Source organism: Chryseobacterium pennae (assembly GCF_003385515.1).
Lineage (GTDB): Bacteria > Bacteroidota > Bacteroidia > Flavobacteriales > Weeksellaceae > Chryseobacterium > Chryseobacterium pennae.
This window is the reverse complement of sequence record NZ_QNVT01000011.1, coordinates 57,672-173,014: the sequence shown is the minus strand read 5'-3', so window position 1 is coordinate 173,014 and position 115,343 is coordinate 57,672. Positions and strand designations below refer to the sequence as shown.

79 protein-coding genes (2 of these 79 cut by a window edge) are annotated in these 115,343 nt (G+C 36.2%); 39 read left to right on the top strand and 40 right to left on the bottom strand.

Going from position 1 to position 115,343, the window contains the following annotated elements; all coding sequences use genetic code 11:
- Nucleotides 1–1,146: the 5' portion of a type IA DNA topoisomerase gene (locus DRF65_RS13390; RefSeq protein ID WP_115971270.1), read on the bottom strand. It extends 981 nt beyond the left edge of the window; 1,146 of the gene's 2,127 nt are visible here — the first part of the coding sequence; the start codon lies at nucleotides 1,144–1,146; its stop codon lies beyond the left edge, outside the window.
- A gap of 673 nt (nucleotides 1,147–1,819) precedes the next feature.
- On the opposite strand from DRF65_RS13390, the gene DRF65_RS13385 reads away from it, so the two are divergent.
- From DRF65_RS13385 to DRF65_RS13365, 5 genes are all read left to right on the top strand, one after another.
- Complete coding sequence (locus tag DRF65_RS13385) at nucleotides 1,820–2,818, top strand: EamA family transporter (protein ID WP_115971269.1); 999 nt, start codon at nucleotides 1,820–1,822, stop codon at nucleotides 2,816–2,818.
- A gap of 18 nt (nucleotides 2,819–2,836) precedes the next feature.
- A complete protein-coding gene (locus DRF65_RS13380) occupies nucleotides 2,837–3,865 on the top strand; it encodes a methionine ABC transporter ATP-binding protein (protein ID WP_115971268.1) in 1,029 nt (342 codons plus the stop codon).
- A complete protein-coding gene (gene metI / locus DRF65_RS13375) occupies nucleotides 3,858–4,514 on the top strand; it encodes a methionine ABC transporter permease MetI (protein ID WP_115971267.1) in 657 nt (218 codons plus the stop codon). Before DRF65_RS13380 ends, metI begins: the two co-directional genes overlap by 8 nt.
- A gap of 91 nt (nucleotides 4,515–4,605) precedes the next feature.
- Entirely contained in the window at nucleotides 4,606–5,412 is an 807-nt protein-coding gene (metQ, locus tag DRF65_RS13370) for a methionine ABC transporter substrate-binding lipoprotein MetQ (protein ID WP_115971266.1), read from the top strand.
- Between the two features lie 265 nt (nucleotides 5,413–5,677).
- Nucleotides 5,678–7,936 carry a glycoside hydrolase family 3 C-terminal domain-containing protein gene (locus DRF65_RS13365; RefSeq protein WP_115971265.1) on the top strand — a complete coding sequence of 753 codons (2,259 nt, stop codon included), beginning with the start codon at nucleotides 5,678–5,680 and terminating at the stop codon, nucleotides 7,934–7,936.
- An 81-nt stretch (nucleotides 7,937–8,017) separates the two neighbouring features.
- Here the strand turns inward: DRF65_RS13365 and DRF65_RS13360 are convergent, their stop codons facing one another.
- From DRF65_RS13360 to DRF65_RS13320, 9 genes are all read right to left on the bottom strand, one after another.
- Nucleotides 8,018–8,407 carry a hypothetical protein gene (locus DRF65_RS13360; RefSeq protein ID WP_115971264.1) on the bottom strand — a complete coding sequence of 130 codons (390 nt, stop codon included), beginning with the start codon at nucleotides 8,405–8,407 and terminating at the stop codon, nucleotides 8,018–8,020.
- A 118-nt stretch (nucleotides 8,408–8,525) separates the two neighbouring features.
- On the bottom strand, nucleotides 8,526–10,709 hold the full coding sequence (locus DRF65_RS13355; protein WP_115971263.1) for an outer membrane beta-barrel family protein: 2,184 nt from the start codon (nucleotides 10,707–10,709) through the stop codon (nucleotides 8,526–8,528).
- Nucleotides 10,710–11,033: 324 nt separating this feature from the next.
- Entirely contained in the window at nucleotides 11,034–11,588 is a 555-nt protein-coding gene (locus DRF65_RS13350; RefSeq protein WP_115971262.1) for a DUF2652 domain-containing protein, read from the bottom strand.
- Nucleotides 11,589–11,647: 59 nt separating this feature from the next.
- On the bottom strand, nucleotides 11,648–13,060 hold the full coding sequence (locus DRF65_RS13345; protein WP_228438667.1) for an efflux transporter outer membrane subunit: 1,413 nt from the start codon (nucleotides 13,058–13,060) through the stop codon (nucleotides 11,648–11,650).
- 17 nt (nucleotides 13,061–13,077) lie between these two features.
- Nucleotides 13,078–16,218, bottom strand: a complete 3,141-nt coding sequence (locus tag DRF65_RS13340; RefSeq protein WP_115971260.1) for an efflux RND transporter permease subunit — start codon at nucleotides 16,216–16,218, stop codon at nucleotides 13,078–13,080.
- Between the two features lie 9 nt (nucleotides 16,219–16,227).
- Nucleotides 16,228–17,373, bottom strand: a complete 1,146-nt coding sequence (locus tag DRF65_RS13335; protein ID WP_115971259.1) for an efflux RND transporter periplasmic adaptor subunit — start codon at nucleotides 17,371–17,373, stop codon at nucleotides 16,228–16,230.
- 214 nt (nucleotides 17,374–17,587) lie between these two features.
- The gene (locus DRF65_RS13330; protein ID WP_165852223.1) at nucleotides 17,588–18,514 is read right to left on the bottom strand and encodes a helix-turn-helix domain-containing protein; all 927 of its coding nucleotides are present in this window, start codon (nucleotides 18,512–18,514) and stop codon (nucleotides 17,588–17,590) included.
- Nucleotides 18,515–18,648: 134 nt separating this feature from the next.
- A complete protein-coding gene (locus DRF65_RS13325) occupies nucleotides 18,649–19,395 on the bottom strand; it encodes a metallophosphoesterase (protein WP_115971257.1) in 747 nt (248 codons plus the stop codon).
- Nucleotides 19,396–19,501: 106 nt separating this feature from the next.
- Nucleotides 19,502–20,893, bottom strand: a complete 1,392-nt coding sequence (locus tag DRF65_RS13320) for an MFS transporter (protein WP_115971256.1) — start codon at nucleotides 20,891–20,893, stop codon at nucleotides 19,502–19,504.
- A gap of 142 nt (nucleotides 20,894–21,035) precedes the next feature.
- Between DRF65_RS13320 and DRF65_RS13315 the strand changes: the two genes are divergently transcribed.
- Complete coding sequence (locus tag DRF65_RS13315) at nucleotides 21,036–21,506, top strand: Lrp/AsnC family transcriptional regulator (RefSeq protein ID WP_115971255.1); 471 nt, start codon at nucleotides 21,036–21,038, stop codon at nucleotides 21,504–21,506.
- A gap of 514 nt (nucleotides 21,507–22,020) precedes the next feature.
- On the top strand, nucleotides 22,021–23,409 hold the full coding sequence (locus DRF65_RS13310) for a LuxR C-terminal-related transcriptional regulator (protein ID WP_165852222.1): 1,389 nt from the start codon (nucleotides 22,021–22,023) through the stop codon (nucleotides 23,407–23,409).
- A gap of 1,023 nt (nucleotides 23,410–24,432) precedes the next feature.
- Here the strand turns inward: DRF65_RS13310 and DRF65_RS13305 are convergent.
- Together DRF65_RS13305 and DRF65_RS13300 are read right to left on the bottom strand one after the other, a co-directional pair.
- Complete coding sequence (locus DRF65_RS13305) at nucleotides 24,433–24,948, bottom strand: hypothetical protein (RefSeq protein ID WP_228438665.1); 516 nt, start codon at nucleotides 24,946–24,948, stop codon at nucleotides 24,433–24,435.
- A gap of 19 nt (nucleotides 24,949–24,967) precedes the next feature.
- Nucleotides 24,968–25,972: a hypothetical protein gene (locus DRF65_RS13300; RefSeq protein WP_123947340.1), complete on the bottom strand. Its 1,005-nt coding sequence runs from the start codon at nucleotides 25,970–25,972 to the stop codon at nucleotides 24,968–24,970.
- Between the two features lie 753 nt (nucleotides 25,973–26,725).
- Here DRF65_RS13300 and mnmE point away from each other — a divergent pair.
- Nucleotides 26,726–28,111, top strand: a complete 1,386-nt coding sequence (gene mnmE / locus DRF65_RS13295; protein WP_115971251.1) for a tRNA uridine-5-carboxymethylaminomethyl(34) synthesis GTPase MnmE — start codon at nucleotides 26,726–26,728, stop codon at nucleotides 28,109–28,111.
- A 292-nt stretch (nucleotides 28,112–28,403) separates the two neighbouring features.
- On the opposite strand, the gene DRF65_RS13290 is transcribed toward mnmE, so the two are convergent.
- The 3 genes from DRF65_RS13290 to DRF65_RS28850 all read right to left on the bottom strand — a co-directional run bounded on the left by DRF65_RS13290 (nucleotide 28,404) and on the right by DRF65_RS28850 (nucleotide 30,657).
- Nucleotides 28,404–28,589 (bottom strand): hypothetical protein, encoded by a 186-nt coding sequence (locus DRF65_RS13290; RefSeq protein ID WP_115971250.1) that lies wholly within the window; start codon nucleotides 28,587–28,589, stop codon nucleotides 28,404–28,406.
- Nucleotides 28,590–28,904: 315 nt separating this feature from the next.
- Nucleotides 28,905–29,702, bottom strand: coding sequence for a LuxR C-terminal-related transcriptional regulator (locus tag DRF65_RS13285; protein ID WP_115971276.1), 798 nt, complete (start codon nucleotides 29,700–29,702; stop codon nucleotides 28,905–28,907).
- Nucleotides 29,703–29,862: 160 nt separating this feature from the next.
- Entirely contained in the window at nucleotides 29,863–30,657 is a 795-nt protein-coding gene (locus DRF65_RS28850; RefSeq protein ID WP_115971249.1) for a LuxR C-terminal-related transcriptional regulator, read from the bottom strand.
- 545 nt (nucleotides 30,658–31,202) lie between these two features.
- Between DRF65_RS28850 and DRF65_RS13275 the strand changes: the two genes are divergently transcribed.
- Genes DRF65_RS13275 through DRF65_RS13265 form a run of 3 tightly spaced genes read left to right on the top strand, consistent with a single transcriptional unit; the run spans nucleotide 31,203 to nucleotide 32,267 of the window.
- Entirely contained in the window at nucleotides 31,203–31,616 is a 414-nt protein-coding gene (locus DRF65_RS13275; protein WP_115971248.1) for a transposase, read from the top strand.
- A 42-nt stretch (nucleotides 31,617–31,658) separates the two neighbouring features.
- Nucleotides 31,659–31,973 carry a helix-turn-helix domain-containing protein gene (locus tag DRF65_RS13270; RefSeq protein ID WP_115971247.1) on the top strand — a complete coding sequence of 105 codons (315 nt, stop codon included), beginning with the start codon at nucleotides 31,659–31,661 and terminating at the stop codon, nucleotides 31,971–31,973.
- 54 nt (nucleotides 31,974–32,027) lie between these two features.
- The gene (locus DRF65_RS13265) at nucleotides 32,028–32,267 is read left to right on the top strand and encodes a hypothetical protein (protein WP_115971246.1); all 240 of its coding nucleotides are present in this window, start codon (nucleotides 32,028–32,030) and stop codon (nucleotides 32,265–32,267) included.
- Between the two features lie 430 nt (nucleotides 32,268–32,697).
- On the opposite strand, the gene DRF65_RS13260 is transcribed toward DRF65_RS13265, so the two are convergent.
- The gene (locus DRF65_RS13260) at nucleotides 32,698–33,240 is read right to left on the bottom strand and encodes a DUF3575 domain-containing protein (RefSeq protein ID WP_115971245.1); all 543 of its coding nucleotides are present in this window, start codon (nucleotides 33,238–33,240) and stop codon (nucleotides 32,698–32,700) included.
- Between the two features lie 89 nt (nucleotides 33,241–33,329).
- Nucleotides 33,330–34,472 (bottom strand): helix-turn-helix domain-containing protein, encoded by a 1,143-nt coding sequence (locus DRF65_RS13255; RefSeq protein ID WP_115971244.1) that lies wholly within the window; start codon nucleotides 34,470–34,472, stop codon nucleotides 33,330–33,332.
- A gap of 545 nt (nucleotides 34,473–35,017) precedes the next feature.
- Here DRF65_RS13255 and DRF65_RS13250 point away from each other — a divergent pair.
- Nucleotides 35,018–35,965 (top strand): beta-1,6-N-acetylglucosaminyltransferase, encoded by a 948-nt coding sequence (locus tag DRF65_RS13250; protein ID WP_115971243.1) that lies wholly within the window; start codon nucleotides 35,018–35,020, stop codon nucleotides 35,963–35,965.
- 25 nt (nucleotides 35,966–35,990) lie between these two features.
- Here the strand turns inward: DRF65_RS13250 and DRF65_RS13245 are convergent, their stop codons facing one another.
- The 3 genes from DRF65_RS13245 to DRF65_RS13235 all read right to left on the bottom strand — a co-directional run bounded on the left by DRF65_RS13245 (nucleotide 35,991) and on the right by DRF65_RS13235 (nucleotide 39,306).
- The gene (locus tag DRF65_RS13245; protein ID WP_115971242.1) at nucleotides 35,991–37,790 is read right to left on the bottom strand and encodes a hypothetical protein; all 1,800 of its coding nucleotides are present in this window, start codon (nucleotides 37,788–37,790) and stop codon (nucleotides 35,991–35,993) included.
- A 138-nt stretch (nucleotides 37,791–37,928) separates the two neighbouring features.
- Nucleotides 37,929–38,627 (bottom strand): DUF1826 domain-containing protein, encoded by a 699-nt coding sequence (locus tag DRF65_RS13240; protein ID WP_115971241.1) that lies wholly within the window; start codon nucleotides 38,625–38,627, stop codon nucleotides 37,929–37,931.
- Between the two features lie 94 nt (nucleotides 38,628–38,721).
- Nucleotides 38,722–39,306, bottom strand: a complete 585-nt coding sequence (locus tag DRF65_RS13235; RefSeq protein ID WP_115971240.1) for a YdeI/OmpD-associated family protein — start codon at nucleotides 39,304–39,306, stop codon at nucleotides 38,722–38,724.
- Between the two features lie 242 nt (nucleotides 39,307–39,548).
- Here DRF65_RS13235 and DRF65_RS13230 point away from each other — a divergent pair, with 242 nt between their 5' ends.
- Complete coding sequence (locus DRF65_RS13230) at nucleotides 39,549–40,358, top strand: phospholipase D-like domain-containing protein (RefSeq protein ID WP_115971239.1); 810 nt, start codon at nucleotides 39,549–39,551, stop codon at nucleotides 40,356–40,358.
- 549 nt (nucleotides 40,359–40,907) lie between these two features.
- Here DRF65_RS13230 and DRF65_RS13225 read toward each other — a convergent pair.
- Together DRF65_RS13225 and DRF65_RS13220 are read right to left on the bottom strand one after the other, a co-directional pair.
- Nucleotides 40,908–45,851 carry a PKD domain-containing protein gene (locus tag DRF65_RS13225; protein ID WP_115971238.1) on the bottom strand — a complete coding sequence of 1,648 codons (4,944 nt, stop codon included), beginning with the start codon at nucleotides 45,849–45,851 and terminating at the stop codon, nucleotides 40,908–40,910.
- Nucleotides 45,852–46,217: 366 nt separating this feature from the next.
- Nucleotides 46,218–47,030 carry a tetratricopeptide repeat protein gene (locus DRF65_RS13220; RefSeq protein WP_123947339.1) on the bottom strand — a complete coding sequence of 271 codons (813 nt, stop codon included), beginning with the start codon at nucleotides 47,028–47,030 and terminating at the stop codon, nucleotides 46,218–46,220.
- A 153-nt stretch (nucleotides 47,031–47,183) separates the two neighbouring features.
- On the opposite strand from DRF65_RS13220, the gene DRF65_RS13215 reads away from it, so the two are divergent.
- The 11 genes from DRF65_RS13215 to DRF65_RS13165 all read left to right on the top strand — a co-directional run bounded on the left by DRF65_RS13215 (nucleotide 47,184) and on the right by DRF65_RS13165 (nucleotide 69,811).
- Nucleotides 47,184–48,512 (top strand): hypothetical protein, encoded by a 1,329-nt coding sequence (locus DRF65_RS13215; RefSeq protein WP_115971236.1) that lies wholly within the window; start codon nucleotides 47,184–47,186, stop codon nucleotides 48,510–48,512.
- Between the two features lie 147 nt (nucleotides 48,513–48,659).
- A complete protein-coding gene (gene glsA / locus DRF65_RS13210; RefSeq protein ID WP_115971235.1) occupies nucleotides 48,660–49,673 on the top strand; it encodes a glutaminase A in 1,014 nt (337 codons plus the stop codon).
- A gap of 972 nt (nucleotides 49,674–50,645) precedes the next feature.
- Nucleotides 50,646–57,689, top strand: a complete 7,044-nt coding sequence (locus DRF65_RS13205) for a type I polyketide synthase (protein WP_115971234.1) — start codon at nucleotides 50,646–50,648, stop codon at nucleotides 57,687–57,689.
- Between the two features lie 19 nt (nucleotides 57,690–57,708).
- Entirely contained in the window at nucleotides 57,709–61,953 is a 4,245-nt protein-coding gene (locus DRF65_RS13200; protein WP_115971233.1) for a type I polyketide synthase, read from the top strand.
- Nucleotides 61,941–62,240 (top strand): acyl carrier protein, encoded by a 300-nt coding sequence (locus DRF65_RS13195; RefSeq protein ID WP_002977699.1) that lies wholly within the window; start codon nucleotides 61,941–61,943, stop codon nucleotides 62,238–62,240. Before DRF65_RS13200 ends, DRF65_RS13195 begins: the two co-directional genes overlap by 13 nt.
- The gene (locus tag DRF65_RS13190) at nucleotides 62,231–63,013 is read left to right on the top strand and encodes an alpha/beta fold hydrolase (protein ID WP_115971232.1); all 783 of its coding nucleotides are present in this window, start codon (nucleotides 62,231–62,233) and stop codon (nucleotides 63,011–63,013) included. The genes DRF65_RS13195 and DRF65_RS13190 overlap by 10 nt, the downstream gene beginning before the upstream one ends.
- Entirely contained in the window at nucleotides 63,006–65,408 is a 2,403-nt protein-coding gene (locus DRF65_RS13185) for a glycosyltransferase (RefSeq protein ID WP_115971231.1), read from the top strand. The genes DRF65_RS13190 and DRF65_RS13185 overlap by 8 nt, the downstream gene beginning before the upstream one ends.
- Before the next feature lie 18 nt (nucleotides 65,409–65,426).
- Complete coding sequence (locus DRF65_RS13180; protein ID WP_115971230.1) at nucleotides 65,427–66,698, top strand: condensation domain-containing protein; 1,272 nt, start codon at nucleotides 65,427–65,429, stop codon at nucleotides 66,696–66,698.
- Nucleotides 66,695–67,948 (top strand): condensation domain-containing protein, encoded by a 1,254-nt coding sequence (locus tag DRF65_RS13175; RefSeq protein ID WP_115971229.1) that lies wholly within the window; start codon nucleotides 66,695–66,697, stop codon nucleotides 67,946–67,948. The genes DRF65_RS13180 and DRF65_RS13175 overlap by 4 nt, the downstream gene beginning before the upstream one ends.
- On the top strand, nucleotides 67,945–68,493 hold the full coding sequence (locus DRF65_RS13170) for a hypothetical protein (RefSeq protein WP_115971228.1): 549 nt from the start codon (nucleotides 67,945–67,947) through the stop codon (nucleotides 68,491–68,493). Before DRF65_RS13175 ends, DRF65_RS13170 begins: the two co-directional genes overlap by 4 nt.
- Nucleotides 68,494–68,593: 100 nt before the next feature.
- Entirely contained in the window at nucleotides 68,594–69,811 is a 1,218-nt protein-coding gene (locus DRF65_RS13165; protein ID WP_228438673.1) for a restriction endonuclease subunit S, read from the top strand.
- A gap of 58 nt (nucleotides 69,812–69,869) precedes the next feature.
- On the opposite strand, the gene DRF65_RS13160 is transcribed toward DRF65_RS13165, so the two are convergent.
- Nucleotides 69,870–71,030 (bottom strand): restriction endonuclease subunit S, encoded by a 1,161-nt coding sequence (locus DRF65_RS13160; RefSeq protein ID WP_228438671.1) that lies wholly within the window; start codon nucleotides 71,028–71,030, stop codon nucleotides 69,870–69,872.
- A gap of 98 nt (nucleotides 71,031–71,128) precedes the next feature.
- Between DRF65_RS13160 and DRF65_RS13155 the strand changes: the two genes are divergently transcribed.
- Both DRF65_RS13155 and DRF65_RS13150 read left to right on the top strand, forming a co-directional pair.
- Nucleotides 71,129–72,055 (top strand): tyrosine-type recombinase/integrase, encoded by a 927-nt coding sequence (locus DRF65_RS13155; protein WP_115971225.1) that lies wholly within the window; start codon nucleotides 71,129–71,131, stop codon nucleotides 72,053–72,055.
- 102 nt (nucleotides 72,056–72,157) lie between these two features.
- Entirely contained in the window at nucleotides 72,158–75,019 is a 2,862-nt protein-coding gene (locus DRF65_RS13150) for a type I restriction endonuclease subunit R (RefSeq protein WP_115971224.1), read from the top strand.
- Between the two features lie 49 nt (nucleotides 75,020–75,068).
- Here DRF65_RS13150 and DRF65_RS13145 read toward each other — a convergent pair whose 3' ends face one another.
- The 3 genes from DRF65_RS13145 to DRF65_RS13135 form a co-directional block, all read right to left on the bottom strand.
- A complete protein-coding gene (locus DRF65_RS13145) occupies nucleotides 75,069–75,479 on the bottom strand; it encodes a helix-turn-helix domain-containing protein (RefSeq protein ID WP_115971223.1) in 411 nt (136 codons plus the stop codon).
- Between the two features lie 438 nt (nucleotides 75,480–75,917).
- The gene (locus DRF65_RS13140; protein WP_115971222.1) at nucleotides 75,918–76,811 is read right to left on the bottom strand and encodes a hypothetical protein; all 894 of its coding nucleotides are present in this window, start codon (nucleotides 76,809–76,811) and stop codon (nucleotides 75,918–75,920) included.
- On the bottom strand, nucleotides 76,798–79,518 hold the full coding sequence (locus DRF65_RS13135) for a peptidoglycan-binding domain-containing protein (RefSeq protein WP_115971221.1): 2,721 nt from the start codon (nucleotides 79,516–79,518) through the stop codon (nucleotides 76,798–76,800). Before DRF65_RS13135 ends, DRF65_RS13140 begins: the two co-directional genes overlap by 14 nt.
- Nucleotides 79,519–79,974: 456 nt before the next feature.
- Here DRF65_RS13135 and DRF65_RS13130 point away from each other — a divergent pair, with 456 nt between their 5' ends.
- The 4 genes from DRF65_RS13130 to DRF65_RS13115 all read left to right on the top strand — a co-directional run bounded on the left by DRF65_RS13130 (nucleotide 79,975) and on the right by DRF65_RS13115 (nucleotide 85,067).
- The gene (locus DRF65_RS13130) at nucleotides 79,975–81,108 is read left to right on the top strand and encodes a 1-acyl-sn-glycerol-3-phosphate acyltransferase (RefSeq protein WP_115971220.1); all 1,134 of its coding nucleotides are present in this window, start codon (nucleotides 79,975–79,977) and stop codon (nucleotides 81,106–81,108) included.
- A gap of 771 nt (nucleotides 81,109–81,879) precedes the next feature.
- On the top strand, nucleotides 81,880–82,905 hold the full coding sequence (locus tag DRF65_RS13125; protein ID WP_115971219.1) for a hypothetical protein: 1,026 nt from the start codon (nucleotides 81,880–81,882) through the stop codon (nucleotides 82,903–82,905).
- Nucleotides 82,906–82,908: 3 nt separating this feature from the next.
- Nucleotides 82,909–83,835 (top strand): hypothetical protein, encoded by a 927-nt coding sequence (locus DRF65_RS13120; RefSeq protein WP_115971218.1) that lies wholly within the window; start codon nucleotides 82,909–82,911, stop codon nucleotides 83,833–83,835.
- On the top strand, nucleotides 83,835–85,067 hold the full coding sequence (locus tag DRF65_RS13115) for a hypothetical protein (RefSeq protein ID WP_115971217.1): 1,233 nt from the start codon (nucleotides 83,835–83,837) through the stop codon (nucleotides 85,065–85,067). Before DRF65_RS13120 ends, DRF65_RS13115 begins: the two co-directional genes overlap by 1 nt.
- A 114-nt stretch (nucleotides 85,068–85,181) precedes the next feature.
- Here the strand turns inward: DRF65_RS13115 and DRF65_RS13110 are convergent, their stop codons facing one another.
- The 4 genes from DRF65_RS13110 to DRF65_RS13095 all read right to left on the bottom strand — a co-directional run bounded on the left by DRF65_RS13110 (nucleotide 85,182) and on the right by DRF65_RS13095 (nucleotide 95,085).
- Complete coding sequence (locus DRF65_RS13110; protein ID WP_123947337.1) at nucleotides 85,182–86,057, bottom strand: hypothetical protein; 876 nt, start codon at nucleotides 86,055–86,057, stop codon at nucleotides 85,182–85,184.
- A 247-nt stretch (nucleotides 86,058–86,304) separates the two neighbouring features.
- Entirely contained in the window at nucleotides 86,305–92,433 is a 6,129-nt protein-coding gene (locus DRF65_RS13105) for an alpha-2-macroglobulin family protein (protein ID WP_115971215.1), read from the bottom strand.
- A 25-nt stretch (nucleotides 92,434–92,458) separates the two neighbouring features.
- A complete protein-coding gene (locus DRF65_RS13100) occupies nucleotides 92,459–93,790 on the bottom strand; it encodes a hypothetical protein (RefSeq protein WP_115971214.1) in 1,332 nt (443 codons plus the stop codon).
- 35 nt (nucleotides 93,791–93,825) lie between these two features.
- Nucleotides 93,826–95,085, bottom strand: coding sequence for a hypothetical protein (locus DRF65_RS13095; protein WP_115971213.1), 1,260 nt, complete (start codon nucleotides 95,083–95,085; stop codon nucleotides 93,826–93,828).
- Nucleotides 95,086–95,179: 94 nt separating this feature from the next.
- On the opposite strand from DRF65_RS13095, the gene DRF65_RS13090 reads away from it, so the two are divergent.
- The 3 genes from DRF65_RS13090 to DRF65_RS13080 are packed head-to-tail and all read left to right on the top strand — an operon-like array spanning nucleotide 95,180 to nucleotide 97,242.
- Nucleotides 95,180–96,043 carry a WG repeat-containing protein gene (locus tag DRF65_RS13090; protein WP_115971212.1) on the top strand — a complete coding sequence of 288 codons (864 nt, stop codon included), beginning with the start codon at nucleotides 95,180–95,182 and terminating at the stop codon, nucleotides 96,041–96,043.
- Nucleotides 96,044–96,052: 9 nt separating this feature from the next.
- On the top strand, nucleotides 96,053–96,484 hold the full coding sequence (locus DRF65_RS13085; RefSeq protein ID WP_115971211.1) for a hypothetical protein: 432 nt from the start codon (nucleotides 96,053–96,055) through the stop codon (nucleotides 96,482–96,484).
- 14 nt (nucleotides 96,485–96,498) lie between these two features.
- A complete protein-coding gene (locus tag DRF65_RS13080) occupies nucleotides 96,499–97,242 on the top strand; it encodes a hypothetical protein (protein ID WP_115971210.1) in 744 nt (247 codons plus the stop codon).
- A gap of 12 nt (nucleotides 97,243–97,254) precedes the next feature.
- Here DRF65_RS13080 and DRF65_RS13075 read toward each other — a convergent pair whose 3' ends face one another.
- A complete protein-coding gene (locus DRF65_RS13075; protein ID WP_123947336.1) occupies nucleotides 97,255–97,980 on the bottom strand; it encodes a hypothetical protein in 726 nt (241 codons plus the stop codon).
- 641 nt (nucleotides 97,981–98,621) lie between these two features.
- Between DRF65_RS13075 and DRF65_RS13065 the strand changes: the two genes are divergently transcribed.
- Nucleotides 98,622–99,167 (top strand): hypothetical protein, encoded by a 546-nt coding sequence (locus DRF65_RS13065; protein ID WP_115971207.1) that lies wholly within the window; start codon nucleotides 98,622–98,624, stop codon nucleotides 99,165–99,167.
- Between the two features lie 225 nt (nucleotides 99,168–99,392).
- Here the strand turns inward: DRF65_RS13065 and DRF65_RS13060 are convergent, their stop codons facing one another.
- Nucleotides 99,393–100,880, bottom strand: a complete 1,488-nt coding sequence (locus tag DRF65_RS13060) for a serine hydrolase (protein ID WP_115971206.1) — start codon at nucleotides 100,878–100,880, stop codon at nucleotides 99,393–99,395.
- An 87-nt stretch (nucleotides 100,881–100,967) separates the two neighbouring features.
- Entirely contained in the window at nucleotides 100,968–101,564 is a 597-nt protein-coding gene (locus tag DRF65_RS13055) for a helix-turn-helix domain-containing protein (protein WP_115971205.1), read from the bottom strand.
- A 183-nt stretch (nucleotides 101,565–101,747) separates the two neighbouring features.
- Here DRF65_RS13055 and DRF65_RS13050 point away from each other — a divergent pair, with 183 nt between their 5' ends.
- From DRF65_RS13050 to DRF65_RS13040, 3 genes are all read left to right on the top strand, one after another.
- Entirely contained in the window at nucleotides 101,748–102,383 is a 636-nt protein-coding gene (locus DRF65_RS13050) for a LysE family translocator (RefSeq protein ID WP_115971204.1), read from the top strand.
- 141 nt (nucleotides 102,384–102,524) lie between these two features.
- On the top strand, nucleotides 102,525–103,388 hold the full coding sequence (locus tag DRF65_RS13045) for a helix-turn-helix domain-containing protein (RefSeq protein ID WP_115971203.1): 864 nt from the start codon (nucleotides 102,525–102,527) through the stop codon (nucleotides 103,386–103,388).
- Between the two features lie 125 nt (nucleotides 103,389–103,513).
- Nucleotides 103,514–104,236: a siderophore-interacting protein gene (locus DRF65_RS13040; protein ID WP_115971202.1), complete on the top strand. Its 723-nt coding sequence runs from the start codon at nucleotides 103,514–103,516 to the stop codon at nucleotides 104,234–104,236.
- Between the two features lie 158 nt (nucleotides 104,237–104,394).
- On the opposite strand, the gene DRF65_RS13035 is transcribed toward DRF65_RS13040, so the two are convergent.
- The 4 genes from DRF65_RS13035 to DRF65_RS13020 all read right to left on the bottom strand — a co-directional run bounded on the left by DRF65_RS13035 (nucleotide 104,395) and on the right by DRF65_RS13020 (nucleotide 108,906).
- Nucleotides 104,395–104,973: an NAD(P)H-dependent oxidoreductase gene (locus tag DRF65_RS13035; RefSeq protein ID WP_115971201.1), complete on the bottom strand. Its 579-nt coding sequence runs from the start codon at nucleotides 104,971–104,973 to the stop codon at nucleotides 104,395–104,397.
- The gene (locus DRF65_RS13030; protein ID WP_115971200.1) at nucleotides 104,970–105,995 is read right to left on the bottom strand and encodes a saccharopine dehydrogenase family protein; all 1,026 of its coding nucleotides are present in this window, start codon (nucleotides 105,993–105,995) and stop codon (nucleotides 104,970–104,972) included. Before DRF65_RS13030 ends, DRF65_RS13035 begins: the two co-directional genes overlap by 4 nt.
- Before the next feature lie 53 nt (nucleotides 105,996–106,048).
- On the bottom strand, nucleotides 106,049–106,615 hold the full coding sequence (locus DRF65_RS13025; protein ID WP_115971199.1) for a Crp/Fnr family transcriptional regulator: 567 nt from the start codon (nucleotides 106,613–106,615) through the stop codon (nucleotides 106,049–106,051).
- A 521-nt stretch (nucleotides 106,616–107,136) separates the two neighbouring features.
- Nucleotides 107,137–108,906 (bottom strand): aminopeptidase P family protein, encoded by a 1,770-nt coding sequence (locus DRF65_RS13020; RefSeq protein WP_115971275.1) that lies wholly within the window; start codon nucleotides 108,904–108,906, stop codon nucleotides 107,137–107,139.
- Nucleotides 108,907–109,338: 432 nt separating this feature from the next.
- Here DRF65_RS13020 and DRF65_RS13015 point away from each other — a divergent pair, with 432 nt between their 5' ends.
- Both DRF65_RS13015 and DRF65_RS13005 read left to right on the top strand, forming a co-directional pair.
- A complete protein-coding gene (locus tag DRF65_RS13015) occupies nucleotides 109,339–109,776 on the top strand; it encodes a DUF6526 family protein (RefSeq protein WP_115971198.1) in 438 nt (145 codons plus the stop codon).
- Nucleotides 109,777–109,974: 198 nt separating this feature from the next.
- Nucleotides 109,975–111,081: a DNA topoisomerase IB gene (locus DRF65_RS13005; RefSeq protein ID WP_115971196.1), complete on the top strand. Its 1,107-nt coding sequence runs from the start codon at nucleotides 109,975–109,977 to the stop codon at nucleotides 111,079–111,081.
- A 252-nt stretch (nucleotides 111,082–111,333) separates the two neighbouring features.
- Here the strand turns inward: DRF65_RS13005 and DRF65_RS12995 are convergent, their stop codons facing one another.
- The 3 genes from DRF65_RS12995 to DRF65_RS12985 form a co-directional block, all read right to left on the bottom strand.
- Complete coding sequence (locus DRF65_RS12995) at nucleotides 111,334–112,221, bottom strand: helix-turn-helix domain-containing protein (protein ID WP_115971194.1); 888 nt, start codon at nucleotides 112,219–112,221, stop codon at nucleotides 111,334–111,336.
- A gap of 141 nt (nucleotides 112,222–112,362) precedes the next feature.
- On the bottom strand, nucleotides 112,363–114,609 hold the full coding sequence (locus DRF65_RS12990; protein WP_115971193.1) for a TonB-dependent receptor: 2,247 nt from the start codon (nucleotides 114,607–114,609) through the stop codon (nucleotides 112,363–112,365).
- Nucleotides 114,610–114,830: 221 nt separating this feature from the next.
- A protein-coding gene (locus DRF65_RS12985; RefSeq protein WP_115971192.1) for an urea transporter crosses the window boundary here: on the bottom strand, nucleotides 114,831–115,343 show its 3' portion. The gene runs 375 nt beyond the window's last position; 513 of the gene's 888 nt are visible here — the last part of the coding sequence; its start codon lies off the right edge, out of view; the stop codon is at nucleotides 114,831–114,833.

Below are 115,343 nucleotides of genomic sequence, written 5' to 3'. Positions count from 1 at the left end.
CAGATCATAGATCAGTTTTTCTTCCCTGCTCAGATTTTGAGAAGGGGGAACTTCCGTAGGAATGATCGCATGGTGATCGGTTACTTTGGTATCATCAAATACTGCTTTTGATTTTGGAATCGGGGCTTCCAGTAATGGAGCAATCAATTCCTGATACGGATACATTTTTCTGAGAATCCCTTCTATTTTCGGATATAAACTATCTGATAAATACGTGGTATCAACACGCGGATAGGTTACATGCTTCTTTTCGTAAAGGCTCTGAACATAGTTCAATGTATTTTCTGCAGAATACCCGTATTTTTTATTGGCTTCAACCTGTAATCCTGTTAAGTCAAAAAGCCTTGGATTCTTTTCTTTTCCTTCTTTTATTTCGAAAGAAACAATTTCAAACGGATTTACTTTAAGATATTCCAGTCCTTTTTCTGCGCGTTCTAATGTCTTTAAACGATCAATTGCAGCATTGAAAACCACATCACGGTATTTGGTTTTCAGTTCCCAATATTCTTCTGTGGTAAAGGCATCAATTTCTTTTTGACGCTGAACCAGCATCGCTAATGTAGGAGTCTGTACCCTTCCAATGGAAAGAACAGCTTTATTTCCGCCAAATTTCTTTGTAAAAAGTCTTGTTGCATTGATTCCCAATAACCAGTCTCCTATTGCTCTTGCATTTCCTGCCAGATAAAGGTTTTTATAATCTTCTGCCGGCTTAAGGCTTGAAAATCCTTCTTTGATGGCATCTTCCGTCAATGAGGAAATCCATAAACGCTGAACAGGCTTGTTGCATTTTGCTTTTTGCAGTACCCAACGCTGTATGAGTTCACCTTCTTGCCCAGCATCCCCACAGTTAATGACCTCATCACATTCTTCCACCAATCTTTCAATCACTTTAAACTGATTTTCAACGCCTTTATTCGGGATCAGCTTTATTCCAAAACTGCTTGGAATAATCGGTAGTGAAAATAAATTCCAGGATTTGAATTGTGGACCGTAATCGTGAGGTTCCTTAAGGGTACAAAGATGCCCGAACGTCCATGTTACGCAATAGCCGTTCCCTTCCATATAGCCCTGTTTAGATGCGGTAGCACCTAATACTTTGGCGATATCTCTGGCAACACTTGGTTTTTCGGCAATACATAATTTCATGAACTCAGGTTTATTGAAGGAGGCAAAAATCGGGATTTTTTTTGACTTTCACTAATTAAAAAAATTAAACCCCGGAACCTCTGAACATCAAAGTGTTTCAATTTTTCAGCCAGCCCACTTCTTCCTTGTACAATATTTGCCCCTGTTTCCATTCCCTTTCTTTTATAGCTCTTCCCTACTTTTTGCTTTTATCAGTTTCATAATTTATATTATCAACCTCCATTTTTCATATTTACACAATTCACAAAAAACTCAATTTATTTTATCTTTTTTACAACATAAAAAACCAACAAATTCAATTAAAAATGAATTAAAAAATAAAAATTAAAGTTTTAACAATATTAAAATCAAAAAAACATCAATTTTAAAACACTGAAAACAAGCGATATAAAACATTAACAACAATTTAATATTCAAAAACCCTACTTTTTTAGTGGACTAATAAAATTTATATTATATATTTGCAAACGTATTTAGGAAATAAAATGAGCACAAAAACAAGAAATACCGCAACCAATAAATACATCATTAAAAACATGATGAAGGATATGTGTATGCATGTGCATCAAGAATACTGTGGGTGACCTTACTTTTAATATGACATACTTTCAAAGGCCCTACCGAGTTGTAGGGCCTTTTTTATTTAAAAAACCAAAACATTAAAAAAATAAAAATGAGCAATTCTAAAAACAAATGGCTGGTTCCATTGGCATTTACAAACATTTATGTAATATGGGGGATTACGTTTTTAGCTATTTCATTTGGCTTGAAAGGTTTTCCGCCGTTCATTCTTTCGGGATTGAGATTTCTGGTAGCAGGGATTCTGATGATCGGATATCTCCTGTCTAAAGGAGAAAAAGCAAACTCACTGATCAACTGGAAGAAAAACGCGATCACCGGAGTTCTTATCCTTACCGGAGGAACAGGTCTTGTAGCCTGGGGGGAACAATATGTAACAGCTTCTGAAGCTGCAATTTCTATAGCAACAGGACCCTTCTGGTTCATTGCCATCGACAGAAAAAACTGGAAATATTATTTTTCGGATAAGTTTATTCCAATAGGATTAGCCATTGGTTTTGTAGGATTGATCTTTTTCTTAAAAGGAAGTGTAAATTCAACGGCTGCACATGCCGCTGCTGATCCCCAACTTCGTATTACTGCTTTTGTCGTATTAGGATTAAGCTCTATTGCATGGGTTTTAGGATCTTTATATTCCAAGAAAAATCCGGCTTCACAATCTACATTTATGAATATTGCCCAACAACTTATTGTAGCCGGAATAGCCGCTTTTCTTATTGCTTTATTCAGAGGGGAATGGAATGATTTTTCGGTCTCAAACGTCCCTGTATCCGCATGGGCAGGTGTTCTGTTTTTGATCTTCTTTGGATCTATAGTCGCTTATTTGTCGTACATTTGGCTGCTGTCTGTGAAGCCTGCTGCGTTGGTAAGTACTCATACCTATATTAACCCTATTATTACGGTTATTGCGGGATGGGTTGTAGCCAATCAAAGTATCAATGGAGGCCAGTTATATGGTTTGGCAATCATATTGCTGGGAGTATTGCTGACCAATGTTACCAAATATTTCAAGCTTTCAAAACGATCTAAGGTGAAAATCAGAAGAGTTAAAAGATTTTTTAACAGGGCAGGTAGACGCTATCAGCCAATTTAAACAGTATACAACATCAGAATGATAGAAATCAAAAACATATCAAAAACATTTTACCAGAAGAAACAGGCCTTTAAGGCATTGGATCAGGTGAGCCTCAATATAGATAAAGGAGATATCGTAGGAATCATAGGATTCTCCGGTGCAGGAAAAAGTACACTGATCCGTACGGTTAATCTCCTGGAAAGGCCAGATGAAGGGCAGGTAATTATTAATGGAAAGAATTTTACTCAATTAAGCTCAAAGCAGCTTGCTGAAGAGCGTAAGAAAATAGGAATGATCTTCCAGCATTTTAACCTTCTTTCTTCAAGAACCGTTTTTGATAATATAGCACTTCCGCTGGAACTGGATCACAGCAGCAAAGATCAAATCCATAAAAAGGTCAACGAATTACTGAAAATCGTAGGCCTTGAGGATAAAGCCAATGATTATCCAAGAAGTCTTTCGGGAGGACAAAAGCAGAGGGTAGCTATTGCAAGAGCACTGGCCAATGATCCTCACCTCCTCCTTTGCGATGAAGCAACCAGTGCGCTGGATCCGGTAACCACTCAATCTATTTTACAGCTGCTAAAGGATATTAACCTGAGATTAGGGATTACTATCCTTCTGATTACCCACGAAATGGAAGTGATTAAATCGGTTTGTAACCATGTTGCTGTGATAGACAAAGGAAAACTATTAGCTAAAGGAACTTTAAGTGAGATCATTTCAAACCGGGAAAATCCGGTGATCCAACAATTTATAAATTCAGATGTCATGACCCTGCCACAGGAACTCAATAACAGACTACAGAAAGAACCACAGGATGGTTTATTTCCGCTGGTCGAAATAGAACTTAACGAAAACATAAGTGTTGAACAAATTCTTTCAGCACTATATAATGAGCATAAAATTCCTTATAAACTTTTGAAAGCGGATGTAGAATATTTTGGGAATTCTAATTTTGGTAAACTACTTTTGCAACTTCAAGGAGAGGCTGAGGAAAACCAAAAAGCCATCTATTATTTTAATCAGAATAAAATTCAAAATACAGTAAAAGGATATGCTTAGTGATGCAGTACTTGCCCTTTTGGCAAAAGGAACCTGGGAAACGGTTTATATGACATTCGTGTCAGGATTTTTTGGTTTCGTTCTGGGACTTCCGGTTGGTATTCTGTTATTTTTAACAAGAAAAGGACAACTGCTGGAAAATGCAGTATATTATAGAACGTTATCCATTATTGTAAATATTTTCCGTGCCATTCCGTTCATTATTTTAATTGTGTGGATGATTCCTTTTACAAGGATTTTGGCAGGAACATCTATTGGAGTGAATGCAGCTTTGGTTCCGTTAAGCGTTGGAGCAGCACCGTTTATTGCAAGATTGGTAGAAAACAGCCTTATTGAAGTTCCTCATGGATTAATAGAAACTGCGAGAGCATTGGGAGCTTCTCCTTTGCAGATTATCAGAAAGGTTTTACTTCCGGAAGCGCTTCCTTCATTAATCAATAATGCTGCGATCACTTTAATTACACTGGTGGGGTATTCTGCAATGGGTGGAGCTGTAGGAGCAGGTGGTCTTGGTCAGGTTGGTTACCAATATGGATATATCGGTTATGATATTGTCATTATGAATACGGTATTGGTATTACTTGTGCTTTTGGTATTTATCATCCAGTTTATGGGAGATAGATTATCTAAGAAATTTGACCATAGATAAGTTTGAGGGTTTTAGAGTTTTAGAGCAAGAGAGATAATTTTGATTTTGTGATTTTACTGTTGGAACTTCTTTACAATTTAAAAAGAATAGAATGAAAAAAATAAATATTTTAGGTTTAATTACTGCTGGAGTATTACTTTTCAGTGCTTGCTCAGGAAGAAAAGATGATCCGAATTTTATCAGAGTTGGAATTACCTACGGACCGGAACAGGAAGTGGCTGAAGTCGCTAAAAAGGTAGCAAAGGAAAAGTATAATCTTGAAGTAGAACTTATTCCTTTCAATGATTATGTTGTTCCCAATGAAGCTCTGATGAACGGAGATATTGATGCCAATGCTTTTCAGCATGCTCCTTATTTAGCTGAACAGTCAAAACAAAGAGGATATAATCTTGCTGTTGTAGGAAATACATTTGTCTATCCTATCATAGCTTATTCAAAGAAGATCCAAAATCTTAGTCAGTTGCAGAATGAGAGCACTATTGTTATTCCCAATGATCCTACCAATGGTGGCCGTTCTTTACTTCTATTACAAAAAAATGGTTTGCTGAAACTAAGAGCGGGAGTTGGATTACTTCCAAAGGTTACCGACATCACAGAAAATCCGAAACAATTGAAAATTATGGAAATTGAAGGGGCACAAATCCCAAGGGTTTTGGATGACAGAGATGTTGTAGTAGGAATTATCAATAATAACTTTGCAGCACAGGCCGGATTGGATTCGGAAAAGCAAGGGATATTTAAAGAAGATAAAGATTCCCCTTATGTTAACCTTGTCGTGACAAGACAGGATAATAAGAATAGTCAGAAGGTAAAAAACTTTGTTAAAGCTTATCAATCGGACGAAGTGGAAAAGAAAGCCCTTGAAGTTTTTAAAGGAGGAGCCGTAAAAGGATGGTAATGCGGTTCAGGATGCGAAGTTCGGGGTTTATAGTTTAAGGTTGTTATCCTTTCACTAATCATTGACGATTCACTTATGAAGCAATATTGATTATTGACCTCAAATCTCACATACCCAGCCTATCCGCCTATAATATCTTTCCCTTCTAAAAAAATTCTGTCAGCAATTTTGTAGGCAGTTTTTTTATGCCTTAAAATTTATTTTCTCAATTTGAGATAATATAAATATTTTGTTTATTTTTGCTTCAATCCAATAATAAGGCAATATGTTAAAGAAAACCGCCATTGTAAGTTTATTCACCTTTATTTCTGTTTCTTATATGGCCCAGAACACGACTCCCGTTTATTTAGATGAATCGAAACCTGTAGAACAGCGTATTCAGGATGCTCTTTCCAGAATGACGCTGGAAGAGAAAGTAGCCATGCTTCACGCACAGTCAAAATTCAGTTCTCCAGGTGTTCCAAGATTAGGAATTCCTGAATTCTGGACGACTGACGGACCTCATGGGGTACGTCCTGAAGTAATGTGGGACGAATGGGATCAGGCCGGATGGACCAACGACTCCATTATCGCCTACCCTGCCCTAACCGCTTTATCTGCTACCTGGAATAAGAAAATGTCCTGGAACTATGGTAAAGCATTGGGAGAAGAAGCCCGTTACAGAAAAAAAGATATTCTGCTGGGACCTGGTGTCAATATTTACAGAACTCCTCTGAATGGAAGAAATTTTGAATACATGGGTGAAGATCCTTATCTGACCTCAAAAATGGTGGTCCCTTACATCAAAGGGGTACAATCTAATGGTGTGGCAACTTCTGTAAAACATTTTGCTCTGAATAATCAGGAAATGTTCCGCCATACCAGTAATGTAAATGTGGATGACAGAACATTATATGAAATCTACCTTCCGCCTTTCAAAGCAGCAGTGACCGAAGGAGACTCCTGGACGATTATGGGTGCTTACGACTTGTATAAAGGTCAATATGCCAGCCAGAATCAATATCTTTTAAATGATATTCTAAAGAAAGAATGGAATTATAAAGGGGTAGTAGTTTCTGACTGGGGTGCTGTTAATAATACCGAACAGGCCATCCATAACGGATTAGATCTTGAGTTTGGTTCATGGACGAATGGCCTTTCTGCCGGAACCAAAAATGCCTATGATAATTATTATCTGGCAAAACCTTATCTGGATCTGATTAAAGCAGGAAAAGTAGGAACGAAAGAATTGGATGACAAGGTAACCAGACTGCTTCGTCTTGCCTACAAAACTACAATGAACCGAAATAAACCTTTCGGGAATATCGCTTCTGAAGAACATAAGGCTGTAGCCAAAGAAATTGGAGAAGAAGGAATTGTTCTGTTAAAAAATCAGGGGAATGTACTTCCTATTGACATCAATAAGGCCAAGAAAATTGCAGTTATTGGTGAAAATGCCATTAAAATCATGACCGTTGGTGGTGGTTCATCTTCATTAAAGGTAAAATATGAAACCCTTCCTTTAGATGGGATAAAATCAAGATTTGGAAAACAGTCCGATGTCCAGTATGCCAGAGGATATGTAGGAGATATTGGTGGCGAATACAATGGGGTAAAATCCGGACAGGATTTAAAAGATACCCGTTCTGATGCTGAACTTTTAAATGAAGCTGTAGCATTAGCCAAAAAATCTGACTATGTAATTTTTGTTGGCGGACTGAATAAAGCAGACTTTCAGGACAGTGAAGGAAACGACAGAAAAAGCTATGGATTGCCATATAATCAGGATAATGTAATTACAGCTTTAGCCAAAGCAAATAAAAACATGGCTGTAGTTTTAGTTTCGGGAAATGCTGTTGCCATGCCTTGGATTAAAGAAGTTCCAACCGTTTTACAGTCGTGGTATTTAGGTTCTGAAGCTGGAAATTCCATCGCTTCTATTTTAGCTGGTGATGCCAACCCATCAGGAAAGCTTCCGTTTACCTTCCCTGTAAAGCTTGAAGATAATTCAGCACATCAGCTTGGAGAATATCCCGGTCAGAAAGATGAATTGGCTGCAGGAAAAGGAAAAGATCAGAAAAACCCGATCAATATCACTTACAACGAAGGCATATTGGTAGGATACCGTTGGCATGATACCAAAAACATCAAACCTCTTTTCAGCTTCGGACATGGATTAAGTTATACCACTTTTGAGTTTAGAAAAGCTACAGCAGATAAAAACACCCTATCACTAAACGATACCATTACTTTTACGGTAACGGTTAAAAATACAGGAAAGAAAGCCGGAGCAGAAGTTGCCCAGCTTTACATCAGTGATTCAAAATCATCTGTTCCACGTCCTGCCAAAGAATTGAAAGGATTTGAAAAGGTGTATTTAAATCCTGGAGAGCAAAAAGATGTGACTTTCACTATTGACAAATCTGCTTTAAGTTTCTTTGATGCTCAGAAGCACGACTGGGTAGCTGAACCTGGAGATTTTGAAGCTCAAATCGGAAATTCTTCAGATGCTATTAAAACGAAGGTGAAGTTTACACTGAAGTAACCTTACTTATATATTTCTAAAACGAATGCCCGACTAAACTCGGGCATTTTTTATATCAAATTTTAATGTATTTTCTTAAAACTATTTGCGAATAAAACTTAGCTCACTCCCCATAATAGTATAAGTCAAAGTAGTTTTTGTGACTTTATATTCGCAACAAGAAAAATCGTCTCCCACTTCATTTACACAAAGTTTTCCGTTTTCCATTTTCCATTTTGTTTTTTTGCTAGCACGCCCTTGTTTGCTAATCATTACACCACCAGGAGCAAATGTCTTTGTTAAATCATTTTCAACTTTCTGACCATCTATTTTATGGATTTTCCAGGTACCTTCAATACCGCTACCTGTATTATTTTCAGCTAAATGAATGGAATTTTCAGTCATTACGTCAGATGGTTTCTGACCGAATAGAGCAGCTGTCCCTAAAATTAATCCAGCTGCAACAATAAAGCTTAATGTTGTTTTTTTCATGGTTATTTTTCACAAACTTAAGTATATGTAATGATATAGCCAAGAAAAATCATATCCTGTCATCAATAAAAAACAGATTCCAAAACTGAAACCTGCTTTTATATTGAACTAACTTTTTTTATTTTGCACTTCCTGCATTTTTCTCAACATCTGTTTTGGTATTTTCTTTCACCTTCTGGTTTCCGAAACGCTTTACAAAAGTAATATTCACTCCATACCAATCCCATAATTCATATCTTCTCACTGTTCCGCCCTGATTGTAAGTGATGTCATCAGAATAAGGTCTTTTAAAGATATTCATCAGCTGTATACTGGCTTCCATCTGGGTTTTAGGAAATATTTTTGTAATGGAAATATTATGGAATACGTTGGTATTATTGGCTTGAGTATTTCCATTATTCTGATTGGAGATTTCCATCCAGGCACTCAGGTTAATATTTTTATTGAAAAGGTTGGTATAAGAAAGATTGGCAGAACCACCCCAATAATTGATATATGCTCTCCCTCCGATATCATTCTTCAAGTTGAAATCATGATTATCAATATAATACCAACCGAATCCAACATTCAGATTCAGCTTATTTTTAAGAAAATTCTGATTGGTATTGGCAAAAATATAATATTTCTCAACTTTCCCATTGAAATTTCCAGGGAAAGATACATTTCTTCCTCCTTCACTGGAATAAGTAGTCCAGTAATCCTGATTGGTATGCATATATCTTGCAGAAATAAAATACTTTTTCAGGATTCCAAACTTCAGATAAAGCCTGTCGTTAGGATTAGGATTCAGATCCATATTTCCTCTGGAATAGGTTCCGTCAATAGATGGAGTTAAAAAAGGATTAAATTCCGAATACCAGGGTCTCCATATTTTACGGTCGTAGGTAAGACTCAGATCATATTTATCTGAAAAATTATATTTCAGCAATAAATTAGGAAGAAAAGTACCATAGCCGTCTTTTCTTTCGGTTCCTGCTACATCTTGTCTTACTTTAAAATCAATATATTCATATCGAAGCCCTATCCTGGTTTCCAATTTCTTGAAAAATGTTTTGCTATAGTTGGCATATGCAGAAGTAATATTATCCTCATAATGGAATTTATCCCTTGTCGAGAGCCCTGCATATTCAGAAGTTCCCAAACTGTATCCATAAAGATTATTAGGAATTACATGATTGTTGAATTCCGTTTTTGCCCCTATTTCAATCGTTCCCCAGGATTTACCTAATGGCTGGGTATAATCTACTTTCAGATAATAATTACGCATCTGTCCATTATTTATTGATCCTATTTCTTTAATATTCGGATCGTTCAATATTGTTTTATTGATGAATTCATTATTATTATTTCCGGAATAATTGGTTCCTAGATTAATGTCCAGAATTCTGTTTTTTTCTTTATCATAATATTTATAAAAAGCATTCGTGCCCAGATTACGGTAAAAAGTATTCGCATTTTGAGCCTGATGATAATCAATAAAATCCTTTTTCAGATTATCATATTCTCTCCCCTCTGTATCTGATGAGGATAAACCTCTGCTTTGATAATATTCAAGAACAAGCCCTATATTATTTTTATCATTAAGCTCAAATTCGGAAGTAGAGGAAAGGGATGGCGTTTCACTTCTGGATATGGTTTGATAGTTTAAATCTCTATTCAGCTTGTTGTCCGCATAAAACACAATATTACTGGACCCTTTTTGTACATAATTATTATTAGAATAACTTCCAATCAGGGTTTGCGTAAATTTCTTCTTATGATAATTGAGGTTGAAATTGGAATATTGAGAATTCTTTGTACTATGTCTGTTACTTAATGAGATACTCCCTTTTAATCCTTCATCATCACGTTTCTTCAACACAATATTGATAACAGAACCGGAAGCTTCATATCTTGAAGACGGGCTTGTAATCACTTCAATCTTCAATAGATTATCTGCCGGAATCGTTTTAAGATATTCTTTTAATTCTTTTCCTGTAAACACTGATTTTCGGTCATTGATATAAACTGTCACCGTCTGACCTTCGGCTTTTACGGCATCATTATTATCAATACTTACCAATGGAGTCATTCTCAGAACATCCCAAGTTGTATTTCCTGCTACAATAGCGCTGTTCGCCACATTAAAAACAGTTCGGTCTACTTTAGACTCTACGGTTGGTTTTCTTGCTACAATGGTAACTGCTTCTATCTCTTTTGCATTTCCCTTTGCAGTATCCTTAGCAGCCGGATCTGGGGCCTGTGTCTGAGCCAACGCCAGAGAACCTGTTAATGCTGCTATAGAAAGTAATATTCTTTTCATGTGAAATCTTAGTTTTATCTATAAGACCACTATACTCTAACATTTGTTACATCAAAAAAATTAGAGAACGAAATAAACCTCTAGTTTTTAACAGTTTACAAAACCCAATTTTAAAAATAATTTAAAAAAATAACAGTTATTAAGACAAAAAAAACAATTAAAAACCCTTATTAATAATATATAGTCAAAAAAATTAGAATTGCGATAATTTCCATTAACCAAACTTTAACATATATATATTCATTTTACCCATAAAAAAAGCCCGGATCTCACCCGGGCCGCTAGCAATAGCAAATTTACAAGGATTAAAAAATAAAAAATATGCTAGTTTATTGTTTCAAAATAATGGATCATGCCCACTTCCGGCAGATGATGCTGATCTTCATTAAAACCAGCTTCCTGATTACTGGTATTTTCTAAAAAAGAATTACTGAATAAAGCATAAGAAGGTTTTTCTGCCCAGCCATTTTTCAACAACTGATGGGCTTCTACAATCGGTTTGCCATACAGTTTTCTGAAGCTTCCGATATTATATTGCGAAAAGGCACCATAATGAACGATAAATTTCAAAGACAAATCTATCGTAGTGCTTAAGCTCTTACTCAATTCTTTTATTTTTCTGTTGAATGCATTACGCATTTTCCAAAGCATCTTTGAAATATTCTGATAAGACGGATTTTCATCATACCGATAAAATAAAATGGCATCGCCTTCAATTTCAGAAATTTCAAAATACTGATCATTCATATCAATCAGCGTAGATAGTAGTTGTCTTACAATATATTCTCCTGTATAAAGTTTAGTATTGAACACAAATTCGGTAAATCCGCTGAAATCCGGAATTAAAATGATTCCCTCCTGTATATTTGTATCCTTCATAATGATTTTAGATTAAAAACCTGCTGCATCATTAAAGACGAAGCAGGTTTCATTTTACTTTATTGCCATCCACCTCCTACAGAGCGGTACAGCGCTGTGATTGCATTCAATCGTTGAGCTTTCAGAGAAGCCAGTTCCAATTCAGCATTAAGCTTATTGGTTTGGGTCATAATCACCTCTACATACGTTGCCGAATTGTATTTAAATAATACATCTGCTTTTTTTACAGCTTCATTAGATTTTACTACTAATCCTTCAGCGATTTTCTGCTGTTCTTCCAGCTTCTGAATCTGCACCAATGCATCGGAAACCTCTCCTACCGCACTTAAAACAGACTGCTTAAAGCTTATTTCAGCCTGATCTGCCAGTACTTTAGACTGTTCATACTGGGTTTTCAACTGTTTACCATTCAAAATAGGCTGAGCAATAGCTCCTGCAGCCATTCCGAAAAGAGATCCCGGAATACTGAACCATTTGCTGATCTGAAAAGCATTTACTCCGCCCTGAGCTGTAATATTCAATGACGGATACATACTCATTTTGGCCACATGAATAGCTGCAGCACTCTTTCTTACTTCCAGCTCTGCTGTTTTTACATCAGGTCTGTAGCTTAATAATTCTGACGGAATTCCTGCCGAAATATGATCCGGAGACTGAACAGTATTCAGACTTGAGCTTCTTTCAATTTTCCCAGGCATAGAGCCGGTTAACAAGCTTAAAGCATTTTCTTGCGTAGCCACAGAACTTTCAATAGCCGGAATGGTTTTCAGGATCTGATCCTTTACAATTTCCTGCTGTTGAACTGCTAAAGCCGTAATCAATCCTAGCTCCTGCTGTTTCACTAAAAACTTCAGGGTATTATCAGCATAGGTGAGATTAGATTTTGTGATTTCCAACTGAGTATCCAGCATCAGAAGATTGTAATACCCCTGAACTACAGCAGCCACCACTTGTGTTTTTACCGCTTTTGCTGCTTCCTGAGTTTTAAGATAATCAGCCAACGCCTGCTCCTTTCTTCCTTTGATCTTTCCCCAGATATCAGCTTCCCACGAAAAATTGAGTGCTGTCGTATAGTCTTCCGTATACCTCTTCCCTGTAAACTGTCTGCCCATCATTCCGTTCATACTATTGTCTGAAGCACGGCTGACACTGCCGTTTGTAGTAGCATTGATGGTAGGAACATTCCCCCATTTGCTTTGCGTATATGCTAATGAAGCAAATTCTATCTGCTTTAAAGCTACCTGAAGATCATTATTCTGAATCATCGCTTTATCAATCAATCCTACTAACACCGGATCTTTGAAAAAATCTTTGTAACCGATTTTTGCGATGTTTTCATTCTGCTCAACCACGATACTGTCAGCTCTGAAAGCTTCAGGCATCTTCACTTCAGGCTGTTCATACTTTTGAACCCCACAAGAAACTGCTGTTCCTGAAATGAATGCGATATATGCTATATTTTTAATTTTCATTGTTAAAATCATTTGAATTAATATTCCCAATCCGCATCTGTTACCACCTTTCCGTTGATTTTTTCATGCAAAGCCTGGAACATCACGAAAAGTACCGGAACTAAAAAAATTCCTAAGATTGTTCCAAAAAGCATCCCTGAAATAGCAGCATATCCAATGGAATGGTTACCCATTGCAGACGGACCTACTACAAAAATCAATGGAAGCAATCCGGTAATGAATGCCAGAGAGGTCATCAGAATCGGACGTAAACGCGCTTTTGCTCCTTCTACTGCTGAAGCAATAAGGCTTTTTCCTGCTCTTCGTCTCTGAATGGCAAATTCCACAATCAGAATACCATTCTTTGCCAGAAGCCCGATCAACATGACCAGAGCAATCTGAACATAAATATTATTAGACAATTCTGCGAAAGTAATTCCCACAAAAACTCCAGACAACCCTACCGGAATAGCAATCAGTACAGCAAATGGAAGAATATAACTTTCATATTGTGCTGATAAAAGGAAGAATACAAATACAATACACAACCCGAAAATCATCACTGATTGCGAACTGGACCCTGCTTCTTCACGGCTCATCCCTTTATAATCATAGGTATATCCCGGTGGAAGTACCTGCTTGCTTACTTCTTCCACAGCAGCCATTGCCTGACCCGTACTATAACCCGGCGCCGCCATTACTGTTAAATTGGATGAATTGAAAAGATTGAAACGGTCTACCACCTCAGCTCCTGTTGTCTGTTTTAAGCTCACCAAAGTATTGATAGGAACCATTTGTCCAAGATTATTTTTAACGAAAACACCATTCAGAGATTCTTTATCCTGTCTCATTTCCGGAGTAGATTGCACCAAAACCCTGTAATATTTTCCGAATCTGTTGAAATCTGAAGCCTGAATACTTCCATAATATCCCTGCATCACTCCCAATACATCAGAAACATTCACACCAAGCTGAGCCGATTTCACTTCATCTACAAGCACTTCAAACTGAGGATAGGTAACATCAAAAGTGGTAAATGCTACTGCCACTTCCGGTCTCTGCATCAAAGCACCCATCATTCCGTAGGAAATATTTCCAAGGTTCTGAAGTTCTCCATTGGTACGGTCCTGAAGCACAAGCTCCATACCACTCGTATTCCCGAAACCATCAACTGTTGGTGTATTGATCACAAGGAAATTCGCTCTTTTATCCTTAGAAAGTATTCCTTGCGTCTGCCCGATAATATCATTAATATTGTCGACCGCTCCTCTTTTTCCTGAGTTTTTTAATTTAACAAAGATAGAAGCCGCTGAAGAAGACATTGAACCACTGAATAAGTTGAGTCCATCTACTGAAATCACTTTATCTACTGCTGGATTTTTCATCAAAAGATCTTCCGTATCAGAAACCACCTTGGAGGTTCTGTCTTTAGAAGCTCCCGGAGCCAGATTAGCAGTTACAATGATAAAACTCTGATCTTCATCAGGAATAAATCCTTTTGGAGTCGTCATAGACATCCACGCAAACAATCCTCCAAAAGCAACAATCATTGCCACTGCAATCCATTTTTTCTTTAAAAGGAACAATACTGCTTTTCCGTAACGGAATGTCAACTTATTAAAACTTGCATTAAATCCAGCGAAAAACCGGTCTTTAAAGTTCATTTTTTCATGAGCACCACCGTGATGCTGTTTCAGGAACAGAGCACATAAAGCAGGACTTAATGTTAATGCATTGATCGCAGAAATCACAATGGCAATGGCTAACGTTAAGGCAAACTGCTGATAGAATAATCCTGTGGAACCACTCATAAATGCCACCGGAACGAATACCGCAGACATAATCAGGGTAATAGAAACAATTGCTCCTGTAATCTCACTCATCGCAGACATGGTTGCTGCCCTTGGATTCAGTTTTTTATGCTCCATTTTAGCATGAACTGCTTCCACCACAACAATTGCATCATCCACCACAATACCAATCGCGAGCACTAAGGCAAACAATGTCAGGATATTAATTGAGAATCCAAAAATCTTCATAAAGAAGAATGTTCCTACAATCGAAACCGGTACTGCAATAGCCGGGATTAATGTTGATCTAAAATCCTGAAGGAAAATATATACTACAATGAACACAAGAATAAATGCTTCTATCAAGGTATGAATTACCTGTTCTATAGACTGATCCAAAGCTTCTTTGGTAGCATACGGAATCTCGTAAGCCATTCCTGCGGGAAATGATTTCTCCAGTTCCTTCATTCTTTCCTGAAGAGCAATCTGCACTTCATTCGCATTTGATCCAGCCATCTGGAAGATCGCCATCGTTACGGAAGCCTTCTTATTAAAGTTAGATGAAACCGTATAGCTGTAGGCTCCAAATTCTACTTTGGCAACATCTTTCAGTTTTAAAACAGAACCGTCGCTTAACGCTTTAATGGTAATATTTTCATACTGTTCAGGTTCCGTGAATTTCCCTTTATATCGAAGGACATATTCCATTACTTCTTTACTTCTCTCTCCTAATCTTCCGGGTGCTGCTTCAAGGTTTTGGGTCTGAATCGCACGGGAAACATCGGATGGAGTAAGATTATAGGAAGCAAGCCTATTCGGATCAAGCCATACACGCATAGAATAATCTTTATTCCCATACACCATGGCATCTCCTACTCCTTTTACCCTTTTCAGTTCCGGTACAATATTAATTTTCGCATAGTTCTCAAGAAAAAGATCATTCATAGAACCATCTTTACTCGTCAGGGAAACCATTGCAATCATACTGTTCTGCCTCTTCACAGTGGTAATTCCGGCCTGGATCACCTCAGCAGGAAGCTGGTTCGTTACCTGTGCTACCCTATTCTGAACGTTGATGGCTGCTTGATCAGGATCTGTTCCCAATTTAAAGATAACAGTAATACTTAATGTCCCGTCATTACTTGCTGTAGAAGTAATGTAATCCATATTTTCCACTCCATTGATGGCATTTTCCAATGGCGGAGCCACAGATCTTGCAATCGTTTCAGCATTAGCTCCGGGATATGCTGCCGTTACCATTACAGTAGGTGGTGCAATGTCCGGAAATTTTGTAATCGGCAGGCTGACCATACCGACGATCCCGAGAATAACAAGCAACACGGAGATAACCGTGGCCAGTACGGGTCTTTTTATAATTTTCTTTAACATGATTTCTTCTTACGATTTTTTCTGTTGAGCATTTTTCTTTTGTGCCACGACAGGCGTTCCCGGCTGCAGTCTGTCGAAACCGGAAACGATGTACTGATCTCCAGCTTTCAGGCCTTTGGAAACGATGAAATGATCACCCGTTTTTCCATTCACTTCTACCGGAAGCATTTCTGCTTTTCCATTTTTGATCGTGAAGACAAAAACTTTATCCTGAATCGTTCTGGTAGAAGCGATCGGAAGTAATACAACATTGCTGTAAAACTGATCTAATAAGATCTTCCCGGTATTTCCGCTTCTCAAAAGATGATTCGGATTATTGAATTTTGCTCTTAAGGTAATAGAACCCGTAGTTTTGTTAAACTGCCCTTCAACGGCATCTATCCTTCCTGTTTCAGCGTACTTTTCACCCCCGGAAAGCAATAGAGATACTGCCGGAGTATTTTTAATAACCTCCTCAATGCTGCTTCCCACATATTGTTTCTGGAAATTATTAAAGTCATTTTCACTCAAACTGAAATACGTATATACCTGATGAATATCGGACAAAAGGGTAATGGGCTCCTGATTACCAGGGGTCATCAAACTTCCCAAACGATAGTTGAATCTTCCGATAAATCCACTTACCGGAGCTTTAATTGTAGAAAAATTAAGATTGATCTTTGCAGATTCAATAGAAGATGTTGTTTGGCTTACCGCTCCTCTTGCCGCATTATAAGCTGCTTCTGCTTCTTTCACCTGGATTTCGGAAACCATTTTATTTTTGAAAAGTTCCTTTTTCCTGTCCAGATCAATTTTAGAACTGGAAAGATTTGCCTGTGCCGTAATCAGTGCTGCCTGTGCACTTTTTATCTGCTCAGCGAATATCTTATCTTCAATTTTGAACAATGGCTGGCCGGCTCTTACATAATCTCCTTCATCTACAAAAATTTTACTTAGGTATCCTGTTACCTGAGGCCTGATCTCTACATTGGAAACCCCTTCAACTGCTGCTGCATATTCTCTGGAGACAGAAGCATCTCCTTGTTTTACTATTTCTACAGGAAGTTCTGGTGCCTGTTGCTGATAAGCTTGGTTTTGGTTACTTTTCTTACATCCCGTCAAAGCGATGAGCGCAAGAAAAAGCAGTGTCGATTTTTGAACAAAAAATCTTTGCATAACTATAGTCATTTAAATTTTCGCCACAAAATTCGAACGAAAAAAATTCAATAGATTTATTCAAAAAACTCCTTGTTTTGTCAAAAAGACTCCTTATTTTAAAAAACATGAGATATATCATTCATAGACAAATTAAATAATATATTTCTAAAATTTAAATCAAAAATAGACCTTATTTTATCAAAAAGACACCTAAAATACAACTAATTGATTATCAATACAAATCATCTTTCCTGTATTCTAATGGAGCTCTCCCAGTGTGCTTTTTGAAAAATTTACTGAAAGACGCCTGATCTGAGAACCTAAGCTTTGCAGCCACTTCATTCACGTTAAGATTTGGGTTCTTGAGCAATAACCTTGCTTCTACCGCCAATACCTGATGAATAATATCCCGTGGCGTTTTGAACATGGTTTTATTGATAACTTTGGTAAGATACTTCCGACTGATAAACAACTTGTCTGCATAGAACTGAACATTATGTTCCTCTTTGAAATGCTCCTGAACAAGTTTAAAAAAACTGGTAGTAAGTTCATCTTCACGAGGAGTCACCGAATGTGGTTTTTCGATTTTTTTGAAATAATTATCAATCTCATAAATAACCAGCGAGAAGTGATGCCAGATCATTTCATTAAAATAATAATTATCTTTCTCTTTGTTATTCAACATCTTTAATTCATCAAAATAGAACTGTAACCTTTTGTAAAGCTCCGGTTCATTCCTTACGATATGGGTAGGATCTGACGACAAACTCTTCAGTACATTATTGGATTTATAGTTAAAACCAGCCTCAGAAATAAAATCCAACGAAAAGAAAATATATTTAGCATTATAATCAATAGCAATATTATCTACCCAGAAAGTCTCAGCCATAGGACAAAAAACAATATCTCCTTTATAGACCATGTAATTTTTATCATCCAGTCTAAAACCAACACTTCCTTCCTGCACAAGAAAAATACAGAAATAATCTGAACGGTATGGGATATTAGGCTTTATGATATAATTCGCCCGGTCAATTTCCATCACCACAAACTCTTTGACTCTGAGATCAAATTCTACCTGCTGTAATAATTCATCAAAAGCCAATTGTGAAACAAAATCAGGTTTCTGGAGAAGTTCTTTATGGGATTTTTTAGCCATAGGAAATGGGTTATGAGGTACGAAGGTAGTGAAAAGAGGGAAAAAAGCAAAGAGCACAAGAATGCTGGAAAAACAAGAAAGCCAGCAGGTAAATCCCATCTTTAGCCTATTTGATACACCCAGCCTTCCCCATATTATATTTCCACAATTAGTTCTTTCTCATAACCATTGTACTTTTCATCAATATAACCATGAGGGTTACAAATCACTTCTGTTTTCCCAATACTATATCTGCAGGGTGTGTGAATATGACCATGAATCCAGTATAATGGCTGATATTCAAGAATTACATCTTCCAGGCTGGAAGCATAAGCTGAAGTTAATGGATCTTCTTTATAATGTTCCGGTACAGACTGAATACTGGGAGCATGGTGAGTAACAACAATATTTTTAAGCTCTTTTGAAACTTCAAGATTCTCCCGCAGCCATACTTTTGAAAGCTGATGAATTTTGAAAGTGTCTATGGTTCTCATTTTTGAATAAGATGGATCGCGTCTGATTTTTTTATAATCATTCATCTTCGGCTGACAGATCATTCCATATTTCACAGGGTTTCCAAAGATGGAAAAATCGGTCCATAAGGTAGTTCCATGAAAACGGACACCTTCAATATCCACAAAAGAATTTTCGAGTACAAAAACATTGGAACCTTCTGCTTCATCTTTTATTTTATGAAGAGTCTTCGGATATGAGCCTTTATAATATTCATGGTTTCCCAGAATATAAATCACCGGCTTACCAGGAATTGTTTCTTTAATCCATTCAATTCCTTTAGTTCCCAAATTAACATCACCAGCCAAAACAATAACATCTGCATTGTCAAAACATAATTCAGTTCGTCCAAATTCCTGATGAAGATCACTAATGATTTGTATTCTCATCCTACAAAAGTAATAAAGAAGGATGAACTCACGAAAAAATAAAAAAAGGAACCAATGCCTAAACACCGATTCCTTACTCATATAGTTTGTGTAATTTTAAGGCCGCTTATGATGAAACAGCCATTTCCGCCTGTTTCACTTTTAAGCTTTTCAATATAAAATAGAATAACATTCCAAGGGCTAAAAGAGCATAGCTAACCAGTACAATCAAATTCAGGCTTCCAACCGCAAATTCTGAAGGAAAAACCTGACTCATTAAAGTCATGAACGACAGCCCGATCCCAGCTCCCAGGAAGTAACTTGTAGAACTCAAACTTGATGCCAATCCGTAGTTGGAAGGCTCAACATCCTGAATTCCCATCACAGAAAGTGCTGTAAAACAGAACGTCATTCCTATTCCTGAAATACACGCAGCTCCTAATAGAACCATCGCTAACGGATGCCCTGCATACACTGAAATTAACAACAGCAATCCACCAGCCAGCATAAAACCCCAACCTAATACACCCATTTGAGATGAACTCAACCGTTTGGAAACATGAGGCAGTACAAACTTAGCTGTTAAAGCCGATAGAACACTAAACGGAACCAACATTAATCCTGCTGAAGCTGCACTATAGCTCATATCTTTCTGAAGCATTAATGAAATCAGGAATAAAAACCCGATGAAAAATGCTCCCAGCATGAAGAAAGCTGCATTGGAAACAACCAATGAACCATGTCTGAATAATTTCAGATCAAATAAGGGCTCTGCAACAGTTCTCAATCTGAAGAATACCATCACTAAAAGCAATACTGCAACTATTAATGAACCTATTACAAGAAAAGGCTGTTCTTTAATATGAATCAATTCATGGGTTCCGTATGTTAAACTCAAAAGCCCTACAACCATTAAAATCCCGGAAATAAGATCTGTTTTTTGTGCGGTTTCATTTTTCTCATCTGTTGGTAAATAATAATAGGATAAGATTAACGTAATTAAAAGAATTGGAACATTAATAAGGAAAACCCAATGCCAGCTCAGATAGGTACTGATAATCCCACCCACGGAAAGACCACTTCCTGAACCAATTGCAGCAAAAGAACTGAAAATTCCAATCGCACGATTTCTTTCCTGTTCTTCTCTGAAAGTATTAGTTACAATAGACAATGCTGCCGGCATCACAAGCGCCGCTCCCAATCCCTGCAGAGCACGGAATATAGCCAGCACATTGAAGCTTTCTGAAAGACCTGCCCCCAATGAGGTCAGCATAAAAATCAGTGCTCCCAATAAGAATATTTTCTTTCTTCCAATCTGATCGGAAAGTTTCCCTCCAATAATCAGAAAGCCACCAAAAAACAATACATACAGAGTCTGCAACCACTGAACGGTTCCCGCACTGATGTTAAACTGTTCCTGAATAGAAGGAATGGTTAAATTAATAATTGCAATATCCAAAGCCTCCACAAAAGTTCCCACCGATGCTAAAATTAATATTAAATTTTTCCTTGTATCCATATATTCAAATTTCCTGCAAAATTAAAATTAACAGAACGTAATTAAAAATTTTACATTAAATTTGGAACAATAAAACTAAATAAACATAATAAAAAGAACAAAACAACTGAAACAAAGAAATTAACCCTATAAAACAGAACAAATGCCAACAGAAAATTATACTCCCGATGAAAAAGACCTTTCGATTCTGCGAATTCTCCAGAAAGATGCGAAGATGAGCATCCGTGATATTTCCGCCAGGATCAATCTCAGCCCCACTCCTACTCATGAGCGTATTAAACGTATGGAAAAACTAGGGATCATCAAGGAATATACGACCGTAGTAGACCGTAAAAAAGTGAATAAAGGAATGATGGTTATCTGTATGATTGCCCTGAATCTCCACAATAAAAAAACGGCTGGGAAATTCATTGAAGAAGTCGGTAAACTTAAAGAAGTGGTCGAGTTTTACAACATCAGTGGGGATTTTGATTTTATGCTAAAAATTCTGGCACCGAATATGGATGAGTTTCATGAGTTTTTTATTAATAAACTATCGGAAATTGAGGGAATCGGACAGACGAAAAGTATATTTGTGATGAGCAGCATTAAAGAAAGTGCTCAGATTTTATAAGATATTCCCAAAAAGTCATAAGATGAATTCTCATTAAAATTATTTTCAATTTCATAGGTAAAATACACTTCCACCAGCACAGCCAACCGATAAAACACTGATATTCAAATGTTTTAAAAATACACAAAACTTATTATTCTTCAATAATTAATGTCCCTATGAACCAAGTAGGTATTGGATCATTGTTTATTTTTCACTACTTTAGTAGTTTAAATTTATCTGCATGGATAGATTTATTAAGCAACAAAAAGATGATGAACATTAAATTTATTAATTCAGGCTACTGCAATAAGTGGTCCGGTATACCATTACCGATCAATCTATATAATAGGTATCCGTACAGTTTTACAACAACTAAAACTGAAATGACAGACTTCTGAAAAATACAACAATGAAACTTTCAGAAAAAAGTATTGAGACTGAAATTGTGAAATAATTTCATCATTAGACAAATGAGTATAAAATCACAGAATTCATGAACAGCATAAGTGATACCCCTTTCAAAAGTCACAGAATGTATTTATATATTTTTATTGCAATCTCCTTGTGTAGCTGCAGTAAAAAGATCAATATTCCTGAAATAGACAACGCACTGCTACAAAAAAATGAAAAATTAAGACTTGAAGGAAAAGACAGGGAACTTATCATTCTGAATACTGAAATCATCAGACAATCAAAAGAAGGCGGCTACCCAAAAGGAGAAGCTTTAGCCTATATTAACCTGGCCAATACTTATGGGATGATGGGAAGTTACAAAACCAGCCATGAATACCTGAAGTCTGCGAACAACATTATCACCCGTCTTCATGACAATTTTCTTTACGCTAAACTCTACCACGAATATGGCCAGATCAATTATGTTACAGGATTAGTAAATACAGCCTTAAGCTATAATGCAAAAGCTATTTATTATGGTAAAAAACTGAACGAAAAAAGCTGGCTGCTGGGAAATATGTATGAGCAAAGAGCCGATTTTATTGCTGCCATGGATAAAGATTCAGCATTGATCTATCGCCACAAAGGTTTCAACATAGATCCTTCTGCTCTTAATGCTTCCCTGATTGGTTATCATCATTTACAGCAAACCAAAAACCTAGATTCAGCCACTATTTATATTGACAAAGGACTATCACTTCTTAAAAGTTCTGAATATGGAACGGTAAGACAAGGCATCATCTATTCTTTTTATGCTGATCTTCTTTCTGAAAAAAAGGAATATGAAAAAGCATTAGATTTTTATAAAAAATCATCAGATATTTTAGTTAAAACAAAAAGAATCAACAAATTACCGAGCCTCTACCGCCAGATCAGCTTTGTTTACCAAAACCTCAACAACAGGAAAATGGAAGAAGCTTACGCTTTGAAAGCGGAGGAATTGGACCAGAAACTGAAAATATCCGGAAATGAAGCCATTGATCTCTCTCTAAGCGAGGTAATTGAACAAAAAAATAAGGATCAAATTAATCTTATCTTTATTTCCATTGGTGTGTTTATTCTCATCGCAGGAACAATTTTATTTTTACTGATCAGAAACAGGAGACATCAGAAAGAGAGTAAAAGTTCTGAAAAATCAAATACGATAGCTTATCCTTCTAAGGAAAGAATTTCAAAAGAAGATTTCACAGAGTTATTGGACCTGGCGAAGGGTAATGATCTTAAATTCATCAAGAGATTTGAGGAGATCAACCCAGGCCTGTTTCAGAATATTTTAAAGATTAACCCACAGCTTACCAAATCAGAGTTGTCTTTGTGTGCAATGATATGGCTCGGCTTTTCCTCAAAAGACATTGCTGATTTCACTTTTATACAACACAGATCTGTACAGACTAAAAAAGGCAGGCTCAGAAAAAAACTTAATATTTCTTCCGAAACGGATCTTTACAGCTTTTTCACGTCCTTATAGTAATGAAAATTTTACTCAACAGGGAGTCTTTATAAAACTTTAAAACATTTCAATTAACAGATATCTGTTCAGATTAAGAAAATCCTGTTCCAGGCAAGTTTAAAACCGGGAGACAGAACCAAGTGATGAAGTTAAAAATAACAATCACATATATTTTGCTCTTTTTAAAAAGCCATTTTTATTATCCCAGTTCCAATATTTAATTTCAGCTCCTTATCCGAACTCAGGCCAATAAGAATCTATAATTCATAAAAATTCCACCCTCTTTTAATAATATTCACTACATAACATATAGTATAAAATTTACACTGTAAGGATATTTTTTATTAAAAACAAACAATACTTAAGTAAGAAAAACGGTCTTTTCAATAAAAAAAACTAAAATTTATTTTACAAAAAACAACACCTACATCTTTATTTACCAAAACTCATTTAACTGAAAATCAACTAATTAAACCATGAGTAGTACCCATAGTGTAGCTGTGTCGTATGCTGTTTTTTGGAAATGTTTACCATTATTGAATATGTTTGTCATGTTAAAAATATAAACCTTTAATTTTTTTAAACACTCCACAAAAAGAATACACATAAATTATTTACAGAATCTTAAGAATAATTATAAAACCCTCCCCTCTGCAACCACTTTAATTTTAATCTAATAAAAAGTATTAAGAACAACACAAATGATAAACACAAATGATGAAAATCCAGAGGGGTGTTTTTTTAATAAACTAAACAAATAATATAAGCTAAAAACACAAACAAAAAAAGAGGCCTATTAACACAACATTCTATGATGAAACAATATCTCATAATACTATAAAAACATTTATAGAAAACTGAGAATATTACAATCTATATTATTTGTTTAACTGAGAGATTACACTTTAAAACTGTAATCTCTTTTTTAAATATACACCTAAAAAAAACAGCAGTATATCTCAATATACCACTGCTTCAATACCCATTATAAACTTATATAAACCGGTTTCCCGGAAAATTATCTTATTTCTTATTGTAAGGTTATTTCCAGTAATTCCAGACTGAACCATCAAATACGGCGAGTGTTTTACTGGTTGTATCATAACATATCATTCCAGGATATGGATTCTTTACATTACTATGAGGAGTTGCAATCTGAGGAAGAATCATTGCTTTATCCGGAGACTCCAATACCAATACTCCGTCTGCAGTACTGGTTGTCGCTCCAATAATAACCCCCTTCCCCAGCTCTGTAGAATTATTTACAACAACGGCGCTTGAGCTTCCTGCATCAGATAAAAGCTTCCATGTATCATTTTCGTAAACCTTTATTTTATTGTCAGTTATATCAAAAACAAATGTTCCATTTACCAGAGATCCGGTTGGAAGACCGGAAGTCGCCGGAAGGATCAATCCTTTTGTATTTCCGGATATATTATTGAAATCCAGGACCGTACTATTTCCGTCTACAGCCTGCTTTCCAATTGCTACCTGTGCAACAGAAAGGTTAAAAACAACAAGGGCAGCTGCTATGCTTATATTTTTTATGTTTTTCATCCTTTTATTAATTTTTAGATTAATCATTACAGCTTCTTACTACACATTTCCATTCTGTACCGTTATACAACTTCACACATTTATCCAGAAGATCGTATACGAGCATCCCCTCTTTTGGATCCGCAATAGCATCTCCTGACTGTGGAGTCTGGCTCACATGCTGAACTCTGGTAATAACGAATCCTTTATCTTTTGCTTCCATTGCAAGAAAACCGTTAGGAATATTTTCCGGCCATTCACTCTTTTTTTGCTGAACGGTAATTCCGAATTTCGTAAACCCATCAGGTGTTCCTGTTGCTCCCGGTTTTGTACAAAAAGCATCCATATCATCAATAATCGCAGGTGCATTACCACAAGTTGATTTATCATCAGACAATCCTTTTGGCCAAAGAGATAGACATGTAGCAGAAGTCGCATTAGGACCACAAAAACTTGCATTCCCCATACCAAGCCCTACCACGTTTCCCATAGCAATAGCAACAATTTGGCTGTCATTACTGATTACAGCTGTGCCACCACCACCACTTACATCAGCTTTCGCAATACAATAAGCTTTACCGGTAGGAATTCCAATATATCTAACAGATGGATATGTTGTAGACTGTTGGGTAAATGTTCCACAAATCTCTACAACACTGTTTGTTCCCATGTCTATGGTAGAGGTTGATCCCGGGAAAGCACCAAAAAAAGTTGGATCTTCCTGAACGACTGATCCAACAAGAGACAGGAATGATTTGGTTCCTAATTTAATTCTTGAATCCTTCTGAGAATTAAATGCTCCAACTGTAACGGTACCTGTAGATTTCACACTTGCACCATCACCAATCTCCAGAACTCCACTAACCTGAATACTATTAGATTGTAACTGACCAGACTGAACAATAAGTGTTGCTCCATATGGAACACTAATATTGGTTACTACATTAAGATTCCCATTAAGACAGTAAGTAGTCCCGCTTATCATTGCCTGCCCGGTATAAGGTGTACACGTCTGGGCGTAGGTTAAACCATAGAAGGCTATCATTAATAAAAAAATCAATTTTTTATTAAAATTGAAAAAAATTAAACTATTCATATATCTTCATCCTAAATTAACAAATTATTCACATTTTAATGACAAATATGTATTTTTTTTACATCACCGAATCCCTACTCAACAATTAACATACCAAACATCATTATTATTTTAAATAATAATAGAATACTGTGAGAAATTTATTCTTATTAAAAATATTTCTTTATAGTGTTTAATTTTGAAATAAAAACAAATTATTAGTAAACAAAGATTTACATAAATCAAAACTACATATATTTAAAAATTCAATATTATCGTATGTATATATTGATTTATGATCTCCAAAAAAGCAAATCCAAAAAAACATAAAACAATATGTATCAATATTGTACGATTTGGAATACTTTCTCAATACATTGATACAGATTCTTCCTACATCCCCTTAAATACTCCAGATTTTTGATGCTCAGACAACGGAAAATGATATAATAAAATTTATCTATTAAAATAGTTATGATTTGTATAAACATAGCCTTTTTTTCACCTCCTAATATGCGGACATTGTCTCTGAAAACTATAGTAACACGATTCCTATAGCTATAACTTCCACTAATTTAAAATGCACAGCAACTGCGTTCTCTATATTTAAAAAATCCAGAGGGGGAGCGTGAATATTTCTGAACCTTCTCATTCCAATAAGAAGTATAGACAATACATATAGCCTCTCTATAAAATTTGTATTAAAAAGCTTAAATTTGCACCATGAATAACGATACTATTTGTGCACTGGCTACAGCCAATGGAATAGGTGCTTTAGGCATTATCAGAGTTTCCGGAAATGATGTTTTACCCATTGTTCAGAAAAGTTTTCCTGCAAAAAAACTGGAGAAACAGAAATCTCATACCATCCATTACGGTTATTTTATGGATGGTGAAGAAGCTATTGATGAAATCATGCTATCCATTTTTTTGGCTCCGAAAAGTTTTACTACTGAAAACTCAGTAGAAATTGCTTTCCACGGTTCACCTCATATCGGAAAACGTATTCTCGAAACTTTGATTAAAAACGGCGCAAGAATGGCAAAAGCCGGAGAGTTCACTCTTCGTGCATTTATCAATGGAAGAATTGATCTTTCTCAGGCAGAAGCGATTGCTGATGTGATTGCGTCTGAAAATGAAGCTTCCAGAAAAGTAGCCATTAACCAGCTAAAGGGAGGAATTACTAATGAAATATCGTTATTGAGAACAGATCTTCTGAACTTTGTATCATTGATAGAACTGGAACTGGATTTTGCTGAGGAAGACGTAGAATTCGCAGACAGAACTGCATTAAGCGGTCTATTGGATAAAATTGAATTAAAATTAAATTCCCTTATTGAAAGTTTCCAGTACGGAAATGCAATCAAAAATGGTACTGCCGTTGCTATTATCGGAAAACCCAATGCAGGAAAATCTACCCTACTCAATGCTTTATTGAAGGAAGAGAGAGCTATCGTCAGCAATATTGCAGGAACGACCAGAGATACAATTGAAGAAGTACTTCATATCAAAGGACATGCTTTCCGTCTTATTGATACTGCCGGACTTCGTGACACGGTGGATGAAATTGAAGCAATTGGGGTAAAAAAGGCTAAGGAAAAGGTTGAAAACGCTAACATTCTGGTTTATCTGACAGATGCAGCTACCGAAAGTTTTTCCGAAGATATTGAAATGATACAATCTTTATTGAGGGAAGACTTAAAGCTCATCATTTGTGCTACAAAAATTGATGAAGTCACTCCTACAAAATATGAAGGTGTTGAAGATATTTTCAGAAATGCAATTACCCAAGAATTTGATTTTATAAAGATCTCAGCGGTTGAAAATCAGAATATTCAGGATCTTAAAAATGAATTATCATCATATGTTGAACATTTAAAAACTGAAGAAAGCAATGTTGTGATTACCAACCAGCGTCACTTTGAAGCTTTACGAAAGTCACTGGATGCAGTACATCAGGTAAAAGAAGCTATTACTTTTCGAATTTCTACGGAGCTTTTAGCATATGAATTAAGAAATGCCCTGGAGCACCTTGGAACCATTTCTGGTGAAGTCACAAATGACGAAATACTAGGTAATATCTTCTCGAAATTCTGTATTGGAAAATAACCAAGTTGCTGAAAATCAATAAAATACAAAACAAACTATTAAACAAAGCGCTGTTTTTACAGTGCTTTGTTTATTTAATAGAAGAAAATCAATATTATATTACAAATAGATTAGATTAGATTAGATTAGATTAGATTAGATTAGATTAGATTAGATTAGATTAGATTAGATTAGCCATCCAGTAAAATCCGTTAAACTCCAAATCTGTTATTTTACATCCCACGAAACACTTTGGCAAACCCTAACTCAAAACCCTCTAATTTAACACCCCTCTTCCTCCTTTCTATGGATATCAAAGCCTTCCCATAATGTAACACTTCCCCCAACGCCATGCATTTATCATTCTGCTATTTTTTAAGGAACCAACTGTTTCATTCTTATTCTCACTAACAACCATAACCAATTGAACTCCAAAAGATAATATTCTTAACAGCGCCTTTCCTATATCTCCAAGTGAACCTTTGAGGGCAATTTTCATACTTTTTCAATTTTAATTTGAAGGAATAACTTTTTATTAAAGACAATGACATTCTCAAAATCTTTTGTTATTCAATTTATTTCACAAATCAATACAGAAAAATAAATGATAGATATACTGAAGAGGAAACACCATCTTGTACATAGCCAAAAGTTAGAAACCTTTTATTTACAGCCACAACGTTTTATTATACAGAATTATCAGGTCAATGAAAACATACACAAATAGTAGAATCAATCATTTTCGACAAATTCCCTGATGTAAAAATATTCCTTATTTTATAAAAAAATATACCATTACTCTCTGTTTGACCAATTAAATAATAAGCAAACTACAACTCATGGTGTAGGCAATCAATTCTGATGATGTCTTGGTATTGGTTTTCTTTCTAAGATTACTTTTATGATTCTCTACCGTATGATAAGAAATGAAAAGTTTTTCTGCTATTTCAGGGGTATTGAATCCCTGTGCCATAAGCTTCAGAATTTCTTTTTCCCTTTTGGTAATGGCAGGCTTATCTACCTCTACTTTCTCATGGATATACTGATCAACATGCTTGAAGTACTGTACTTCATCATTCGTAAAATCTATTACGGAAAGCAGCGGCCGATTCTGAATCTGAAAATGAGAAAGATCATAAACCATCACTAACGAGGATTCTACCTCAAAATTCTGATTAACACGTTGCTGTGGTGAATGCAACAATATCCAACGATACTCACCCTCCCTATCAATCATTCTTCCATAATAATTAAACCGGACCCCGGTTTTTCCGGATTTCAAAAAATTCTGACGCATCGTTGCACCAAAAATAAGAGCTCCCATAATATGGATTTTATCTTCCGGATGAAAAAGATTAATAAAAAAATCGGTATCCGAATTAAGCCATTCTTTTTTGCTGTAAGGAGTAAATTTTTCTATGTTATCACTAATAATCTCTGTCCGCATTTTTGTATTGTTAGTGATGAACCAAAAATAAGGACCTATCGCAAAACTTCCTGCAGTCTTAATAGCACCTGTAAAGTAGTCTTCATAGTCTTCAGGTAATTCACCATTTTTTGAAAAATATTCATAAAACTCATCAACTTCTACTGGAAAAATCTTTTTTTTCATAATATGATTAAATAAAACATAAAGAATGATCAAATTTGTTTTTATATTCTCATATTCCAAAACCATACCAAGGAAAATTGATAATAAATAAAATCAACGTAAATCCATAAAAGAATTCAACCAAATAAACACCTGATTCATAAACAATTAAAAGCAGCGATCATATTAGTAAAAGATTATATCTGATTACAAAAGCAATTAAAGCAGAGGATGTCTTAGTTCCTGTTTTTTTCCTGAGATTGCTTTTATGGTTTTCCACTGTAGAATAAGAAATAAAAAGTTTTTTTGCTATTTCCGGAGTTGTAAAGCCTTGTGATATCAGTCTCAAAATCTCTTTTTCACGTTTGGTAATATAAGGTACCTCCAGTTCCATTTCATTCTTTTCAATACTGTTATTCTTCCCTTTGTAGTACTGGGTTTCTTTAATATCAGGAGTAATGATTGATATCAGGGGTAATTGTTCAAACTTAAAGTTCTGAAGATCAAAAATAACATTCAATGTGCTATCAATCTGATCATATTGGTTAATGCAAAGCTGTGGACTTTGAAGCAATATCCATCGATAATCATTATCCTTGTTAAGCATCCTGCCATAAATGTTTACTGTAGTGGCATTTCGGGTATCTTCATCAATCCCAAAATACTTATCAACTGCAAATTCAAATGCAGCCAATAAAAAACTTCGATCTTCCGGATGAAATAAATTTATGAAGAAATCAAATTCAGAAGAAATCCAATCACTTTTTGGAAAGGGTGTGAAGTCACCAATATTATCACTCACCAATTGGGTTTTCTGCTCCCTGTTACTTATGATGATCCAAAAAAAGGGAGATATAGCAAAACGGCGGATATTTTCTATAGTATTAGAATACAAACCAAGGTAGTCTGTATTTTCAGTAGAATTTGTCTTTAATTTGAGAAATTTGTTAGAAGTTATCGTATTTAACTTATCCATAAAGTGGGCTTGTGTTTTTTGCAATAATAACTAAAGTAATAGAACATTATTACTCCACTGAATGAAAATGATGGATATCCACTATATTCATATAAATCCCTTACAATAAGCTTTATTCATCATATATCAACAAGGTAATTGATTGAAAAACGAAGTTTTCAAAGAGTTAAAATAATGGATATCTACTATATGTATTCACCCTGGTCCTAATTAACTTTGCCACCATCAACATCGCATAGATGATTTGAAAAGTAATCAACATCAAAAAAACACATATCAATCCAAGATGAAAAAAAACAGTAATTCAAACAGGAGCCATATCATTCAGAAGCTATAACCCTAAAGATTGATTTAGCATACGAACAAACATTATAACCCATTCAAGTTATTATAGACAATCAAATTTTTTATCCCCCAAAAAAACACAATAGATAATAGATTATCTGCTCTTAAAGACATAATCATAAACTGGTCTGTGATATACTAAATGGGTTATTATTTCAAATATCCCATCTCTTCGCTGAACTTAAACTCATTCATTAATAATGGATTTCAAAAACATACATATAGGACAGATGATAAAGGAAAGGGTATCAGAATCTGATATTGACATTCTCCGTATCTGTAAATTCTTTACTACTTCAGAACATGAGATTGAGAAAATGTATTCTTTCAAAAGCATTGACTCAGAAGTATTATTGAGGTGGTGCAAACTCCTGGATTATGATTTCTTTAGAATCTATTCCCAGCACCTTATTTTATATTCTCCGATGATACCCAGCCAATATTCCAGGGAATCTGCATTACCAAGATTTAAAAAAAACATTTATACAAAAGAAATAATATGTTTCATCATCAACATGATAGAAGTAGGGGAAAAAACCAAGACTCAGGTTATTGAAGAGTACAGGATACCCAAAACTACTTTACACAGGTGGATCAGTAAATATAAGCCCTGATTTTTTAAGCTTCAATATAGTAACGAAAAACACAAAGACATCATGATCAATACAGAACCCAATTATATCAAAATATTTTCAGACATCATTTCAAAGAAGTTTCCTCAAAAATTATCCCATTGTCAACATTTCTTACAAAAGGAAAGATTATCCTCATTGGATATCATTACCCTCAACAGTATTTTATTTTCCGAATCGGATACGAATAATGATCACAAATCCTATGATAAGGAAAGTATTGCAGAAATATTAAACTATCAAAAAAAGACCAAAATGAACAACTCTGAGGTCGCCTCAATTTTTAAAATAAGTAGAAATACCTTGGCAATATGGAAGAAAACAATGGTAAAGAAATAGCCATAAAATATTACAATTATTGACAAAAATAACGGACTCCTATAATTTTCTACAATGAATAATAAAAACCACTACTTCCATGATGAAAATCAAAACATCCAAATATCAGAAGGTGAACTTCCAGGAAAAACAATGGATGAATTATATGATTTTTTAGGAAATTATGAAATGCAAAAGATACACCCGAATGAATGTATTTTTATTATTAAAAAATATTTTTGGGGAATAGTGAGTCTAAAACTACATCTCTACCTTAGTGAAGGTGTCGTACTCAGCTATTGCATCAAGTATTGACACCCTTACCTGAAATAGAGAAAATTTTATATTGTTATTTGTTAAGCAAAAAAATATCCGGAATAATTCCGGATATTTTCATGAGGACTCAAGGATTGATATTCCTTCCCGTAATACTTAATGCAGATATGCAATAGGGAGCTATCTACTCTTACATTAGATAATTAAGCTCTTGGATGGAGCCAGCCATACAGTATTCACATCATATCCAGAGGAAATAGTGGATGTAATCATTAAGGCATCCAAATAATCTAACAAGACAGTCATCACTACTTCGAATATCGCTAACAGTAGTACCCGATATTAAAATCGGGCATTTTTCTGTAAAATTTAGCTGATACATTTAAGTATATCATCTTTTTTATTGACAAACCGGTAAATCTCGTTCATCCTATTCTTCTGATCCTGTCATTGTTTTCCTATCAGATTATTATTTGAATCGATAGCCAATACTCAGTCCGAATTTTGCAACCACATTATGATCTGTTTTGCCTGCATTGAACAAAAGTTTTCCGTACCCTGCGTTGGCTTCAAAAACAAATCCTTTTTTTGTAACCAGCTTCCAGCCAAGACCAGCACCAAGCGCAACATCATAAACATCTTTATTTTCAGTGAATGTCAGATGGTCTGCTGAGTATATTTTTTTCCCATCAATGGAAGTAAACATTCCAAATCCTTCAACAAAAAAACCGGAAGCGTATTTTTTTCCAAAATAATATCTGTAATATGGGGAGATGTTGTAATTCATATCCTTTTCTTTTGTATGATCATAAACAATAAACGAAGAAATCCCCAGTGATGAATTTTTGTTTAAATGTCGTTCATAACCTACTTCAACGGCACCCGATAACGGAGAAATTAGATTCAGTTTAATTTCATTGTTTTTCTGATAAGGATCTACATCAGTTTCACTTTGAGCATAGACAGAATAAAAAGCAAACAAAATGATGAGTAGTGAAAAGTTTTTTTTCATAAAAATTTAATTTGAATTATTTAAATGCAAACTTCAAATAATTCAAATTACAACAGGTTTCAAAAGCTTAAAAATGTATAAAATGGTACTTATTTGCTGGTATTCTTATATTCATTTGGGGTCTGACCAGTCACTTTTTTAAAGGCTTTATAGAAAGTCGTTTTTGAAGTAAACCCAGCCTCCAGCCCCATGGTCAACAAAGTATAGTTTTCATATTCCGAATCTGATATCATCTGCTTGACGGCCTCCACCCGATATTGATTGATGTAATGAGCGAAGTTGTCCCCAGTTATTGTGTTGACAATTTGTGAAACATATCCTGCACTTATACCTAATTTTTCAGCTACTTTTTCCCTGTTTAATGTACTGTCGGTATAAATGTGCTGATCTTTGCAAAGAAGTTCCAGTTTTTGGAAATAAAGATTATCCGCCGTGATAGATTCCTTATATTCCTGTGGGATACTTGTGCTATTTTGTACAATTTGCAAATCAGTAGACAGAATAACTGAATCTTGATTTAAAAAATTGTGGACAGCATCCCTGTTTTTAGCAAGCTTATATTTGTAAATGCCTACATAAGCTGTCCAATGAATGATGAATGTTGCAAATAAAGCCAAGGCACTCATCGTAGAAGAAATGTCATAGTCAAAAAGTAAGCCGGCCAGAGCCGTAATAAGCCAGACTAATAGCACTGAAGATACCATTGTTAATAAGGCAAGTATCCATTTTTTTTCCTGCGAATCTTTTAAATGTCTTATCATGAAATAACAATAAACCGGCAGGAATGGGATAAAGGTAACAGCTAAAAAAAGTTGAATCAAACCAAGTATCTGGATGATAGTGTTGCCTGATTCAGAAAAAGTATAAATTCCTGCAACATGGTCAAGATCGTTTATAATATTAAGGACAGCGGAATAAGCAAATGGAATAAAACACAGATAATTTCTTTGTTTGCTTTTTCCAGTATGATCAATCCTGTTCATAATAAACAGAAACATGAAAGCCGGTATCAGAAATACCCACTCTATGTTGTCCAGAATACGTAGAAGAGGATAGGAGATTAATACCTTTTGGATATCAAAAACATGATTCAGTAATTTAATGGAAATTGTAAATAGTAAGTAAGCTAAATATTTATTTGAATTGCTGTTGAATAAGGAAGATTTTAAAATAACGAAACCTAAAACTATTCCCTGGAAGATAGCAATATTTAAAAGTGTTGTATAAATCAATTTTTTATAAAAGTTGTTTTAAAAATTTGTTTTTGAATACCATGACAATTCTTACAAAGATAAGCTTTATAAGAATCTTCCCATTCAATAATAAAACTTTCCAACTCTTTCAAATTAAAATGAACCAGTTTATTGCTCTTTTAAAATTTATTCTGAAAAGAATGGTGAAGATATTTATAAAAACAATGCAATTCTCCAATTGATTTGTCTATTCGACCCTAAAAATCCGTTTCTTTTTCTTTACTACGGAAGTCATCAATTGTTTGGGTAAATCAGGTCATTGAGTCAGAGATGAGGCACTAAAAAAGTAAGTCAGACCACCTCATAATATTACCTGAGAAAGCTTTTTATGAAATATTAGATTGGTTTTTTAATTCTTATACAGCAACAATTCAAAAAAAACATTTTATAAATGCAATGCAAATGTACGATAAAATGAATGTCCAATAATTAATTTAATAAATTGATTATCAAAAACATATTCGTAAATTAGAGCTATAAACTGAATTGTTTGCCTGTGCGGATGATTTTTAAAATTTAATCCTATGCAAACATCATTTCCTATACCCCACCCCCATTCTCAACCTTCAGACCTCAAATCAGATCAACAGGTAAGAATTGCCTATTTTATAATGATACATCATAAACCTGATGTATTTAAAGAAATGTTTCAGAAGATTTACACGAAAGATCAGTTTTATCTTATTCATATTGACCGGAAAGCCAAAGCAGAATTAACCGAAGAAATACAATTATATCTAGTGCATTTTCCTAATGTCTATATTTTGGAAAGTATGAACATAGTATCCGGAGGGTTCAGTATGATCCAGGCTGAACTTAATGCAATGGAATATCTTTTGAATGCAAACCAGCATTGGGATTATTTTATCAATTTAAGTGGTGAAGATTATCCTCTCAAGTCACAAAATACCATACGTAATTTTCTTACGATCAATAATGGAAAAAACTATCTTTTTTATTATGACCAGAAATTTTACAGACCGGATACACTTCAAAGGATACAAAATCATTTTACAGAGCTGACCCATAAAATCTCATCATTAATTTATAAAAGAGAATTTATGAAAGGAGTTACACCTTATATCGGTGGGAAATGGTTTATTCTTACAAGAGAAACATGTGTCTTTCTGACCAATAATAAGAGGGTGATGGATTTTGAAGATTATTACCTTCATACTCTTTTACCAGCTGAATCATTTTTCCAGACTGTTCTTCTCAATACAGTTTTTAATGATATCATTGTGAATGATGATAAAAGAGCTGTTATTGAAAGTCCCTTTTTTAATAAGGAGCAATACGCTGATAATTTTATTGAAATTTTAAAATCTTCTAATCATCTTTTCATCAGACAAGTAAATGATAAAACAAATAAAAATATTCTAAAATATATAAATGACAATTATCTCCTTCCTCTACGGGAAGTTGACGAGATTGAAAGAGAACTCAGAAGAAATAACCGTCAAAATAATTGATAATACCACATAGTTATACACCTCATCAGTTCCCAAAATTCACAAAATGAGGCACCTCTGTAGCAAAACTGTTCATTGGCAGAAGGTTGTTTCGGTTACTGTTAAAATCAAAAACCGAATTATTATCAAAAGGAACACGCGGATAATAGGTGAAAGAAATCTGAATCCTGTTGAATACCAAAAACGGATTATTAATTAAAACCCCCACTCCTATTTTGGTGTTCGCTTTGGTTTTCAGGAGTTTATCATCAGGCATACCCAGCCACCCTACTGCCATTGTCAAATAGGGACTGAAATGAAAATTCTTCCATGTTTTGTTGATAAACATTTGAAGCTGATACCTTAAAACCATTTTTTTAGTTCCGATATAATCTGAATTGTAAACAGGAAACTCATCGGATGAAGAAAGGGTAATCCTGTCTTTGTAAGAATAATTATGCTGTGGATTTCCTAATGCGACAGTTGGTGAAAAGAAATGCCTTACTTTAGCAAACTTCCAATCCATAAGGTTCGTAAAATAAGTTCCATCCACCCGGAAGGACTCGCGGTTTTGGCTGTCTTCATTAAAAAATCTTCCAAACTGGGTTTTAAGAGTAAAATATCCCAATTTTGTAAAGCTTCCATAAGATGCTGAAATTCCTACGTAAGGATTCATTTCTTTGTTTCTTGACAAGCCACCTGCAATTACACTTACAGAGTTTCCATAAGCGATATCCTCCGGCAGATCATACTGGAAAATATTCTTCTGAACGGAGAATCTTCTGTTGATAAGCCCCACAGACATCAGAAAGCTGTTGTAAGAGCTGAAATATTTATACTGATCAATCCCGGGACTATCTTTATACTGGTAATTCTGGAAGCGTCCTATAACAGCAATATTACTGGCAACTTTTTCGCTGGCATCAGATGAAACCGGTATCTGATAACCTCCCCATACATCCTGACTATAGACTTTGATCTGAACTTCCGGATAAGCAGTATCTGTTTCTATCGGAAGCAAAACATTCCTCATAAAATACTCAAAAGTAAAACCACCTGCCCATTTCGTTAAAGGGGAAAAGAAATCTCTTCTGACATTGAAATTGATTCTTTCATTTCTAAAAAAATCCCGCTCTCCAAGAATTTGAGCATTGATATAAGAACCAAAAAGATTATAAGCTGTATAGCTTCCTAAAACATAATCCTGCTTTTCTTTGGAGTCATTCCTGTAAAGGAAATCAAAGGTATGCCCTAAGCCCAATACATTTTCTTCGGTTACTCCCAAACCAATCTTACTCCCCGAATAACTGACTCTTGGCTTTAAACTCCAGGAATCAAGTACTTTGACAACAACATCAATAGAATCTTTACCGGAAGTATCATCGGAAACGCTGATATTTACCCTATTGATAAAAGGCATTGTCCTCAGCAAACGTTCGGATTCATAAAGTTTCTGGGCATTATATTCTTCTCCTTCCTTAAAAAGTAAATAGTTATTGACAGTAGAAATTCTTGTCGTGGAATGAAGATGATCTGCCAGCCAATCATACCATTTCAGTTTTTCCTTCTCATCCTGGGAACCATATCCAAAAGGGTCAATGGTTTCTACTCTGATATTTCTGATATACCTTTTATTATAAGCCTCCTGGGGAAGTTTTTCAATTCTGGATTTCACAGAGGTAGAATCTGCCTCCCTACGGAATATGAAACGATGAAGAAATTTAGTGACTTTTCTTTTATCTGAAAACTCTTCTATTTTATAATAAAGCGAATCTTTTTTCTCCTGTGCATTTAAAAAGAAAAAACCACTTAAAAAGAAAATTAAAGTTACAATCGTTCTAGTCATTAGTCATCAAATTCAATACAGTTTGTAGCGTTAATTTACAGGTCAACAGACCGTAAATACGGGATAATATCTTTAAAGGTACTACTTTTTAAACGAAAAGTCAAACTATAATCTACAGTAATAAATGATCAAAATAATTTAGCAAATCAAAAGCAGGCGATATTCACCCTCATTTTCAACAGGAGCTCTATGTACACAGGGTAAAACTTTTTGTTTCGGATGATCTACTGCCAATCGCCAAAGATGTCCCAATCCCAGATTGGTAGGCTCTGCATTGGGTTTAGCCTGATAATGCAGATCGAAGAAACAGTCTTTCAGAAAGTCTTCAAACCCCTCCTCAGAACCATCATGTAATTCCTTAAGCTTTTTCCGTATCTCAGGATCCTGTATTTTTTGTATGGCCTGTTCATTGGGTAAAATATCACTTGCAGCACCATAATAAGTGCATAAAAAAGTATCTGTTCCAATGGGGGAACGATCTACATGATATGAATATACATCCGTTGATATAAAATCAAATTCTTCGTCCCGCTCATAATTTTTAAGCAAATTAAGAGAAGGTAAAGCCCCGAAATCAGTTAATAACTGTAAATCATTAAGGACAATTTCCCTGGCAACATTTCCCTTTTCTGAAAGTTGTAACGTCAAAAGATCTTCGGCAGAAACCTCAGTAATATTCTCTTTTAACTGAAGCTTAGAAACAATTTCTTTAAAATCTCCGCCTAAATTTCTGTACCAGCATATGGCATTGACAGTTCCCTGAAAATTGGTATTGACTAGTTCGGAGAAAGTAGAAACTATTCCTATTTGATTGTTTTCAGAAAATGGATCGTTCATATTTTGGGATAAACAGTTTTGCAGTTTATGCTTTGCAAAAATAAGGAATAGCTTTTATTATGAGTCCTGTTTCCCATAAACTCTTAAAAACACTTTATAAAAAATGTTTCGGTTTTTTTCCCTGTGCCGCATTTTCTACGATCTCATCAATACGTTTCTTCCGGGTTTCCGGCCGCTTGGCAAGAACAATCCACTGAAGCATCATCTTTTTCATAGATTTACTTAAACTTTGGAAATATTCTTCAGAACCTGTGTAGGTTTTAAAAGCTTTACTTAAGTCTTCCGGTACCATCAGATCTTCCACTGTATCAAGGATTGTCCAGGAGTTATTTTCCTTTGCAATTCTTATACTCTCATAGCCAGCTTCCGTCATCAGCTGATCATCAATTAACTTCTGTACTTTTTCTTTATTAATTCTGGACCATGTACTATTCTTTTTCCGTTTGCTGAACAGTTGCTTGAATGACCCTTCATCAATGGTTTTTCTCGTACTGTCTATCCAACCGAAGCAAAGTGCCTCTTCCACCAGTTCACTCCAACCCACGACAGGTAATCCTGACTTCCTGGTATTGCAAATAACCCAGACTGATGGCCGGGACTGATGAAATTCGGCCAGCCACTGTCGCCAATCTTCTCTTGTACTGATGTGGATATCCTGTCTTTTGTCGGGTTCTTTCATCCTTATTTTTTTGAAATTAAAACTGTATTGTTATACACGAAAATACATAATATCTGGCAGTTAAACCTATTGATCAAAGTCTGATATTAAAGGATAATATCATTTTACGCTTTTCCGTAAAACAGAGAATAAAAAGAAACGTAAATTTGGTCCCTGAAGTTCAAACTTTGACTTCGCTTCCAGTAGTTCCGAAAGTAGCAGATCCGGAAACATGATAATTTCAAGACCAAATAAGAGTAAACGTGTATTATAAGGAAAAGAAAAAATATTATTTTAAAATTGATACAGAAAACAGTGAAGGTGTTGAAGTCTTTGTCGGACAAAGTGCAGGCACTCAATTAAATAATGACATTCTGAATGCAAAAGCGGAAGTATTGATCATTTCTCCTTATATAGACGAGGTAAAGCTGGATGATCTTATTATGCTGAAGAACAGGAATATTAATGTGAGATTAGCATTCAGTGATCTCAGACCTGAACAATCCGGAAACATATTGCGAAAACTTATCCATCAGAACCGGGTGACAGATGTAAAGAAAAAAGAAAAAAGGGAAAGTCTGAAAAATTTATTCTTCCTTTCTTCTATTGTATTGTTTTGTCTGGGAATCTTTGCCCTCATCTATTTCGGGATCCATCTTGTTGATGACTTTACCAATTCGAATAATTTCGTTGCGCTTTTGGTCGCGGTTGCTTCCCTGTATGGATTTTTCAGATGCTGGGAAAAGAAAACTAAAGTGGAAAAAATGGAGATCTATACCTATCATTATTCTGAAAATCTGAATTTCAAATACATTCGAAATAATCGTTATGACAATAAGTTTCTGCATTCAAAGATTTATGTGATTGATAGAAAAGTGGCTTATCTCGGATCATTGAACTATACTAAGAGCGGATTTACTTCTAATTTTGAATCCCGGATCAGAATTACACAACGGGAAAAGGTAAATGAGCTTGTTCGCTTTGTGCATGATATTTTTGAAGATAATGTGAACCTGAAAAAACATGAGCTTTTCTATCTTGGAAAAAAAGTATACAGTGAAGATACGTATTAATATTCATCCATAAAAAGCAGTGGTATTGATGAATACCACTTGTAATACTAAAGACCTGTACAAACCGTATTACCGGCATATTTTTATCAATTATTTCCAATAATTCCAGACTGATCCGTCAAATATGGTTAATGATTTGCTGGTAAAATCATAGCAGATCATTCCCGGATATAGCCTTTTAATGTTCGTATGAGGAGTCGTTATCTGGGGAAGAATCATCGCTTTACCAAGGGATTCCAGAATCAATTGCTACCTGGGCAAATGAAACATTAAAGGCAATAATCAATTAAATTAATCATTGGAGCTTCTTTGTATACAATTTTACATTTCTGTCATTCTGACGAAAGAAGAATCTAAACTATATATGAAATTTTTCCTTCGTCGGAATGACAAAACAAATGCTTTATCCAAAATTGTATAGAGCTACCATCATTAAAACCAGTAATCATCATTTATTTTAAACGGTATTATAGATTTAATTCAGTGGTCACATGTTATAAAAAAACAGTGCTCTCCGAGGAGAGCACTGCTTATTGAATGAAGTATGGATTAATTTTTAATCAATTTGCCTTGCAGCGAGGTTTCTCCCGCTTGTACAATGACAATATAAGTACTTTGCAACCAGTGTGAGATGTCTACATTGATCTCTCCTGAAGCTGCTTTAAGTTCTTTCTGGAATTTAATATTACCCATAGTATCAAAAACCTTGATCTGTGTTGCCAATAATTTCTCATTGCCTGTATTATAGGAAACTTTCACTATTTCCTTCGCAGGATTCGGTGCCAGCTTCAGAGAAGAAGCCGTAGTAAGGCTAAGGCCTTTTCCTGTTTTGTCTGAAATAGATTTACCTATAACCTGTGGCTCAGCAACAAACTTACAATCGTCTTGTCCTAAGAATAAAATTGCATCATTTCCTCCAGGATAACTAGCATTTGGATAGAACATCAATGGATTGGCATTCATATCATATGTTCCTCCTGCCGGAATCGTAATCATAGATGGGAAATAAGTTCCATATCCATAAAGACTTGAAACGTTAAGCATCACCGGAAGGCTTCCGCTGTTGTATATAGTTCCATGAACATTATAATGATCTCCTGCCCATTTGAAAGATTCGATTTTGACATCAAAGTTACATTGTGTTTCTATACCACAATCTTTCCCTGGATAATAATTCATTGCTCCTGAATAATATCTGCAATACATTCCGCCTGCAGTCTGATCAATTCTCAGTCTGTAAGTTCCAGGGGAATCCACAAAGTTAAATGAATCAATGAAGGTATTGCTTCCGCTTTGCAGATTAACTCCAAATCTCTCCCATTGATGATAGTCAAAGGTTCCTTTTGGCCCAAGAATACGACGATATTTATCTCTACAGTAACTGTAACAACCTGTAGGGAATACCCACATCAGACTTTCGATACTCAATGGTACATCTATCTGAGCATATACTTTACAGCCACTTGGTGCAGTGTAGAATACTCTATACATCCCTCCTTCATCTACTGTAATGGTTTGTCCACTCATTCCATTACTCCAGTTGTATTCTCCATTTGCAGGTCCGGATACTGTAAGTTGAATTTTGTAAGGCTGGCAACCAACCTGAGTATATGTTACTGTAGGAACTGCCGGTGGATTGCTCACTGTAACAACAAAATCTTTAGATCCTGAACAATCTGTAGTTCCTGGTACACGAGCTTCCAGAGTGAAGGTATAGGTACCTGCTGATAATCCGCTTACAGTATAGGCAACTGGCTGAGCAGTAAGCCATCCTGCAGATAAAGGAACTCCATTTCTCTTCCATCTGTACTCCAGAGTATTGTCTGTTAAAATACCTTTAAGTACTCCATAGCTATTCTGACAGATGTTTGCTTGTCCTGATATATTTACATACGGCGGCTTTTTAAATGCAACATCTACCGCTTTAACACTCATTACATTAGTAGTACAACCGTCTGCTGAAATCAATACCGGCCAGTAACTTCCTGATTGTGTCGGTATAAAGTTCATTGAGTTAGGAGCTCCCGGCACCTGAACATTGCCATTCATCCAGATATAACCTGAAGGTACCGTACCTGAAGGTACAAATGAAATAAGCGGTGAGCTTCCTTCACATGCAACGGCATTGGGAGGGGTAAGATTTCCATCTAAATTAGCTGCATAAACCGTAATATTACGTGCAATAGAATTATACTCACAACCTTGCGGAGTCTTAATCATTAAGCTTACGCTCTTAGGTCCGGCAGTATTGAATGTTACATTCATATTCTGTTGTGAAGTCACAAAAGCTGTTCCGTCAAAAGACCATGTATAGATATTTCCAGGAGTGTATGAACTAGGTGAAAGAGTAATCACCTCTCCTTTACATGCTTTAAATGGAAGTAAGAAATTCGTACTTGGAACAGGTGCCAACGTAATCGTTTTCGTGATCGTACATGCCGGCAATGACGGCTGTGACGGGATAGACATCTTCATGGTAAAGGTATAAGTACCCGGCGCCAAATTATTATAAGTAGCTGTCTGACCCACCTGATCTGGCTGTCCTGCCATACTGAATCTATATTCTATAGAACTAGCAGGATTAACTTCAAATATTGTAGATGAATTATATAAAGTAACATTATATCCGTTCCCACTACAAACCTGACCAATATTGAATTTAGGCTCATATAGTTTTCGAACTTCAAAACTTGTTGAATACCAACATGAACCATATCTTAAACGTACACTTACAATGTGTGCACCGGCAAGATTAGTTTGGAAAGTAGCCGTAGGCTGTCCCTGAGGGCTTACCAGCGTCAGCACGTTATTAGTCACCCACTGGATTTCATCTGGAGCAACACTTACATTTAAATTATTTACAGTAATTGTATTACAACCAGTCCATTTTGGAGTAAAACTCACCATAGGAGGCGTTGTACAGTTACTGGCTGTTGGACAAGAGTTGATTACTTTGATCTCCTGTGAATATACATAACACTCATTAACATCCTTAGCTCTTACCTGATAGGTTCCTGCAAGACCTGTTCCTGATAAAGTATATGCATTGGTATTAAATCCTGGTAATGCAACACCATTTTTAAACCATTGCCACTCTACAATATTCGTAAGACCTGTAGAGCTGTTAGCTGTAAGGGTATAAGGCTGTAAAGGAAAGTCATCACAAACCATAAGATTATATACCGGAGAAACTGTAATAATTGTTTCAGGAAGAATGATAAAGCTCGCACTTGCTGTTGGCTTATATGCACATCCATTGGTTCCGCTATAAGTTACCGTTACGATCTGATTAACATTTCCACCTGTAGCATTCTGAATGTACCCGTTATTTGGGAAATCATATACTCCAGACGGATTGAATGTTGTGGTATAGGTATCTCCATTTGCAAAAGTAAATGTTACATTTGTTGCTGAAGTAATCACTCCCTGATCAACAGTAAAATGAAGGTTTGAACCTAAGCACACTTTTCCAACGTTCGTAAAGTTGACTACCGGAAGAGCTAGTTTACTTATAGGCATTATTATTATCTTTTTCTGCCCACATACCACAACTTCCAGTTTCAGGTTAGTTGAATATACACTACCAGCAACCTCGTTAATGTTTACAGTGATCGAAGAAGTCCCCTGCCCGGATATAACACTTCCGAAATTAGGAGTATCAAAACTCCATTCCATAGAATCAGGAACAATACCACCTAAATTAGCTGAAAAGTTTTGTGTACTGCTTGGGCAGAAAGGTCCTGAATTCTGATAAATATAAACCTTATCAATATTCATCGGTTTTATCGCCAATGAAAGTGGTTTAGACAGACAAGCTGCAGTGCCTTCCGTCCTGTAAGCAACCGATACTGAGTATGAAGATGCTCCAGGATTAAAAATAACAGTAGCACTGTTACCGGCATTACTTCCCTGAATGGTACCATTTGTAACACTCCATACCGGAATAACCCCAGGTTGCACTGGTGATGAAAGTGAATATACGTAAGGCTTATTTGGGCATACTACAATATCCCCCGTAATAGGTCCTCTTGGAGGCCTTGGAACACTTACCACCCTAATCAATATTGGATTACTTTCACATCCACCTCTGATTGCTGTAATCACATAATTTCCTGGTGTTAAAAAAGGATAATCAAGAGGAGCAGTAGTAGGTTGTGGCGACGTATGTACTGTGTCACCATTTAAAGTAACATTCCAGATAACAGGAACATTAGGTGAAGCCGTAAATGTCTGTGGTGTTCCCACACAGATTTCCTCTTTCCCTCCTGATATTGTTACAGGAGCTTCTACAACAATCGTTTTTTGTGCAGTGCCCCCACATAGCAATAAAGTATTTGTATATGAAGCCGTAAGTGTATAAGTACCCGGTACACTTCCAGTGAAAAGAACTTCATTTCTTTGCTGGTTATACGTCAACTGACCTGGTCCAGGTCCTGTTACATCCCAATCAATATGGGTAGTAGGCCACTGCGGAAGTGAATAGGTGTATTGCTTTCCTGAGCATACTATTGATTCTCCTTTAATTCTTGCTGTTTTTAAAATCACAGGAATCTTAACAGTAGTCCATACCGGGCAGCCACATTCAGATCTATACATCACATAGCCAAAACCGTCTTCAGGATCTACACTGTCCCATTTTACTTCGATTTCGTTTTCTGAGATATTCTGCCAAGATCCTCCAATCACTTTCCATTCTCCTTTGCAGCCATTCTTCACGCTGTACCTTTCAGCACTGCCTTCACACACCACTGAAGCACAGCTGATCTGTACTGGTGGGGCTTCTGCTATTTCTAATTTTTGATAGGTCGTTTCTGAGCATCCACATTTGTTGGTTACCGTTAAAGAAACAGTAACTCCTCCACCCTGAGTATAGGTATGAGAAGGTTCAAAAGCTGTAGATGTTGTTCCGTCCCCAAAATCCCAGAAATAATTAACAATATCAGTCCCGCCATTTGCATGGGATAAATTGTCAAAATGAACCTCAGTATTTTTACATACGATGTCTTTCAGGTTAACGAGAGTGAATTCTGCAGTAGGCTTATTTATTTTCTCAATGCAGATGTTTTGGGTTTCAGTAGTTCCATTCGTAAATGTAATAGTTGCCTGTAAAGAACCTGACCCCGCATTTCCCCATAAAATTTCAGCTTCAATATTGGCTCCTCCTGAAGTAGTTTGTAACACTCCTCCAGTAGGTATCCATGCTACAAAACTGATGTTTGAGCCATGAGCAGTATATTTCACTTTACTGCCTTCACAGACCCGGACACATGCGCCGGAATCAATGTCAGAAGCTCCGACAAGATTTTCCCCGGATCCTTTTTCGCCCCGGAAGATTTGGCATCCCACCTGGGAATCCCAGGTAATATGACTTAATGATTGTGCTTGTAGCCCCCAAGGCACCAGGAGCCAACATAGCAGGAGCCATCTGAAGATGTGCTGCCTACTAAAGTAAGTAGTGTTTTTCATGGTTAATAAAAATGTATTAATTTTCATTTGGAAATTAATGAAAATTTTAACACTAAAATCATTTATTAGTGAAAAATATTACATTTATACACATTAAAAATCAATAATATCCCGGAATTACTGATCAAAACTTAATTCATGACCGATAATTATTTAGAGAAAAATTAATTTATTTTCATTTTAAAAGCATTAAAAATGAATTTTTCACTGATTTTATTAATATTTAAAAGTAAAAAATTAACCAAAAACCAATATCAACATGTATTAATTACACCAATAAAGAAAAAAGCCATAAAATGAAACACATATTTTAAACACACCTAAACTAATGACAACGGTGTAAAACTGCATATAGTTACCTTATTTTTATAATTCAGCAGGAACTGTTTCAATTCATTTAAAATATTTCTCTGAATATGCATACGTAAACCGGAAAACCTGATACGGAAATGACTCATATAACGAATTTCCTTCATTGAACGAGTTTCCTTTTTCAAAATTCTCCTTTGACTCCTGAAACAAAACTTTAGCCTCCTCATTCTTATTCATTTTGAGCAATGACATTGCTTTATAATACTTTGCATCTGCAAAATCTTTATAATATTTCAGCGAAACATCAAAATATGCTGCTGCCTTCGAATAATTATCAGTTTCATATTCTATCACCCCCAGATAAAACATTTCATATGGATTTACAAAATCACGTTTTCTTCCAAAGGCAACTGCTTTTTCCATATACTGTCTGGAAAGATCAAACCTGTTCATTTGCAGATAGCACAGGGCCATCCAAAAACTATAAGGATGATCCATCACTGTTCCGGATTCATATTTCTTCGATAATTCTTCAAATTCAGACAAAGCACCGGTATAATTTTTTTGAAATAAACATTTTATAAATGCCCGGTATTCTTTATAATGATCAGTTGTATCCAATTCAACAGCTTTATTCAGATACTCCATGCCCAGTTCATACTTTCTCTGCTTGAATAAAGGCATTGCCTTCTGCTGCCAAAAGAAAGCTTCTTTCGGTACAATAGTAATGATTGAATCCAGATAGAGCTGATGCTGGACAGAAAAAACAGAAACCTTTGCGTCTTCTTTCAGCAAATTCATAAAAATCTTCTTCTGAACATCATTCAGATCTTTAGTCATGGTTCTGCTCTGCGAAAATATGATTACAGGGAATAAAAGAAATACTATTTTCATCGGTAATGAGTCTTTAATAATAATGTCTGTTCTCAAATATACACAATTAGCCAAGCGCTGTACAAAGCATTTCTGTTTTAATTTCTCACTCAATCTGTATCCTTTGTACAATAAAAAGAACTTATTTTGCAGCAAAAATAAAGCAACAGAAAAATGAAAAGATATTTCAGGGAAATAATGATCCTTTTGATAGTAGTACTGTCAAGATTACCTTTCATTTTTAATAGTCTCGGTTCAGATCTGGATGCCTGGAGAGAAGTCTATACAGGAAAAATATTGTATGAAGATCATATTTACAATGTTTCCCGTTTTCCCGGATATCCGTTTCCTGAATTTTTATATGCTTTAGTCTATGACAAGCCTTACTGGTGCATCAATTTACTTTCGGTTTTATTTACTTTCGGATGTTCCTTATATCTTTTTAAGACTTTGAATCTTCTTAAAATACAGTCAGCCTTCCTCATTAGTATCGCATTCTCTTTTGTACCGGTTATTTATCTGAACAGTACAATCGCCATGGAATACAACTGGTCTTTGTTCTTTCTGCTGGTCAGCGTATATTATCTTCTGAAGAAAAACCTTTGGATAGCTGCATTGTTTTTTGGATTGATGGTAAGTACCAGGTTCAATAATATTATTTTTCTGCCGGCCTTTCTTTTTCTTACGTATTTCTATACGGGAAAAGAAGTAAAAAAAAGTATTCTATTTTCAGTTCTGGCTTTTCTTTTTATCGGGATTTTTTTCTCGCCTGTTCTCCTGAAATATGGATTTAATTTTTTCCAGAGTTCCGGAGATTCAGAATTTAACCTCACAAGTCTGTTGAGCCTGGGCACATTATACATCTATGGAGCCTTAGGAATGACCTCCATTATTTCAGGCTTAGGAATCCAACTCTTTACAGGAGGTTATCAGAAAATAAAAGAGGTACCCAGGAACCATTTTGCCCTATTCAGTATTCTAATCATCATTTCTAATCTGGCATTCTTTATTAAGTATCCACTGGAAGCAGGATATCTGATCCCGTCAGTTCCTTTTATCCTGATCCTCTTACAATACATCCTGAATGAAAAGCTGCTGAAACCAGTATTATGCGTAATAGTTTTTTCTCCATTTTTAGTTCATATAACGGCCAATAAAATTCAGATTAAAGGAAGTGTATTCAGTAATGAAGATTATGAAAATCAGCAATTAAAATATTGTAAAGATCTCATCGGGGAAATTCAGGTACATTCCGCCAATCAGCCTGCAGTTTTTCATTTAGGAAATTTTTCCGAACAGGTTTTATTCGTGGGAAATTTTGATAAAAAAAGCAAGATAAAGATTGTTAAAAACCTTAGTCCCAAAGATGAGGAAGATATCATAAATAAAAAAATCCCCTTGTACTATATCAATACAGGAGATGGAAAAATTGAAAATAACAAAACCCATATCCTGGACAAATATGGCACATTGTTTTATAAAGATTTTGAATTAAAAAGGTAAAAACCTTACTTCTCCAAGATCATAATCAAAAACATACCATTCCCTTCTCCATCATTGCAGCTCTCCCTAAACCTTGCATAAAAAATGAAATATATTATCTTTGTTTTTTCGAGGCTTATCTTAAACTTTTATTCGAAAATATTCTACATGAAAAAAAAAAGCTTTTTATTTTCCGCTAAAGGAATTCTTATCGCAGGTTTTTTATCCTTAAATACAGTGATGTATGCTCAGAAAACAGCAGATCTTTCAACGATTTCAGAAAAAACTTTAAGCAGCATACTGGAGAAAAACAGAAATTATTATACACAGGGTAAAGTAGCGGATTATATTCCTGAACTGGGTAAAATGGACGCTAAAGCTATCGCCTTTTCTGTAGTGGATAAAACCGGTAAGGTATTCAGCACAGGAGACGTTCAAAAGAAATTCACTATGCAGAGCATTTCCAAAATCATTGCTTTAATGGTTGCCGTAAAGGAAAGAGGAGAAGCCAATGTCTTCGATAAAATGGGATATTTCGGATCAGACAGACCATTCAATCACTTTTCTAACCTGGAAACAACGGGTAAACCGCTTAATCCGATGATGAATGCGGGAGCAATCCTTACCACCTCTTTAATTTCCGGTGATGGGGAGAAACCATTCCTTAAAGTGTTGGATATGGTTCGGTACATCACGAAAAACACGACGATTGATTACAGCAAATCCGTCTATGAATCCGAAAAATCCACCGGACACCGTAACCGTGGCATGTTCTATATCATGAAAAACAGCGGACTGATTTCAGGAAACGAAGATCAGCTGGATAATTATTTCAAGCAGTGCTCTATTGAAGTTACCGCTGAAGACTTAGCCAAAATCGGATATTTCTTTGCCAATCAATGTGTGCGTTTCGATGGTGACACCCAATATAAAAATGCTGATGTTGCCCAACTGATAGAATCTCAAATGCTGACTGCCGGAATGTATGAATTCAGTGGAGAATACTCCCGAATGGTAGGCTTACCAAGCAAATCAGGAGTAGGTGGCGGAATTACCGTAAGTGTTCCCGGAAAAATGGGAATTGGCGTATTCAGCCCTGCTTTGGATCAACATGGAAATTCAATGGCAGGATATCATATCATTTTAGACCTGGCCAAGCAATACAATTTGAGCATATTCTAAGACGATAAAGATTATTTTTGATTATATAAAAATTGAAAGTAAACAATCTGTTACTATAATTAAACATTATCTTAACAAATCAAAACCTATAATTAATTCATGTAAATAAATCAAAAACATTAAAGAACAGGAATATTTATTACAGAATAATCAAATCGTCATTAAAATATACAAAGAGGACTCATTAATTGCAGTCCTCTTTTATTTTTAAATGAACTTGATAAAAAAAATCTATAATGATTAAAATTATCATTTCCTTAATCTTATACGTTAAATAATTCACAAAATACATTCTTCACTTTACCTCATATAGTATTCCAATTCAACCCCATGCAACACTAACTAATATTTTTGCGATATTTTCAAATTTACTTTTTGTAGATTTTATCGTAAAATCCGCATGTTATCTTTTTGTAATATAACAAAAACAAATCTCTTCTTTTTGAAATATTTTATTTTTTATTTCTATATTTGCTTAACATTTCTTTAACTATAATTATTTATTTTTATAGTTACACAGATTGTGCCGGCTTGTTTATAACGAATAAGAAAATAAACCATATACTTTTATAACATTTGAACAATTAACATTTGTTTGTTAAAAAATTATTATCGAATTCTATTTATGATTAAAAACATATCATAAATTTATTATTTTTATTCATGTATTACAAACAATCAGTCTATACAACCATTAGATTGATGTTTTAATACAAAATCGCATATTATTATTTTAATACTAAGTGCAATGAAAAACTTGACCATTTTTAGGCTAACGCCTTTTGAAAAGCCGGACACCTACCTTTACTCTAATTACCTTAGGGACAGCTATAATTTGTTGAATTATTTCCAACAAACAAGCCATACTTTTAAAAATATAATAAAAACCAATTTTATGATTTTGTCATAAGCATCTCTCTTTGCCTCAAAGACTTATGCATTATCACAAAATCCTTACTAACATATCACGCCATGAAAAACCTAACCATTATTGGACTAACGCCTTTTGAAAAGCCAGACGTCAACCTTATGCCTAAATTGCATCAGGCGGGTGTATTTCCTGTCCTCAGCTTAGGCCAAGAGTTAACGACCGCCCAGGCAGCACTTAGTCAACTGGAAGAAACAACCCTACCCTCTTATGGTATTTATGTTTCTAATGAAAAATTTTCAGATCTTCAGCTTCCTGAAAATGTAAGATTTGCGATCTTACCATTCGGAATGAAGGTTACTCAAAATCCGGAACTGGATATTATCTATCAGGTAACCAGCTTAGAAGAAGCTAAACAAGCTGAACAATCAGGAGCCAAAGGAATCATCATCAAAGGAAATGAAGCCGGAGGTCAAATCGGCTACGAATCTACATTTGTATTGTTCCAGCGTATTATTAATGAAATCAAAAGCATTCCGGTGTGGGTACAGGGGGGAATAGGACTCCATACTGCCGCAGCCGTGAAAGCTTTGGGTGCCACAGGAATTGTACTTGATAGCCAACTGGCTTTATTCCCTGAAAGTTCTGTTCCAAAGGACATAAAAGAATTGTGTTCAAAACTTAACGGAACTGAGACTAAGATCATTGCCAATCACCGTGTATTGGTAAGACCCAACTCACCTTCATTACCGGACAATATTACAGCTGAAGACCTTAAACAGCATTTTAAAGATCTTGATATCAGCAAGAGCTACATCCCAATGGGACAGGATATTTCCCTTGCAACTGATCTTTATGAAGAGTTCAGAACACTGAAAAAACTTGCATTTGGTTTAAAAGAGGCTATGTATGGTCACCTGAAACAAGCTAAAGCTCTTCAGGTTATTGATCAGAACAACCCGTTAGCACAGGATCTTGGATTAACATATCCCATTGCACAGGGACCAATGACCCGTGTAAGTGATGTTCCCGGATTTGCCAATGCTGTTGCAGAAGCAGGAGCTTTGCCATTTGTTGCCTTATCATTACTGAAAGGAAGCTCAGCCAAGTCTTTGGTTATGGAAACTAAAGAACTGGCAGGTAACAAAACCTGGGGTGTAGGTATTTTAGGATTTGCCCCTCAGGAATTAAGAGACGAACAAACCTCTTATATCCTTGAAGCCCAGCCACCAGTGGTCCTGATCGCAGGCGGAAGACCGACACAGGCCAAAGTATTTGAAAAAGCAGGAATAAAAACATTCCTTCACGTTCCATCTCCTGCCCTGTTAGATATTTTCCTTAAAGAAGGAGCAAAGAGTTTTATTTTCGAAGGCCGTGAATGTGGTGGGCACGTAGGTCCGTTATCCAGCACAGTTCTTTGGGAAAAGCAAATTGAACGTATATTAAAAGAAGATCATCCGGAAAATATTACTGTATTTTTTGCTGGTGGAATCCATAATGATTTCTCAACAGCATTCGTTTCTATCATGGCTGCTCCATTAGCTGCCAGAGGGGTAAAAGTGGGTGTATTGATGGGAACTGCTTACCTGTATACTCAGGAAGCCGTACAAACCGGAGCCATTCAGGAAGAATTCCAGTTACAGGCAATGCAGGCTAAAGATACTGTCTTATTAGAAACAGCTCCGGGACACGAAACCCGTTGTTTAAATACATCATTTGCTGACCACTTTAATACCGAGAAAGCTAAACTTTTAGCAGCCGGAACAGATAAAAAAGAAGTTTGGGAAAAACTGGAAAAACTCAACGTAGGCCGTTTAAGAATTGCTGCAAAAGGAATAGAACGCCAGGGAGATCAATTGGTAAACATTCCTAAAGATGATCAATTAGATCTTGGAATGTACATGATTGGTCAGATTGCAACGATGCAAAACAAAGTGCTTACTCTGGAAGAACTTCACCAAAACGTAAGTATTGGCAATTACGAATATATTCAAAATGCTGAATTATCTGAACAACCAACATCAAGCGAAAAACCATTAGACATTGCCATTGTCGGAATGGAATGTATTTTCCCTGGCGCTAAAAATCTGGATGAATTCTGGAGAAATATCATCTTAGGGAAAGACAGTGTTACTGAAGTTCCGGACGAAAGATGGAATAAAGATCTTTACTATAAACCTGATTCAGACGAATCCGATGTATCCCATTCAAAATGGGGTGGTTTTATTCCGAAAATTGATTTTGATCCGCTTACATTCGGTATTCCGCCACAATCTCTTGCCGCTATTGAACCTACCCAATTGCTTACGTTATTGGTAGCAAAACGCGCGATGGAAGACGCTGGATATGGTGAAAAACATATTAATAGAGAAAACATCTCTGTAATTATCGGTGCCGAAGGTGGTAACGATCTTGCTAACAGCTATAGTTTCAGAGGCTTTTATAAACAAGTCTTCGGAGAACTTCACGAAGAAGTAAAAGAGGCATTCCCACATACCACAGAGGATTCTTTCCCTGGTATTTTGGCCAATGTGATCGCAGGTAGGATTACGAATCGCCTGGATCTTGGAGGAAGAAACTTTACTGTAGATGCAGCATGTGCTTCTTCTTTGGCTGCTCTAGATTTAGCCTGTCAGGAACTTGCACTGGGTAAATCAGATATGGTTCTTGCCGGAGGTGCAGACTTACACAACGGTATCAACGATTACCTGATGTTCTCCAGTACTCACGCTCTTTCCAGAAAAGGAAGATGTGCAACATTCGACAGTGAAGCAGACGGGATCGCCCTCGGAGAAGGAATTGCTATCCTTGTTTTAAAAAGATATGAAGACGCTGTCAACGATGGTGACCGTATTTACTCTGTAATCAAAGGAGTGGGCGGATCCAGTGACGGTAAAGCGTTAGGTCTTACTGCACCAAGAAAAGTTGGTCAGGTAAGAGCCTTAGAACGTGCCTATACTCAGGCAGGAATCAGTGCTGCCTCTGTAGGATTGGTAGAAGCTCACGGTACAGGAACCGTTGTTGGAGATAAAACAGAATTAAGTGCTTTAACCAACTTATTCAGTCGTTCAGGGGCATTACCGGGACAGACGCATTTAGGTTCTGTGAAGACCCAAATCGGGCATACCAAATGTGCTGCAGGATTAGCAGGTTTAATCAAAGCTTCTTTAGCAGTTTACCATGGAGTGAAACCTCCTACCCTTCACCTTAAACAGCCTAATGCCTATTATAATGCAGCAACCAGCCCATTCTCTTTCCATGCTGAAACAGGATTATGGACTGAAAAGAACCGTTATGCAGGAGTCAGTGCCTTTGGATTCGGAGGGACAAACTTCCACACAGTAATTGCTAACCATCCGAAGAAGGATGATTCTATTGCAATGCAGTCATGGCCTTCAGAATTATTTGTATTCCGCGGGGATACTTATGAAGAAGCAAAAGGACAGTCAGCTCAAATCAAAACATTATTGGAAATCAATGATGAAATTCCATTAAAAGATATCGCGTACAGTTTAAGTATCACTTCAGAAAAGCCAATTCAGTTCAGTATTGTTGCGGACACTGCAGTTGACCTGATGATGAAAATTGAATTAGTATTGCTGGGGATAGAGACTAAAGATACTTTCACCGTAAGTAAAAAAGAAGGTAAAGTAGCGTTCACATTCCCTGGACAAGGAAGCCAGAGAATCAATATGGCCCGTGATCTGTTCGTAGTATTCCCGGCTATGCGTAAAGTGATTGATAACTATCCTGAGCTTGAAAAAGTAGTTTTCCCTTCAACAACATTCAATGAAGCGGATTTAAAACAACAGAAAGAAACTATAAAAGACACCCGTTTAGCACAACCGCTTTTAGGAATTGTTGATCTTGCATTGGCTAAATTCTTAGAATCACTAGGAATTGTTCCTGATATGTTAGCTGGTCATAGCTACGGAGAATTGCCAGCCCTATGCTTCTCAGGAGTATTTGCTGAAGATAAACTGGTTGACTTAAGTATTCAAAGAGCACAATCTATTTTAAATTCAGTAGAAGGCGGAGATCCGGGTTCCATGTTAGCTGCAAGCGCTACTCATGATCGCTTACAGCCGATCATTGCCAAAGTGGAAGGATGTTACCCTGTTAACTTCAATGCTCCTACTCAATGTGTGATTGCAGGAAGTACACCAGCAATCAATACGTTATTGGAAGTCCTTAAACAGGAAGGTATTTCTGCTAAAAAACTGGAAGTTGCGTGTGCTTTCCACAGCCCATTATTGGCAAAATCAAAAGATTTATATGCTGATGTATTAAAAGACGTTCCTTTTGAAGAAATGCAGATTCCTGTATGGTCTAATACAACAGCACAAGTATATCCATCGAATCCTTCGGACATCAAAGAAAGATTGACTGACCACCTGGTACAGCCAGTAAAATTCGTGGAGCAGATGCAGGCGATGTATAACGATGGAGCAAGAATCTTCATCGAGGTAGGACCAGGAAAGGTTCTTACAGGATTGGCGAAATCATGTATTGAAAAAGATCAGTTAACCTTATATGTTGAAGACAGCAGCCGTAATAAATTCACCCATCTACTATGCATGTTAGCTCAGTATTTAGGAACCGGACGCAACTTCAATATTGAAAAACTTTTCGATGGCCGCTTCGTTCAGCTTGTTGATATCAATCAGCCTGAACTGTACAAGAAAAGCCCGGCCATCTGGCGTGTTAACGGACAAGCTGCACATCCGACAACAGGCTCACTGCCTGCTAATGGTGCGCTCCCTATCATAAACCCTATTCCTATGAACAATTTTACGACTCATAATACGCAAGCTCCTGCACCGGAAGGCCTATCTACGGCAGAACGTATGCTGCAGGAATATTTAAACAGCATGAAATTAATGATACAGGCACAACGTGATGTGATGCTTTCCTTTATGGGACAGAATCCTCAGGTGAACCCAATGCCTGTTTATAATACACCACCGCCGGCTCATGCTCCTGAACGTACAATACCTGTACAACAGGTTCAACAAGCGACAACAGTTGCAGTTACTGCTACTGCCGTTGTTGTAAAAGCTGCTCCAACAAGAGATATCAAAGCTTTATTACTTCAGGTTGTAAGTGATAAAACAGGATATCCTCAGGAAATGTTAGGAATGGAGATGGATCTTGAAGCTGATTTAAGTATCGACTCTATCAAAAGAGTGGAAATCATCGGAACGCTTCGTAATGAACTGGGAACATTGGCTAAAGGCAATACCAATGAAGATATGGTGATGGAACAACTGGCAGGAATCAAAACCCTGAGCGGATTAGTTTCATGGCTTACTGAATTCTCAGGAGCAGATGCAACACCAGCAGCTCCTGAAACAAACGGAACTTCAGCTGAAGTAGCTTCAACACCACAAGCAAAAGCGACTTTATCATTAGAAGACCTTCAAAATGCTATCCTGAATATCGTAAGCGAAAAAACCGGATATCCGAAAGAAATGCTAGGTCTAGATTTAGATTTAGAAGCAGACCTTAGTATCGATTCTATCAAGCGCATGGAAATCATTGCTGATCTTAAAAACAAGATCGGTTTTGGTGAAAACCTTGAACAGGCTGATGATGTAATGGAAAAACTGGCAGCGATCAAAACACTTCGTGGATTGGCTAGCTGGATCAGTGAAATGAGCGGTGATACTAGTGAAGTAAAAAATGAAGTAAAGCAAGAAGTAACTTCTGAAGCTACAAACAATGTATTATCACGTCTTCGTTTTGATATCACTCCTACAGATGCATCTTCAGTACAAAATACAGAGGTTCTGCAAGGAAAACGTTTCGCCATCACTCAGGATGACAGCCAACAAACCTCAGCGATTAAAGCTGAATTGGAAAAACATGGAGCTATCGTAGAATTGGTAGATGCAGATAAAGATCTTTCCAATGTTGATGGATTAATCATGTTAGACTTATTCTCAGCTACGGATAAACCAAGCATTATTGATCATGTTGATTTAATTAAAAAACTTGATTTTGATAAAGCAAAATGGGTGTATTTAATTTCAGACATAGCTGCTAATATTCAGGAAATCAATGATGTAAGTGTGTTACGCCATCACCAGGGTTACCCAGGACTTTTCAAAAGTTTAGCTAGAGAATTTGATCATACAACTTGTAGATTAATCAGCTTGAGCAGTCCTCAGGAAGTAGATCAGATCGCTGAAATTACTTTAAAGGAAATCCTTACCAACGATAAACCTGTTGAAGTAATTTATAAAAACGAAAAAAGACATAAGGTAGATATTATCCCTTCTCCATTGTCAACAAGCTTAAGTGAAGCCCACATTCAGTTAGATCAGAAATCTGTAGTACTGGTATTGGGAGGAGCGCAAGGAATCACTGCAGAATTGGTGAAACACATGTCTCAGGCATATCCATGTACTTATATTTTAGTAGGAAGATCAGCAGATCCAAGAAATGAGGCTTCTGCAAAAGAATTCGAAGGAATGAAAACGAAAGAAGAAATCAGAGCATTCCTGATTAAATCCGGAAAATTCACTTCCCCTGCTGAAATTGAAAAAGAAACCACAAAAGTTTTCAAAAATAATCAGATCCTACGCACGATCCGTGATATGGAAGCTCTTGGAAACACTATCATTTATCAGTCATTAGACCTTTGTGACGAAGAAGGATTAAGCAACCTGATCAGCGGTATTTATGAAAAATACAACCGTTTAGATGGGGTGATCCATGGAGCAGGGCTTTTAGAAGATAAATTATTCAAACAAAAGACCACTTCTTCATTCGGACGTGTATTTGATACCAAAGTAAAACCACTTCGTGTATTGGCTGAACAACTTCGTACAGACTGCCAGTTTGTGGTATTATTCTCAAGTATCGCATCGGTATACGGTAACAAAGGCCAGACAGATTATGCCGCTGCCAACAGTGTACTGGATGATTATGCTAATGCGCTGAATAAAAGATTAAAAGGAAAAGTAATCTCCATCAATTGGGGCCCTTGGAAAGGTGCCGGAATGGTTTCTTCCACCCTTGAATCAGAATACGAACGTAGAGGAATCTCTATGATCCCATTGGATGAAGGAAAAGAAATCTTCCTTAATGAAATAAAATACGGAACAGAAAGCCAGGTGCTGATCATGTCAGGAAATAATTGGTAAACTCTGTATTAAACTAAGTATGAAAAAAACAGATGTTGCTGTAGTTGGACTATCCTGCGTCTTTCCCGGGGCGCAGGATGCCCATACTTTTTGGCAGAATATTGTCAATAAAGTAGACTCTACCCAATCGGCTCCGGCTGATCGGATAGATCCGGTGCATTTTAGTGATGCCACCAACCCTGTCGATCGTTTCTATTGCAAACGAGGCGGGTTTATTCCTGATTATGAGTTTGATCCTACCAGCTTTGGTATTTTGCCCCTTGCTGTGGAAGGAACAGAACCCGATCATTTACTGACCCTTGAGTTGGTTCAGAAAGCTTTGGAAGATGCCGGAGTATTTCAAAAGAATGCTTCCCTTGAAAAAGCAGGAATTATTATCGGGAAAGGAAATTATACCGGGCCGGGAGCTACCCGTGCCATTGAAATTGTAAGAACCGGAGAACAGATTTCCTCTTTATTGCAGGAATTGCTCCCTCAGGTATCTTCTGCTGATATTGAAAAAGTAAAACATGCTTTTCAGGAACGTAAAGGACGTTTCGCTGCTGATACTGCCATGGGATTGATTCCCAATCTGGTAGCTTCATTGGTTGCCAACCGTTTTGATCTTGGAGGCGTTGCTTTTACGGTTGATGCCGCTTGTGCCAGTGCTTTAATCGCTGTAGATCATGCAGTACAGGAACTTCAGAGAGGTCGTTCCGACATGATGATCGCCGGAGGAGTTCACACCGGACAAAATGCTGCTTTCTGGAGTATTTTCGCTCAATTGGGAGCAATGTCCCGTCAACAGCAGATCAAACCCTTCAGTAGGGATGCTGATGGATTGCTGATTGGTGAAGGCTGTGGTTTCGTCGTTTTAAAACGACTGGAAGACGCTGTTCGTGATCAGGATAAAATCTATGCGGTGATCAAAGGGGTGGGTGTAAGCAGTGATGGTAACGGAACCAGTGTGATGAGTCCATCCGTAAAAGGACAATTAAAAGCGTTAGAGCAAGCCTGGATCAATGCTGATCTGGATAAAAATAAAGTAGGTTACCTGGAAGCCCATGGTACCGGAACTCCGCTAGGAGATAAAACGGAACTTCAGACCTTAGCACAGTTCTTTGGGAAAGAAGAAGCTGCTCCGGTAGCAGGAATCGGATCTGTAAAGTCCAATATCGGACATGCTATGCCGGCTGCAGGAATCGCAGGACTGATTAAAACCTGCCTTGCTTTACACCACGACACATTACCACCAACATTGTACTGTGAGAATCCAACGGCAGAAATGCAGAATACAAGATTTGAACCGGTGCAAGAAGCTAAAAACTGGTCAAAAACCGGACTGCCAAAAGTAGCGGCAGTCAACGCTTTTGGATTTGGAGGAATCAATGCACACGTTGTTCTTGAAGGCTATGATATGCCGAAAAAAGACACCGTATTGCTATTGGCAAGACCTACCCATGCAGAATTAGTTTCTGCATTAAAAAATAACGAGACCACTACAGGTGAAGGAGATTTCAGAGTAGCCATATTCGATCCCACACCTGCAAGAATAGAAAAAGCCCTTAAAATTGTTTCTAAAAACCTGATCTGGAAAAATAAACAGGACATTTGGTACACTTCTACTCCATTATTAAAAGATGGTGGTAAAGTAGCCTTTGTATTCCCTGGTTTGGATGGTCTGGCAAAAGGTGAAGTGGAAAGTGTAAGCCGTTATTTCGGATTAACAGCCCCTATAGAAACAGAAGGTGAAGGGCTTTTAACCGATGCTTTAAACATCTTCAACAACTGTAGTATCCTTGACAATTCATTGAAAAAACTGGGCATTATCCCGGACATGAATGCAGGACACAGTTTAGGAGAATGGCTGGCAGGATATTCATCAGAACTGGCAGAAGCCAATTCTGTAAAAGCTTTAATCGATGTATTGAATCCAGAAACATTTGAATTAAAAGATTCTAAATTCATTGCCATCGGAGCAGGAATTGATGTCGTACAGCCTTTTATTTCTGAAATTTCAGACCTGTATGTATCGAATGACAATTGCCCTAATCAGGTGATTCTTTGTGGTAGCAATGCTGCATTGGATGAATTGGTTCCGCAATTAAAATCAAAACAGATCTTCCATCAGGTACTGCCCTTCCAATCAGGATTCCACTCTCCTTTTATCGCTGATAAACTGGATATTATCCTTGCCGGAATGGAAAAAGCACAGTTCCAGAAAACGAAGATTCCGTTATGGTCTGCAACGACTTTAGAACCTTATCCAGCAGATCAGGCAGCGATCAGAAAACTGAGCGCCGAGCATTTGGTTGAACCTGTTCGTTTCCGTGAACTGACGGATAAACTATACGAAGAAGGTGCCAGAGTATTCATTCAGGTGGGTACCGGTGGTCTGATCGGATTTATTGATGATACCTTGAAAGGAAAAGCATTCAGTACGATTGCTTCCAGCGTTCCTGCCCGTTCTGCATTAGCACAGTTACAGCGTGTAGTTGCTTCCCTATTTGTAGAAGGTAAAACGGTTGCGCTTGACTTTTTAGAGCTCCACCAGCATTCAAAAAAATCATCAGGAAAAGGGATTAAACTAGAATTAGGCTCACCTATTATCAGAAATTTTAAAGAAGTAAAAGCATTAGCTCAATCCTTTGAAACACCAAAACAATATACTGCTTCCGCTTCAGCCATGACTACTAAAAGTGGTCATCCGCTGGTACAGGCATTCCAGGACAACGTTACGGATATGATCCGTATGCAGGAAGAAGTCCTGACTTTATTCCAGAACCGTCCGGAGATTGCGATTTCACGTCCTGCTCAAGTTGCTCCAAAAGCACCAAGAAGTACAACCTTCACAAAAGATCTGTATGTGACGCTTGAAAGTCATCCTTATCTAATCGATCACAGCTTATTGAGACAGCCCAAAGGATGGGCTCATGTAGCAGATATGGAACCGGTAATCCCGATGACCATGATCTTTGAACAGCTGGCAGAAATTGCAGAAGCAGAAATCCCGGGAACACAGGTTCATAAAATTATGAATGTAAGTGTATTCCAATGGATGAATGTTGCCCAGCCTTTTGAGAAAACAGTGAAAGGACAATGGCGTGGCGAAAACCATGCGTATCTGGATATTGAAAACTTCGCCAATGCTGAAGTGATCTTAAAATCTTCACCTGTCCCTACTCCAACGTTTAACCTTTCCGTTGGTGATCTTTTACCCATTGAAAGAACACCTGAAGAAATCTATGATGCCCACATGTTCCATGGCGATAAATACCAGGGAATTACGGAAGTTTCAGCCGTTGGAAACAAAGGAATTGTAGGAAAAATTAAAGGAAATGGCGGAAAAGGATCTCTGCTAGACAATGCCGGACAGTTATTCGGACTTTGGTTACAGCTTACCTTAGTGAAAGACCGTATTGCATTCCCGGTGAAGATCAGAGATATTGAATTCTTCGGCGATATGCACGATCAGGAAGGTATTTTTGAATGCACCTGTATGCTGACCGAGCTTAATGATGAATTTGCCATTGCAGATATCATTTTGAAAAGAGACGGAAAAGTATGGTGCGCCATCACAGGCTGGCAGAACAGAAGACTGGAAATTGATGCCGCATTATGGAATGTTTCCATGTCACCATTGCACAACCGTCTTTCTGAAGAGATTGCTCCTGAAGTATTCTTCTTCCACCAGGCCTATACCAGAGTAGCTTCATGGGATTTTATCCTGAAAAGATATTTCAACCAAACGGAAAAACAACATCACCAGCAATTATTACCGAACAAGAAGAAAAACTGGATGGTAAGCCGTGTTGCTGTGAAAGATGCCGTTAGAAACCTTCTTCGTCAGGAAAAAAATCATCCGTGCTTCCCTATCACCTTTGAAATCCGCTCTGATGAAGTGGGAAAACCTTACCTCATCAGTGATTTCACAGAAGACATTCATATTTCACTCGCTCACAAAGGAAAAGAAGCTGTGGGGATTGCAAGATATGGCAAATCTGTAGGAATCGATATGGAACTTATGGAAGAACGCAGCGAAGGATTCTATGATCTGGTATTTACAGACCATGAATTAGCCTTATTAAAAGGCAGAGATCAGGCAGAATGGACCACCCGTTTCTGGGTTGCCAAAGAAGCCTACGGAAAGTTCTTAGGAACCGGACTGAAAGGGAATCCAAAAGCCTTCGAAGTCGAACTTATAAAAGATGATCACCTGTGGATCAACAATATTGAAATCAAAACTATTAAACATAAAAATTATATTATCGGATGGACACTGTAAACGCAACATTAAAAATGAACCACGAAGAACTTTTTACTTTATTAAAAGGTTTTATTACTGAAGTGATAGGTGCTGAATTTGTAGAGGAGATGGACATTACTCCGGAAAGTTCATTCACCAAAGATCTTGAAATGGACAGCATCGAGATTGTCTCTTTCTCTGAAAAGATCAAGGCGCATTTTGGCGATCAGATCGACTTTACAGGTTGGTTATCTTCTATGGATCTTGACCAGCTTATTAATCTTGACCTTAGTATGATCATCAATTATATCTACGAATGCCAATAATCACTGTCAATAATAAACAAGTTCATATACAGGAACTCAACAAAGGAGCCGAACAAACCGTGGTACTGATCCACGGTATGTTCAGTAACCTATCCATTTATTATTTTAATATTGCCCCTATTCTGGCAAAACATTTCCATGTGGTGATGTACGATCTGAAAAGTCACGGGATGAGTGAACGCTTTTTGGATGGGTACGACCTTGATAACATGTCATCCGATCTGATTGGTTTAATGGATCACCTTCAACTGGAAAAAGTACATCTTACAGGCTATAGCTTCGGTGGTCTTATTGCTTTGAAAACAGCATTGAAATACCCTGAACGCGTTAATCAGCTGGTAGTGATGGAGGCTCCGGATCCTCAGGACGAAAAAGCCCGTAACATCATTGATGAGTACAGCAAGGAATTCCTTGAGCATTATGTAGCCAATTTTACAGATACCACCAAAGTCCAGATGGGTAAAAGACAAATGGAAAAGAACCATCGTATGTATGAATTTTTGTTTAACCAAACCAGCATCAAAGCAGATATGATTAAGGAAAAGCATTTCCTTGGTGAAGCGGATTTCAATCAACTGAAAGCTTCTACTTTATTGCTTTACGGTGCTGATTCCAACTGCAGACCTACAGGAGAATGGCTGCAGTCTCAAATCGGTACATCCGAACTTGAATTAATTTCCGGCGATCACAATATTCCCATCCAGGAACCTCAGCTCATCGCAGAGACGATCGCTCAGTTTTTATCTAATATCTTAACGAAGAACCATGGCTAAATTTGCATTTATAGTTCCACCCTTGACAGGACATGTCAATCCTACCCTAAGCATCGGTACTACTCTGTTGGAAAGAGGACATGAAGTAGCCTGGATCAGCCTTGACCCAACTTTAGAGGCTAAACTTCCCGAGGGCGGAAAATTATTACTGATCCAATACGATCAGACCGACGAAGAAAAGAAAGAAAGCGAACAATATCTTGATATTATTTCCAAAAAAGTAGTGTATGGAATCGACAGTGTGAAGTTTCTTTACGAGGAAGTTCTTATTCCACTGAACAGACATTGCTATAATGGAATTGTTGCTTTATTAAAAACATACCAACCCGATTTGATCATCGGTGACCATCAGTTATTTGCGGCGCCGATAGCTGCCAAAGCATTAGGAATTCCTTGTGCGACTTCCGTTACAGCTCCGGCTGCCATTAAGATCATGAATGAGCTGCCAAAAGTACACGAATGGGAAGTAAATCAAATTGTTGACTTACAGAAAGAACTTGGTTTCAATGAAGAGCGTTCTCTGGCCACTTCAGATTTGTTGACGCTTGTTCTAACTTCAACCTATTTCTTTGGGGAAATGGAAGATCTGGAACCTCAATATCAATTCACGGGTCCGGTTCTTACCGAAAGACGTATCTCATGTGAATTTGATTGGGACCGATTAAAAAGTGCCACCAATAAAAAGATTTTAGTAAGTATCGGAACGACTTTCGATCACGATCATAAAAAAGCATTCTTCCAAAAGGTTGTGGATGCTTTTAAAGAGGAAGATTTAACCGTTGTTGTAGTTTCTGACCCACAGCTTTTCGAGCAATGGCCGGATAACTTTATGGTGTATCAGCAGGTTCCTCAATTAGATCTGTTACCTCATCTTGATGGGGTGGTTTGCCATGGCGGTCACAATACCGTTTCTGAAACCTTATCCAACGGAATTCCTTTGGTAGTGATTCCTATTGCGTATGACCAGTCGCATGTTGCAGGACGTGTGGTACGTACAGAAGCAGGTGAAAGACTTAATTTCAACCGATTTAAAGCCAATCATCTGAGAGAGGCAGTACAGCAAATTTTAAATAACCCGAGCTACCGTGAGGCCGCTCAAAAAGTAGGACAATCTTTTATGGAAGCAGGAGGAGCATCTACAGCCGCTAATTTATTGGAAGAAGCCATCACAAAGACTTCAAAACACGAAAAACCATCTAAATTTTTATTCGTTGTTCCGCCGTTTTTCGGACATGTAAGCCCTACATTAAGCGTGGGAGCCAGTCTGATTGCCCGTGGCCATGAAGTAAAATGGTTCGGAATTACGCCTTTAGACAGCAAACATATTCCGGAAGGAGGTTCTTACTTCTACCCTGAAGAGGATCTTATTCCGTATCAGGACGAAATTGCCCGTATTTTAAAAAGACAAGATGACGGACCGGCTTGTTCAGGTCCTGAAGTGATGAAATTAGCACTGGAAGAAACCTATGTTCCTTTCGCTAAAATGATGATGCCAGGATTAACAAGATTAACAGAAAGCTGGATGCCTGATGTGATCGTGAACGACTGTATCACTTTCGGAGGTGCGCTTTTCGCTCATAAACATAATATTCCTTGTGTAACAACAACTCCTGTTCCGCCGGATGTAATGGGAGATACTGAAAAAAGTGCCCCTAAAATCTGGGAATGGCAGCAAAACTTAATCAAAGACTTACAAAAAGAAGTGGGCATTCATGAGGAAGGAATTTATATTCATTCTCATAAACTGAATATGATCTTTACTTCCCAAGCCTTTGCAGGTTTTGATACAGTGCCATCTCACATGAAATTTGTAGGACCGGTAAAAGGCCGTCCTAATGATGCTCCATTTGACTGGGATAAATTAAATGCTTCTACCACGCCAAAGATCTTCGTATCACTGGGAACTTTATTGGTAGACATCAGAAAAGCTTTCTTTGAAAAGATCATCGCAGCATTCAAAGACCAACCGGTTACCGTGATTGCTGCTACTCCACCGGAAATCTTTGAAGAATGGCCGGAGAACTTTATTGTAAATAGCTTCGTTCCTCAATCTGCGGTAATGCAAAGGATGGATATGGTAATCTGCCACGGTGGTTTCAATACCGTAAACGACACTTTCCGTAATGGTTTACCGATGTTAATCACTCCTATTGCTTACGATCATTTCCATATTGCGAAATTAATTGAGCAGGCAGGTTGCGGAATCAGTATCCGATACAAAAGACTCCGTGTAGAAGCTCTTCGTGAAACTGTTTTTGAATTACTGGAAAATCCGAAATACAGAGTTGCAGCCCAAGAGGTTCAGAATACCTTTAATCTTGCCGGAGGTAATGATAAAGCGGTAGAGTTGCTGGAAAACTTTGTACAGGAATATTCCACATTAGCTTCAGTATAATAAGCTACAAATCTACCTATGAAAAGAAGATTGTTATTTGGCGAACGAATGTTACTGGGAGACGGAACAGAACCGTTCAATGCGGTGATTCCTTTCAGACTCAGAGGTACCTTTGCATTAAAGGATATCCAGGAAGCTTTGGCTAAGATCCAGCAAAAACATCCGTGGTTAAGAGCGCTTATTGCTCACGATGATAAAAATATCCCCTGGTTCGATGTTCCTGAAAACCCGATCTCCATTCCGGTACGTATTATTGCCAGAAAAGGAGAAGATCAGTGGCAGGAAGAATCCAAAAGGGAATGGAATACCTTATTCGATCCTAAAAAATTGCCTCTTATCCGGTTTGTCTGGATTAAGGGGGAAGACATTTCTGACATGCTATTTGCGTTCCACCATTGTTTATGTGATGGTGGTTCTGCAATGGCCTTCCTTTATGAGTTTTTAAAAGTATTGGATAATCCCAAAGCCGATATTGGAATAGAAAATCCTATTTTAGGTATTCAGGATGTGGTTCCAGCAAATATTTTAAACAGCCGAAAGCAAAAATTAAAAGCCAAATTCATCGGAAGATTAGCGGCCACAGCTATCAAGGTTATTCCTACCGGTAAAAAATCTATTGACCGCCAAAATGATTATTTAATCAGTTGGAAAGTAGATGAAACTGTGAGTCAGCAACTGATTTCCTATTGTAAATCCAATGGTGCTACGGTGAACACATTCTTAAGTGCTGCTTTGCTTCAGGCTTTTAAAAAAATAAAAGGAAACGGAGCTTTCAATAAAGTATCCTGTCCTGTAGACATCAGACGTTTTGCTACCCAGGTGAAGAACGATCATATTTTTGCTTTTGGATTGATGATTGTAGTTTCTGCTAACGAAAAGCTGAGCTTTATAGAAAATTTACATGCCATGCAGGCTTCTGTAGAGCGTAAAACCTCTAAGCTTGATCCTTATATTACCATGATGGTGATGGAATCCGGGCATGATGCGCTGAATAATTTCACCAAGCTTTTAAAGAACGGAAAATCCTCTAATGACTGTATGTTTTCCAATCTGGGGCGCATTCAGATTCCTCATGAATATAAAGAATTCTCTGTGGATACTATTTTCAGTCCGTCTGTGATTGGTCCATTGGGAAATACGACAACACTGGTCGTTTCTACTTACCGTGGGAAAATGGATTTTTCTTTTGTAGGAAGTGAAGGCTATTTACCCTATACCGATGCCCTGGCCATCCGTGATGAAGTCATGAAGATTATTAAATTACAACTGGAATATATAACCGTATCATGATCAAAAGAAAACTAATGATGGTAGAAAGGATCATGTATGTAGATCCTGAAACCCCTGTAAACTGTGTATTTGCAGCCAAAATAAAAGGAGAACTTCCGGAGCAGAATTTTAAAACTGCTCTGGAAAAAATCCAGCAGAAACATACGTTGTTAAGAGTGGTTATAGATATTAAAAGTGAAAAATACCCTTTTTTTAAAGAGGAAAAAGACATTGCTCCTATCCCACTCCGTATTGTAGAAAGAAAAACAGAGGAAGACTGGCTGACAGAGTCTCAAAAAGAATGGAAAATCTTATTTGAAGAAGAAAAAACTCCACTGGCCCGTGTAGTATGGGTAAGAGGACAGCATGTTTCTGAAGTCTTTTGGGCCATCCCGCACTGCATTTCAGACGGAACCACCGGAGTTACCTTAATGAAAGAGCTGCTTCAGCTTTTGGATGATCCCGCTTTAGAGTTAGAACCTTATGAACCTTTCATTTCAGTAGATGAATTTTTACCTTCCAACTTTAATGTAAAAACTAAGAAGTTCAAGGCTAATCTTTACCGGATGTTTGCCAAGTTCTTCTTTCTTTTACAACCAAAAAGCAAAAAGAGAAATCTCGGGAACGATTACGTTCTTCATCAAAAACTGGATCCGGCAACCACAGCCCAAATTATGGAGCGATGCAAAGCCAACGGAGTTTCCGTACATGCTTTATTGTGTTCTGCCTTTATGCAGGCTTTTCAGGAGATAAAAGGGAAAGATGCCAAAGGTAAAGTGATCAGTCCGGTAGATGTCCGTCATTTTATTCCTGAGATTAAAGAAGATCATTTATTTGCTTTTGCTCCAACGGTTGATCTAGCCATAAAAAAAGGGACTTCAGATCTACTGAACAACGCCAAACATATCAAAGAAGATCTTACACAGAAAATTGGAAAGATGGAAGCCCGCGAACTCCTGTGGATGGGAGAACAGATGCACCCGATTGTAGACCGTATGATCTCCATGCTAAAATCAAGCAACGGCGGGCATGATGTGACCCTTTCCAATATGGGAAGAATCAACATTCCAAATGAGTATAAAAACTTCAGTGTAGAAACCATCTTCAGTCCAACCGTAGCATTTCCCTGGTTGAACTCAAACACTTTGGTGACGAGTACCTACAACCATCAGATGGATTTTATATTTTTGTCCAACGAAGACTTCCTGCCCAAAGCGGAAGCCGCCAAAATAAAAGAGAAAGCCATAGCGCTCATGACCACCTCCATATGAAATTGAAATTTAAGCCGAAGCCACCCAAAAAGCTCAAAAAAACTACCCTTAAACGCTTTCTCATCAAGCGTACGATTTACTATGTCCTTCCGAATGTATTTTTCAATTTCATCATCGCGTATGCCAGCTTCAAGGAACTAGGCTACACCCATTTTTTTTCCGGCGAACAAAATCTGGCCCGCCTTACCTTACCCATGGCCCTATTTCTCCCCGTTGTCCTCACCATAGACATCATCAAAAGGGTAAACGATGCCGCCGGACAAGGCGCCATTGAGTTTACCGTAGATGAAGCGTTGAATATAAAAAAGCTAATGACCAAGCTGAGTATTCTGCATGGCGTGATTACCTGTTCTTTGGTGTTAGCGATGCTTTTTTTAGGGCAATATAATTTTTCTAAGGATTATAAGCTGGATGCTACGGCGATGGCTGTTGTTGTGGGAATACTGGCTGGGATTTTGTCTGTGGTGTTTGTTTATTTGCCGGTTTGGAGGTTGAGGAGGTGGATGTGGAGAAGGAATCAGGTTGTCATAACAGAAGAATACTAAAATTTAAAAACCACTTATTTATATTACAATACGTTATAATTAAGATATCAACATTATACAAATTTTTCAGTTCTACTCTTTCTTTTTAATCTAAAATAAAATATCTTTAAAGTTTCCTAATTTAAGATTTCCGGGGTTTGAAGGACAATGGGAAGCTAAAAGGTTAGGAGAAGTTGCAACTTTTGCTAAAGGAAAAGGCATTTCTAAAAATGAAATAGTTGACGATGGTGAAACTGAATGTATAAGATATGGAGAGTTATATACTTTTTATAGAGAAGTAATTTCTGAAATAAAATCAAAAACGAATACAGCTATTTCCACTCTTGTTTTAAGTGAAGCTAATGATGTAATTATCCCTGCTTCAGGAGAAACTCAAATTGATATTGCAACTGCATCTTGTGTTATCAAATCAGGGGTTGCATTAGGAGGAGATTTGAATATAATAAAAACTAAAAATAATGGTGTTTTCCTATCATATTATTTGAATAGCAAAAAGAAATTAGAGATTGCAAAACTTTCGCAAGGTATCTCAGTGGTTCATTTATATTCTAGTCAATTGGCGTTACTGAATTTAAAACTTCCACAATTAGAAGAACAAGAAAAGCTATCAGGCTTTTTATCTCTTTTAAATTCTCGTATCCAAACCCAAAAGAAAATAATTGAAAAATTAGAATCCTTAATCCAAGGATGGCGTGAAAGAATATTTTCTCAAAAAGTTAGATTCAAGAATGAACGAAATAGCTTTTCTAGTTGGGAGATAAAAAAATTAAAAGATATATCAATAAGAATAACAACAAAAAACATAGAAAGTAATAAAAATGTTTTAACAATTTCAGCACAATACGGTTTAATTAGCCAATTAGATTTTTTCAGTAAATCCGTGTCAGCTAAAAACATAGATAATTATTATTTATTAGAAAAAAATGATTTTGCTTATAATAAGAGTTATTCAAATGGCTATCCGATGGGAGCAATTAAACAGCTTATAAACTATAAAAAGGGTGTCGTTTCAACATTATACATTTGCTTTAGATTCCACGACTATATAAACTCTGAGTATATGAAACATTATTTTGACTCAGGATATCACAATGTAGAAATAGAAAAGATAGCCCAAGAAGGAGCAAGAAATCACGGACTTTTAAATATAAGTATAACTGATTTTTTTGATATCAAAATAAGTTTACCAAGTAGAGAAGAACAAACTAAAATAGCCAATTTTCTTTCTTCTATTCAAGAAAAGATAGAAACAGAAAAAAAAATTATAGAAAAACTAGAGCTTCAAAAAAAGTTTCTGTTGACTAATTTATTTGTTTGAGGAGATAGCCTTGTCAAGGTGTTAAACCTTGACAAGGCTGGATTGAAAAACTAATCTATTAAACAAAAAGATTTTGCAATAAATACTTTTTCTGATTTTCATATTGATTTAATAATTCAGCCTCTAACTTTATTTTTTCATCAAAAGCTTTTAAAAATTTTGCTATTTCTTTTTGTTCCTTTATCGTTGGAATATTTAATTTAATAGTCTTTATGTCGGATCTATTCACAGAAGTAAAAGTACTACCTTGTTCAAAAGAGGCCCATTTGTTTTCAAAGTATAATAAAAACTGATAAATAAATTCAGAATCAGATTTTTCATTACTTTTGATAGCACAAACTCCACGTCCTATACAAGCAAAATGTTTAGATTTTGCGACATAACCTACAGGAGCACGCACAGTTAATATTATATCTCCAATATCACACGTTTTTGTAATTTGACTAGTAAATTGTCTTGGTTCTGAAAATCTTTGAACAATATCTGCATTACCCTGAATCAAAGGTAATCCTTTTCCATCCGTATTATAAGCTAACGAATCTGGAGATTGCCCCATCAAGATTGTTGATATATCTCCTAGCTTCTTTTCTTCCCATTTACTGATATATCGCTGATTGATTTTTAGACTTCTAGTAAAAAGGCTATGAGAAAGCTCTAATTTCATCTTACGATTATCCTCAATTATTTTCTTTTGGGTTTGGATACGTTGAGCTAATAAACTCAATAAAGTACTTATTTTCTTTTGTTCTTGCGTAGAAGGAAATATAATTTTAATCTTATAAAAATCAGAATGATTTAAATCGGGAATTGTTGATGTTCCTGCTAATCGAATAATTTGATTCTGTATTTTATTTGATTTTAGAAAATTTAATAAAAAATTCTTGATGATATATTCGGGGTAAGCTACTTTGAAAAAATTATTATGAAATGCACCTGATACATTTGTTACCACTTGTCCTGTATTTCCTGTCCTAGTCATTAATATATCTTCTTCTTCACAAATTACAGATTTTGGAGGATTTAAAATGTAGTATCTTTTTATTGAATTAGCTTTTAAAAATTCATTTGTAATATAAAAGTACGCTCCTTCTCTCTTTTCTGTTAATCGTTCAGATATTGCTATTTGTAGTCCTTGATTAATTTTTACGACTTCCCCCAGTTTTTTTGTTTCCCACTCCCCTTCAAACCCCGGAAATCTTAAATTAGGAAATGCAAAGATTGATTAAAACTTGTGTTAAAGCTCAATAACTATAAATCCCCAATCTTAATTCATAACTTTTGAGATTAGTTAGAAAATCATTAAAAATCAAAAAATTTATGACAAGAAAGAAAACATTAGCAGAAATCGCTGAACTTTGGAAAAATGACAAAAAGCTGTATGTAAAAAAATCAACCTTTTCCGCTTATGTATTGTTGCTGGAAAATCATTTATTGCCTGTATTCAAAGACGACTCTGAGATTGAGGATCAAGATGTGCAAAAGTTCGTATTTCAAAAACTGGAACAAGGGTTAAGTCAGAAAAGTATCAAAGATATTCTCATTGTCCTGAAAATGGTATTGAAATTTGGAGCAAAGAATAAATGGATTGAGTTCATCAATTTTGATGTACAATATCCTACGGTAAGAGAAACGCATACTATTAAAGTCCTAACCAGAACGCATCAGAAAAAAGTAATGAGCTATATTCAGGAGCATTTTACTTTTAGAAATTTAGGTGTTTATATCTGTCTTTGCTCTGGAATGCGAATTGGTGAAATATGTGCGCTTACTTGGGAAGATATTGATACAGATAATGGCATTATCAATATTCGAAAAACCATCCAAAGAATCTATGTTATTGAAGGAGGAGAACGTAGGACTGAACTTCTTATCGATACGCCAAAAACAAAAAACTCAATCCGTGAAATTCCTATTTCCAGAGATCTTTTGAGAATGTTGAAACCATTTAAGAAAATTGTTAATCCAGCGTTTTATGTTCTAACTAATGATTCTAAGCCCACAGAGCCAAGAACCTACAGAAGCTATTATAAAAATCTGATGCGATACCTGGAAATTCCCGATATCAAATTTCACGGATTAAGACATAGTTTCGCAACTAGATGTATTGAAAGTAAATGTGATTATAAAACAGTAAGTGTTTTATTAGGACATTCCAATATCAGTACTACATTGAATCTGTATGTTCACCCTAATCTGGAACAGAAGAAAAAAGCAATTGATCAGATGTTTAAAGCACTTAAATAATTTCAGTTATCATACAATATTTCTTACATTTGGGAAAACTATTAACAATCTTGTCAGAGTTTAAGGCTCTGACAAGGCTTTAACTAAACTCATAACCCCAAAATGTCAAGTCAACCAGAATATATTTTAGAACAAAAGTTAGTTGAACAATTGCAGCAATTAGGTCACAAGAAAGTCAAAATCTGCAATGAGATTGATCTAATTAAAAATCTAAAAACTCAACTCGAAATTCATAATAAAAAGACATTTTCTGATAAAGAGTTTGAAAAAATACTAAATCACCTTTCTAAAGGAAATGTTTTCGAAAAAGCAAAAATTCTTCGGGATAAATTTCACTTTACCAAGGATGACGGAAGTTCAGAATGGATTGAATTTATCAGTCAAGATCATTGGTGCCAAAATCAGTTTCAGGTAACCAATCAAATCGCACAGGAAGGTAATTATAAAAACAGATATGATGTAACAATTCTAATTAACGGGCTGCCTTTGGTTCAAATTGAACTAAAACGACGCGGTCTCGAATTAAAAGAAGCTTTTAATCAAATCAACCGTTATCATCATCAATCTTTTAATTCTGGAAACGGACTGTTTAATTATGTTCAGTTATTCATTATCAGCAACGGAGTTAACACAAAATATTATTCCAATAACGCTAAGCAAACTTTTAAACAAACCTTCTATTGGTCAGATGATCAAAACAACAATATAACACAACTGGATCATTTTGCACCAGCATTTTTAGAGCCTTGTCACATTGCAAAAATGATTACCAAGTATATCGTTTTAAATGAAACGAACAAGATATTAATGGTGCTAAGGCCATATCAATATTATGCAGTGGAAAAAATTGTTGACCGAGTAAAAAATACGGATAAGAATGGTTTCATTTGGCATACTACAGGTTCAGGAAAAACACTAACTTCTTTTAAAGCGAGCCAGATTCTGAAAGAAATTCCGAAAGTGGAAAAAGTAGTATTTGTAGTAGACAGAAAAGATCTGGATTATCAGACACAAAAAGAATTTGATGCTTTTGAAAAAGGAAGCGTTGATGCAACTGAAAATACGGCTCATTTAGTGAAACAACTTTCTAACAGTACCAAACTCATTGTTACAACTTTACAAAAACTCAACACTGCTATTACCAAAGAAAAACATGATAACAAAATTGAAAAACTAAAAGACAAAAAAGTTGTTTTTATTTTTGATGAGTGTCACAGAAGCCAGTTTGGAGATACGCATCAGAATATCAAAAAGTACTTTAAAAATGCCCAAATGATAGGGTTTACAGGAACTCCTATATCTGAAGTTAATTCAATTGGAAAAATAGATGGAGCTCCGGCAACCACTAATAGACTATTCGAAGACTGTCTACATAAATATGTAATTACAGATGCAATTCGGGATGATAATGTTTTAAAGTTTTCTGTAGAATATGTTGGTAGATATAAGGAAAAAGAAGGGAGTAACACTTACATTGATACTGACGTTGAAGCAATTGATACTCAAGAACTTCTTCAAAGCCCGAAACGGCTTGAAAAAATTGCAGATTATCTCATTTCAGAATATGGAAGAAAAACACATAGCAGTACTTTTAATGCTATGTTTTGTGTAAGCAGTATTGATGTTTTGCAGAAGTATTATGACCTTTTCCAAAAGAAAAAAGAAGAAGGTAAACATCAATTGAAAATTGCAACAATTTTCAGCTATGGAACTAATGAAGAATCCAAAGATGCAAATGGAATCTATGAAGAACCTGATTTTGCAATGGTTGCAGAGCCACAAGAACAATATGGCGATTCTCATAGCAGAAACGTATTGGAAAGATATATCGGTCATTATAATGAAATGTTCGGTACAAATTTTTCAACAAAAGACAGTCAAGATTTTTATAGATATTACAATGATATCGCCAAAAGAGTTCGCAGTAAAGAGGTTGATTTAATTATTGTTGTTAATATGTTCTTAACAGGATTCGATAGCCCGCAACTAAATACTTTATTTGTCGATAAGAATCTAAAATATCATGGATTAATCCAGGCATTTTCCCGAACCAACAGGCTTTTGGGTGATAAGAAGTCGCAAGGAAATATTGTCTGCTTCCGTAATTTAAAATCTGCAACAGATGATGCAGTGACTTTATTTTCAAACAAAGAAGCTATTCAGGAAATCATTATTCAGCCAATCGAAAATTACATTGAGTTTTTTAATTCTTCCTTAGAGACATTGAAGCTAGTTGCTCCCGAAATTGACAGTGTTAATAGTTATCAAACGGAACAGGAAAAGTTTGAATTTATAACTGCTTTCCGTGAAGTTATGCGTGTTCTAAATGTATTAAAATCATTTGCTGATTTCGACTTCGATAAAGTGAAAATGACTGAATTTGAGTTTGATGGTTACAAAAGTAAGTATTTGGATATTTGGACTGATTTAAAAGGAAAGCTAGGAACAGAGGGAAAAGAAAGCATTTTAGATGATGTAGATTTTGAACTGGAATTAATTCATCGTGATGAAATAAATGTTAACTATATTCTTTCATTATTAGCTAATCTTGCTGATTCAAATCTTAAAGGTGATAAATTAGAACAAAGGAAAAAAGAAATAAGAGATATTCTTTCCGGAGATGCTAAACTGAGAAGTAAAAAAGAGTTAATAGAAAAATTTATAGAAGAAAATTTGCCTCATATTTCTGATGGAAATGATGTGAATGATGAATTTGAAAAATTTTGGAACAAAGAAAAAAACACAGCTTTTGACAAAATTGCTGATGACGAATCTTTAAATAAAGATAGATTCAGAGATGTTATTGATGATTTTCTTTTTACTTCAAAAACTCCTAAAATTAGTGATACTTTAAAACTTCTTGAGGTAAAGCCAAAACTTACCGAAAGAAATAATATAGGGCGAAGAATTATTCAGAAAGTGCAAAATTTTGTGGATGTTTTCATTGATGGTGTTAATGCCTAATAAATAAAAAAGGTTCAGCATCTGCTGAACCTTTTCATATTATATTAAACTATTTCTTCTCAATCAACCTCTCCAGTCTCCCCATCATCTCATCCTTCTCCTTCAGCATTCTTTCATAAAGTTCCATCTTTTCTTCATGCATTTTCAGAATAGCTTCTACCGGATTAAAAACAGGATGTATGTTAATTGCTGAAGCTCCTTCTTTGAAATCAGTAAAAGTATTAGAAATAATATTCACCGCCTGCTCCTCATCAAAATTCTGAAACGCTTCCACCGGAATTTTCAATACTTCAGAAATTCTTTTCAGTAAAGGGTCTTCAATAATTTCTTTCTGTTCCAGCAGAGATACTTTCTTCTGGTTCCAGTCGTCCCCAAGGTCAAGAGCCAATGCTTCCTGCTTGATGCCCAGCATTTCCCTGAATCGTTTTACATTGCGTCCCTGATGTATTTTTTGTTCCATGATAAATCAACATTTATGAGGTTTAAATATAGAAAAATATTTGTGAAAATTGGCTCTTAAACCAATATAATTACAATCTTCATTCTCCACTTTTCATCTTTAAATACCCTACGAAAGGACCTAAAAATTCTTTCAATCCATATTTACAGTTTGTTTTTAGAAAATGTATGCTTTCCTGTAAACAAAAACTAAAGATTTTTCTTATTATTGTTACTTTCAAATCAATATTCCTGAATCATCTATGATTCAAAATAATAAAACTAACTATGAATACCTTTGGAAAAACCATACCCTATTCTTTGTAGATGGCACTCCCAATAGCCTCACCACTGCAGAACTCAGCAATTGGACAGAGTTCCCCGTATTAAAATAAGAGAATTCAGCAGTTTATTTAGACCATCATCAGCATAATAAGACTCTCCTTCTCTTGCAAACCTTTTACTTCTTGACTATCTCTCCATTACTTGAAATTATATAATTTTTTATAATAAGAGATGTATTAGTTTTAGTTTTAACTTGTAGATTATATTTATTATCTAGTGAAAAAGTTGTAACCTCTTTACTTGAATCATCTTCCGGTTCCTGCCACTCACCCTCAACATATAGATTTCCAACTACAGAATTATTTTTGATCGTTACTAAATAAAACCTATATGAAAAGTCTCCACAATCTTGTGGAATCAATATAATATTTATATCATTTTTAGTTGGAAGTGGTATATATCTTATGTTTTCTTTTTCACATGCCAACTTTTGTAGACCTTTAATATCATTGCATTTTAAATAATTATATTTTGCAGATTTATAATTAATTGAAGTGCTATAAGGTAATTTTATGGAAGTTTCTTCAAAGCAATTTTCATAAGGAATGATGGAAATGTTTTTTTTAACTAATTCTTTAGCGAAATCTGTAAAAGATTTTTGATTATCAACAGATTGAGTTTCTAAGAAACTTTCTTCTTCATCACCTACTTTAACTATTTTTTTTAGTCTATACGAATCATCGTAGGAAAAAATATAAGCTTCATCATAAGTGTCAGATATAACTTCATCAATATACATATCTACTGTAAATATAACTTTTATATTTAGCCCTGTCTGTGTAATTTTTGTTGCATTATACGTCATGGCACAACCTGAGCCACAACTTAAAACAAGAGATAATTTTAAATTGTTATTTTCTGGGATATTAGTTGTGTCACTATTATGATAGATCTTTTCTTTTTCAATTTTATCATTAATATCTTGTGACTCTGATATGATATTCTTTTTACATCCTACCATAAAAAGGGGGATGATTAAAACTAAATTAAATATTCTATTTATTTGCATTTTTTGAGTTTATTAAAACATTTTTTATTTGTTCTGGCATTATATGCGCTTGATTTAAACCATCTCCTTGGTAATAAGAATCTGTACCATCAGAAAATCTAGCTTCTCTTGAAATAACGTTACCTTTCTTGTCTTTTGTTACTTTATCACTAATTCTTTTTCCCTTTTCCACCGCAATACTCGCCCATTCTTGTGCGGCTGAATACATAGCATCTTCTAAGTTACCATTACCTTCAAGATATGATATTATTTTAGGTCTTTTAATTTTAATAAGATATTCATCAAAAATTTCATCTTGCTTATCTTTGTCCATTTTATCATTTAAATTAAGTTTTAAATTTGAAATTGCATCATTAAAAGTAATTGGAATAAGTTGATACCTGCCCACTGCAAAAAGGTCTCTGTTTTTCTGTTTCTCTTGAATCTCTTCCACAGTTAAGTCTGCTAGATTTAAATTATTTACTTCTTTAAAACCTCCTTTTGTTTTATTACATTTGTTATAATTATCCGATGATTCTCTCATTGCAATCAAATTACCAAACTCACTATGAGCCCATTTATATTTATAACTTTTTTTAGTTGTATCTTTCTCTTTTGTATTAGCAACTATTCCTTCTCCTATACATTTGCAAGTATTTGAATAATTTAATTCTAAGGCCAGTGCTACTATACTTTTACCATTTAACTCTTGAAGAGTCTTTACAAAAAACTTATCTTCTAAAAAAGAGTGATCAAATTCTCTTACATCATAATGAACCCATGTTTTTGCCCCTTTTTCTGTTGACTCTAAATTGAAAATGTTTCTTTCTTTCCAATCCCATTTTGCGCCAAGATATTTGTGGAAAATATCCTCTCTTATGGTTTCCATATCAGATGTTTTCTTAGTCCTTCCATTTTTATCATTAAAATGTAAATCTAAGGCCTTTCCCATGTGATTTGTTGTTGGTTTTTTTAAATATTCCTCATGAAATCTACATCTGTATCCGGAATTTACTTTATTAAAACCAAATCTTCCATCTTTTCTCAAATAGAACTTAACTGCTCTTATAGATGAAAGTAAGGATCTATGAATACCAGGATATTCGTATCTATGATAAGCCTCCTTTTTGTCTTTTAAGTATTTTCCCTTATTAGTACCGTCTCCAAACCCTGTACATTTTTTACATTTACATTTTATCTCTGTAAAATCAACTGTAAATTTACTTTGAAACTCATCAATAGCCTTTAGAACATTCCCACAAACTTTTCCTGTTTCAGGAACTTTCATATAATCTCTCTGAAATTGTTTAATCATTTTTTCGGTTCTGTCTGTAAACCTATCTGTTGGTACATTGCCACCAAAACCAGCTAAACGTATATTTATTTCTCTCATCAACTCGCTTGGAGCAGAACTTTTGTCAATGCAATATTTACCTCCACAATTTCTCTTTTCCGGTTTCGGCTCCCTAACAATCGCCGGACTTCTCCCACTCTCCACCTTTGTAGGCTCAGCATCTTCATTTACAGGCATCACCTCAGAAGTGACAGAAGTATCATGGTGGATCACTTCTATAAAATAATCCTGTCTTGCGCTGTCACTGCCACCATCTTTGGCCTTATTAAACATTTGCTTTGTAAGTTGTACATTATTGATGTAATTGTTGTCACCAATTAAAATACAATCTTTCTCAAAAATCAAATCATTAGTCCATTTAATATTATCTTCTTCCCATATTTTTACCTTTACTTTTTTGTCTTTCATCTCCTTTGCAACAATCTTTATTCTTACGGTGGTTCCTACTTTCAAAGAATGAAGTCTGTTACCATTGTTGTCAACAAATTCAGCACTCAAGATCTTTCCTTGGGGATCATCACTCTTTTTTCCGCCTGTCGTTACTGGGAACTTTGAAGAATTGTTTTGGGGTTTTGGCTTCTCTGACGAAGGTGTATTTCCCTTTGGAAACTCTCTTTTTCTTGGAGGTTCTGGATTATGAGTAGGGTTAACTACATTTACGTTGAGACTTGCTTTTTGTATATGTTTACTTACTATATCCGCTGTTACATAATATTCATGGGTTGCTCCTTCGTTTTTATCTCCTGATGCAGTTTGTGCATTGGCAATCAGCACCGCCATCGTGTAAAAAGGTAACCTGAAAACGGCTTCTGCCACCCCTTTCTCATTCACTCTGCTAAGAATAGGGGCGGGATTTATTTTATTTAAAGCATTTACTTTAGCGTTGTGCCCTTCACCTTGAGCATCATCTTCCCAAAGGGTAAAAGCAATATTCATCCCGAACATTTCTACACAATAGGCTCTTGCAATAATGGTGTCTTTATAGCTCAGTTTTTTACCTTTTGGAATAGCTTTATAATTGGCATCCAGAAGTTCCACCCTAGTTATTTTAGGTTCTTTAGCCCGTTGCGGATGGACAATAAGCTCTGCATCGAATTCTCCCTGACGTGCAATGATCTTTATTCCTTTATGAAATAAGCTTTTCTGTCCAAAGGTGAAAGGTATGGTTTGTCCCTCTTTATCACTACCTCCTTTTCTCCAGCCTGTTTTGGTCTCTACCATAACTTCCCAGTGTGTTTTTGGAACCTGCAAGGGATTCTTGATGAGTTTGAGAGGATCCAGCCAGTCGTTTACTGAAGAAACAGAGTACATTTCTTTTGTTCCTATCACAGGTTTATCACTTCCTATGATGATAAGGTTTTTATTTTCTGACATTACATTTGTGTTTGTTGTATTCAAATATAGGATTTACCTACAATGTTAAGTTTGTTGAAAAACTTAATTAAATACAGTGATAATCAAAAATTTAAATAAAAAACAAATTGATTTGATATTCAACCGGAAGAAAAATATTGTAAAGTAGACTTTAAATGAAATACAGGGTATATTTTAACACTATTTCTAAGTTTTAAAATTAGCCGAAGCCTGTTCATTGATTAAAAATTGAACTCAAACAATATAGTATTATTGTAAACTAACTAAAATATTTCAAATAAAACTTTTGTGCCTTTTGTGGTTTAAATATACTGGAACAAATTATAAAGCTTCATCCGGTTTACCAGATAAATTTTCTAATTCCTACGCCCATCATAATACTTTAACAACCTTTATACCCTATCCCCAGATAAATTTTCGTTCTTTTGCAAAAAGTTTTAATTTTTAAATAAGCCCATGTCAAAGTTTGATGAAATCCGGTATTTTCATGATCATGAAGTGAATGAAAGATTACAGAGCATAGCCCGTGATCCGATGATGAAAGCACTGATGAACTTTACTTTTCCCGGAGAGGATGAGCAGGTTTGGCTGGAACAGTTTAAAAATGTGCATTCCATAAGTGATTTTCAACATCAGTTTGTAGCGTATGCCGTTCGTCAGATTCTTGCCAAAAGTTCTGAAGGTTTAACGACTTCTGGCTTCGATAAGCTTGATAAGAACGCTTCGTATCTTTACATTTCGAATCACAGGGATATTGTACTGGATACTTCCCTTCTTAACCTTGTTTTGTTGGAAAGCGGCCACGTTATGACCGCTTCAGCCATTGGTGACAATCTTGTAAAGAGAAACTTTTTGAATGTACTGGCTAAACTGAACCGTAATTTCTTAGTTCAAAGAGGATTGTCAATTCGTGACCAGCTTAAAAGTTCACAGACCATGTCTGAGTATATTGATATGCTGTTACATGAAGAAAACCGCTCCGTATGGATTGCTCAGCGCGAAGGCCGTGCTAAAGACGGAAATGATGCTACTCAACAAGGGGTTTTAAAAATGTTGGCCATGGCCGCAGGAGATCAGTCATTAATAGATTATTTTAAAACATTAAAGATCGTTCCTATCTCTATTTCCTATGAGTATGATCCTACCGATTCCTTAAAAATGCCTCAATTATTGGCACAACACAGAGAAGAGGCATACATTAAAGGAAAAAACGAAGACTTCAACACCATACTCAGCGGAATTTTAGGACAAAAGAAAAGAATTCATATCCATGCTGGTGATGTTATTGATACACAATTGGATCATATTGCCGCTACCGTTGAGAATAAAAACAAACAGTTGCAGGCTATTGTACAGTTGATTGATGATTCTATCATTAAGAATTACAAGCTTTGGCCTACGAAATACATAGCTTACGATCTGATCAACAATACAAATACCTATGCTTCTCAATATACAGAACAGGAAAAACAATTGTTTATCCGAAGATCAGAGATGCGTATAGATCCGTCTGATCCTGTTTCTAAGGAGTATTTCCTGGCGATGTACGCCAATCCTCTGGTAAATAAATTAAAAGCAGAAGAAAAATAATTTCTTTACCCACAGATCTGCACAGATATTCCTTCTTATTTTAGGAGGAATACCTCAAAATACTTGATTTTTTTTTGGCCACGAATGCACGAATGAATAAAGAATTCGTGCATTCGTGGCTAAAATTATACATACGCTTAGAAGGATCAATAAAATTGATTCAACTCTTTGCTAGCTTAAAAATATAGCAGAAACCTACTGAAAACTTTGCGTCTGAAAAACAAAAGAATTTTAAAACATTAAGGATACTTTACAGTTCCTATTATTTTATAACCACAGATTTTCTCAGATCTACACAGATATTATCGCTTCTTTTTAATAGGAATCCCTCGAAATAATTAAAGATTTTTTTGGCCACTAATGCACGAATGAATAAAAAAAATCGTGCATTAGTGGCCAAAATTATACATACGCTTAGAAGGAATCAATGAAATTGATTCAACTCTTTGCTACCTAAAATACACCAGCCTTATTTTAGAAATCTTTGCGTAAAAAATTTAAACATTAAGAAAAGTGAAGATTCATCAAAGATGAAATTATAAGGTTGTACAATCAATAGCTTCAGCCATTCCCTTACCTATTTTTATCTTCTCTACCCTTTTAATGGTTCAAATATCTTGAATCATATTCATAAAATCACTATTCAGGCTGAATCCGGAGCACTACCCTTTACGGGATTCCGTAATTTTCTTTACTCTGTTGTTTGTAGTTTCGGGCATTATAAAACAAAATGTTTTTTTATAACCTCATTCAAAAAACAACAGATACATTATGAATAAAAAAATGACTCCTGCAGATCTCTTTTTGGGAATTCTTGCAATCTTACTGATCAGTGTAAGCTTTTACCAGACATGGCTTGGGCTGCAGCAGATCTTTGGCCCTGCATCATTTGTCATTGCCTTGGTTTTATCATTGCTCCTCCTTTTCCTGTGCTGGATGCTGAGAAGTGCCAAACTGGAAGGTAAACCTACCGGAAGTCTGGTGGGAATTTACATCTTTATTGCCTCGTTCTGCTTTATAGCCAATTTTAATGCATTGTACACAAGGTTTATGAAAACGGATATTTATACGGATGAGCTTCGTGATATTAATAAAAATTTCACAGCTCTTGAAAACGATGTGGAATCGAAATTAAGCTATAAGTACAATAAAGCAACCACTCAAAATATTGAGATCAAGAAGAAACAATTGATGGAACAGATCAAAGACCCTGGAAATAAAGGCATCGGAACCCGTGCCCAGCTTTTGATTAAAGATATCGAAAGATTAACCGGTCAAAAAGTAGATCTTCTGACACCTGTTGGTGAAGATTATGAAGATCTTGCTGAAAGAATGGGAAAACAGATTGATAATATCGTTTCAGACCTTTCTCCTGAAGAAAGAACCTTAAAATCAGATATCAATAATGCTGCGTTTAAATGGAATAAAACCATCCAGGACCTGTTGCTTTTATCAAAAAAGGATAAGGACGGACTCTCTCAGGGATTGATTGATGAATCTCTTGCTGATTATAATAAACTGGGAAGCAGAGCACAAACGGTTCTGGGAAATGATAAAATACATTTTGAGCCTGTCGTTTCAAAAACCCAGCAGGTCGGAAAAATAGGTTTTGCCTTTGAACATGCCATTAAAAACTTCGGAATGTACCAGTTTGTGGTATTGGCCGGCTGTATTTTACTCGATTTTGTGATTGTTATTATCATTTTACTGGTCACAGATTCAGGAAACTACAATGGAAACAACAGAAGTGTATTTACCAATAAAAGAAGCGGTAAAACCATCATCCCTAATAACTAAACTATGGAAACCAACGATCAATTAAAACCACTTTCTTTTGAAACCGAGGAAACCTTAAAGCCTCTTTCTTTTGATTTTCAAAATGACACCAAAGAAGATTTTGTTCCGATTGCCAAAACAATTTCCAATGATATTAAAAATAAGGAAAGTAACTTCGTTTTTTTCTTTGGAACGGCAGAATCCGGGAAATCTGTTATCCTTTCTTCTATGCTTTATTATCTCCGGTCATATGCCGGAGTTTTGAGACCGAAGCTAGGAACTCCCAACTCTAAGGAAGCCAATGTTCTGCTTTCCGATTTTTTTGAAAATATCAGACAGGGTATCCTTCCCAACAGAACGACAAGGGATCAGGTAACCCGTCTGGATCTTGTTTTTGAACCGAATAACCGATCAAAAAGAGTACTTCCCATAGATCTTACCTTCCTGGAAACTTCCGGGGAAAACCATAATGATATCCGAAGAGGCGGAAGCTATCACAGCAGCATAGAAACTTTTCTGAATGCCAATATTCCGCTTACATTCGTCATTGTTACCAGCTATGAAACGGCATATAAAGATGATTCTTTAATCAATGAATTTCTGGATGAGCTGGAAAGAAAGGGTAAAAATTTAAAATCGGTGAATGCTATTCTCGTTATTTCCAAATGGGATAAATCCGGAAGAATGGATGTGGAAAGTGCCGAAGCTCTTGATGCTTTTATCTCTGAACATCTTCCTATGGCCTCACAGCGTATCGATACATACGGTTTAAGTAAAACCTATTACACTATAGGTAGTATTCAGAATACCACCGGAAGTGAGAAAATTGATCTGTTGAATCTTTCTACGGCTGAAGTGCTTGCAAAATGGCTCTACAGAAGTATTACAGGCTATGATCTGGATTATGAAGGAACATTCTGGGAACGTATAAAATTTAGTTTTACAAATTAATGGACAATACCTATTTTTTCTCCGCATTCGGGACTTTTGGGAACCCGAATGGTTTCAGACAAACCTTTTTTCTGGGTGGAAATCAAAGCATTGCTAAGGAAATAAGAACCTTTGATCTAAAAACGGATGCTATTAAGCTGTTTCCTCAAAGCAATATCTATTCTATCCGGAAGGATTACGCCGGTGGGTGTAACCTTATCTCCTATTCTGTTTATACTTTTGCAAAAGAACAGAACTCAGACAGGGGTGGAACTTTTATAGGTTCAAGTTTACTTTTCGTTAATAAAATTGCTTCTGAAGGACTTATCATTAATGCCCTAAATGACTTTCAGAACAGTCTCGAGAAAAATAATCTTTCAGAAGATACGATTACCATCAATCATTCCGATCAGTTTTCTATCCGGAAACCTAAGGATTTTGATAAAATAGGATTCAATGTCCGGGAAGTGGATGAGCTGGATTTTACCCGATCCAATAATAATTACCTTGTGGTATACTGTGAGACCAATGCTGCCCAACTGCAGATCTTTTTCAGCAAGGCCATTGATCTTCTGAACGTTTACGACACCATTTATTTTACCCAAAGTCATGAGATTGGAGAATTTGTAAAGCAAAAAAGGATTTTTAAAATTGTAGATACTGATGGTTTTAAAAAGGAACTTGATTACCTTGAGGAAGAAAGACTCCGAGCCCTTCAAAACGCTATCGCTGAGCTGGAAAAGGAAAAAGTGGCTTTACAGGATGAAAAGACGAAGTTGCTTGAGGACCTCAACAGACAAATCATGCAAAATGAAAAGCGGCATCAGGAAAATGAAGCTAAAATAAAGGAATCCAAAAACGGAATTGAAGTCATTAGCAAAGAATATGATCAATATTCAGGAAAAATAGAGACCCTGATCCGGGATCTTACAGCTGACGGAAAGGTAGAATCGGCTAAAAAAAGACATCTGGAAAATAAACGGTCATTCAACCATACTATTCAACAAAACAGGAATATAGAATCATTACCTTCTCTATCATCTTCATCCAATGGAAGAACGCAGACCACAAAAGAGAACCCTTATCCTACAGGTCTCTCCGGTTTTCACAGCTCAGGCAGAAATCAGGAAAAAGAATTCAGGCTGGATGGTTTTAAGGTCGCTACTTTGGCTTTATCACTGCTGTTGATTGGAACTTTAATCTTATGCTTCATGTGGATGCCAAAAGAATATTTAAAGATGCTCTCTCTATAAGCAGATATTTCTGTAAGCTTTGTCGTTTTAAAAAGTTTCGGGCCATTTTCTTCGAAAATGGCCCGAAACTGATTTATAAAGCGCTGTAAAACTCACTGTTTATAAACTATTCATTTATTTCTTCACTGAATCCAGATGTTTTCTCATCATTTCAGAGGCTTTCTCCAGATCATTTTTTCCGAAACGTTTCATAAGAGTTCCTTCCAGCATGTGTCTTCTTGATCTGTCCGGATCAAAAAAGTCTTTAAAGATCGTAAAACGTAGATTTTGGCTGCTATCAAAGCTATCACTCAAATTTTCATTGAGGATTAGCAATGTGATATATTCGTATTGTTTATCGCCTTCATCCCTGATATCCTTATTGAACTGAATCATTTTTCCATCCCTGATCCAGATATCATATACCAATGGATAATGCATTGGTCCGCCTTCGTCATCACTGAAACCATTATAAGTATATTGAGGTTTGCCTAGTTCTTTACGTGCCAAATCCATGTTTTTCTGATAATAATTAGCCTCTGAATGCGGAATGGTACTGAAAATACCTCCCACCACCTTTCTATTTTTCTGATCCAGAATAAAATGGGCATAATTGAATTTAATATTCCTGAAAAAAGCAATTTCCGGCACAGGAATTCCCTCCATTACGCCCTCTTCTTTAATTTCTTTTTCAGGAGAATTATCGAACATCTCTCCTCTTTGACTATAGTAGGCATAATCAGGATAAAAAACATAATTTTTAGGATCAATATCAAAAACATCTATTTGATAAGCTCCTGTGAATACATCTTTATTATAGGCATTCAGAGAGTCTACGTTCACCTTTGCTGAATTAAGAATATTGTGGCTTTGATAAAATTCTTCCGGTGAGAAGTTCTCAAATTTTATCTGCTCAATATCTGTAAGGTTTTTCGTTCCGTCTTTTTTACACGCCACAATAACAGGCAGAACGACCAATAGCAATAATAATCCTACAATAGAATGCTTCATTAGTTTTTTATTTGAAACCATAAATGTAATACAACCCTAAGCAGGAATGGAATGTTTTTCTGTTTTTATTCAGGTTTTGAAGCCGGAAGAAAAAGACTCTGAAAATCTCCAGGAATAACAATACCTCTGTTTTCACCCTTTTTAAAATCACTTTATATGGACAATCAGTAATTAATAACTAAAAGTAACTTCCAACCTCCATCTTCCATCTTCCATCTTCCATCTTCCACCTTCCAACCCTCCTACTCTATTTCACAATTTTCACCCTCATCCCCTCAGAATGTGCACTCATAGCCGGTGCATACATATTCTGGAAGGAAGTAATTCCATTGGAAAAATCTCCGGCATTATTGGCTTTTAATTCATACTCAAAGACATAAGTTCCCTTTGGCAGGGAATCAAAAAAGAAATGAGTCGCCACATCCCGGGTACTTTCATAATAACCGGCTCCGTTTTGCCATTTATAGGCAGAAAGGACATTGACAGGTTCAAAACCGCTTGCCCGCATATCTTTTAAATGAATATATTCCATATCTTTTCCGGTACGGATTACCAGTCTTACCGTTACCAGATCCCCCAACTTAACAGGATTTTCCGGAGTCACTTCCTTAAGTTTGCTTTCGTTCCCTTCAAATACCTTCAGGAAAAGCTTTTTCTCAAGAGATACATCAGATGAGTTGTGGGCAATCACCTTATCCATATCTTCATAATACAGGTAATACATACCGCCCCAAGCTACTCCCGGACTGTTTTTCTGAACTTCAAGGGTTGCTTTTTCACGGGTAACCTCTTTCCAGGAATAGGATTTTTTGAAGAACCCTGCTTCTGAAGTTTTAGAAAGATCATTCGCAGGGAAAATGGTTTCGTTTCCTAGCTTCATGGTGATTCCTTTTTCAGCATCCAGCCAAGATTTCCCATAGTTTAACAAAGCATATACGGCTTCAGTAGTGGATTTTGTAGTTCCCCAGCCTTCTGTCTGTCTGTTTTTCAATAGCCATACCTTCATTTCTTCTACACTTTTTGCATCTTCCGGGTTGGTTTCTGAAAAGGCTTCTATCAGCATGGCCTGTGTTTCTATAGGAGCCTGATACCAGTACCATCCAGAGATATTATTGTCCCAGTACATTCCATTTTCTTCAGAATTTTTTGCTGCTTTTTTCAGATCAGCAACGCATTTTTTAGCAAAGTCATTATATCCGTATCGTTTTAAAAGGGTAACAATCATGGCCTGATGGTAAAGACTGTATTCATCAAAGGTCTTCACATAGGTATTGGCTAATGTATTGAGTACTTTTTTCAGTTCGGATGGAATTTCTGTATCGTTCCAATAGCTTCTGTAGTAGAAATAGGAGGCATAATCGCCTACATCCAGTTTATCACTTGTTTTTCGGTCATTGATCAGTTTGTCATAATATTCTTTATCCAGATAAGCGATGCTGTTTTTGATCACATGCTTGATTTCACTGGTAAAATATTCATCGGATTTTCCTTTCAGCATTTTATTCAACTTTCCGAATCCGCCGAGGATATGTCCGGAAATGGTTTTGTCTTTTCCACCACCAGGAAACCAGGAAAAGCTTCCATCAGGATTTTGGCGGTCAACAAGGTCACGCTGTGCCTTTTTGAGATCACGCTGCATTTTATTCAGGTTAAAGAAAACGGCGAGCTGCTCCATTTGTTCTTTCTGGTCTTTAATCCTGCTCAGCCATGGAGTTTCCCCAATAAGGATTGATTTCAGTTTTTCATTGGCTTCTAAAGGATTGGATGGTGTTTCTTTGTCATTCCATTCATCAAAAACCTTCCTGATCTTTGGAGAGGAATTCATGATATAAGTGGAAAGCATATTCCCATACAGCCTGCTGAACAGCTGTTCTGAACATTCATGTGGGAAAGTTCTCAGATAAGGAATTGACATTACCGCAAACCATAACGGATTGGATGTAAGCTCTACACTCAGATTGAAATTAACCGCTGAAGTAGATGTATTATTCAGTAATCCATTCATGGTATAGGTCTTAGTCTGCCCTTCTTTGATAGAAACCGGAACAGTTTCCGTTACCAGCATCCTGTCCGAAAGTATAGGAAGAATATTCTCTTCACCGTCGGAATAATTCTTTGTTTTTGCCAATATTTTATAGCCTACATGATCCAATGCATAAGGAATTTTAATATCCCAGCTTGCCTGTGCAGAACCTTTGGCTGAAATATTCATCTTCTTCAGGGAATTGGTATTTACAAAAGCTGAATCTAACGGTTTGGAGGTTGCCGGATCAAAAAGATACAGCATAATGTCTCCTTCTGCTTCTTTATCCGACAGATTATCTATTTTAGCTGAAAGCTGAATTTTATCACCCTGTCTTAAGAACCTTGGTGGATTTGGGGTTACCATCAGCTCTTTTTGTGTTCTGGTAAAAAATTCGGCAGACCCTGTTTTGAGATCTTTGGTGTGGGCAAACAGAATAAGCTTCCATTGCGTAAGGGCTTCCGGGGAAGTAAATTCCAGCTTTACGTTACCTTCTGAATCTGTGTAAAGATTAGGAAGGAAAAATGCGGTCTCATCCAGATTGGTTCTTGCTTTTACATTTTTCAGCAATTCTTCTTTCATAGCTTTTTTAGAAGTGACCACAATAGCTCCTCCTTCAGCACTGTTTCCATATAAAGCTACAGCTTCAGTTGGGTTGAGTTTTTTGGTTTCTGCAATATCCTCCTCTGGGATATTTTTATCCGCCAGTTTTCCATCAATAATATAAACAGGGTTTTTATTTTCTGCTTTCCGCTTATATCCTGATGCAACCACAACAACCTCATCCCGTGATGCTTCTGATATATACATTGCAGAGTTTGACGTAGGATTTGATAAATCCAGAACCCTGATAGAAGTATTCTGAAAATAAGGGGCCTTGGGAGAAGGATAGAACTGATCTGACTCTAAGGAATATCTTTCACTGCTTCTGTTAAAATTCATCGAGCTGGAAGAGGTCAGTTCCCTGAGGAAGTCATTAAGGGACCTATTATACGGGTCGTAATCTCTGTATTCATTGGAAAGATTAGGGTTATAAGGATTGAAACGGTATTCATTCTTTCCAAACTGATCCAAAGAGGCATCGTACATAGAGGCCAGCACCTCAGCATTAATTTTCTCCTTATCTTTTCCTTTAATGGTTAATACCCATTTTTCGGGTACTCCGGGTTGAATTTTATCCCGGAAAACCTGAGTGGTAATTTCAAGATTCCGGTTCGTATTTTCTTTAATCTCTAATTTTAAAGTTCCTTTGGCAAAATCGTTATCGTGAATAAAGTCATATTCAATGTACAAACTTCCTTTGAGATCAGCATCAGTAATGGTTACGGGAATATTTACAGATCCATTCTTCATGGCTATCTGTTGATAATCATCTTTCTTTTCATCATGAACAAAACGGTAATTCATAAAGCCTTCTTCAAAATCTGAATAAAAGGTAATGATGGCTTTATCTCCCACTATATACGACTCTTTATCTGTACGAACCCCGAAATAAGACTGCTTTCCGTTTCTGAAAGTAACATTGTCGAATACTTCAATAATCTTAAATGTTTTGATAGTATCCTGCCCGATGACGGATTGTGCCTCTAAAAGATATTTTCCAGGTTCGGGATTCTTATGGAGACTTACCGTTTCACTTTCTGAAGTATTGAATTCCTTTGAAAATACAGGCTCTCCTTTTTTAGGCTTAACTACACCATTCGCCGGATAACTTATGTTTGGAAAATAGGTATCAAAAAGTTCTTTATCATAACTGGAATGTACTAATACTTTATCTTCAGAATCTTCGGAGTTATACCTGTTGTATCCTGATTTTTTGATGAATTTAGGAAGCAGGATCTTGTTCTCCTCTTTCAATGGAGTAATGGTTAGCTTTCCTTTAGCTTGTATTTTCTGATCGTTGAGATTAGTCAAAGATATTTTTACAGATTCCCACTCTTTCTGGAGCATTTGCTCTGAACCTTCAATACTGATTTTAGCTTTTGTATCACCAATATTGATGATGGATTGGCTGCTTTGTGATTCTCCGTTAATATCAGTTACATAGAAAGAAACAGAATACTGATAGTTTCTTATTTTACTTTTACGATCCAGTTCATCTGCTTCTGCTTTAAATGAAATACTGAAATTTCCATTATTGTCGGCAGTTATTTCTCCATGAGTAATTTCAGTTTCTTTTTCGTTATAAGCTGGGAAATAATAATCTTCAAAATAGTTTCTTGAGAAATAGATTCCCTTTCTTTTCACTGCATATTTTACTTTGGCTCCGGAAATATCAGCTCCTGAAAAAGCTTCTGCCTTCCCACTTACTTTTACCTCATCTCCCAACTTATATGCTTCTTTTGCAGGATTGATGTTTACCCGGAATTTCGGTCTTTTGTATTCTTCAACCCTCACATATTTATTCTCATAAATGACATTCTCTTCCTTTTCCCCTGAAATTTCTCCCAGATCAGCGGTCATCACCAGAGAATAATTTCCTGTGATTCCTTCGGATGGAAGCGTAAATACTCCATTAATACTTCCAAACTCATTGGTAATAGCTTCTGCTTTAGCAATTTCTTTATAGTTTGCATCCATCAGCTTTATTTCCACTTTCTGCTTAGGAAGGATCTTTGTTTTTTCATAATATTCCTGCGCCAGAATTCCTTTGTAAAAGATTTTCTGCCCGGGACGGTAAATCGCACGGTCTGTAAAAATGATAAAGTCCTTCTTAACAGGCTCTTTTTTCTTCTTCTCTTCTTCTCGGCCTCTTGTTTCACGATAATCTCTATCAATGACAAAATATTTTTTCGTCTGTGGAAAATAAATAATACTGGCATCATATTCCCGGTTCTTAGATTTTGGCAATGAAAACATTCCTGACGCATCAGTGACTCCATTTCCGGTTTTTATCAGTTTATTTTCTCTTTTCTCCGAATATTTCTGTTCATATTCATTGATATTCTGATACATGATATACTCAGCATTGTTTATGCTTTTCCCAGTCTTGGTGTTCACAGCCTGTAAAGTCACCATCGTATTATCTTCAAATCTTTTTATATAAAAAAGGTCTGAAACGGCAAACATCTTATTGTTATGATTATTTCCCAAAGAGCTTCTGATCTCATACAATCCTTCTTCCAGGGGTGGAATGGCCAAAAGTGTCTCATGAAGCCTGTAATCCCCAAATTCTTTCACCGGAAATATATCCGTACGGAAATTTTGAGAACTATAGGTAGAATTGATAGAGGAAATCAACTTTTCATTTACAGAATATCCACTCCAGACCGGCTCTTTATCAAAATCAATCTTAGCTGATCTTTTGCTCAGTTCTATTTTTACTTCATCGGTATTTCTATAGGTTGTCTTCATAGGAATATATTCTCCTGGAAGATTCCTTTCCGGAAGTTCGATAGCCAGATCTGAACGTTCAAAGTAATTAATCAAACCTTTACAGTAACTATTCCAGTTAGAAGCGGGAATATGATCAATAGCCCTTTGGCAGAGCTGATGGGCAGTCAGAAAATTGTTATCTGAGGCTTCATGCCTTTCAAGATCAGCTGCCTGATAAAGAAGATAGGCTGAAAAAGGTTCTTTAGGAAAAGCATCTGCCAATGCAATCAATTGCTGTGACTGTTCTTTTGCATCACCTTCAATTTCTGTGCTTTTAAGGTAAATCAAAGCTGTTTTATCTGAGTCCTTGGTGTGAAACTGCAGCAGCTCCTCTTTAATTTCTGTGATCTTTTTCTTTGCAATCTGATCATAATCAAAGGGTAGATTCTGTAAAAATCTCAGATAATCTGTTGCTACAAGATCATAAAGAGTCGGTTTATACTTTGTGAATTCCTCATTTTCTATAAGCTGTTTCCAAAGTTCTGTTTTTTCATCCTGCAATTTTTGTTTATTGGAAAATACCTGGCTGTACAACTGCCCTGCTTCCCTGTAGAAATCATTTAAAGCCCAGGTTTTATAATCGTCTGAAAGTTCGCTAAGCGGTGTACTATCTTTTTGCTTCATCCTTGAGCTGTACTCACTGATATAGGATGTGTAGATATTCGCCAGATAATACTGATAAAGGGTTTTGCGCAGTCCTTTGGTTTCTTTTATTTTTTCCCGGAGAACAAGGATCTGATCGGTTTCAGGATCGGTATTCTCATCACTCCAGTCATAATACCGGCTCATCAGTGTTTTCACTTCATATTGAATGGAATCTCGTGAAGACAGTTTAGATTTAGGATATGAAAAGGGAGATGGCATTGATATTCCTGGTTTCAAAGCCCTGGGAACAGGTTTGATAGGCCGGACCTGAGAAAACAGGCAGACTGAAGCCAAAAGTGGTAAAATAAAATATATTCTGAATGAAAATTTCATGATCTTTAAGTTTTAATAGGGAAAATTATTCCTGAACGTAGTTAGGGATCTCAATCACATCACCGGAGCTTTTGGGAATGAAATATCCGCCGTTTCTACGAAGAATCATGTATTTCCCGGGAGTCAGGCTAATGTAAATAAGCTGGGATTCCTTTTCATTGATCTCTGTTTTTCCGGTAGAAGAATACCGTGTCCTTTTTCCCATAAAATTGAAGGATGAAAAATACAGCTGCTCAGAAACCGGTTTATTTTTAAAATACGGATTCGTCCATGTTTTTTTGGAAAATCTCTGAAAAATCACCTCTTTAGATAATGTTTCCACATCAGAAACGGAAATAAATACAGCTTCTGCATCCCTGTACTTTTCTATCGGTTTCCAGATTGCATCGTTATCATCTCTTTTTAACTGGATAAAATCGACTCCATTATCTTTAAAGAAATTATATACTATTTCCCTGTATAGATCATCAGTAGGATGTTTTTCCAAAAACCTGACGGCTCCACGATACTGAATAATATAATTGACCTGTTCCATATTGACTTCTGAAAAAGGAAAGCTTTTAAATTCAATATAGGAAGGAGGTTCGGCTACAGCACTTTTTTGGGTATAGTAATAGAAATATTTTCCGTTCTTCAGCTCTCTTTCCGGATAAAAATAAGAAGTACTGTCTATCTGCTGAATGAGATCTCCGCTCTCATCAAAATGTCTGGACTGAACCACCCTATCATTACGGTAGAAATATTCTACAGCTGTTTTAAGGTTTTTTTTCCAATAATAGACCTTTTTATATTCCCGGGTTCCTGCTTTGGGCGGTATACTGACGTATTCATCAGATTCTGTTTTTGTATTGTATCTCTTATAATCGGAAGTGGAATGCACATATCCCACCGTTCCGGACTCAATATAACCGTCTTTATAAATGGCTTCGCCTAAAATACTACCATCCGGTTTATATTCTATGGTTTTGCCAGATTTTAAACTGTCTCCGTATTCTACAGCTTTCCAGATTTTGCCGTCATCAAAGTAATAGGTCAGCTTTTTCTGTTTGGTTTTATTGATGTAAGAAGATCCGGAGCTGTCATATTTATTAGCATCATACCAAAAGACATCTCCTACCAGATTTTTTGTTTTTCCTCCAGCAAAATAACCCTGCATCTGAAGCACATCTCCTTTCACATAATAGTCCCGGAGCAATTCTAAAGTCCCTGATTTCAAAAACGGAAGCGGGCGGTAATACACTGCATTTGATTTCTGGGTTTCCTTCCAGCCGGAATCAAAATACATGGCCTTTGTCTGGGCCAAAAGCAGTGTTGGAATGTATAGAAAACAGAGAAGTAAATAATTTTTTTTGAGCATATGTGGTTATTGAGCATTTGTTGTTTTATAATTCATCATCGTCTTTTCTGAACACTCACGGATACGACTTTTCCCCGACTGTCATAAGTGGTCACTTTTCCTTCACAATTACTGTTCAGCGTTGAAACGGATTTGTTTACTATTTTCCCATCAGCAATAACAGTAAAGACCTGTTTCCCATCTATGATTTGAGATGTATTTTCTGAAATTGTTTTCCCTTCTTTTCCTTTGATGGTTAGCTTTGAATACATTCTTTTGGTATCAGAATCATATTGATAGGTATTGGTAACAGGGTTTTCACCATCATAAATACAATCTTCCACCAGTATTCTCCCGAGGTTGTCGTAGGTATAATAGGTTTCTTTTGTAATCTTATCTTTTTTATTGAAGTTGTATTGTACCTCTACCTGCCCTTTGCCATTCAAATGAAATTCTTCCCTGGTTCCCCAACTGGAATGAATAATAAATTGATCCGGCAGGTATTTGAAAGTAAGCTTCATTTCCCTTTTCCCATTCTCGGAATTCACTATCGAATCCAATAGTCCTACTTTATTAAGATAATGCTTCTGTATACTTTCAATGCCATCCCGTAAATACACATTCTCCAATACTCTCCCGTTCCTGTAAGTAATATTGTTGGTGTAGCTTATTTTTTGCTGTTTTTCATCCAGATAAATGATGTTTATGAAGCGTCCGTTACAATTTCCGCTGTCTTCAAAAGAAGTCAGAGGATAATAGGTGGTATTGCTGTAATTAATAATCCGGTCTGCATATTTCTGATCCGGAGTAAAAGAAACGGCATCTATGGAGTTCCAGACATTTGAGACTTTTTTTTCGGCAACCTGATTTTGTTTATCAGTTTCCGATCTCTTTTTCAGATCTTCGGATAAATATTTTTTCACCAAACGTTCATAATTTTTGGTATTGTATTCAATGATGGGTTCATTTTTTCCATCAAATAAAATCATCGCTGTACGTTTTGGAAAATACTGAACATTTACAAACCATGTGGTGGCTCCATTTGAAAATTTAAAGGCTTTAGCATTGGTTCTGCCCACCATTACCCGTTCTGTAGCACCTCCAAACTGTCTGTAGAGATGATCTGCAACTGCTTTATGATTGCTGATATGTTCTTCTGATGCAATAATGCTTTCATTTTCTACAAAAAACAGTGCTTTGGAAGGATTGGAGATTCCGAAATCTGCTTTATCTTCCGGAACAGCCAGCCTGGTCACCTTGGGAGAGCAGGCGCATACCAACAGAAACAGCAGTATAAAAGGGAATATTTTCATCATTATTAATCTTATTTTTAAAAGTACAAAAAATAGGATGAACAGAATATCCCTGATAATGTGTAATTTTAAGAAGTGACAAAAAATCAGAACCCGGATGAAAAAAATAACTGCTTCCTTACTTTTATCTGCTTCCTTCCTTATGCTTAATGCTCAAAAGTATGATGAGCTGTATCCTATTTCTAAGTCCAATGGCTATATTGGTTATTATCTTTCAGACGGGACTAATGTTGTTCCACCTCAGTTTTGCTCAGCAACTTATAATACAGACGGCTATTATCTGGTTTCAAAAGCTGATCATGAATATGATGAATCCGGAAGAAGAAAGGAAGAACATGTTCCCGGTACAGAAAAGTATGGGATTCTCAACAGTAAGGGAGAATGGGTCATAGGTTTAGACAATACTTACAGCTCAATAGGTTTATCAAATGGATTTATAAAGGTCACTAAAAATGACCTCGACGGTATTGTTAATGATAAAAATGAAATCTTGGTTCCCATAGAATACGAAGATCTTGATCCTATGTACAGCACGCTTATTGAGGCAAAAAAGAATGGTAAAAAGGGAATCATAGATATTCAAAATAAGACTCTCGTTCCGTTTCTATATGATGAGATTCATGGGTTTCATTTTATGAATGATAAAAAGCAGTATTATTCTATCGTCAGAATCGGAGACCAGTACGGAGTGATTGATAAAAACGGAAAATACATCATTAAACTAAGTGATATTGAACTGGTATCTTTAACTGATACTGCCATCATCATCCGGAAAAATGGTTTATTTGGCTTATCGGATTTCCAGATGAAAACCATTCTCCCTTTAGAATATAATGATGCCTATCTTTATGGTCAGGAATTATTTTTCCAGAAAAATGATGTAAATTATTATTTCAGCCCGACAGGGAAATTGCTTAGAAAGGAAAAAACGGAAACAGAACCGGAAAAGAAAACTGATTAATTCAATTTAATGAAAATCAATATATTATTATTTATCGCCTTAAATTCAGGAATATCCATGTTTTCTGCACAGACTCTAACATCTTCTGAGGTATGGTATAAGCTTTTTTCTAAAAAGGTTAATACAGACAGTCTCTTAACCCAAAAGGGATTTAAGATGAAATATTCCGGCCCGAAAAAGCTCGGCGGTAATCTCTCCTGCTATTTTAATAAAAAGGCAGATGAATGGCTGTTCATTCATGATAATGAGCAATGGCAGACAACGGGTGTTTCTTATCTGCTGCCTACATTAACAAAATATAAGAACAATCAGGTTGAAAAAAAGCTGTTATTACAGGGAGAAAGTGTTACGCCAATGGGAAAAACGTATCAGGAAAACAAACTATATTACCATCTTGTGTATGGTTTTGAAAAATATGCTCCTCCTCCTGTAAAGGAATAAATAAGCAGAATATCATGTGGGTAAAATTAATAACAGCCATCATCTTCTTATCAGCAATTCTTTTGAACAGCTGTAATAAGAGCAATCGTGTTTCCGGAACTTATGTTGCCCAATCTGTTATGCTTCCTATATTCAATGGCTGCTGTACTTCTACTGAAGTGCTGCAGTTAAATAATGACCATACATTTAATATTTATCACCAGAATGACCAGGGAGATTATCTCACCAAGGAATTTACATCGGGAAACTATAATCTGAAACAGGATGTTATCTCTTTTAAGCCTGATTCTTTGAATAAGCATTATGATTATTCCAAAGTAAAGTATAAGATACCAGCCTCCAATGACCCGATAATTTTTTTGATCAAGCAAGATCATGAGCCCCAAAAGTTCTATAAAATTGATTTTAAAAAAGCAGATTCTCTATACATTGGTCGTTATAATCTTAACGACTGGGACCGGGAAAGTATAACCATAAAAAAGGATGGTACCGTTCACTACATCCGACATTCACAGGACAAAAACATGAATCCTGTTGAGATTTCCAAGTATAAAAAGCTCACACCGGAACAATTTCAACAATACATTGAAACCCTGTCACAGAGTAACCTTTTTCAGCCGGAAGAAACCTCCAAAACATATAGTATTACCTTCTCATTGGCCTTCAAAGAATATAATATAGGGATTCACGATCAAAATAATATTGACAAAAAACTGTATGATTTTTTCTTTGAAACAGTAAAAACTTGGGTAAAGTAAACAAACCTAGATCTACGATACTATTGTAATTCCCCGTTGTCTGCATTCGGCTTCGAGTGTATTCAACATTGTATGGTCCGATATCGTAAAAAAATATAATTTCCCTCTTACCTTCATCCTTATGAAATAGCCTCCACGTGGCGCACTGGTCATTTTAAACTCAGTGACATCTGCCCATAAAAAAGCAAGTACCCTGCCCAATTTAAATACATGCAGCCCATACTGGCTAAGAATAAAAGGAGGTGACATTGTAAATCGGTCTACTCCGTTCATCGATTGGTTTATATCAAGCATTTTTTCAAAATCTTTCTGGCTCAGACTTAATATCACACTCTTATAGCCTTGTATCATCTTTCTTTTCACCAGTGAAATCATAAAGAAAAACAATACGCACATTCCCAGCATTCCGCCCATCATCAGATTGTTATCCCGAATGCGGATATCATAGCTTTCTTTATCTAATATTCCTTTATAATGCAGCGTATCAAACCAGGCATACACAACAGGACTGGAAAAAGCAATAACCATGAAGACCAGAAGAACGATACTTATCGTACGATGTCTTGAATCCATCTTGGTAAGATAATCCTCTCTTTTTTGAAGGGCAGACTGATCTAAAAACTGAGTTTGAAAATCCGTACCGGAAAATGTATTGATCTTCTGTGGCCTGACAAGTATTCCAATGAACACTACTGCAAAAACGATGAAAACTAATAAAAGAACTACAGTGATAGTCATATGGTTATTATTTCTTAACAAACGAACTTATGAAAAAAATCTGGGAATTGGAAGGCAGGAAGGCAGAAGAGGGAGGTGGGAAGTTACTATTCAACCGACATTGTCTTTTAGTTTACAATACAAAATGACCAACAAAAGTTTAAATTAGAAAGGAAGCCGGAAGAGGGAAGATGGAAGTTACTATTCAACCGGCCTTGTCTTTTAGTTTACAATACAAGCTGGCCAACAAAGTTTAAATTAGAAGAAAGGAAGCCGGAAGGCTGAAAGTTACTATTCAACCGGCCTTGTTTTTTTGTTTACAATATAACCAGGCAAGTGAGGTTAAGAAAACAGAACAGTTATTGCTTGCACTTCAATATCCTCCAGCCTCCCTCTTCCAGCTCCCAGCCTCTACTTCCTGTTCATAAAAATATTGCCAACAAATTAAAAAACAGAACCAGTCATTATTACACTTCAATAACTTCCAACCTCCCTCTTCCAGCTCCCAGCCTCTACTTCCTGTTCATAAAAATATTGCCAGCAAATTAAAAAACAGAACCAGTCATTATTACACTTCAATAACTTCCAGCCTCCCTCTTCCAGCTCCCAGCCTCTACTCCCCATTAAACATAAAGCCTTATCTTCGTAAAAAATTTGACAATATGAAAAAAATGATATTTCTGGCTTCGGCTGTTCTGGTATTGAATTCCTGTGTGGTAAGAACAGCTACTAAAGTGGTGTCCGGAGCTGTAAATATAGGCTACAAGGCAGTAAAAGGAACAGTTAACGGGATTAGCTGGGCGGTAAGCAAAGCAAAGGGCAAAATAGATGAAGACCGTTTAGATGGAACCTGGAAGGTAGTAGGTGTTTATAAAGGTTCTTTCGAAGATTTTACCAAAGACCAGAATCCTGAAAGCACATTTTCTTCGGAATGTACAGGAGGTTTTGATCAGATGATTTTTAAAGCTAAAAAATCTAAATTCAAGCCGGTACATTGTAATTCTGATGAGGAAGATTGGGTAAAATACTCGTTGGAATTCGGGAAAAATCCTATCACCAAGGAAAAAGAAAACTATATTGAATACAATTCTAATAATTATATATCCGTAATTGATGTCAACAGTAAAACGATGGTGCTAGAAGGTAATCTGATGCCTAAGCTGGCATTTTCCGGAGCAAAATTATATCTTTTGGAAAAGGTGAAATAATACTTATAAAGCCTGTCTTTTCTTTTGAAGACAGGCTTTTTTATATAGGGAATGCTTATTAGTTTTTTCTAAAATATTATGTTTTTAAAACGCAAAGCCTTATATTCAAGCTGTTATATTTCTAAGCGGATGGATAACTTTACGTTTAATTTTATCTCATGCAGATTTCGCTGATGAAGCGGATCTAAAAAATCTGCAGAATTTGTTTGATCTGCGAGAAAAAAATTATCTATTCTCTATATCAGCGATTTTCCTTCCTTCTTCACCCAGATAATGAAGAACCAGCTTTTCATAGATTTTAGTGCCATTATCTGTATTGGTAAAGATGACAATTCCTTTCCCTGATTTTGGTAATACAAAAGTAATGCATCTTGTACCGGGATCAGATCCACTATGAGATAGAGCATAGTTACCATTTCCCAAATCATAAATTCCAAAACCTAATCCAAAGTATATACCGTCCTTTATCTTGATTTGTTTTTTGATCATTTCCTGGAAAACTTCCGGTTTCAAATTTTTTCCATTCATTGCATTAACCATAAAATTTCCGTAATCCCCGATTGTTGTATGCAAATCATCAGCGGCATTGGCCGTTTTATTTTTTTCTGTCGGATAAGGTTTCCCTTCTTCATTATATCCGATTGCAAATCTGGATTCGTCAGTATTCTGATCCCAGATATAGTTAGTATCGTTCATTTGAAGTGGTTGAAAAATCAACTCTCTGGCAAGCTGATCCAATGTTTTTCCGAATTTCTTTTCCAAAGCGCGCCTTAGATATTCAAAGCCTTCTCCTGAATATTGATATTGGGTACCCGGATCAAACTGAAAGCTTAATTTTTTGTCAGCATTCATCCATCTCCAGTTCGGAAATCCGGTCTGATGGGAAAGAATGAGCCTTGTTGTGAGCTTTTTATGCCTTGGATCGTTAGCAATATCCGGATCTGTCCAATATGCATCAAGAGGTTCATCCAGTTTCCACTGGCCTTGGTTTATCAACTGTAATGTTACCATTGCTGTGACAGGTTTGGTGAGAGAAGCTACATTGAAATACGTATTATACGGAGCTGGAATGCCTTTTTGAATATCACCAAAAACTTTGATCTGTTTTAATTCTCCATCTTCAATAATCCCTAATCCAAGTGTTGGAATTTTATTTTCCTTCAACCAGTTTTCTATTTCCTGATCGTTATTAAAAACCGTTCCCTGATCGATTGTTTCTTTAGCATGATGATCGAAACTCAATGATCTTGCCAATTTCCAGTCGCTGTTTTCCAGCTGCCAGAAATTTGTAAACTTAGCTTCCCCTACCAGTTTTTCAGCCTGGCTGCCTTCTCTTTCATAAAACAGATGTTCCCCGTTCTGAACAGCACCATAGACTTTTCCCTCTTTATACATAGGATAAATATGAGTATTTTTATCAACCAAAACCCTTTTATAGCGATATATGCTGGAAGCTTTACAAAGTCCGTTTTTAAAATCAGTCATGAATTTCTTCTTATCTGAAAAGCCATCTTTATCATGATAAAATTCAAAATTTTCACTGAGCACAGCCTCTGCCTGTTTACTGTTACAGGTATTAAACCCTACCGAAAAAAGGAGACTGTCCTTTGATATAATCGTTCTGTAAAGAGGATCTGTTTTTTGCAGTTGCGCATGAATAGGATTAAAAAACAGAAAGAAAAAAAGAAGACTCAATAAAGCTGTCTTTGTCATGATTAATTTTTTGACAAAGATTATATTTTCATTTATTTTATCCCTAAAAAAGAACCCGACAAAAACCCGACAAAGTCCCGACAGGATTTATATCATATTGAAATTCAACCGGAAATACAATTTCTTATTCCGGTCAATTTCTGCTGCATTACGAAGAACCATAAATACATTGACCAATATAATCGCAATTATAAAAGGCATAGTAAATTGTCTTCCAAGCTTTAAAAAGATCCCCAGCATAAATACAATAGGAGCCATAATCCTCCATAGTATCTGGAGTGTAATAATTTGTCTGGCCATACTGTTTCTTTGCTTCAAAGTAAACATAAGAAGAAGCGGAATAAAAATATTCAGTGTTGGCAACAAGGTAAATAACAGTGATGAAAGATTGATGATTTTAATCAGAGAATAATTGATTTCAGGTTGTGATTCCTGCTCTTCTTTCACCTTCGGAATGATTTCATAGGTTATCTCATCACTGGGTTTGGTTTCAGGAATTACAAAAGTTTCCTGTAATGAAATTTCTTCAATTTCCAATGCCTGCGCTAATGCTCTTAAAGTATGTCCTTTCGGTTCTGTACCTGCTTCAATCCGCTGGATGGTTCTGACAGAGATTTTTGATTTTTCTGAAAGTTCTTCCTGAGTAAGGTTCTTCTGTTCTCTTGTAGCTTTTAATTTCGACATTTGTCTGGAAAGAATTCATTGATTGATTCGGCTAATTTACGCTTTTTTAGGATTTGAAAAGGTTGGAAGCTGGATGAATGATGCTGGGAGTGACTCTTAGCTATATTTTATCCCGGACTGATATAAAGTATGATGAATTTATTGCTTCTTATTACAAGAAACAAGACATTTGCATAAAAATTGATGATCCCACTTCAAGATCTTTCATTCTTTATTCTGGCAGCACTTATCCTGGTGATCAGCCCGGGACCGAATATGATTTACCTGATTTCAAAATCGATAACACAGGGTAAAAAGTCCGGTTTTATATCATTAATGGGTGTGGTATGTGGATTTATGTTTCACATCATCATGGTTTCTTTTGGCTTAACGGCTGTATTATTAGCTGTTCCGCTTGCCTACACAGTTCTTAAAACCATCGGAACGGTATATCTTCTGTATCTGGCGTATCAGGCCATTAAACCGAAGTCAAAAAACATTTTTGAAATCGATCAGAATGGTACTCATGACGGTCCTAAAAAGCTTTTTACCATTGGATTTTTAACAAATGTTCTCAATCCGAAAGTAGCTGTTTTCTATCTGTCATTTTTTCCACAGTTCATCAAGCCGGAATATGGTTCTATTTTAACCCAAAGTCTGGAACTTGGAGTAGTTCAGGTACTGGTAAGTTTTACTGTGAATTTTTTAATTGTTTTGACAGCTGCAAGAGTTGCTCTATTTTTCAATAATAATCCTGCATGGATTAAAGTTCAAAAGTGGTTTATGGCCAGTGTACTTACTTATCTGGCGGTGAAAATGGCATTTTCAAAAGCAAAATAATTGCTTCCGCAAAATAAAAAAAACGTTCCTAGCTACCGATGCACTTTTTTTTATTACACTCGTAGACAAAATAAAACTTAATGAAGCAAAAAATACAGCAATCATCCTGTATTTTGTAGATTTGTGAAACCAGTTTAAAAGATGAAGCAGGCAATTCCTACCTATGATCTAAATGATATTTCCCAACACGGTATTCTTGTTGAGAGAATGGAACAACGTGATCATAAGTCTGAAGATATGCTACTGGATAAAGGAATACACCGGGACAATAATTATATTTTTACCTGCATGGAAAGTGGTCATGTAAAAATGATGGTGGATTTTAAAACTGTTGAATCACAGGACCCAGCCATTTTCTGTGTATTACCCGGCCAGGTACATCAGGGACTAATGATGAAAGACGTTTCAGGATGGTTTGTAGCAGTGAAAGCAGAATTGATTCCGGAAACTGTGCGTTCTGTATTTGAAGAGCTATTGGTAGAAATCCAGCCTCTATCCGTCAGTAAAAGCTGGAGAGAAAAGATAAATACTTCTGCCAGCCTTCTCAAGTTCTTTTTATCGGATGAAATACTTGGATCTAAAGAAGGATCTCTGATTGTTCAGTCACAGCTTCATGCTTTAACAGGAATGTTTGCCTTTATTTACAAGCATGAAAACAGAGTGAAAACGGCTCATGAACCCCGTGCTCTACAGTTAACCAGAGCCTTCAGAACTTTGGTGAGAGCAGAATTAAAAACCATGAAAAGTCCATCAGCATATGCAGCGCTATTAAATATTTCCAGAGGATATTTAACAGAAGTTATTCGTGAAGTGACAGGAAATTCAGCTCAGCACTGGATCCATCAGGAAATTCTGATAGAATCAAAAAGATTACTGGTCTTTACCCATCTTACCATAAAGGAGATTGCTTATGAAATTGGCTATAATGACCATACTTATTTCAGCCGTTTATTTTCTAAGCTGGAAGGCCAGCCTCCTTCAGAGTTCCGTGATAAGAACAGATAATATTTAATATTTAGTTCTTTCCATCCAAATAATATCATAAAAAACAACGAATAGTCCAATCATTTCCCTGAAACGGCTATCGGATGATCTTAATTTTGATGCTTCCTTTGCAATAAAAAAATAGTATGCCAAGCTTGCCAAAATGGATCAATGATACTGTAGAAAGTGTATTGTCCTCAAAGTTTAAAGAATGTACAGTTACAGATATAGAATCTATAACGGCTGATCTCCGCCGTATACGCTTCTCTACAGATTTACAGGATGTTGAGTTTGAGCCGGCTTATGCCATAGGAATCAGGATCAATGACAGGGATTACCGTAATTATTCACCTTTCAACTTCAATAAAGATTCCGGAACTTTTGATGTCTTATTCCACATGCATGATCCGGTGGCAGCAGGAAGTCATTTTATCAGCAGCCTTACCATTGGGGATTCTTTAAAAATATTAATGCCGAGAGGAAAACGTTTTTTTGATCCCGATGCAGCGATCCATTTTTCCATAGGTGATGAAACATCACTGGGAAGTTCCCTCTCCATCAAAGAAGCTGTAGAAGGACCTGCCCAGCAATTTATCTGCCTTCATGAACTCAACGATTCATCTGCATTGGAAGCCCTCAACTTATATGGCTACCACATTCCTAAAAATAATACTATAGATATTATCGAAGCGTTAACCGACTTTCTGAAGGAAGAAAAGCAGGCTATTGACAATAATAATGTAGTTTTTTATCTTACCGGAAACGGTACTACCATGTCCCTGATCAAAAGATTTCTTAAAGCTAAAGGAATTTCCTCCCAATGTATCAGATCACAGGCATATTGGTTAGAAGGAAAAAAGGGACTGTAAAAATAAAAATCAAGGAAACCGGAAGATTCTGTTATTCAAAATTGTTAGATACAATAAGATTAAAAATGCTATCCGGGAAATATTCTTTTTTCCGGTTTCCTGTCAAAACTTTCATATATAAATTTGTAAAAGCTGATTCCTATAGTAAAGTGGAAGTTTTACCGTTGTTTTCTTCCTAATTCTGCTACTTTATCCAACCATTTTCTGCGCTGTTCTTCATTGGAAGTCCGGATTATCCCCAGATAGGTTACCTTTACAGGCTTTATTCCGCAAAACTCCAACGTTGACTTTTTAAGCTGATTAACACTTGGTCTTCCATACATAAGACGGTAATACCAACCCGGCTGATCGATTGTTGTGATAATATGGGCTGTTTTTCCGGCTAAAAGCTTGTCCCACCATAAAGAGTTTTCTCTGTATTTATAGGCAAATCCCGGAAGAAACAATCGGTCTATAAAACCTTTCATAAGGGCTGGCAAACCTCCCCACCAGACAGGGTGTACCCAAACCAGATGATCTGCCCACTGTATAATCTCCCATGCATTTAATAAGTCCGGCTCCAGTTCCATTCTTTTTTGATACCCAAACTGCAGATTGGGATTAAATTTTAATTCTGCAATGGTAATTTCTTTTATTTCAGCTCCGGCCTCTATGGCTCCGTTTTTATATGCTTCTGCAACTCCGAAATTGAAAGATTCTTTATTGGGATGACCGTTAATAATGGCTATTTTTTTCATTGTGTTATATTAGTATTAATCGTTTCATAAGCGTTAAGCTGAGCCAGCAATGATAAAGGCTCATGCAATTGATGTCCGAAATACACATTGTTTTCATGCGGATTTCTGAACAATTCTTCTGTATGCAGAACTGCTGACAAGGCCGTTAATTCAGCCTGTCCTTTGGTACTCTGCAGACTTAGTTTTTTATCACCGTTTTTATCTTTTACAACAATTTCGAATACTGCCTGATCACCATTTCCGCTTGATCCGAAAATCATTTTTCTTTCTTTTAATGATAAAATATCAAAGATTCTGAGATATTGAAAACTACCCAGCAACCAGGTAATAAACTTAGAATTATAAGTCATTTTTACACTTACATTCGGAATTCTTTCAACCCTGTTCAGGATATACAAATCGGGAACATCGAAATTATAGGCACTTCTCTTTCCAATTCCAAAAGAAAAATCAAAGCGTTCAGTATTTAAAAAGTGTCTGATAGAAACGGGCTGATCATTCTTATAATCATGAAAGGGTACAGCAACATTTTCTGCCATAAAATGAGCTGAGCTCTCCCCTGCCAAATCCTTAACAGAATAGTAAACAAAGAGCTTTACTCCCTGAATATCATTAGTATCTTTTGACAGAATACTAACCAATCCGGGTACTATTCCCCCCATCCAGCCTGAACTGAAAACAATCCGGCTGTTAATGTCTTCCTTTCCGGCAATATCATAAGCTTTTACCAGAGCTGGTGTAGGTTTCGTGATATCCAGATAATCAATATGATGAGCGATAGCATATTTGAGAACGTTATCAGATTTATCGTTCACGGAAAGAATAATAAGGTTTATTTTTTTATCAGCGATACCTTTAAAAGAAGCGGGATCGGTAACATCAATTTTCAGATGTTTTTCTGTATTTCCGTCTTTACGTCCGCCAATAAAAATATTAATATGCGGATTTCTCGCCTGTAAAATACGGGCAATTGTTTTACCCACCAGTCCGTTTCCTCCAATAATCAGAATATTATACTCCATCTATTTTTTTGACAAAATTAGAGAGCTTGGAAACGAATAAACAGGACAAATGTCTAAAAAGAAATCTCTTTCCTGATGCGGCTTAAATGCCGTTGTGTAATGCCGAGGTAAGAAGCAAGATACTGTAAAGGAATTTTCTGAATATAATCCGGATAGTTTTTAAGAAGTGCGATATACCGTTGGCTGGCACTGTCTCTCTGAAGCTGGAAAAATCTTTTTTCAAGCTCAAGATACTCCTGTTCAGCAATGGTTTTTAAAAACCTGGTCCAATTGAGGTCATCCTGTATCAGGGTATCCATCTTTTCCTTTTTTAATACCAGCAGCTCTGCATCAGTAATTGCCTGCATACTTTCTTTACTGAGGCAATCCGAAATTAATGAAGAATATGCGGCCATCATCGTATTGGGAAATCTGAAACAATAGGTCATATCTTTTCCATTATCAGAAAGATAAAAGGACCGGAAAATCCCCGATTGTATAAATGCCACTTCCCTGCATTTTTCACCTTCCTGAATAAAATACTCATTCTTACTGACTTTTCTGACTTCAAAAAGCTTTAAAAACTCTTCAATCTCATTTTCTGAAAACAGATTAAAACTCCGAAAAAAATCATGTACCATTGACCTGGGTTTTCTTAATACGGCGAAAATAACTAAAACTTATTAGAAAATTAAATCCGGAGGAAGGAAGTTAGAGGGAAATAACTGGAAGATGGAGGTTGGGAGCTGGAAGTTACTGTTAGAGATACAATTACTCTTAGCCACTATAAATTAGTTGAAATGAAAAAAGGATATCTTATTCTTTTGACTTTCGTAATCTCCAGTTTCAAAACTGTAAAACTGCATTTTTTATCCCCAGCTCATTAAAAAAAGAAAATCATCCCAGGTCGGGATGATCTACCGTTTTGAATAACTAAGTTATTATATGAAGATATGAATGATGTTTTGTTGATACAAAGATAAACAGAGCTATACTTCCCGTCATCAGGAGAATCCCTACAATTTTATCCGTAAAAATACGGTTGCATAAATAAAAAAGCCCTGCAAGCAACAACTTACAGGACTTTTACTGATCTAACAATTATTTTGTTTAGTATAAAGTTCAATGTTTAAGGTTATCCCAATATTGACTTTAGTTTTTATTACAATGGACTTACGAGTTGTAAGAACCATTCTTTCACTTCTCCTTCCAAATAAGGAGCCAGTTTCTCTTCACATGTTTTGTGGTAACTGTTCAGCCATGCGATTTCGCTTTCTGAAAGAATTTCTTTTATCACTGTATCTTTAAAGAACGGACAGAACGTCAATGTTTCAAATTCATAGAATGTTCCGTGAATCGTTTTCTCTGCTTCTTTTACAGCGATAAGGTTTTCATGACGGATTCCATAGTGACCTTCAAGATAATATCCAGGTTCGTTGGAACAAACCATTCCAGGAAGAAGATCCTGAGGGTTTAAATCTTTTCTGATATTTTGAGGCCCTTCATGAACGTTCATGAAACTTCCTACTCCATGTCCTGTTCCATGGTTGAAGTCTTTACCTTCCATCCATAACGGAAGTCTTGCAATGGCATCAAGATGTACTCCTTTTGTTCCTTTAGGGAATTTTACCATAGATAAACGGATCAATCCCTGTAATACCAGTGTTGAATTTCTTTTGAACTCTTCAGAAGGGATTCCCAGCGCAAAAGTTCTTGTAATATCTGTAGTTCCTTCAAGATACTGACCTCCTGAATCTACCAGGATTGTATCTTCATTGGTTACTTCTTTACTTCCTTCTTTCTTGGCAGAATAGTGCATAATTGCTCCATTGTCTTTATATCCGACAATAGAACCGAAACTTTCTCCCACAAAGTTTTCGCCAGCAGCACGGAATCCTCTCAGTTTTTCACCGATAGAATACTCGTTCATCGCTTCTTTTCCTGCATTGTGAGTCAGCCAGTAAAGGAATTTTACCATCGCAACACCGTCTCTTACCATTACTTTTCTGAAACCTTCCAACTCAGTTTCATTTTTCTGAGCTTTCATCAGATTTCCTGGTACCGGAGCTTTGATAAATTGGTTATCTGCCTTCAATATTTCAAAAATCTGCTGGTTGCTGTTTGGAGAAACCAGTATTTTTTCATTTTTGAATGCTTTCAGATAGTTATAAAATTCTTCGTAAGGCATCATTTTTACGAAAGAATCGTCCATTTGTTTTCTTGCTTCTACTTCAAGTTTTTCAAGACCAGTGAATAGAACAGCATCATTTTTAGTGATCACAATATATCCTAAAAATACAGGATTACTCTGTACGTCACTTCCTCTCAGATTGGAAGTCCATGCCACATCGTCAAGACTTGAAATAATGTGAACAGTAGCTTCCTGATCTTCCATTTTCTGACGGATGGCAGACAGTTTATCTGCTACAGATTTACCAGCTCTTTCTACAGGGTGTACAAAGATTGGATTTACAGATGGTGTTCCTCTTTCTTTCCAAACCTCCTTTAAAAGGGGGATATCGGTAAGGGTAATATTTTTTGAATTAAATTTTTGAGAAAGCAGTTCCCAATTGGCATTGGAAGCAGCTAAGGCATTTACAGCGACTTTACCTCCGGCTGGAATTTCAGAAATAATCCAATCTATATAATTAGGAGTTCCTTCTATTCCGTCTTTGAAAAGGTCGATTCCTGAACCGTCCAGTTCAATGGCAGCCTGTGTAAAGTATCTTCCGTCTGTCCAAAGCCCAGCCTTGTCCTTCGTAACTACTACAAAACCGGCTGAACCTAAAAATCCTGACAGCCAAGCTCTTTCCTGCCATTCTTCAGGAAGGTACTCACTCATGTGAGGATCTGCAGAATATACTATAAATGCATCAACATTATTTTTCTGCATTTCTTCTCGAAGTGCAGCAACTTTTTCCTTTGAAGTCATTCTTTTCATTTTTAAACACCGAAAGTTACGAAAAATTTGAAGTCGAAAAGCCAAATAAAGTCCCTATTTTCCTAATGATATATTATTTTTTCATGAATTTTTATTGGGAATACAGATAACCTTGTTTTTTATGGCCACTAATGCACGAATGATTCTTTATTCGTGTATTAGTGGCAAATAACATATAGTTTTTAAAGTTTGATTAATCTTATATATCTGTATTCTTCAATCTAATCTGTGATTAAACCCTTATCTTCAAATACTCTAGTCTATGTGGTTTAAATAAAAACTTATTTTTTACCACGTAGATACATAGACGATAAAGTAAAATTCAACTTATATTTTTATGAAAAATATAGAATTCATACCATAAAATACGTTTTTTGTATTAAAATAATAAATTTTTGGAAAGATTATTGCTACATTACACCTATGAAACAGCAGAACTATAATAACCACAGAAAATTCTATCCACCTCATCACTTTATTTATCTTCCTTTATTAATTATACTGGAGATTTTAGGAATCTATAAAATTTGGGGTGATCCCGGTAATCAGTTGATCTGGATTTTATTTTCAATCGTGATTTTTCTGCTTTTTTATCTGGCATTTATGACCAGACAGCATTATGCTTTAGGACTTCAGAACCGTATGGTGATCCTTGAATTTAAGCAGCGGTATTTTGAGATTTTTAATAAAAGGTCTGATGAAACAGTTGACAAGTTAAGATTTGACCAGATTGCAGCTCTGAGGTTTACGTATGATGATGAGTTTAAAGAGCTTTTATATAAAGCTTTGCATGAAAACATTTCCGGAGATGAGATCAAAAGATCGATCAAAAACTGGAAAGCTGACCGGCTCAGAATTTAATAAACACCAAAAATATTACCTATGAAAAAGTGGAGCTTTTACAGTATAATGATATTAAGTTTGTTAACACTAACAAGTTGTGAAGCAGTAGGAACAATTTTTAAGGCCGGAATGTGGTGGGGAATTTTCTTAGTCTGTATAATTGTAGTGATTCTTTTACTGATTTTTTCGAAGGGTAAAAACTCTTAACCATTTTCCATGGAGAAGAATACAGATTTGGAGATTATTTCTCACCTTAAGCCATCAAAGATTGTTAAAATCATGAAGGATCCGGAAGCTTCTGCAAAGGCGGTACATCTTATTTATACCACCGATGCAGAAACCGCCGGAATCACACGTAAGAAAACTGGAAAGAAATATTCTTATTATAAGGATGGAGAAAAGATCCACAATAAGGATGAAATAATCCGAATCAATAAGCTTGTCATCCCTCCGGCATGGGAAAATGTATGGATCTGTGCTTTAGAAAATGGTCATCTTCAGGCGACCGGTTTTGATATAAAAAAGAGAAAGCAGTATCGCTATCACTCTTTATGGAGTGCTTTAAGAAACCATACAAAATTCTACAGAATGCTTCAGTTCGGGTATGCTTTACCCAATATCAGACTTCATATAGAGCAGGATCTTGCTTTGAGGAATTTTGAAAAACGGAAAATACTCGCCCTTATTGTCAGTCTTATGCAGAGAACCAATATCCGTATTGGCAATACAATCTATGAAAAACTGTATGGTTCGTTTGGGTTAACTACCTTGAAGGGGAAACATGTGGAAATCAGGGGACAAAAAATAACTTTTTCATTTAAAGGGAAAAAAGGCATTATGCATCATGTTGATCTCAGAAGTAAGAGGTTGGCAAAACTGGTACAAAAATGCAAGGAGATCCCCGGCAGGGAGCTTTTCCAGTATCTGGATGATGAAGGAACCCGGCATTCTATTGACTCCGGGATGGTGAATGATTATATAAAAGAAATAAGCGGAGAAGATTTTACAGCCAAGGATTTCAGAACATGGTCCGGAACAGTTAATGCCCTGATTGCTTTTAAAGAGATCGGATATGCTGAAAATGATACTCAATATAAAAAGAATGTAAAAGAAGCCCTGGACATTGTTGCCCAACACCTTGGAAATACAACTACAGTCTGCAGAAAATATTACGTTCACCCTTTAGTAATCAATCTTTACGAAAACAATACCATCAAAAAATATCTTGACGAACTGGAAATCATCGAAGAAAATGATGGAAAGGCCGATCTGGCAAAAGAGGAAAAGCTGGTGATTAAGATTTTGGAGAATGAGAAGTTGTAGGGTTTTTGGACTGGAAGATGGAGGCTGGGAGATGGAAGTTATTGATGACTGAAAAATCAATTGTTGACTTTTTATCTGAATTAAATATCTTTCATAATAATATCATCCCACAGTACCTCCAGCATCCCTCTTCCAGCTTCCAGCCTATCCTGAAACCCTATTACTCAAAAACTGAATTAATTTTAATTAAAAACGACATCCATTATAATATCGTCTGACAGCACTTCCAGCATCCCTCTTCCAACTTCCAGCCTACCCCGTAATTCTATTACTCAAAAACTGAGTCCTGTAATCCTTCGGCGTAATTCCTGCAATTTTTTTGAAAAGTTGGGTAAAATGAGATGCGGTGTGGAAATTTAACTCATAAGCAATTTCTGCAATATCTTTACTGGAATGCAGTAATGCTTTACTGTAATTGATATCAATCTCGTTGATCCATTGTTTCGGTGACTTTTGGGTCACACTTTTAACACATTTATTCAGATAACTTTCTGTTACAGACAATTTATCAGCATAAAATGCTACTCTTTTTTCACCCACATGATACTTGAATAAAAGATCCCTGAACTGGAGTGATAACTCCATCGGCCTTGTGGCAGATTTATGATGGGTATCTGAATCTGTGCTCAGCATTTTGATCAGAATCAGATGAAGCATAGTGACTACAACATCGTTAATATTCAGATTACTCAGCCATAGTTCCTGTTCCATGATCGGCAGAAGCTGGGTAATCGTTCCATAGGTCAGGCTATCCAGATTCAGGAAAGGGGTCATGAAGAAAATACTGCTTTTATGCTTGGGCAGTTCCTGCTCGGAGAGGATATTATTTTCGTAGGCAAGAAAGAAACCTTCAATATCATCAGAAAGTTCTACGGTAGCGGTAATGGTTCCCTGTTTAATAAAGATCACTCCGCCTTTTTCAGCGTGATATTCTTTATTTTCAAGATACTGTTTGATATGTCCGTTCGTAACGAAAATAATAAAGTTAAACGTGGTACGGTATGGAATGACAGGCATCAAGATCCCCTTAAGGTAATTTTCTATCCGGTAAAGCTGTATATCTGCGTTATTAGCTAATATTTTCTCCGTGATATTAGGTAGAAAAAGCTTTTTATATTGAAAATTGGATAAAACTTCCATTCTGATATTATGATAAATTAAAGTTAGACAAAATTTATAAAGTAGAACCAGGAGAATTTGAAAATTTGAGAATGTGTTAATTTGAAAATAGCGCTTCAACCCTAAGACTTTTAAACCCTATTACTCTCAAACTCTCCCACTCTAGAACTTATAGTACACTCCCACTCTTACTCCAAATGGGCTTCCCGGGGTATAGGTAAGGTCTGTGATAGGTTCTGCTTCGCCTTTCAGTTGAGTTTCTGTGGCGAACTGGGCTTCATTCCATTTTACATTGAACAGGTTATTGACCTGAATATTCGCACCCCATTTCTGGCGGTTGTAAGAAAGTACCAAATCATTCACGAAATAAGCCTTTGTTTTAATACTGTTGTCTTCTACTGCCGGTCTTTCCCCAAGATAACGGTATTGAAGACCTAAAGAAAACCCATTCAGGAAATCCCAGTTTACAGATCCTGTACTGGTTACTACCGGAGCCAGCGGAATATAATCCTGTCCTTTTTCCTCTTCCATAAATCTTGCATGAGAATAATTAATGTCCGCATTCAGGTAAAAGTTCTCCAATGGCTGGAAACGGATTCCCAGATCGGCACCGAAACGTCTTGATTTTCCGGAGGGTTCTACTACCGCATCATCTCCTACATATACAAATTCCTGCTGAAGATCCATATACCAAATGGTAGGCGTAATAATCAACGACTTGAATGGATGCAATCTTACCCCGAAATCAGCTCCGATAGAATATGGAAGGGTATTTTCATTTTTATTAGACACCACCACCCTCATATCATTAGAGTGGAATCCCATCCCTGTTTTCAGGAACCACATGACATTATCGCTCTGAGCATAAGAGAAGTTCAGTTTAGGACTTACTCTGGTTGCTTCTTTTGACTGTCCGGAAGGCAGTTGTTCAGGATCCAGCAGATTATGCATATTGAAGATAAAATGATCTACCCTTACCGCCGGATTGATCGTCCATTTTCCTGTTTTCCAAACCAACCCTGAATAGGCGTGAAGATTCGTTTCTGTTCCGTTCACATCAGACAGTCTGTCAAGAAGCATATCTCTGTGATACACATGATTCAGCTGTAAGGTATTGATATCATCATTTCTTAATCCAATTCCTGATGTCCAGTTTAATGAACTGTTGGGAAGAGAGAAACTTTTGGTATATTTTACCTCGGCTCCATAGATGTTTCTTCCGTCGGTCTGCTGGATTTCATCTCCATGATCTTTATCTTTTAAGAAAAATGTAAAATCAGAATACAGGTTGAAATTATATTTTGAATAGAAAGCCATTGCATCAATCTGTTCAGATGGCGAAATAATATGCTTAAAATTCATCTGAAGGTTTGTTCTGGAAGTTTTTCCGCCCTCAGTAGGATCTATACTGCCCCATCTTCCGATGATTCCTTCATCCACAGCACGTTCCGGAACCTGACCGGAAGCATTCCAGGAGGAATTGAAGGTTGAAAACTGAATATTGAAATAATCGTTATCAGTAATCCATTGGTTATACTTCCCGAAAATATTAACCCTGTTGAAGTTTTGTTTTACATCAAAAGGGCCATCGGTATAATTGTATTCAGCAGCGATATAAGCATTCTTCCTTCCCAGATCATCATGCAGAATATTGAACATTCCCAATATTCTTTTTGAATTGAATGATCCCCCTTCAAGTTTAATCATACTATTTTTCAATCCGTTATACGTTTGAAAATCAACATATCCGGCAGTATTAAAATCTCCACGGTCCATATAATAAGCTCCTTTTCCAAAATCTATATTATTTACCGTTTCAGGAATCACAAAGTGAAGATCAGAATACCCTTGTCCATGGGCATGGGAGACAATATTCACCGGCATTCCGTCTACATTTACGCTTACATCGGTTCCGTGATCAGCATCAAATCCTCTTAAAAAAAGCTGTTCAGCCTTTCCTCCTCCAGCGTGTTGCGCAATAAATAAACCCGGTACTTTTCTCAATAAATCCTGTGCTGAATTCACCGGAAATTTATTCAGATCCACCTTTGTAATGGCCGATAAAAAGGAGCTGTGATTAATGGCTACTTCGGAGATCTGAAATGGCTTATGCTGTAAAAAAATAACTTTATTTTTATCATCTTCATTGGTAACCACCCATTTTACCTCATCATACCCCTGACGGCTGATCACCAATGTATCAGGAAGTGATTTCACAGGAACTGCAAAAGTACCATCTGTTCCTGTATGTGTGTGGGTATTTCCGTGATCATATTTTACCAATGCATCTGCAATAGGAAATTTGTCATCTGCATCTTTGATCTGCAACTGCTTTTCTGCTTCCTGCGCCATCATTTTTCCACTGAATGCCATGACAAGAAAAGCGGCTGCTATTTTAGTTATTTTCATTTTTTGTTTTGTTACGTTTATAAATTAGAGGGAGATGATAGATAATAGACGAAGAGATGATAGATGTTTTAGTCTTAAAATTCAATGGTCAATTTTGCTTCGCAAGTGAATGGTGAATTGCCAATTACCAGTAAAAGGATGACAACCTTGAACTTTAAACCCTCTTACTCTCAAACCCTAAAACTCTCAAACTCTAGAACCTTCAGACCCTCAAACCAAGTCTATGCTTTTGCTTTAAGAAATATCTTCTGAATTAAAAGAGTGATCCATGTTCCTGCTACGAATGGGAATGTGAATACTCCACCCACTGCATCCAGACAATGGTTATCGATAAGAAGATCATCAATAACAATCGTTAAAAAAACGGCGATAAGCACCCATAAACCATCTCTTTTTTTCACTCCTGCAAATACAATAGCCGAAAGAACGGCGTTGAATCCGAATAATCCCATGTGGATTTCTTTGATAGGTTCACCATTCAACTGTGACAGCCCTGCACCCAAAATAGATGCCGCCAATCCATATAAAGCAGCAATGGGTGAACTGATGAAAACTGCCAGAAAGAAAATCATTCCTGAAAGTACTCCACCCTGGAATATTACCTCTCCAAAACCATTGGTACAGGTAAGAAAATCATCATATTTTGATGGGATTACCTCAGCGCTCAACATTGCTGATGGCGGAATATGAGTGAAATGATGTAAAGCAAATACCAATATCCATGTAATGATAAT

Excerpts from the sequence above, each read along its gene's own strand:
- DRF65_RS13365 (WP_115971265.1), top strand. The coding sequence starts at position 5,678 with ATGTTAAAGAAAACCGCCATTGTAAGTTTATTCACCTTTATTTCTGTT.
- DRF65_RS13035 (WP_115971201.1), bottom strand. The coding sequence starts at position 104,973 with ATGAAAAAAATAGCCATTATTAACGGTCATCCCAATAAAGAATCTTTC.
- DRF65_RS13305 (WP_228438665.1), bottom strand. The coding sequence starts at position 24,948 with ATGAAAAACATAAAAAATATAAGCATAGCAGCTGCCCTTGTTGTTTTT.
- DRF65_RS13235 (WP_115971240.1), bottom strand. The coding sequence starts at position 39,306 with ATGAAAGAACCCGACAAAAGACAGGATATCCACATCAGTACAAGAGAA.
- DRF65_RS13180 (WP_115971230.1), top strand. The coding sequence starts at position 65,427 with ATGAAAAGAAGATTGTTATTTGGCGAACGAATGTTACTGGGAGACGGA.
- DRF65_RS28850 (WP_115971249.1), bottom strand. The coding sequence starts at position 30,657 with ATGGATAAGTTAAATACGATAACTTCTAACAAATTTCTCAAATTAAAG.
- DRF65_RS13260 (WP_115971245.1), bottom strand. The coding sequence starts at position 33,240 with ATGAAAAAAAACTTTTCACTACTCATCATTTTGTTTGCTTTTTATTCT.
- DRF65_RS13350 (WP_115971262.1), bottom strand. The coding sequence starts at position 11,588 with ATGAAGGATACAAATATACAGGAGGGAATCATTTTAATTCCGGATTTC.
- DRF65_RS13275 (WP_115971248.1), top strand. The coding sequence starts at position 31,203 with ATGGATTTCAAAAACATACATATAGGACAGATGATAAAGGAAAGGGTA.
- DRF65_RS13015 (WP_115971198.1), top strand. The coding sequence starts at position 109,339 with ATGAAACAGCAGAACTATAATAACCACAGAAAATTCTATCCACCTCAT.
- DRF65_RS13310 (WP_165852222.1), top strand. The coding sequence starts at position 22,021 with ATGTATTTATATATTTTTATTGCAATCTCCTTGTGTAGCTGCAGTAAA.
- DRF65_RS13095 (WP_115971213.1), bottom strand. The coding sequence starts at position 95,085 with ATGATGAAAATATTCCCTTTTATACTGCTGTTTCTGTTGGTATGCGCC.
- metI (WP_115971267.1), top strand. The coding sequence starts at position 3,858 with ATGCTTAGTGATGCAGTACTTGCCCTTTTGGCAAAAGGAACCTGGGAA.
- DRF65_RS13185 (WP_115971231.1), top strand. The coding sequence starts at position 63,006 with ATGGCTAAATTTGCATTTATAGTTCCACCCTTGACAGGACATGTCAAT.
- DRF65_RS13155 (WP_115971225.1), top strand. The coding sequence starts at position 71,129 with ATGACAAGAAAGAAAACATTAGCAGAAATCGCTGAACTTTGGAAAAAT.
- DRF65_RS12995 (WP_115971194.1), bottom strand. The coding sequence starts at position 112,221 with ATGGAAGTTTTATCCAATTTTCAATATAAAAAGCTTTTTCTACCTAAT.
- DRF65_RS13205 (WP_115971234.1), top strand. The coding sequence starts at position 50,646 with ATGAAAAACCTAACCATTATTGGACTAACGCCTTTTGAAAAGCCAGAC.
- DRF65_RS13020 (WP_115971275.1), bottom strand. The coding sequence starts at position 108,906 with ATGACTTCAAAGGAAAAAGTTGCTGCACTTCGAGAAGAAATGCAGAAA.
- DRF65_RS13045 (WP_115971203.1), top strand. The coding sequence starts at position 102,525 with ATGAAGCAGGCAATTCCTACCTATGATCTAAATGATATTTCCCAACAC.
- DRF65_RS13130 (WP_115971220.1), top strand. The coding sequence starts at position 79,975 with ATGTCAAAGTTTGATGAAATCCGGTATTTTCATGATCATGAAGTGAAT.
- DRF65_RS13220 (WP_123947339.1), bottom strand. The coding sequence starts at position 47,030 with ATGAAAATAGTATTTCTTTTATTCCCTGTAATCATATTTTCGCAGAGC.
- DRF65_RS13065 (WP_115971207.1), top strand. The coding sequence starts at position 98,622 with ATGAAAAAAATGATATTTCTGGCTTCGGCTGTTCTGGTATTGAATTCC.
- DRF65_RS13325 (WP_115971257.1), bottom strand. The coding sequence starts at position 19,395 with ATGAGAATACAAATCATTAGTGATCTTCATCAGGAATTTGGACGAACT.
- DRF65_RS13270 (WP_115971247.1), top strand. The coding sequence starts at position 31,659 with ATGATCAATACAGAACCCAATTATATCAAAATATTTTCAGACATCATT.
- DRF65_RS13075 (WP_123947336.1), bottom strand. The coding sequence starts at position 97,980 with ATGACTATCACTGTAGTTCTTTTATTAGTTTTCATCGTTTTTGCAGTA.
- DRF65_RS13140 (WP_115971222.1), bottom strand. The coding sequence starts at position 76,811 with ATGCAAATAAATAGAATATTTAATTTAGTTTTAATCATCCCCCTTTTT.
- DRF65_RS13340 (WP_115971260.1), bottom strand. The coding sequence starts at position 16,218 with ATGTTAAAGAAAATTATAAAAAGACCCGTACTGGCCACGGTTATCTCC.
- DRF65_RS13385 (WP_115971269.1), top strand. The coding sequence starts at position 1,820 with ATGAGCAATTCTAAAAACAAATGGCTGGTTCCATTGGCATTTACAAAC.
- DRF65_RS13110 (WP_123947337.1), bottom strand. The coding sequence starts at position 86,057 with ATGAAGCATTCTATTGTAGGATTATTATTGCTATTGGTCGTTCTGCCT.
- DRF65_RS13005 (WP_115971196.1), top strand. The coding sequence starts at position 109,975 with ATGGAGAAGAATACAGATTTGGAGATTATTTCTCACCTTAAGCCATCA.
- DRF65_RS13125 (WP_115971219.1), top strand. The coding sequence starts at position 81,880 with ATGAATAAAAAAATGACTCCTGCAGATCTCTTTTTGGGAATTCTTGCA.
- DRF65_RS13215 (WP_115971236.1), top strand. The coding sequence starts at position 47,184 with ATGAAAAGATATTTCAGGGAAATAATGATCCTTTTGATAGTAGTACTG.
- DRF65_RS13055 (WP_115971205.1), bottom strand. The coding sequence starts at position 101,564 with ATGTCGAAATTAAAAGCTACAAGAGAACAGAAGAACCTTACTCAGGAA.
- DRF65_RS13345 (WP_228438667.1), bottom strand. The coding sequence starts at position 13,060 with ATGAAAATTAAAAATATAGCATATATCGCATTCATTTCAGGAACAGCA.
- DRF65_RS13115 (WP_115971217.1), top strand. The coding sequence starts at position 83,835 with ATGGACAATACCTATTTTTTCTCCGCATTCGGGACTTTTGGGAACCCG.
- DRF65_RS13240 (WP_115971241.1), bottom strand. The coding sequence starts at position 38,627 with ATGAACGATCCATTTTCTGAAAACAATCAAATAGGAATAGTTTCTACT.
- DRF65_RS13300 (WP_123947340.1), bottom strand. The coding sequence starts at position 25,972 with ATGATAGCCTTCTATGGTTTAACCTACGCCCAGACGTGTACACCTTAT.
- DRF65_RS12990 (WP_115971193.1), bottom strand. The coding sequence starts at position 114,609 with ATGAAAATAACTAAAATAGCAGCCGCTTTTCTTGTCATGGCATTCAGT.
- DRF65_RS13335 (WP_115971259.1), bottom strand. The coding sequence starts at position 17,373 with ATGCAAAGATTTTTTGTTCAAAAATCGACACTGCTTTTTCTTGCGCTC.
- DRF65_RS13330 (WP_165852223.1), bottom strand. The coding sequence starts at position 18,514 with ATGGCTAAAAAATCCCATAAAGAACTTCTCCAGAAACCTGATTTTGTT.
- DRF65_RS13040 (WP_115971202.1), top strand. The coding sequence starts at position 103,514 with ATGCCAAGCTTGCCAAAATGGATCAATGATACTGTAGAAAGTGTATTG.
- DRF65_RS13060 (WP_115971206.1), bottom strand. The coding sequence starts at position 100,880 with ATGACAAAGACAGCTTTATTGAGTCTTCTTTTTTTCTTTCTGTTTTTT.
- DRF65_RS13245 (WP_115971242.1), bottom strand. The coding sequence starts at position 37,790 with ATGACTAGAACGATTGTAACTTTAATTTTCTTTTTAAGTGGTTTTTTC.
- DRF65_RS13315 (WP_115971255.1), top strand. The coding sequence starts at position 21,036 with ATGCCAACAGAAAATTATACTCCCGATGAAAAAGACCTTTCGATTCTG.
- DRF65_RS13175 (WP_115971229.1), top strand. The coding sequence starts at position 66,695 with ATGATCAAAAGAAAACTAATGATGGTAGAAAGGATCATGTATGTAGAT.
- DRF65_RS13190 (WP_115971232.1), top strand. The coding sequence starts at position 62,231 with ATGCCAATAATCACTGTCAATAATAAACAAGTTCATATACAGGAACTC.
- DRF65_RS13170 (WP_115971228.1), top strand. The coding sequence starts at position 67,945 with ATGAAATTGAAATTTAAGCCGAAGCCACCCAAAAAGCTCAAAAAAACT.
- DRF65_RS13290 (WP_115971250.1), bottom strand. The coding sequence starts at position 28,589 with ATGAAAATTGCCCTCAAAGGTTCACTTGGAGATATAGGAAAGGCGCTG.
- DRF65_RS13120 (WP_115971218.1), top strand. The coding sequence starts at position 82,909 with ATGGAAACCAACGATCAATTAAAACCACTTTCTTTTGAAACCGAGGAA.
- metQ (WP_115971266.1), top strand. The coding sequence starts at position 4,606 with ATGAAAAAAATAAATATTTTAGGTTTAATTACTGCTGGAGTATTACTT.
- DRF65_RS13090 (WP_115971212.1), top strand. The coding sequence starts at position 95,180 with ATGAAAAAAATAACTGCTTCCTTACTTTTATCTGCTTCCTTCCTTATG.
- DRF65_RS13135 (WP_115971221.1), bottom strand. The coding sequence starts at position 79,518 with ATGTCAGAAAATAAAAACCTTATCATCATAGGAAGTGATAAACCTGTG.
- DRF65_RS13250 (WP_115971243.1), top strand. The coding sequence starts at position 35,018 with ATGCAAACATCATTTCCTATACCCCACCCCCATTCTCAACCTTCAGAC.
- DRF65_RS13145 (WP_115971223.1), bottom strand. The coding sequence starts at position 75,479 with ATGGAACAAAAAATACATCAGGGACGCAATGTAAAACGATTCAGGGAA.
- DRF65_RS13320 (WP_115971256.1), bottom strand. The coding sequence starts at position 20,893 with ATGGATACAAGGAAAAATTTAATATTAATTTTAGCATCGGTGGGAACT.
- DRF65_RS13200 (WP_115971233.1), top strand. The coding sequence starts at position 57,709 with ATGAAAAAAACAGATGTTGCTGTAGTTGGACTATCCTGCGTCTTTCCC.
- DRF65_RS13265 (WP_115971246.1), top strand. The coding sequence starts at position 32,028 with ATGAATAATAAAAACCACTACTTCCATGATGAAAATCAAAACATCCAA.
- DRF65_RS13150 (WP_115971224.1), top strand. The coding sequence starts at position 72,158 with ATGTCAAGTCAACCAGAATATATTTTAGAACAAAAGTTAGTTGAACAA.
- glsA (WP_115971235.1), top strand. The coding sequence starts at position 48,660 with ATGAAAAAAAAAAGCTTTTTATTTTCCGCTAAAGGAATTCTTATCGCA.
- DRF65_RS13100 (WP_115971214.1), bottom strand. The coding sequence starts at position 93,790 with ATGCTCAAAAAAAATTATTTACTTCTCTGTTTTCTATACATTCCAACA.
- DRF65_RS13050 (WP_115971204.1), top strand. The coding sequence starts at position 101,748 with ATGATCCCACTTCAAGATCTTTCATTCTTTATTCTGGCAGCACTTATC.
- DRF65_RS13085 (WP_115971211.1), top strand. The coding sequence starts at position 96,053 with ATGAAAATCAATATATTATTATTTATCGCCTTAAATTCAGGAATATCC.
- DRF65_RS13030 (WP_115971200.1), bottom strand. The coding sequence starts at position 105,995 with ATGGAGTATAATATTCTGATTATTGGAGGAAACGGACTGGTGGGTAAA.
- DRF65_RS13105 (WP_115971215.1), bottom strand. The coding sequence starts at position 92,433 with ATGAAATTTTCATTCAGAATATATTTTATTTTACCACTTTTGGCTTCA.
- DRF65_RS13355 (WP_115971263.1), bottom strand. The coding sequence starts at position 10,709 with ATGAAAAGAATATTACTTTCTATAGCAGCATTAACAGGTTCTCTGGCG.
- DRF65_RS13380 (WP_115971268.1), top strand. The coding sequence starts at position 2,837 with ATGATAGAAATCAAAAACATATCAAAAACATTTTACCAGAAGAAACAG.
- DRF65_RS13195 (WP_002977699.1), top strand. The coding sequence starts at position 61,941 with ATGGACACTGTAAACGCAACATTAAAAATGAACCACGAAGAACTTTTT.
- DRF65_RS13360 (WP_115971264.1), bottom strand. The coding sequence starts at position 8,407 with ATGAAAAAAACAACATTAAGCTTTATTGTTGCAGCTGGATTAATTTTA.
- DRF65_RS13080 (WP_115971210.1), top strand. The coding sequence starts at position 96,499 with ATGTGGGTAAAATTAATAACAGCCATCATCTTCTTATCAGCAATTCTT.
- mnmE (WP_115971251.1), top strand. The coding sequence starts at position 26,726 with ATGAATAACGATACTATTTGTGCACTGGCTACAGCCAATGGAATAGGT.
- DRF65_RS13285 (WP_115971276.1), bottom strand. The coding sequence starts at position 29,702 with ATGAAAAAAAAGATTTTTCCAGTAGAAGTTGATGAGTTTTATGAATAT.
- DRF65_RS13225 (WP_115971238.1), bottom strand. The coding sequence starts at position 45,851 with ATGAAAATTAATACATTTTTATTAACCATGAAAAACACTACTTACTTT.
- DRF65_RS13025 (WP_115971199.1), bottom strand. The coding sequence starts at position 106,615 with ATGGTACATGATTTTTTTCGGAGTTTTAATCTGTTTTCAGAAAATGAG.